The sequence below is a fragment of the Candidatus Paceibacterota bacterium genome (genome assembly GCA_030583745.1).
Lineage (GTDB): Bacteria > Patescibacteriota > Minisyncoccia > Phycocordibacterales > BOKC01 > BOKC01.
Window position 1 is genome coordinate 57,672 of the sequence record CP129473.1, and the last position, 115,343, is coordinate 173,014.

Here is a 115,343-nt window from a genome sequence, read left to right on the forward strand (position 1 = left end):
AATAAAAGTTATTAGTTGCGCTTCGGTTTTGGCCAAAGTCCGGCGGGACAAGTTGATGGAAAGAATGGCAAGAATTTATCCGAAATACGGTTTTGAAAGCCACAAGGGCTACGGTACTAAACTTCATTTTTCAAAAATAAAAAAGCACGGATTAACCCCCATTCATCGCAGAAGTTTCTTGGGTCTGAAATCGGCGTTTGATTCATAATGTTTTTTTGTTATTCTTAATTCAGATGTTCTAATTGATTCCGTGTGGATTGAACCGGAACATTAAGCCAAAGGAGGAAATAATACAGATGCAAACGCAGATGCAGAGGATAATTGCCGCTACCTGTTTCCAGATCAGAGACGGACGTTCTGGAAAACCGGAAGTTCAACTTCTTGTCAGAAGAGGGGGGACCTCGGCGGGTGGCCCATCAACTTACTCTTTTCTGTGTGCCGAATTTGTCCAAGAGAAAACTATCAGAGTGACTGATTTCTCGCCGTTGGCCAAGGAGATTTTGTCCAATGCGGGCATTATAATCCCCAAGAGGTCGAAGCATCCGCCGGTTTTTATCTCAGGCTGGCATTCCTGTCCTTTCCTCGGGGTTCATCGCTATTTGATCTTCCTGTTTTTGCGTTGGTCTGTGCCACAGAAAGGTCTGTTGAATGGCAATCTCTGGGTGCCGGCTTCTGAATTGGCCAATTGCCAACCTTTCCAAGAAGTTTTGCAATACATTGCCAAGATCGATCCGCAATCGTGCGAAATACTTCGCCCGCTTCTCTGCGAAAGGGAAGAGAGATAGTGACCTCCAAGACCCCGAAGCCGGCAGGCAGGGGTCTTTTCATACTTGTTTTTTCCTTTTCATTGCTTTATACTCTCGGTTATATGGTAGTAAGAATGAGACATACAAGGGGGCATACCCGAAACCGTCGGTCGCACCATGCCCTGAAAATAGTCAAGAGGGGTCTTTGCCCGGATTGCAATTCACCAAAAGAAAGCCACAAAGCATGCCTTAATTGCGGTAAATATAAAGGACGACAAGTCTTGAATGTTTTGGCTAAGGTTGAGAAAAAAGAGAAAAAAGAGAAGAAGAAACGGATAGAGCAGGGCAAGAAAGAAAAAGACAATACTGAAAAAGATTCTTAATCCTTAGCTTCGATAATTCAAAGCGCCTTCTTATTATTGGATGGTATTGAGGATAAAAGATTTAAGATCGTTAATTTATGTCTAATCGGCACCTTTTCAGATCAATTGTTCTTCAAACGCTATTTGAAATAGATTTCAGAAAAGCTGATTCTTCAGAGGGGTTGAAGATATTTAAAAGAAATATTGAAGAATTCGCGGCTGAATCAAATGACAATGAATTCCTGAACAATCTTTATAATGGAGTTCTAGAAAAGAGGGAGAAATTGGACGAGATAATTTCCAAAGCGGCTCCTGATTGGCCTCTTGATAAAATATCAGTCGTTGACAGAAACATCTTACGTCTTGGGCTTTACGAGCTTTTATTTTCCGACCGCGACCAAGTGCCTCCTAAGGTTGCGATTAACGAAGCGATTGAGTTGGCTAAATCATTCGGTGGGGAAAACAGCGGGAAGTTTGTTAACGGAGTTCTTGGTACTGTCTATAAAGAGCTTGGCGAGCCGGGGAAAGATGAAGATTCAAATTATGCAAAGAGTAAGGATAGTAAGAATTTGCCAAAAGAAATACTGGTAGGCGCGGTTGTTTACGCTAAAGACAATGAACAAGTCTATCTTGCCTTGGTGCACGACGTCTTTGGTCATTGGACTCTGTCAAAAGGCAAAGTAAAAGATGGTGAAGATCCTGTCGAGGGTGTGAAAAGAAAAGCGAAGGAAGAAGTCGGTTTGGATGTTGTAGTAGAAAAAGAGCTCGGTTCAAACGAATACGTGGCTCATGATCCGGAAAGAGGCAGAGTTAAGAAGCAGGTGAAATATTTTTTGGCTAGGTCTGATTTTGGCGATATAAAACTGGGAGAAAGTGGCGGACTTGATGATGCTAAATGGTTTAAGCTTAAAGATATTTTGGAACTCAATTTTTATGATGACGTAATGCCGATTGTGATAAAAGCAGTTAAAATTTTAGCTGAGAATCAATCCTAATTGAATGATTTTGGAATATGGATTTTTTAGAGTTTGAAAAAAAAGCCGGAATAAATTTCAAAAATAAGGAACTTTTGAAGCAGGCCTTTACCCATCGTTCTTATCTTAATGAAGTCCGGAATTTCAAAATCCAACACAATGAAAGGTTGGAGTTTTTGGGTGATGCGGTTTTGGAGCTTGCCGTAACCGAGTATCTGTTTAACCGATTTCCGGAAAAAACCGAAGGTGAATTGACAAGTTATCGTGCAGCACTCGTTAACGCTCTGACTTGCGCCAGAGTTGCAATTGAACTTGGTGTGAATAATTTTCTCCTACTTTCAAAAGGTGAAGCAAAGGATGTTGGTCGGGCCAGGCAATATATTTTGGCAAATACTCTGGAAGCGATAATCGGCGCTATTTACCTTGACCAAGGTTATGAATTCGCCAAAAAATTTATTTTAGAACATGTAACTCCTTTGACCGATGAAATTTTGCAGACAAAGTCATGGATTGATGCCAAGAGTCGATTTCAAGAGAGAGCGCAGGAGATAACCGGCACCACTCCGTCTTATAAGGTAATAAAAGAAGTCGGTCCGGATCACGACAAACATTTTACATCGGCGGTTTTCCTTGGCGAAGAAAAGATTGCGGAGGGCCAAGGTGTTTCAAAGCAGGAGGCCGAACAAGAGGCGGCGGCCTCGGCTTTAGAAGAGAAGGGTTGGTAATTTTTTGTTTTTAGCATGCGCTTAAAATCCATAGAACTTTCAGGTTTTAAATCTTTTGCCAAAAAAAGCCAGCTGGAATTCGGCAGCCCGGTAACGGCTATTGTCGGACCAAACGGTAGTGGTAAATCAAACATTACCGAATCATTTCGGTTTGTTTTGGGCGAGCAATCAATGAAATCTTTGCGATCTAAGAAGGGTGAGGATTTGATTTGGAACGGTTCCCAAGAGTTGCCGAGGGGAAATAAGGCCTCTGCCAAAATTATTCTGGATAACCGCAAGCGCTTAATGAACATAGATTTCGACGAAGTTGTGGTAGAGAGAGTTGTTTTCAGGGATGGCGTCAATCAGTATTTTTTGAATGACAGCCAGGTCAGGTTGAAAGACATTTTGGAGGTTCTGGCCCCGACAAATATCGGTCCTTCTGGACACCACATAATTTCGCAGGGCGAAGCCGATAAAATTTTGAATACCAATAGCCGCGAGCGTCGGGAGATGATTGAAGATGCTTTGGGTCTCCGGCTTTATCAGTACCGGAAACAAGAAAGTCGAAGAAAATTGGAAAAGACTGAAGAGAATTTAAAACAGGTTGAGCTTTTGAGAAAGGAAATTTCGCCTCACATTAAGTTTTTAAGAAGGCAATACGAAAAGTTGCAAAAGACCAAAGAATTAAGAAATGACCTTTTGCAGAAATATCTAGAATTTTTTTCTTTGGAAAGTGTTTATTTGGCCCAAAAGAAAAAAGAAGTTGAAAATCTGAAAGAAAAACCGGAGGAGCGCCTGATCTCTTTGAGGTTGGAATTGCAAAAGGTTGCTTCGTCTTTAAAGAATTTCTCGCAAGACGAGAAAAGCGAGAAACTCCTTCAATTAGAGTCGGAATTGAGACGGTTTCGTCAAGAAAAGGAGGAATTATCTAGAAAACTCGGCATGATTGAGGGTCAAGAAATTTCTCTTAGACGGATTTTGGATAGTCAAAAAACATCCGGAGATAATTTGCCTATTGCTATTGATAGGGCGAAAATTGAAGTATTGAGAGAAGAGCTAAAAGAACACTGGGAGGTGGTTGAAAATAGTAGTGACCTTGGTTTGATAAAATCTCTTTTCAAAAAAATTTTTGAGTCAATCTCAAATATTTTGACAAAAGAAAATTATGTCGGCGACACTGCTTCTGAACACTTGGAATTGATAAAAAAACTTGAAAATGAAAGGGGGGAATTGGAAGAGAAGCAACAAAAAACCGGAATTGAAGAAAAAGAACTTACAGAATCATTCAAGTCTTTGCAAAGTGAAATTGAAAAAGAGAAGGATGTTAATCGAGATTTGGAAAAAAATATTTTTCGCTTGAGAGCCGAAGAGAGTGAAATTTTGGCCGGCATTGCCCATTTTAACGATGTTTTAAGAAATATAAACTCGGCGGAAGAAGATTTTGAAAGAGAGTTAAAAGAGGCAAGAGTGCTTTCCGGGGAATCGGTTATGGCTTATGAGAAGTTTTCTGTAAACCTAACGCCGGACTATGAATCAGTTCTCCGTCCGTCTTTAAAAAAAGAGATCGAGAAGATGAAGATTCGACTGGAAGACGCAGGTGGGATTGGCGAAGAGGTGGAACGTGAGTATCGGGAAATTGCTGAACGAGACGCTTTCTTAGAAAAAGAATTGTTTGATTTGCAAAAATCTAGCGAATCTTTAAAACAGCTCATTAAAGATTTGGAATCCCAGCTTGATCAGAATTTTAAAGTTGGTATTGAAAATATAAACAAGCATTTTCAAGAACTTTTTTCTTCTATGTTTTCCGGTGGCACTGCTCGTCTGTCGGTTGTCAAAGATGAGAAAAAGAGGAAAAGGTTGGACGAAGATTTACAATTAGACCAGATAGAATCAGAAATTCCGTCTTTGGGGGACGAGGAAGAAGAGATTGAAGAGGGACTTGATATCAAAGTTAATTTGCCGAGGAAGAAAATCCGTGGATTGGAGATGTTGTCTGGTGGGGAGCGAGCTCTGACTTCAATCGCTCTGATTTTTGCCCTATCCCAGGTCAACCCGCCGCCATTTTTGGTTTTGGACGAGACTGATGCGGCACTTGATGAAGCGAATTCAAAACGCTACGGCGACATGATAGAATCGCTCTCCAAACATTCCCAATTAATTTTAGTTACTCACAACCGAGAGACAATGTCGCGGGCCGGGGTGATCTATGGCGTGACAATGGGCAAAGATGGATATTCAAAAGTTTTGTCCGTAGTTTTTGACGAAGCCGTGGCGGTTGCTAAATAGTCTTGTTTTTATATTGCGGGATTAAATTGGTTCGTAATCAATTTGTTTTGAGTCAAGGTCAACTCGTTTGATCTTGAATTTTATTTTGTCAGCCAACTGGAATTTTCTTTTGGTTTTTTGTCCGATCAGAGCGTATTGTTTTTCGTCAAGTTGGTAAAAATCGTCTCCAATGTCACGTAGCTTTATCATTCCTTCAGAGCGAGTGTTTTTTTCCTCAACGTAGATACCCCATTCGGTAATGCCGGAAATTATTCCTTCGAAGTTTTCTCCGATTCTTTGCGCCATATATTCAACTTGCTTAAACTTTATTGATTCTCTTTCCGCTTCAGTCACTTGTATTTCTTTTTCTGACAATTCTTCCGACAGCCGGCGGTATTTTTCAAAATCAACACTATCAATTTTTCCAGCGAGACACTTATCAAGAAAACGGTGGACCAATAAATCCGGATATCTTCTGATTGGTGAAGTAAAGTGGGTGTAATATTGAAATGCTAGTCCGAAATGACCAATATTTTTGACCGAATAGACTGCCTTGGCCATAGCCCTAACAGCTGCAGTTTTTATTAAAGATTCTTCCGCCCGACCCTCAATTTTTGCAAAAAGAGCATTCAGGTCTTTTGAAGAAACTCCCGTTCGATCGTTAAAAGGAAGCGAGTAGCCGAGGGCTCTTAGGAAAATAGACAAGCTTTTTATTTTTTCTCTGTTTGGCAAGTCATGAATTCTAAAGATAAAGCCGTTGTCTCCGCTTTTTGATTTGGCTTTGCGATGGACAAATTCCGCCACTTCTCGGTTGGCAAGTAGCATCATTTCTTCAACAAGTTTATTGGTGTCCATTCGTGGTTTTTTGAATACTCTTATCGGCCGTCCGTTTTTGTCGAGTTCAAACTTTATTTCATCAGTATCAAAATCTATGGCCCCCATTTTGAACCTTTCTTTTTTCAGGGTTTTTGCGAGGTTGTTTAAAATATTAAGTTCTTTAAAAAAAATTCCATTTCTATCATCCAATATCTTCTGTGCTTCTTCATAAGTGAATCTTTTTTGGGAAGAAATTATCGTGCGTCCGAAGAATCTATCTAAAACTTTTCCGCTTTCTGAAATCTTAAAAATCGCTGAAAAAGCCAGCTTATTTTCGTTCGGATTTAAGCTACAAAGGTTGTTTGAAAGGACTTCCGGCAACATCGGGATTGTCCGGTCGACAAGATAGATTGAGAACCCCCTTTTCTTAGATTCCGTGTCCAACGATGATCCTTCTGTAACGTAATAAGATACATCTGCGATATGGATTCCGATCTCATAGATTACCCCTTTGAACTTTGGATCTTTGATTTCGCGGAGTGATATTGCGTCGTCAAAGTCCTTGGCATCAACCGGGTCAATTGTGAAAGTCGGTATTCCCCGAATATCTTTTCTTTTGCGCACCTCGTCTTCAAAATTGATCTTTGCCACTTCAGCAACTTTTCTTGCCTCTTCCTCAACTGCTTCGGAAAAGGATGACTCAAAACCTTTGTTGAATATTATTGATTGGATTTCAGCTTCATGCTCGCCCTTTGGACCAAAAACTTTGACGATTTTGCCTTCCGGGTTCTTTTTTTGGTTTCCCCAGTTCGTAATTTTCACCAAAACCTTTTGCCCGGTCAGTTTTTTGAGTTGGGGATTTGGGGGAATAATTATATCTCGGTACATTCTTCTGTCATCAGCTTTTAGAAAAAAGATTTCTCCGTCTTTTTCAACGACTCCAGTGAATTGTTCTTTGGCCCTTTCTAATATCTTTATAACTTCGCCTTTCTGCCTGTCATTTTTTTTGGGCGGGTGGATGGATATTAATACTTTGTCGTTGTCTAACGCCCCCTTTAAGAAATAAGATTCGATTTCAATATCGTCTCTAATACCTTCTTTTGCCACATATCCAACTCCGCGGGAATTGACCTTGATTATTCCGGAGAGAACACTCTCTCTTTCTTTCCCCCTATTCTTTCCTTGTTTTTTTTGCATGAATTGAGTTTATCTCAAATTTGACCAAAAAACCAATCTTTGCTAGGATATTTTTCACTATGTTGAAGATTAGATTACAGAGGGTTGGCAGAAAACACGAGCCGGTTTTTCGGTTGGTTCTGACTGATTCAAAAAATGGTCCAAAGAGCGGAAAATTTTTAGAAATTTTGGGAAACTACGATTCACGTCGAGGTGAAGATTTCAAATTTGACGGCGATAGAATAAAATATTGGATTTCCAAGGGTGCCCAAACCTCCGGCACTGTCCACAATCTTTTGATTTCAAAGAGCTTGTTTGAAGGTAAAAAAATAAATGTCTTGCCAAAGAAAAAGCCAATAAAGAAAGATCAGCCAGAAGCCCAAAGCACTTCTTCAGTAAGCGAATCTCCAGATAAAAAGGAATCCGAGTCTCCGGTCCAAAACAGCGAACCCTCACCGACCCCTGATGAGAATTCAGAACAAGAAACAAGTTCTCCGGAAAAAACCGAAGAAACTGCAAGCGCCCCGTCTGCCTGATTTTCCTAATCAAATTCTTAGAAATCAGCTGTTGACAAGGATTGTCGTCAGTGTATTATCTTTTTAGTGCAGAAAGAGCCATAGTCGGGATTCTCTTGCACATTAATAGGGGTTAATTTATAGAAACCTAGTTATGGAAAGTGACGCAGTTTTTTTAGAACATGTCGTAAAGTCTTTGGTCGATAATCCTCAAGATGTAAAAATTAACAGAACTGTTGACGAAATGGGTGTTTTGATAACTTTGGATGTTAATCCCGCCGATATGGGAAAGATCATCGGTCGGGACGGTAACACCGCTAAAGCTATCAGAACTCTTTTGCGTGTTGTCGGTATGAAAAATAACGCCAGAGTCAATCTGAAAATTAACGAACCAGAAGGGGGTCAGAGAAGAGAAAGACCCGCAGAGAATAGAGAGAAGAGCGTAGATGAATCACTAAATGACCTTAAAATTTAGCCACTAGCCAATAGGGTCTAGGGTTTAGGTAAAAGTAAATACCGCGCATTGCGCGGTATTTACTTTTTTAGATTTTGATTCTACCCTATACTCCATACCCTAAACCCTAATTTATGACTTTCCACGTAATTACAATTTTTCCAAACAGCATTAACTCCTACGTAGAAACTTCGGTTCTTCGCAAGGCGCAAGAACAGAAAAAAGTTAAGTTGCTTTTTTACACCCCAAGGGATTTTACAAAGGACAAACACCGACAAGTTGATGATAAACCATATGGTGGCGGAGCCGGTATGGTAATGAAAGCTGAACCGATTCTCAAAACAATTGATTCTATTCTTAAGAAAGTTAAGAAAAATGAAAGTTATAAAATTGTTATTTTGTCGGCAAAAGGTAAGCAGTTTGACCAAAAGTTAGCTCTAAATTATTCAAAAAAATATGACCATCTTATTCTGATCGCCGGTCGGTATGAAGGTATTGACGAAAGAGTGCGCTTGGCTTTAAAAGCCCAAGAAATCTCTATTGGCCCATATGTCTTAACCGACGGCGAACTGCCGGCTGCGGTTTTGATTTCAACCATAACCCGTCTTATTCCCGGAGTCATTAAATTTGAATCTCTAATAGAAGAATCTTTTTTTAATAAAACAAAAAAAGGTGAAGAAAAGACTCTAGAATACCCGCACTATACCCGACCAGAGGTTTTGGTTTATAAAGGCAAAAAATATCAAACTCCAAAAGTTCTTCTCTCCGGCGATCATAAAAAAATCAATAAATGGAGGGAGGAGAAGAAAAGGTGAAACCTTGACTTTTTAGACTGTTGTGATACTTTGAAAACAGAAAGGGGGTGAAGCGTGGCCTACAACAAAGCCCGTTTTCGCCGAGATGTCAGAAGAGGTTGGGGCGTGTTCTGGCTTAGTGCCAAGAAATTTATCAAAGATGAGTGGCAAAACAGCTTCAACCCGTTTAAGTGTTTGCGGTCATGTTTTACGATGGTGGCTAAACTTGGCTTCCTGTTAGTCTTCAAGCTACCTTTCTTCTGCCTTCGACTCGCTCTAAGAGTTTAGCTTGCCCCGGTCTTGCCCGGGGCGGTTTTTTTTACTGGCTTTTTATCTGTTTCAACCAAAGTCGTAGGATGTAAAAGCCGCCGACTAAGAAAACAATAAGAAAGAAGATAACCCAATTTTCAAAAAAGCTTGCGAAGCGTGCGCCGATTAAAATACCAAGCGAAATCATCGCCGTTTCGTAAATCCCCGCTTGCCACCATTTCAATTCCAAATTGTGTAGAAACTTAAACATTTTATTTTTTGATGTTATACAATTAAGTTTGTGACCTCTTACTTTAAGTTTATCAAAAAAATCAGTCAAGAAGCAAGGCGGGTGGAAATTCCAAGGCATGCCGCGGCTTTGGCCTTTTACGCCATCTATGCACTAGCGCCGATAATAATTATATTCGTTTCTCTTAGTGGCTTTATCGTGGGCCAAGGATTGGTTGAAGATCAGATTGTTGGTTATTTTGAATTGAGGACCGGTGGTAAAGCTGTTCCTTTTGTAGAGGATTTTTTGAACGGTCTAAAAGAGTCTAGGGCCCACTTTCTTTTTTCAGCTGTCGGATTGCTCATTCTTTTTTACGGCTTGTCTCATTTTTTCAACACTTTGAAAAAGGCGTTTTTTGATATTTTCGGAATCCACTTTGGGCCAGTTAGGGGTGTCAACCAGACTCTGTTCAATATTTTAAAATCGGTGTATTACTCGGTTTTTTTGGCCGGTTTCATAATTCTGTTGACCTTTCTAAATATTGTTATACCTCTTTTTACACGCTCCGCTTTTAGCTCCCTAAATTCGTCGATTGCCAGTTCGCCGTTTTTGATTTTTTTTGTGGTTTTTGTCCTTATGGTTTTTTCTTTAGCTTTCATGTACAAGGTTGTATCAGTCGGACGTGTGAATTGGCGCGATTCATTTTTTGGCGGATTTCTCGGCGCACTTCTTTTTTCTGTATTAAACATTCTTTTGTCTTTATACTTCAGTTTGTTTTATTCGGCCCATGCTATATATGGCGCCTCGTCTTCACTTATTGCCTTTTTGCTCTGGATTTACAGTGTCAGCCAGATTTTACTTTTCGGTGCTCTAGGATCCCTGCTTTCCAAAGAATTTAGAAATGACCAATAATCAAGAAAATCAAAATCCAAAAAATATCAGAAGTTTTCCGACAGACAGCGTCGGTAGGATTTTGACCGACAAAGTGCCGACAGCGTTAAGGGATTCAACTGTTGGGCAGATAGAAGACCTCTTGTTGAAGGGCGTGAGAGGTTTTGACAATATCAACTATATTTACATTTTAGATAACAAAAATTCTCTTGTCGGGGTTATCTCAATCAAAGAGGTTTTTCGTTTACCCAAGAGCGCCAAGATTTCATCGGTAATGATCTCAAATCTGGTCTCGGTTCGGCCTAGTACAGACCAAGAAAGAGCGGCGATGCTTGCTGTAAAACATAATATTAAAAATATCCCAGTTGTTGATAAAAACGGCGCATTTTTAGGCGTGGTTACTTCCGATGTCATTTTTGATGTTCTACATCAAGAAGGGATTGAAGATGTTTTGCGTTCTGAAGGTATATTAAAAAATTATTCGGTTAGCGGTTTTCTTGCGACCAAAACTTCTGATCACTTCAAGAAGCGTCTACCATGGCTTTTGGTCGGACTTTTAGGCGGTATGTTCGCAGCTTTTGTTGTCGGTTTCTTCGAGCAGACCCTTTCACAGATTATTTTGCTCGCAGCTTTTATTCCGGCAGTAGTTTATATGGCGGACGCTGTCGGTTCCCAAACTCAAACTCTTTTTGTCAGAACACTTTCTTTGCCTGACAAAGTTAAAATAAAAAGCTATTTAAAAAAGGAATCGACCATAAGTTTTTTACTTGCCGTATTTCTTGGCCTCATTGCTTTTATTTTAGTTTTTTGGTGGTGGCGTGATTTTCGAATATCTTTAATTATTGGATTTTCTTTTGTTTTGACGATTTTTATCGCCGCTTTATCCGGAATATTTTTTCCATGGCTGTTTTTCAGATTAAAGCTTGACCCGGCAATTGCTTCTGGACCACTCTCAACTGTTGTTAGGGATATTTTTAGCATCCTCGTTTATTTCTTGGTTGCCTACACCGTTACTGGTATTTTTTAAGCTGAATAATACTAAGTTGGAAGGGTTGATGTCAGCCAGTAGAAGAAGAAAAATATTTTATTTAGTAAAGTAAGTTATCCACAGTTTCGCTTGACAAACAAAATTTGATCCCTATACTTGTCTAGTTGACAAGATTGAGTTGATGATGACTATCTGGATACTTTAAAGGGCTTATAAATTAAGTGCTTAAAAAGCTTAATTAAATTCTTTTTATAAGTATTTTTAAAAACCTTTATATAGCAAGGTTAAGTCTTGCTTTTGTTGATTTTTATGACTTCAAATCAAATAGTTATCAAGAAAGAACAGCTGAAGAAAAAATATTTTAGTCGCTATAAGGACCCAATCGCCCCCCTCTCTTATTTAGTCGAACCACAAATCAAATCTTTTGAGTGGTTTTTGAAAGATGGCTTAAAAGAAGTTTTTTCGGAATTCTCCAAAATCAAAGATTTTACTGAAAAGAAATTCCAATTTGATTTCTTGGGTTTTGAAATCGGTGAACCAAAATTTGATGAATACTTTGCTAAGGAAAACAAACTAACTTACGAAGCGCCACTTAAGGTTAAGGTCAGATTAAATAATCTTGGCTTGAAAACTGAAAAAGAGCAGGAGATTTTTATGGCTGATATGCCACTTATGACGAATCACGGCACTTTCATTGTAAACGGTATAGAGAGAGTCGTTGTTCCACAACTTGCCAGAGCTTTTGGGGTACTCTTCAATTCACAATATATTCGTGGACATAGGTATTTTGGGGCCAAAATCATTCCTTCACGAGGGGCTTGGATTGAAATTGAAACTGATCAAGACGGGGTTATATATGCCAGAATTGATAGGAAAAGAAAATTCGCCATCACCTCTCTTTTTAGAGTTCTTGGCGCCTCTACCGATAAAGAGATTCTTGCTCTTTTTAAAGATAAAAAAGAAGCAAAAGAGCATATCGAAAAAACTTTGGCCAAAGATCCGGCTAAAAGTTTAGAGCAGTCTGTTATTGAGATTCACAGACGTCTTAGGGATGGCGATATGGCGACAGTTGATAACGCCAAAGATTTTTTGAATTCTATTTTCGGCGAAGAAAGATACGACCTCTCAAAGGTCGGGCGATACATGTTTAATAAAAGATTTGGGTTAGGGTCTTCTGTCAGTGATTTGAAAAAGAAAGTTATAAGTTTGTCTGATTTGACAGTCATCATTAATCACATTGCCGAATTAAACAATAACCCAGACGCTAAAGAAGACGATGTTGACCATCTAGGTTCAAGGCGCGTTAGATATGTCGGAGAATTGTTCCAACAGAAAATCCGAATCGGACTGGCACAGATAAAAAGGAATATTCAAAACCGAATGTCCACCATTGATAGCGAAACCGTCTTGCCGGTAAATTTCATTTCTCCTAAGCCCTTGCAGGCTAGGATTAAGGAATTTTTTGCTACAAATCAGCTCTCGCAGTTTATGCAACAAGAGAACGTTCTGTCTGAAATAGAACATCTTAGAACTCTCTCGGCTCTTGGCCCAGGAGGTCTCAATCGCGCTCGCGCCGGTTTTGAAGTCCGCGATGTCCATCCTACCCATTACGGCCGACTCTGCCCGATCCATACTCCTGAAGGTCAAAACATCGGATTAATCTTGCGTTTGGCGCTTTATGCCAGAGTTAATGAATTTGGAATAATTGAGACGCCGTATGTCAAAGTCAAAGATGGAAAAATTTTAGGCCAGATTGACTATATGGATGCCCACGAAGAAGAAAAATACAAAATTGCCCACGCTGCAACCCCCTATGATGAAAGTGGTCGTTTAATACCTGACCATGTCGATGTTAGGGTAAAAGGTGTGCCGGGACTTGTCGAAAGAAATGACGTTGATTATATCGATGTTTCAGCCACTCAAGCTTTTTCTGTTGCCACCTCGATGATTCCTTTTTTAAATCATGATGATGCTAACCGCGCGCTCATGGGTTCAAACATGCAGAAACAAGCGACCCCTTGCGTTATTCCTGAAGCGCCACTTGTCGCAACCGGCATTGAAGAGGCCGCGGCTTTAGACACTGGACGACTTGTAGTTTCGAGCGAAGAAGGAGAGGTTTCCTATGTCGATGGCCGACTAATAAAAATAAAAAACAAGAAAGGTAAGACAGATGAATATCGTTTGGTCAATTTTTCAAGAACTAACGGCTTTACCGCTTTTCATCAGCGACCGATAGTTGAAGTTGGGCAAAAAGTCAAAAGAGGTGAAATTTTGGCTGACACCTCATCGTCTGAAAATGGCCAAATTGCTTTGGGCCAAAATGTTCTAGTCGCTTTCATGTCTTGGTCCGGGGCCAATTATGAAGACGCGAATATTGTTAACGAAAGGTTGGTAAAGAACAGCAAATTTACAAGTATTCATATTGAAGAATTTGTCGTCAATGTCCGAGACACAAAGCTCGGGCCGGAAGTTACGACCTGCGATATTCCTAATGTCGGAGAAACCAAACTTAGAAATTTGGCAGAAGATGGAATTATTCGGGTGGGGGCCGAAGTTCGCTCGGGCGATATATTGGTCGGCAAGATTACTCCAAAAGGTGAGACCCAACTGACTCCTGAAGAGCGTCTGCTTCGCTCTCTTTTCGGTGAAAAGGCCAGAGATGTAAAAGATACCTCAAAGAGAATGGAAGTCGGAAAAAGAGGCAGGGTAGTAAAGGTCCAGGTTTTTTCTAGGGAAAATGGTGACAAACTCGAATCAGGAATTATAAAAAGAATTCATATCGAGGTTGCTCAATTGAGAAATGTTTCTGTGGGTGACAAGCTTGCCGGAAGGCACGGCAATAAGGGTGTAATTTCTAGAATTCTACCAGAGGAAGATATGCCTTACACCAAAGACGGTCAGCCGGTCGATATTATTTTGACCCCTCTTGGCGTACCTTCTAGAATGAATTTGGGGCAAATTTTGGAAATGCATTTGGGTCTAGCCGCTAACACTTTGAATTATCAAGCCATTGTGCCACCATTTTTCGGCGCGACTGGGGAAGAAATAAAAGACGAGCTTGAAAGAGCTGGATTTCCAAGGTCGGGCAAAATGATTCTTCACGACGGCCGAACAGGAGAAGCTTTTAATCAGCCGATTGCTGTTGGCTATATGTATATTCTAAAACTTCACCATATGGTTGAAGATAAAATCCACATGCGTTCGATTGGCCCTTACTCGCTTATTACCCAACAACCGCTTGGTGGTAAAGCCCAAGGTGGCGGACAAAGATTTGGCGAGATGGAAGTCTGGGCGCTTCTTGGTTACGGTTCCGCACATACCTTGCGGGAAATGTTGACGATTAAATCTGACGATATCATTGGAAGAAGTGCGGCTTTTGACGCGATTGTTAGGGGTGAGAAAATAAGGGAACTTAACACTCCTGCGTCTTTTAATGTCTTGCTAAGTAATTTACGCGGTCTAGCTTTAGACGTTGAACTTAGAAAAAAAGATGAAAAAAGAAGGGGTGCGGAGAAATAGATTTTTCGTTTTAACAATATTTTCTTTTTAAAATTTATGAGAACAAAATTATCGGCAAATATAAACGACTTTGACTCTATCGCTCTACGTCTGGCTTCGCCCGACAGCATTAGGCAGTGGTCTTTTGGTGAAATTACCAAACCCGAGACGATAAATTACAGAACTCAAAGAAGCGAGAGAAACGGTCTCTTTGACGAAAAAATATTCGGACCTGACAAGGACTATGAGTGCTATTGTGGCAAATATCGCGGAATTCGCTATAAAGGAATTGTTTGTGAGAAGTGCGGTGTTGAAATCACAAGAAGCATTGTTAGGCGAGAAAGAATGGGACACATTGAGTTGGCAAGTCCGGTTTCTCATATTTGGTTTTTAAAAAGCGTACCTTCAAGAATCGGGATGGTTTTAGGAATTCCAGCCGGTGACTTGGAGAAAGTTATTTATTTTGCTGGTTATATAATCACTTCTGTAAATGAAGAAGAACGAAAGAGGGTTCTGAAGGATTTGGACAGTGAATTCAACAGCAAGCTTAAATCGGCCCAAAACCAGAAAGAAAAAGACGCTCTGAAAGAAATGTGGGTCAAGACCAGAAACGATATTGAAGGTCTTTCCGAAGGGCAAGTCCTTGACGAGGTGGCTTTTCATAACTATTCGGTTCGTTACGGGACAATATTTGAGGCCGGTATTGGCGCCGAAGCTATTTATAAAATCTTAAGCAATGTTGATTTAAAAATTCTTGAAAGCAATTTGGAACAAGAACTTGAGGAAGCTGGATCGGTTGAGAGAGAAAAAATCAAAAAAAGAATTTCTCTGGTTAAATCAATGATTAAAAACAGTTTGCGTCCGGAGTGGATGTTTTTGACTAGAATCCCGGTCATTCCTCCGGCTTTGCGACCAATGGTCCCGCTCGATGGTGGGCGATATGCGACTTCTGACGTCAATGATCTTTATCGCCGGGTGATAAATAGAAACAATCGTCTTAAGAAACTTAAAGAAATCAACGCGCCTGAAGTTATTTTAAGGAACGAAAAAAGAATTTTGCAAGAAGCAATAGATGCTTTGCTTGACAACACTTTGCGCCAAGGTACCGCTCAGTCATCAATGATCGGTCAAGGTCAAAAGCGAGAATTAAAATCGATCGCTGACAATCTGAAAGGTAAAAGAGGGTTCTTCAGGCAGAATCTTTTGGGTAAGCGTGTTGATTATTCCGGCCGATCTGTGATTGTTATTGGTCCGGATCTTAAGCTCAATCAGTGTGGTCTGCCAAAACATATGGCTCTTGAGCTTTTCAAGCCGTTTGTTATTTCTCAAATTCTAAAGAAAGAACTAGCTTTCAACATAAAAGGTGCTGGTAAGTTGATAGAAGAAGGAGTGCCGGAAGTCTGGGCAATTTTAGAAGAGGTTATCAGGGGACGATATGTTCTTCTGAATCGAGCTCCGACTTTGCACCGTCTTGGAATCCAAGCTTTTCAGCCGATTTTGATTGAGGGTAATGCCATTCAAGTTCATCCCTTAGTCTGTACTGCTTTCAATGCGGACTTTGACGGTGATCAGATGGCGGTTCATGTTCCTTTGTCCGCAGAAGCTCAAATGGAAGCTAGAAATATTATGGCGGCCGACAAAAATATTTTAAAGCCGGGAAGCGGTGATCCGATTGTCTCGGCCAAAATGCTTGATATTGTTTTGGGCTGTTTCTGGATGACAAGAATTATTCCTGATGAAAAAGGTGAGGATAAACATTTCTCAAGTCCGAACGAAGCGATTGGTGCTTTTGACTATGATATAGTCGGATTTCGAGCCAAAATAAAAGTCTTGGCGACAGACACTCCGAAATACAAAGAATTCAATGGACAAATTTTTGAGACTTCCGTCGGACGTTTGTTGTTCAACAGTATTTTGCCAAAAGATTATCCTTTCTTAAACTCCGAAATAGACAGGAAAAAGATGTCGGCTTTGGTTGAAGACCTTATTGAAAAATATGGCATTGGAGAGATCCCGCCGATAATGGACAAGATAAAGTCTTTTGGTTTTAAGTATGCAACCTACGCTGGTATTACTTGGGGTATTGATGAGATTTCGGTGCCGGCGCAGAAAAAAGATATAATAGATGCCGCTCATAAAAAAGCTGAAGAGGTTTTGGGTCAGTACAACGACGGTCTTATTTCCAGTGAAGAACGTTTGAGGAAAAATATAGAAATTTGGCATTGGGCTAAGGGTGAGTTGGAAAAAATTATTCCGGACAGTCTTGATAAAAAGGGTTCGGTTTACGACATGGTTAAGTCCGGCGCTAGAGGTTCTCTTTCTCAAATTACCCAGATGGCCGGTATGAAAGGTCTCATCCAAAATGCTCTCGGAGAAATTATTGAATTTCCGGTAATCTCTTCTTCGAAAGAAGGGTTGACTCCGATTGAGTACTTTATTACCACCCACGGCGCCAGAAAAGGCTTGACCGATACGGCTTTGAATACCGCAAAGGCAGGTTACTTAACTCGACGTCTGTTTGATGTGGCGCAAGATTCAATAATTACTGAAGAAGATTGCGGAACAAAAGACGGTATAAAAATCAGCCGTGATTCAGATTCAGAAATTGAGGTCCCACTGTCCAAAAATTTAAAAGGCAGATTTTTAGCTGAAGATGTGGTTGACTCTGACGGAGAAATTATTTTCAAGAAAGGCCATTTTTTGACCAAAAAAGATGCCTTATTAGTTGAGTCGTCCAAAGTCAGCGAGGCGATCGTTCGCTCACCAATGTCGTGTAAGTCTATAAGCGGGGTTTGCGCCAAGTGTTATGGGGCGGATCTTGGTTCCGGCAAATCAATTGAGATTGGTGAAGCGGTCGGAACCGTCGCGGCCCAAGCTATTGGTGAGCCGGGAACCCAATTGACGATGAGAACCTTTCATTCCGGAGGCACCGCTTCGGTAGGTGGGGACATTACCACTGGTTTGCCTAGAGTGGAAGAGGTTTTTGAGAAGAGAAAGCCGAAAAATCCAGCTGTTATTTCAACTGTCGATGGAGTTATTTCCAGCATAAAGAACGAAAAGGGTGAGAAATCAATTGTTGTTCTGTCTTCAGAAGCTAAAGTTCCAAAATCAAAAAGTGCCGAAATTGAATATCCAGTCAGCTTCCAGCGATCGGTTTTGGTGAAGGTTGGCGATGGGGTTAAAAAAGGCCAGATTTTAACCGACGGTTCTGCAGATTTGGACGAACTTTTCAAATATGCCGGCAAAGAAGCGACTGAAAATTATATTATTAAGGAGATAAACAAGCTCTACGAATTACAGGGTGAGCCGATTTCAAGAAAACATATAGAAGTAATTGTTCGCCAAATGTTTTCTAGACGCAGAGTTAAAGATAGCGGTGATACAAATTTATCAAACGGTGATGTTGTTGAGGAGCGGGAATTGACTTTGGCTAACGAGTCAGCCGCGAATTTAGGCAACAAAGAGGCCAAAGCTGAAAAAGTTCTGATGGGTATCTCCGAAGTTTCTCTAACCAGAAAGAGCTTCCTTTCCGCCGCTTCCTTTCAGCACACCACAAGGATTCTCATAAACGCGGCTATTCGAGGTTATGAGGATAATTTGAGAGGGTTAAAAGAGAATGTCATAATCGGCCGATTAATTCCGGCCGGCACCGGATTTATTGGAAGTCCAAAGCAGAAGATGATAGAAGATTCCCAACAAGATCAGGAGGTTCTTAGCTCTTAAATTTCTATCATTGGAGGTCTTTCGCGCTTAGTTTTTGTGTCAAAACCACTTTAGGAAGCTTATGTCTAATGTAGACAAAATCAAAGAGCGACTTTCAATTGTTGATGTAGTGGGGAGTCATTTAAAGCTTCAAAAGGCCGGCTCAAATTTTAAAGCTAATTGTCCTTTTCACAACGAAAAGACTCCATCCTTTTTTGTCTCGCCGGACAGAGATTCTTATTACTGCTTTGGTTGCGGAGCTAAAGGTGATATTTTTACTTTTGTTCAGGAGATGGAGGGGTTGGATTTTCTCGGCGCTTTGAAAATTTTGGCTCATCGTTCTGGTGTTGATTTGGACTTTGAAAAGAAGCAGGACAGAGGAGAGAAAGAACGGATGCTTGAGCTTATTGATCACGCCGCTTCCTTTTTTGAAGAAAACTTAAGGAATGATAAACTTGCCAGAGATTATCTAAAAAGAAGGTCGGTTGAGGAAAAAACACTTTCAAGTTGGCGAATTGGTTATGCCAAAGACAGGTGGCAGGACTTAATAGATTTTTTAAAGAACAAAGGTTTTAAAGAGTCTGAATTGCAGAAAACAGGTCTTGCTAAGAAAACTGAAGATGGCAAGTTATATGATGTCTTCAGAAATCGAATCATCTTTCCGATTTTTGATAGCGCCGGACGAATAATCGCTTTTTCAGGCAGATTGTTTCCGGAAAAAGAAAATGCGCCAAAATATTTGAATAGTCCGGAGACCGAGTTTTTCAACAAGTCGGAAATTCTCTACGGCTTTGATCGGGCAAAAAACGAAATTAGGACAAAGAATTATTCAATTTTGGTTGAGGGCCAAATGGATTTGATTTTGTCGCATCAGGCGGGATTTTGTAACACTGTCGCTACCTCCGGAACTGCTTTGACAGAAAAACAACTTCAAAGATTGAAAAGACTTTCGGAAAGAATAATTTTCGCTTATGATGGAGACGCGGCCGGATTCAAGGCAATAGAGCGGGCGGCTAAACTGGCGATTCCTTTTCATATGAATGTCAGAGTTGCCGCTTTGCCGAACGGTGAGGACCCGGCTTCATTTATTGCCAAAGATAAAAACGAATATCTAAAAATCTTGAAAGACTCGCGTCACATAATTGATTTCTATCTTGATAAAATTTTGGAAGCTAAAATGGACAGACGTCGACAAGACCAAGAGATTATGAAAAAAGTTCTGCCATTTTTAAAGCTTTTGCCCTCAAGCATTGAGCAGGCGCGTTTTGTTGCCTCGGTTTCCGAGAGAGTAAACATCCCGGAGGCAGCTGTTTGGAGCGATTTACAAAAGGTTGATCTTGAGCTTGATTCGGTTGAGTCTGAAATCTCGGTTCCGGATAAGTCGTTGACAGATAGAAAATCAAGTATAATGTTGAGACTGGCTGGCATCGCTTTCTGGCTTGATGGCAAAGGACAGAAACCAACCATTTCTGATATTAAAGGCAAGATAGAAGAATTTTCAGATCTGGATTTCGAGCTTTTTTTAAAGCAGAACGATTCTAAAAAAGACGAGCTTACTTTTGAAGCTGAAGCGTATTTTTCTGATAGAGACGACATTGGAGACATTGTTGAGGATTTAATTTTTAATTTGCATGAAGAGGTTTTAAAAAACGCCTTGACCGAGGTCTTTAAAGAAATTCAGCAAGCTGAGAATGGTCGAGATAGAGATAAGGTTGAGACACTGCTTCTCAAGAGTCAGGATTTGAGCAAAAAAATAAATCAGTTGAAACTGGAAAGACAAAAATAAAATTTTTATGAAAAGAAAAAAACCCAAAGCTATTAAAAAGAAAAACCTTCGGAACAAATCTCTGAAAAAGGGCCGAAAGTCGACGAAGGTTAAAAATAAAAAAAAGGTTGCTGTAAAAGCCAAGAAATCTTCTATCAGAAAGACACGGGGTGCCCGGGCTCTTTCTCCTAAGACGCAGAAAACCAAGGAGAGTATTGAATCGGCAGTAGAGAAGATTTTGAACAAAGGCAAAGAAAGAGGTTTTGTTACTTATGATGAAATCTTAAAAGAATTTCCAAATATCGAAAGCGATATAATGCTACTTGACGACCTTTATTCCAAAATTGAGGTCGCTGGCATTGACCTTTTGGAAGGTGGAAATCTCTTAGAATCCAGCGATGAATTGATGAAGGAGAAGGACATATACAAATCTTCTTTGTCCGCAGATTCAATTCAGATGTATTTGAAAGAAATCGGACAATACCCTCTGATCTCCGGTGCTCAAGAAAAAGAATTGGCCCAAAGAATCGTAAAGGGGGACATGGAGGCAAAAAATATTTTGGCTAGGTCAAACTTGCGTCTTGTAGTCTCAATTGCCAAGAAATATGTTGGCCGAAGTCCTGATTTGACACTTTTGGACTTGATTCAGGAAGGCAATCTTGGCCTCTTTAAGGCAGTTGATAAATTTGATTGGGAAAAAGGATTTAAGTTTTCAACTTATGCTACTTGGTGGATTAGGCAAGCTATTACAAGAGCGCTTGCCGACCAATCACGCACCATTCGTGTTCCGGTTCACATGGTTGAGACAATCGCGAAATATAAGCAAATCGTCCGACGACTGTCGCAGGATTTGGGGCGCGACCCGATGCCAGAAGAAGTGGCGATTGAAATGGGAATGGACGTTGACAAAATTCACAACATTACCAAAATTGACCAAGCAACAGTGTCTTTGGAAAGTCCGGCTGGCCCTGACGATGACGATGGCAAATCCACTCTCGGGGACTTTATCGCTGATGATAAAATTCTTTCTCCGGCTGAAGAAACATCAAGAAGAATTGTAGCGGATCAAGTCAAAGAAATTCTTTCTGACTTACCACCGAAAGAAAGGCGGATTCTGGAAATGCGCCACGGTTTACTTGACGGTATTACCCACACTCTTGAAGAGGTTGGTAGGGAATTTGGTGTGACTCGCGAGAGAATAAGACAAATTGAAGCTAAGGCGCTTGAAAAATTAAGGAATCACCAAAAGATAGAACGTCTCAAAAATTACCTTTAAAAAGGAAAAGCCGACTCAAATGCCGGCTTGTTGATGTTTCGGATCACCCAACCTCTTCTTTAAAGATTTCCCGTAGTTGTGACTGGATTTTTTTCCGGTCAAGCGACTTAGGGAAAATGATATAGAATTCCTGCCTGCCGCTACTTATGGCCGCGACAATTTTAAACCCGGTTTCCGTATCAGTTACTTTCATGGAGGGTTGACCTGACCTGTTCCCCTTTCCTGTTAACTCTCCAGTTCTGACACTTACCCCGCCAATCTTTGAGATAGCTCTCAAAAAGGATTCTAGCCCCCTTAGGATTGTTGAATGTCCGCCGGAATTTACTCCCTTCAGTAATCTTGGTCTAGTTGACACTTTAACCTCTCTTTTCTTTTTACAAGATGGATTATCCTGCAGTCTTTTTTCATAATATCATTTTTCTAAAAAAAGCCAAGAATTGTTTTGTGTTAAAATCTATCAGAATATGTTTTCTAAATTCAAGACTTATTATGACAAATTAAATCCTGAACAGAGAAGGGCGGTTGATGCGATTGAGGGGCCGGTTATGGTTATTGCCGGTCCGGGTACTGGCAAGACCCAGGTTCTAGGATTAAGGATTGCCAATATCTTGCGCAAAACCGATACTCCACCTGATGGTATTTTGGCGCTAACTTTTACCGAATCCGGGGTCTATTCAATGCGTGGACGTTTGGTAGAGATAATCGGTGCCGACGCCTATCGAGTCAATATTTTTACTTTTCACAGTTTTTGTAATGAGGTGATAAGAAGTTATCCGGATTTTTTTCCAAGGGTTGTCGGTGGCAACACCGCTTCGGAGGTTGAGCAGATTCAGATTTTGGAAGAGATAATTGATAATTCAAATTTTGATAAAATCAAACCCTTCGGAAATCCTATTTTTTACATAAAACCAATTCTTTCGGTAATCAGGGAATTGAAAAGAGAAAACATCGGGGTTTCTGATTTTAAAAAATCTATTCTTGATTATGAAAAAAGAAACAGGCCAGAGACCCCATCCTCATTAAAAAGAAAGTCAATCGAAGACGAAGATTCAGAACACCTTAGAAAAAACCGAGAGCTTTGCGAGGTTTATGAGCGTTATGAAAAAGCTCTTCACGAACGCTCGCTTTACGATTATGAAGATATGATACTTGAGGTGGTTCGGGCCTTGGGAAAAAACAAAAAGCTTTTAGCAGAGCTTCAAGAGCAATATTTGTATATTTTGGCCGATGAACATCAAGATGCTAACCGCGCCCAAAATCGAATTCTGGAACTGCTTTTAGGTTTTCATAAATCACCGAATATTTTTATTGTTGGCGATGAGAAGCAGGCGATTTTTCGGTTCCAAGGCGCCTCTTTGGAGAATTTTCTCTACTTTAAAGAAATTTATCCTGATGCTTTAATTTTAACTTTGGAAAAAAATTATCGCTCGCCGCAAGGGATTTTGGACGCCTCACATTCTTTGATAGAAAAAAATTCAGTAAATGATCCAATGTTGCGTCGACGCCTTGTTTCTGTTTCCGACCCGCTTTCAAATAATCCAAAAATTTTTCTGCGAGAGTTTAGCAAGCCAATTTTTGAAGAATCGTTTATTGCTGAAGATATATCAAAAAAAATTAAAAGTGGGATTAAACCTTCCTCAATTGGAGTTTTTTACCGAGACAATAATGATGTTTTTTCGATTGCAAACTCTTTGCAAAAAAAAGGTGTTCCGTTTGAAATATATTCCGGTCAACGTTTGTTTCTAGATGAAAACATTAGAAAAATACTTTCTTTGCTTCGTGCGATTGACCGTTTTGGTGACGACGAACTTTTGGCCGAAACTCTTTTTATAGATTTTCTAAATATTGATATTTTGGATGTTTTTAAGGTTTTGGAATATTGCCGGCGAAAAAAAATTAGCTTGCACGACTGTCTCCGTTCTCCAAAAATTTTAGAAAAAATAAATCTGGAAGATCAAAAAAATATTCTGTCTTTTTATGAATTACTGAAAGACTTGTCCAGAAAGGCTGATAACCAAAATCTAATGGATTTTCTGGAGAACTTGATTGAGCGTTCTGGATATATTAAATTTGCTTTATCCAACAAAAATTCGTGGGAGGAATTAAATAAGCTCGAAGCTTTCTTTGGGCAGGCCAGAAAATTAGCGCAAAATCATAAAGATGCGAAGTTGTCCGATCTTGTAAGTTTTTTAAATTTACTAAAACGTTATGATGTCTTTTTAAAGGTCCCAGACTCTTATGGACCGAAAAAGGAAGCTGTAAATTTAATGACGGCCCACAGCGCTAAGGGGTTGGAATTTGATTACGTTTATATTACCGGACTTTTTGACGGTCATTGGGGGCATCGTAAAAGGAGGAAGAATTTTAATCTTCCAATCGATGTCTTTTTAGAAGTCGGACTTGAGGATGAACGCCGGCTTTTCTATGTGGCTTTGACTCGGGCCAAGAGAGAGATCTTTTTGAGCTTTTCCCGTGAAGACCAAAATCAAAAACTTCGTTTGCCTTCCCAGTTTATTTCGGAAATTAATCCAAAACTAGTCAAGGAAATTAAGACCGCCTCACTTGAATCCGAATTCTTGAAAAAAGTTGTTTTGAAAAAGCCGGTGAAAAAGCCCGCAGAGAACGATATTTTTAAAGACGAAGTCTTTTTGGCAAATATGTTTTTTGATCAAGGGCTTTCGGTCAGTGCTTTGAATAATTATCTAGAATGTCCGTGGAAATATTTTTTTGAAAATCTCCTGCGACTTCCTAAGGCGCCGAACAAAAATCAGATGTATGGCACCGCGGTCCATTTGGCTTTTGAAGAATTTTTTAAACGATATCGCAACAATGAAAAACCAAACTCCAAAGACTTAATAGTTTTTTTTGAAAATGCCTTAAGAAGACAACCTTTAGATAAAAATGATTACGAAGATGCTTTGAAAAAAGGTAGAAAATCACTTTCAGCTTATTATGATTTTTATAAAAACAGTTGGCCAAAAAATATCAAGACCGAGTTTACTATAAATGGTGTGATTTTGGGTGAGGTAAAAATTGGTAGTAAAAAAAGGGAATTAGTCCTGCGCGGCAAGCTTGATAAGCTAGAATTTATTGGGGTGTCTGATAGGGAAGTTAATGTCGTTGATTACAAGACTTCTAAACCAAAGAGTCGTAATGATATACTCGGAAAAACCAAACATTCTTCGGGCAATCTTTACCGTCAGCTCGTATTCTACAAACTACTTTTAAATCAATTTGCCGATGGGCGATACAAAATGGTGTCTGGCGAGATTGACTTTATTGAGCCGAATCAAACCGGTCGTTTCAAGAAAGAGAAGTTTTTTATTGGAGATAATGAAGTCGAAGATTTAGTATCGCTTGCAAAAGAAAAAGCGACGGAAATCGCCACTCTTTCTTTTTGGGATAAGACTTGCTCTGACTCACACTGTAAATATTGTCTCTTGAAGAAGTCTGTTGTATCAAGACGCTAGTTAGATATTTTTTAGCGCTTCCTCCACGACTTGTTTGGCGCTTTCATAAGGTAGGGCACCCGGAATAACTGCCATCGGTTCATTTTTAGCGTTTACAATCAAAGTGTAAGGTGTGCCTTGCGCACCGGCATTTGCGGCATTTTGTCTTTCAGCCAAAATCTTTTCTTCAAATTTTCTGCTTTCTTGGCATGTTCTAAATTTTTCCATATCTAGCCCTACTCCTTTTGCAACAGTTTCTATAGAAGCACTGACAGGAAATCTGGCGTTGTCGTTTTTAGCGGTAAACATAGCATCAATAAATTTCCAGAACATTTCATTTCCTCCTTGGTCGGCGGCGCATTCCGTAGCATGGGCTTCAGTGACTGATTCGGGTCCCAATATTGCAAAGTGACGATAGACCCAAGCTACTTTGCCTTCCGGCGCGAAATCAGCCATCAACATTTTCATTGTTTGGTGGAAGGCTCGGCAATAAGGGCATTGGGTATCAGAATACTCGACAAGTTTTATTGGAGCACTCGGGTTACCAAATATGTGATCACCCTCACTAACGGGGCTCATCTTTTCGAAAGAGGGCTCTTCAGCGTCATTACTTACTCTGTCACCATTTCCTCCAAAATATAAAGCTCCGGCTATCAATCCTCCGGCAATGATTATTGCCAAAGGCAGAAAAATTTTATTTTGCATAGTTTTATCTATTTAAATTTTAAAAGGTAAACGAATCTTATCATACAAAAAAATAAAGTCCATTTTGGCGTTTTAGCCGTTTAAAATGGCAGTGCCCCGGTTGTTCCGTTTTGTTCAGATTCTTGCCAGCTTTTAACATCTAGCTTAATTTCCATAATTTTGCCACCCTCGGCAAATTTGAGCTCGCTGTTTTTTAATGCATATTCGTAGATTTCTTTGGTAATTTTTACATCATCAAGGCAATATTTTTTGACTTTTTCAACCTCACCTTTTTTCCACCACTCGGTAGCTTGCAGTCCAAAACCTGATTTTCTAATTCCCAACGTACCTTCGGCAATTTGATCAAGCTTCATACGTCTTCCGAAACTTTCTTTTATCTCTTTCAGAATATCCAAACTTTTGATTTTAGTCAGGTCTCCCGGATAATATTTGTTTAAGAGCGGGATATCAAAGTGGTCGCTGTTAAAGCCGATTAACAGATTGGCACGGCTTAAAATTGGCCACAGTTTGTTAAATTCTTCTTCTAAAAAAGTTTTATATTCTCCGCTTCGGTAATCGTATATTCCGACGACCGAAATATCCAGCGCCGCCGGGTTTCTTTCGCCGACATCAGAAAATATATTTTTGGTTTCAATATCAAAAACAATCTTGGACATAAGAATTCGGATTTTTTAGCTCAAATTTTTCTTTACAAAATCTGCTATTTCTCCCACGCTTAAATCTGTTTCCTCTCCGCTTTCAAGATTTTTAACCTTAAATCTGTTTGATTTTATCTCATTTTCTCCGAGGCAGACAATGAAAGGTATTTTCTTTTTAGCTGCAGTTTTTATCTGGTCACCGGTTTTTTTGGTGGTTAAATCTACTGCTGAATTTATTCCTTGTTTTCTTAAATCTTGGGCAAGTCTATTTGCTTCATCAGTAAATTTCTGATCAAGTCGGCAAATATAGATTTGAGTCTGACTTCTGTAATCAGGAAGCAGGTTGTGGGTTTCTAGAAAATCAAGCAGGGTTACATCTCCGGCGCCAAAGCCCACTGCCGGTATGCTTGCCTCACCAAAAATTTGCAGAAGTTCGTCAAATCGTCCGCCACCAAATAGCGATCGGCTGTTTTTAGGATTGGTATCAAATATTTCAAAAATCGTGCCGGTGTAATAATCAAAACCTCGCATCAGATTTTGATTGAACTCAATGTTTTTGATTCCGAACTTGTATAGTCCGTCGATTAGTGCGGTCAATTCTTTGATTTCCGGACTTTGTTCCCCGAGTAGATCAATCATTTTTTTATTTGAATCCATGATCTCTATAAATCTTTCAGCTTTTTCTTGTAGTAGAGTTTCTGCTGCGGTTTTAAATTCGTTTTCCGAAATTTTGTCTCTTTTGTCTATAACTTTTGAGATTTTATATTTTTGTTCAGAATTAAGGCCGAGTTTTTCAAAAGTCATTTCGGCGACTTTTCTGTTATTGATGATTATTTTGAAATCCTCATCTTTGGCGCCAAGGTTTTTTAGAAGTGAGTAGGCCAGTATTAAAATTTCCAAATCGGCCTCTCTCGGCTCTCCACCAAAAATATCGACATTTAGTTGGAAGTGTTCTCTCAGGCGACCTCTTTGAGTATTTTCGTATCGGAAGAGGTTGGGGATTGAGTACCAGCGTAAGGGGAAAGCCAAATCCCTTTTTCTTTTTGCGACCATTCTGGCCAAAGTCGGCGTCATCTCTGGGCGCAGTGTTACCTCTCTTTCTCCACGGTCTAAAAAAGTATAGGTTTGCTCATTAACTATTTCTTCACCACTTTTGGCGCGATAGAGTTCGGCCGGCTCAAGAATCGAAGCCCCGTATTCTTCGTAGCCAAAACTTTCTACCGTTTCTCTCATTTTTTGGAAGAGGTATTTCTGAATAAATAAGTCCTCGGGATAAAAATCCCGGACCCCTTTGTATGGTTCGGTGTTAACCATTTTTTTGCTCATTTGTCGTCTATAATATCACTTTGCCTATTTCCGGCAAATCGTTGATTATTGATTTATGGTATATAATTGTAGAATGTTTTAGTCATAGTTTTCGTTTTTTATTAGTTTTAATTTTTAATATGAGTATTATGAACATTGTTTTAAATTGGTTGATTTCTGCCGTAATTATTCTGGCAATTGCTTATATTTTGCCGGGTGTTACAGTCGCCACTTTTTGGGTAGCTTTAGTCGTAGCTTTAGTTCTGGGCTTGATAAATGCTTTTATTAGGCCGATTGTTATTTTATTGACTCTGCCGATTAACATTCTGACTCTTGGGCTCTTTACTTTAGTCATAGACACCATTCTTGTTATCTTGGCAGCTTGGATTGTTGAGGGCTTTAGTATTGATAGTTTTTGGTGGGCGCTTGTCTTTGCGCTCGTGCTTTGGTTGGTTAATTCTTTTGTTAAAAAGACCGCTAAAAATAAAGCCATAAGTTTTAACGACAATTCAGCTAAATAAATCTTCCCGCCTTAAGGTTTCGGTGGTAAGTATCTCTGTCATTAAATTTGAGTTTTGAAAGAGCCCCGCTGACGTGTTTACACGCCAGCGGGGCTCGAAGAAAGAGCTTGACAGCTACAGGCCGGCCGAAATTGTCCGGTCGTGCGGATCAATCCGCACTGTTCTAGACCTGTCTGGTCTTTTCGTTTTCTCTCCACCCCTGTTCTTAAGTCCCCCTTTCTTTTCCTCTCTCTTGCGGTCATTGGGCGGTTTGGACTTTGTGCCGTCTTTTGCCTGGTCCACGAGTCGCTCCTTTCTTTTGTCGTCTTGTTTCCATCCTTGAATTTATAATTTAATTTTGGTTGTGTCCAGGAAAATTTCCACAGTTTTTTTCAACCTCCTATAAATTTTTTGTGATATTATTCATAATATGGAAGAGGGGACTTTAGAAAATTCTCTGAATTTTAACTTGGGTTTCCCGAGCTCGAGCTTTGTTGTAAACAGTGATTTCTTGTGGCTCATTTTGTCTGTAGTCTTTTTAGTTTTTCTAGTTTTAAGCTTAATTCTTATTTTCCACTGGAATAAATTTGGTTTGCACGCTACTGCCGTTGGTACAGCTGAGATAGTTTATTTTTCTGTTTCTGCTTTTCTTATTCTCGGCGCTGTCGCTTCTATCTTGTTGTTTTAGAAAAATGATTAAATATGTTTAAACTTGATTCAGACGAGAAGGTGGTTTTGGAGCTTCGCAAGCACTGGTTTGTAATTTTTGTCCAGGGTTTTATCTTGTCTATAATTGCTTTATTGCCCGGCATTTTGGCGTTTGTGGTTTTGAAATTTTTCCCAACTATCAAACAAATTGATTTTGGCGGAAGTCTGGTCTATCTTTTTTCTTTCGGATATTTTATTTGGCTTCTTATTTTGTGGCTAATATTTTTTCTTGAATGGACCGACTATTATCTAGATGTTTGGTATGTAACTCCAACCAGAATTATTGCTATTGAACAAAAAGGCCTTTTTCGGCGAGAAACTATAAACTTGCGCTTTGAAAAAGTTCAAGATGCGACAGTGGAAATCAGCGGTATCATCCCGACCTTTTTGGGATTTGGTGAAATTCATGTTCAAACTGCCGGCGCTGGACGAGAAATTATACTGAAAGACGCAAAAAATCCTCACGAGGCGAAGAAGATTATTCTTGACCTCCATTCAAAAATTCTTGAGAAAGAAAGCGGTCATGACCACTTGGTCCGTCATGAATAGTTCCGTTTAGGACTTGATTTTTGTCCGACTTTTGCCATTCTTTAGTAATGGAATTTGAATTTAAAGGTAAAACTCTGTCGTTTGATCCCAATAAGCCGAGAAACCGACCGGATTATTTGAAATGGATGTCTGACGAAGAGGTAAAAAAGTATCTGGATGGTCGTAAGTTGAATTTTGGCGTCTTAATAGCCAACCTTCTTTATGATAATAATGCTGGCAATATAATTCGTACCGCCAACGCTTTTGGGGCGAAAGAAATTATTCTCTACGGCCGGAAAAAATTTGATCGGCGGGCAAGTGTTGGCACCGAGTTTTATATGAAGTTTAAGCACGTCAAATTTATTGAAGACTTGGATGAAATTTTTTCCGGCTACGACTTGGCGGTGGCGGCCGAAAACACGGAAGATTCAACGACGCTTAATGAATTTGAATGGGACGTTTCAAAAAAGACCTTACTTGTCTTTGGCCAAGAGAGCGATGGTATTCCTAAAGAAGTTTTGGAGAGGTGTGATTATAAAGTCCAAATTATCCAATTTGGTAGTGTCCGCTCACTTAACGTTTCAGTCGCCGCCGGAATAGTAATGCATGACTATTGCTTGAAAACCGGCGCACTCGATAAATTTAAAAAACAAACGTTCTAGAGAAAATTTGCGATTAAAAGCAAGATTCCGAAAAAGATAGCAAAATAACCAAAATTTATTTTTCTCGCTAGTCTAAGGAGTATGTCAATTGTCAGTATGCCGGCGAGAAAGGAGACGATGAGTGCAACAATGAGTTCTAAAGATACACTGAATGATCTAAAGTTTAAGAAAAGGTTGCCTAAAAAAACTATAGGTAAACTCAAAAGGAAACTCAAACGCAAAGCGGTTGTGTCATTAAATTTTTTCAAAAGCAGGGCGGAGACTGTCAATCCGGAGCGCGAAAGTCCCGGAACTACTGATAATCCTTGCATTATTCCCAAGGCAAGACCGTCCCAGATATTAAGATTTTTTTCTTCTTTCAGTCCGGTTTTTTTCGAGCTTAATTGTAAAGTTGCGGTTATAAAAAGCATCAGAGCGATTAGGGTATTTGCAAAGACACTGCCGAGCTTTAATTTTTCTTCAAACCTACCAATAAATTGAAGTAGTAAAAATCCAAAAAGCCCGCTAACCAAGGTGGCTATAAAAATAAATCTAAAAATTTTACGGTCTTCTTCTGAAGATTCTTTCGGACGAAAGGCGGTTTTGGTCAGATTGAAAACATCTTTTCTGAAATAAACCAAGGCCGAAAGAAAAGTCCCGAAGTGTAAAAAGAGCGCCAACCTGATTAAGTCAACAATAGTTTTATCTCCAGAAAAAAAATTGCTTTTTATAGCAACAATCAATCCTTCTGAGCTGATTGGGATCCATTCAGCTAGTCCTTGAGCTAGACCTAAAATAACCGCTTCAAGCATACTTAAATTTTATCATAACTTTTTGCTGACTTTGCTTTAAATTACTCGTTTTGTTATAAATATGACAGACAAAGCACAAGGAGAAGAAGATGCCGAATAGCGAAAATCTGATGGAAATCTTCGAAAGGCAGATAGGGGCTGGTTTCAGGTTTGTGGATAAGGTGGTTAAGATTGATAAGGATGAAGGAACTATAATCACAACATTCGACTACTCGCTTGAAGACGAATCCAAACACTTCCTGCGCGACCATTTTTTGGGTAGACCGGCCATGCCGCTTTCTCTCATCATTGAGATGATGGCACAGACCTGCGGTTTGTTTGTTGCAGGTGTTCTCGGAAACGGCAAGTGTTTCGTTGTCCGTTATGACAAGTGTCAGTCCGGTAGCGAGCTCGTTACTCCGCCGGTTCAGCTAGTTATCACAGCGAATTTGTTGAAAAGGAGGGGGCGGGGCACTAGAAGCTTATGGATATTTGCCGTCAAGGTGGAAACTGATCAGGCGAAGAGTGTCGGCCAGGGCGAGATCACACTTTTCGCCGGAGTTGGTTCCTCGAGATCTTCGGAAGAGCTTCAAGACGAGATTCGAGACTGAAATCCCTCCCCGCGCCCACAAGGCGCGGGGATTTTGATTTTATATAGTCCCTCGGGGCAGAGCCACGAGGTAATGTCGGAATCCTCCGCCAGCTGGCGAACTACGTCACTTATAAAAAGAAAAAGGCCCCACGCGCGACAGGATGACACGCGGGGGCCGGAGGGCTGGGCGGAAAGAAGGTAGAGGTTGGTTTGCGATTCAGGAATCGCTCTAGAACGACTCAACCGTTTCGCTTTACCGCTACACCCGATCAATTTTTTTCATCGGGTGCCGGATTAACCGGAGGCGGCTCCTATGGGGGACCGACCGCGACCTTTTTCCGCCCAAGCCCTAGGGAGGGTCTCTAATCTAATATTATACATATCCTGTAAAAAAAGCAACTCCAGACTCTTTTTAAACCTCAATTAGTATCGATAGTAGGATTTCAGAAGAGCTGGAAAATCAACCATGCCAAGGAGTAAACAGTGGCACCTATGGCAAATCCGGTGATCTTCCGCCTGATGATTTCTGATGCACTGTGTGGGGCGTTCATTTCTCTCTCCTCTTTTATTTAAGGATGTCTTTTGAAGAACACTTGCGATATTGTATTTGAAATATTAAAAATTTCAAGAGAAAAACCCGCCATCGTGTGCGCCTACAAGTCGCGAGCGATGGCGGGTTAAAGGGACGGGCCGAAGAATTACACTGGCGGAAAGGGGGATAGACTGGGGTGTTTTTGTCTTCCCCCGCCGTATCGTAGTGGGGGTGGAACGATATTCCGCCAGATTCTTTCGGCCCCTGGTTCCTCTTTAGTCTTCGACGACCCTCCTGACGACTCCATCACAGACCAGCCACTGTTTCGGCAGGTTTCGGTCGTCGTATAGTTCATCAATCCGAACCACCAAGAGGCGGCTTTCATCTGCTTTGAATTTGAAAACCGCTACACTGTTTGGTTCAGACGGGAAGTCTCGGCCGTGTTTTTTCTCGTATTCCGAGACGGCCGAAAATGCTGCAGTAGCACTGTTTTTGACTGTCGGACTCTTTTCGATGAGGTTGATACTTTGCCAGATGACGTGGCCCATTGCCAGTATCAAAATAACGACAATGACGATGTTTATCACGATCGTCGGGTTAGATTTTCTTCGCATTTTTGCCTCCCGTTCGTGTGTGTTTGTGTACAGAAATCTACACTCTTTATATCATTTTCTAGAAAAAAGAAAAACCCGTCCTGGCGGGTGGGCTGGGGGAGATGGGCAAGTGCCCGACCAGGACGGGTTGAAATGGGGGGCTACGAACCGGGGAGTTGGAATGGGCGACACAGTCGAATTAGTGTGTCGTTTTCCCACGGCGCCCCCTTTCTAAAGTGATAATAACAAATTATGTTTTAAAGACAAGTGGGGTGTGTCAGAAACTGATCAAGACAATTTTGTTTGGTTGGCGCTGACCTTTTGTAATTTTTAGCTTTCTTATAGGTAGGTTTAGATGTTCAGCAAGGAGAGCTAGCATTTTTTTGTTGGCCAAATTATTTTCCGGTTTTTCTCTGACAAAACACTGAAATCTGCCTTCTGAAATTTTTTCCAACTTGTCTTTTTTTGCGTTGGTGAAAACCTTTACTTTAAGATGCATATGTTCACATTTTAACTCAATTTTGATATTATCTTTTGGTTCTTTGATATAAAACATTCCGGCGTAGCTCAGTGGTAGAGCAAGCGACTGTTAATCGCTGGGTCGTAGGTTCGAATCCTACCGCCGGAGCCAATAATAAAATCCTTCCCTTTTTGGGAGGGATTTTATTATTGGCTCCCGAATTAAAACCTTCGCAAACTTTTGAAATTATTTTGCCAAATTTGATACACAAATCCAAAAAGCGAAATCTGAAATGATGCGCCCCGCCACTATTTTTCTGGGGTAAAGGAGGCGGGGCGATGGACTCGCCCGCGCGGAGGAGGGGTCTGGGGAGGAATCCGCGCGGGCTTCGGCTTTCTTTTTCGAAAGAATTGGCGGCTACAAATTGAAGAAAGAAGAAATTCATGTTAGTATAGTTGTGAGGGTTAAGTTCAACGCTCATACTTATACTATCATACTATGGAAAGTAAGAACAACAGACAAATTGGGGATAAAATAAAAGCCATGCGCACAAAGCAAGGATTGACGCAAGACGCTCTTGCGAGAAAATGCGATATTCCCTATACAACACTGACAAAGATTGAATCAAATGTGATAAAAAAACCCTCAATTCAAACAGTTACCAAGATTGCCGAGGGGTTAGGAATAAGTATTGACGATTTAATTAAATAACATGAATTCAATTTGTATTTTTGGAGACAGTACCGCTTGGGGTGCTTGGGATATGAAGAAAGGTGGTTGGGCAAATCGTCTATGGCTTTACGCTGGTAAGAAAACTGATGGTGAATGCGAAATTTACAATTTAAGTATTTCTGGTGGCACAACAGAAACGATACTTGAAAGGTTTGAGTCCGAAGCGAAAATCCGCGAAGCGGACGCCCTCATTTTCCAGTCCGGCGGCAATGATTCCTATCTAAAAGGCAAGAATGGCCCCAATCAAATTCCAGTTGATCAATTTAGGAAAAATCTGCAGGAAATAATCAGGAAAGCCAAAAATATCACACCAAACATAATTTTCATCGGCTTCAAAAATGTTGACGAGACAAAAACAATGCCGGTCTCATGGAAAGATATTTACTACGTCAACGCCGAAATCAAAAAGTACGACGAGATTATGAAAGATGTTTGCAAAGAAAACAACATTCCGTACTTGGATATTTTTGGCCTTCTCAAAAATGAGGATTTTGAGGATGGTCTTCACCCCAATACTTTAGGGCATAAGAAAATTTTTGAGAAAGTGAAAAACTTTCTTGAAGAAAATAAATGGATATGAATACGAAGAATGTAAAATTTGTAGTTTTTGTTCCGCTTTCGCACGCTGATATCGTACGACAAGCGCTCGGCAAAGCCGGAGCAGGCAAAATCGGCAACTATGACTTCTGCTCATTTTCTTCTCGCGGAATCGGCCGCTTTCGCGGAAACAAAAAGACAAACCCCGCTATCGGCGAGGCAGGAAAATATGAGGTGGTAGAGGAAGAACGAATTGAGGCAGTCGTGCCACGAGAGATTTTGGGGGGAGTCATTGAGAAAGTGAAAAGCGTCCACCCATACGAAGAAGTCGCTTTTGATATTTACCCGCTAGAAAACTACTAGATTATGGCAACAATTCACAAAAAAGTTTGGCGAGAATACTTTGAGAAAATTATTTCCGGCAAGAAAAAGCTGGAGTTGCGCCTTGCCGATTTTGAGATAAACGAGGGTGATACTTTGATTTTGGAGGAATGGGACAAAGATAAAAAAGAATATACTGGCAGAAAATTTGAAGCTGTTGCTACCTATATTCTCAAAACCAAAGACCAAACTTTTTGGTCGCAGGAGGAAGTAGAAAAGCATGGTTTTCAGATTATCCAATTTGAGCCGAAAGACAGCCTTGCTCAACGTCCGAAAGTTGGTGTTGGCGTGATGATTTTGAAGGAAAATAAAATTTTGCTAGGAAAGCGAAAAGGTTCGCATGGCGAGGGCGAGTATGCCTTCCCCGGCGGCCATTTGGAATACATGGAATCTTTTGCGGATTGTGCTCGGCGCGAAGTGAATGAGGAATGTGGAATTGAGATTGAAAATATCCATTTCCAATATTTGGCGAATATCATAAAGTACGCGCCGAAGCACTATACGCATATCGGTCTTGTGGCAGATTGGAAAAGCGGTGAGCCAAAAGTTTTAGAACCGGAAAAATCAGAATCGTGGGGTTGGTATGAAATAGACAACTTGCCTCTACCGATTTTTGAGATGTGCAAGTTGGCTGTTCAATGCCACAAGACCGGAAAGAATTATTTGGATGTTTCCGATTTGAAATAGCCGCCAATTCTTTCGAAAAAGAAAGCCGAAGCCCGCGCGGATTCCTCCCCAGACCCCTCCTCCGCGCGGACAAGTCCGTCGCCCCGCCTCCTTTGCCCCAGAAAAATAGTGGCGGGGCGCATCATTTCAGATTTCGCTTTTTAGATTTGTGTATCAGATTTGGCAAAATGATTTCAAAAGTTTGCGAAGGTTTTAATTCGGGAGCCAAGAAACTAGATACGAACTCATTTTTTGAATATGAGAGTGTTCGCTCCGCCTTCGCTAAAGCTATGACGGACACGCCGTCTAGCCCCGAGAGTGGCGGGGCTGTTGAGGCACAGCAAGGAAATTCCTTGATATTATGTCATACGACAGGTTGTTTGAGTTTCGAGATTCACGGTAACCCATACTTGACATAATCCATGTAATGGTGTATACTGGTATCAGATTCTTAGTCGTATGACTAAGTCGTCTCTTGCACCGAAAGGTGGGAGGTAAGGGAGTATGTGGGTTCTCCATTTAACCCATAGTTCAATGAAAGGAGTGTCGTATGACACGCAATAGAATCATCAACGCCCCGTCCAAGTTCGACCTCAGCATCGCCTTCTTCGATCGGCCAAATCCCGAGCAGCTCGGTGGCCGTCGGTCGGTGACCTTCACCATCGAGGGTCCCAGCTGTCCGAACGGCCAGCGCCAGATCGAAGTCGTCATCAACCACATCTCGTGGGAAGACGGCTCCGGTGAGAGCTGGTGCTTCGAGGGATACTGTAAGACCGATGTCGGCCAGCCTCAAAACTCGACTGCCGAGGTCAAGGGTTGGTTCCGGACTTCGGACCGCAAGGGTTGGATCAACATCGACGCGTCTGCTCAAAGCAATACGAGCGGGACTGCTGGTCAGGGTGACTCTGGCCTTCGCAACGTGATCGATCAGATCGCCACGCAGCGGAATCAGTAAGCGTTGAGAAATTCAGGGCGACCAAGGCAATAGCCAAGGTCGCCCTTTCTCTTTATTTATACTCGAGGCACAGCAAGGAAATTCCTTGATACGCTGTTATTGGGATATTACGCATTACTTGACAGTATTCGTATAGTATGCTAGCATCTATATTAGACACAAACACTGCAACCAAGGAAAGGAGTGATAAATGCGTAAGTTCACACTTCACTGTCTCGGCGGAAAGACCGAGGGAGTCGAAGGGACAGACATCGCCGACGCTTGCCGTAGGGCTGGCATCGGTGCGGGAGACCTTCCTGCTCTCGACTACTTCGAGGAGAAGGGTGAGAAGACCCAGGTCGCTGGTGCATCCAGTTCCTGTGGGTGCTGGTATCACGCAGAAGAAGGAACTGCGTGCCAGCACGACCTCGAGGTGGTTGGGCTCAAGTAGCTCTCTCCGCCCCGACAAAGAGATTCGTCTCTGCGTCAGGGGCGGATTTCTTTTTATGGAATTAGTTCTGAAGAATAGCACTTAGAACCATCTCTAAAATCCCACTAAACTGCAATTCACTCTTTATCTTCCTCCAATTTGCAGTTCTGAACTTGTCCAGCAAGGGGAGCCATTACAAATCGAAGTAAAATGTCTTTTTATTTTCATTTTTGCTAATATAGATCAGTATGAAAAAAACTATAATTATATTAATTTTAATTTTTATTATCGGCGGGATTTGGTGGCTCTTATCGAAAGAACAAAATCCATTACCAAGTTCATCTCAGACTTACTCATCGGAAGAATTTGTATTATCTTTTGAATATCCAAACGAGTATTTTATTAACGAGGTAAACATGGATACCGGCGAAAGAGAGAGGTATGCAATTGTGATATTTGAGGATAATCAATTTAATCGTGATTTGGTTGCTGGAAAAATCAAAGAAACTGATTCCCCGCCAACTATTACAATCAGTATTTTCCAGAATAATCTGGACAACTACACCGCCAGGAGCTTTGTTGAAGGAACTAATTTCTCAAACTTTAAACTCTCTGACGGAAATATAGAAGAGATTAAAATCGCTGACGAAACGGCATTAAAATATAAAGCTGACGGACTTTGGCAAAGTTATAATGCCGTAGTTGCCAGACCAGATTATGTCTATATGTTTACCGTCTTCTTTAACTCGCCTGAAGATAAACTGGTTTCAGTCTTTGAAGATCTCTTAAAGACAGTGGAATTTAGAACTGAAACTCCGACTTCGGCTGATAACGCCCCTCCGGGAAGCATTCACAACTTACCACTACCAGAAGCTGTCTCTAAGGTAAAGAAGCTTGTTGCCGAAACTTATAATGTGGAGGAAGGGAAAGTCATTGTTATGACTGCATTTGAAAAAGAATGGACAGATTCCTGTCTCGGCCTTGGTGAAGCTCATGAAAGCTGTGCTCTAGTAATAACTCCGGGATATGAAGTGGCAGTCCAAGCTGGAGGAAAAAGTTACACCTATCGAACTGATATAAACGGAAGTCAGATAAGATTAGAGAAATAAAGTTTTGTCTCGTCCTATCCCAGCGCTAATCCGCCAGCTGGCGGAACGGGCATAGGACGAGACATCAGGGAAAACTTTGTTGCAGAAGTGTCGGCTCCGCCGACTCTTTGCACGACTCGCCTCCTCATCCCCGTGCTTTTAGCACGGGGATGAGGAGGCGAACTACAATAAAAAACTTGCTTAATTTTTCAAATAATTTTAAAAATCTTAAACTTCTCAATCTCTCTTTTGATCTTCCTCTAGGTTGCAGTTTTCCTTCAATAAATTCAGGATAAAATAACTCATCTAAGCACAGGATCAAGCCAAAACAAAAGCGCCTTTCCAGCGCTTTTGTTTTGGCAGAATTGTAATTTATTTTAAGTTTTTTCTACCTTCGTATTGCTTTAACAATCCAAATAAGGACGACTGCGCCGAGAAGCGCTACGAGAAAACTGTAGATATTGAAGCCACCTACGCCAGTTTCTCCAAAAAGACTCATAAGCCAACCGCCGATAACTGCACCAACAATACCAACAACCACGTTGAGGATGATGCCTTGTTGAGCATCGGTTTTCATAATAAGAGATGCGATCCAGCCGACAAGCCCGCCAAATACAATCCAGAGAATAATTCCCATATATTTATTTCATTAAATTACTATTAATAGTTGTGCTGTGAACACAAAATATATGCCGAACAATCTATATGAATATTACAAATGAATATTACAGAAAGTTGAGATGATTGTAATTGTTTGTGTAATACAACCTTAGTCGAGTCGGCTCCATTTGTAGGTCACATTTATTAAAAGTTAATGTTTGTAAAATATTATGACAACAGTAATTAATACTCCTCCAAACAGAGAACGTGCTGATGGTGGTGGTTGGGCTTTATCCGTTATTATGCTAATTGTGGTTATCGGAATTGGTGTGTTTTTCTGGCTAAATTTTCGCGACACTTCAACAGCGCAAACCCCAGAAACAATGGACACCTCGACCAACATAAGCGTCACACTCCCGAGTGCAAATACTCTAGCGCCGGAGACCGCCCAGTTAGAATAGTTACTAAATTAAGTGGAAACATTAGTAAAAGCAGATATTTTTTTCTTCATTGCCTCTATTGCGACTATAGTATTAACAATACTGATTTCTTTCCTTCTATTTTATCTAATAAAAGCTGGAAAAAATTTGTATAGGTTATCTGAAGTCTTGAAAAGTGGGTTTAAAGAATCGGAAGAATTTGTCGAGGATTTGAAAGATCGACTCGAGAACAATGTTGTCTTTCGATTCTTTTTTCCCCCAATTCGCAAAAATAAAAAATTAATGAAAAAAGATTCTGCAAGAGATACGGATTAAAAAGATACTTAACGGTTCTTTACTAAATTAAAACAAAAAGATATGGCAAATAAAAAGACAGAAGAGACGTCTAATACATTAAAATACACCGCAATTGGAATAAGTTTGGCCAGTCTTGCTGCTGGAGCTTATTTTTTCTTTGGACCAAAAGGAAAAAAACATCAAAAGCACGCCAAAGCTTGGGTAATTAAAATGAAAGGTGACATTATAGAAAAATTAGAATCAGCAAAAGAAGTTACAGAACCAATTTATCACGCCATCATCGACACGGTTGCTTTAGACTACAAGAAAAAAATAAAAGATAGCCAAGGAGACATAGCCGAAATTGTAGATGATTTAAAGAAACAATGGAAAAATCTTCAAAAATCAGTTAAATCAAAAACAAAAAATTCTACTAAAAAGAAAGCTGTGGTAAAAGAAGCTTAACCTCAAATGTTATCAACTTAATCAACGATGAAAGCCGGCTCTCAATTAACAACAAGTGAGAGACGGTTTATCTAAACAGAAAATTATTAAATAATATGAAAAATCTATGAGAAAATTTTTTTCGTTTCTAAGAGATTTACCGGCGCCATTTATTGGCACCAGAACTCTTTTTGGAAAATTAGTTCTATTGGTCGCAATTTTTTCTTTACTGGCTGTTGCTTCTATTTTCGGAATTTTTAGTTTACAGAACGTGACTGCGCAAGGGTCTATAAATTCAGAAAATCAAATAGAGAGGGATGGAAGTAGTAACTTAGACGTAGAATGCAAGGACCATGGCTTTGATTTTGGTATAGCAAAATGGGAGTGGGAGGATGAATCTTGGCAGGTTGAAAACAACCCCCCCTTTCCTCTAGCCGATTACAATACATTTGTGTCCGGAGACGATCAAGTGTCTGATTGGACATCTGATCCTATCGCTGCCGGTGTTGTTGCCAAAACTGCAACAGATTCTTATGTTTTTGACGGTGGAATATCAGGCCAGATAAATAATACAGACACAGGAAACCATGATATTAGTCATATAACTTTCTGCGGTAATGAATCTGAATCAGAAACTCAAACTGCAACCATCATTGCCCATAAGGTCGTCTGCGATTCAGAAGAGCTTCTACCAAATTTAGAAGAGCGTTCGCCAAATATAACAATTAATAATATAACCTCTACTACTGCAAGTACTTTCGCTTCTGGTACCGATGGCTGTGAACTTGTAGAAGACTGGGACTTTGAATATAAAATTACTGATGATCAAAGCAATCCGGGTGGCAACACTGTTGGCCCTAAAGGTGGCGACTGGACTACTTTCACTAACACGACTGAAATTCCCATTGACGACTTATCTCTTATTCAACTAAGAGAAGTTTTGCCGTCTGGTTATATTCCTTTCTCTGATAGTGATGATGGTGTTTCTGCTGAATTTTACTGTCGCGTAGATGTCTCTGTCTATGACAGTTGGAACTATGACAATTGGGAGTTTATAAAAAATCCGCAAGACAAGGAGACATATTATTGTGTCGGTTTCAATGTGCCTAAACCAAGCACAGATAACGACCTCACGATAGTTGGTACTAAAATAATGTGTGATTCTGAAACTTATTTACCAAACTGGGGCGATGGAAGCTCCGGTCCGATTACTGCAACTACCGCGACAGACTGGCTTTCTGAAGGAGATAATAGCGAGCACTGTCAGATAGTGCCTTGGGACTTTGAATGGTCTCCAGCTGACATTACTAACCCAGGTGATAATCAAGGATTGGTTGGGGGCGACTGGACTCAATTTAGCGGTTCAACTACAATTTCTTCTCTGGAAGACATTGGCGATAAGATCTGGGTTAGAGAAGACTGGAATAACACTCTAGTGCCGTTCACCGGCTTGAACACTGATCAAGACGAAAGCGCTGAAATCTACTGCCACACCGATGTCTTGCACTACGATAATTATGACTTTATTGTTAATCCTGAATTAGGGGAGACCTATTACTGTGTTGCTTGGAACGCACCAGCTGAAGTAAAAGAACCTTTGATTTGCGAACCGGGCGTTAATCTTCTGATTAATTCTGGTTTTGAAGAACCGGTGGTCAATAACAGCGCTGGTTGGGATATCTTTGATTCAGGCACTCTTGGACTTGGTTGGATAGTAAAGTGGGTTTCTGATTTTGCTGGTGCTCCAGAAATAGCCAAACTAGAGCTTCACCGCGGATTAAACGGATGGCTCCCTTCGGCCGGCAATCAATACGCCGAGCTTGATACTGACTGGGACGGTCCCGACGGTAGTATAAACGGTGAAGAAGCTTCTGTATCTATCTATCAGAATATTCCTACTGTTAGTGGCAAAACCTACAATCTCTCTTATGATTTCTCTCCTAGACCAGACACCCCGACCACCACCCAGAATGTGCTGGAAGTTTTGATTGATGACTCACTCTTAGACACTCATACAGCTGTAGGTCTGTCGCAAACTTCATGGACTTCACATTCCCTAAATTTTACCGGAACCGGAGAGCCAACTAAGATTGAATTCAGAGATGGGGGCACGCCAGATTCGCTAGGTACATTTCTTGATAATACAAGTTTAATCTGCGAAGAAGATTGTAAAGAAACTATCGGGACTATCTCAAGTAATAGTCAGACAGAAGTTACTAATATAGTCTTTGCTTTAGATGACCCCGATGCTACTCCTGATTATTCAGCACTCCCTGTCTCTGTTGTTACGGAAATTCAAACTCTTGGAGACGGTGTCTGGGCGGCTGATGTTGGTGATCTTGAAGCAGAATGGATATGGTCTAACGACCCTTACGACCCTGACTGGGAAGTAGATAAATGGGTAACTTTTAAAAGAGTATTTGAAGTTTCTGGCATTCCTCAAGTTGGCACTTTAGAGATTGCTGCTGATAATTCTTATGAAGTCTGGATTAACGGAAATCCGGCCGGCTCCGATTCTTCTGAAAATAACCATTCAGTAGCTGACTCTTGGGACATTACGGGTCTTCTAGTTGACGGCTCAAACACTCTTGAAGTTCGCGTCAAAAACTGGGCTCTACCCGGATCTGCCCAAGAAAGTAATCCGGGAGGTCTCCTCTACTCATTGTCTTGGGGGGCCGAAAATTGCGATAATAGTGACGACGAAGAAATTGATCCTCCTAATAGTGGCGGAGGAAGTGGTGATGGTAATTCTGGTGGTGGTTCTTCTTCCAGCAGTCGCTCCGGTGATTTTAATCGGGGTGGCGGAGGTGGCAGCTTCTTACCGTCCGTAGCCGGAGCATTTACGGAAGGAGCATTTACACAGTTCCCAGAATCACAAATCTTGGGGGCAACAATTGGTCTTCCTAACACCGGCCGGGCAGAAGAAAATTTCAAAAACTTAGTATTCGTTTTTACTCTCATCTTAGGAACACTGATCTTGCTTACTCTGAATTATCAAGTTCTTAGAAAAATTAAAACTAAGAAAAGTATTTAAAAGGTAACATAAAACAAAAACTCCGCTCCATGGAGTTTTTGTTTTATACTTAATTATCTTTAATGAAAAGAAAAATTATCTTTAAAAATATTGTTCTTTTGGTAATGGTCTTTGTTATTGTTCTAATTTTTATCTTTCAAAGTAATAAAGACAAGCGATCGCCTGTTGTTGTTCTGCCAGCGCCACCTACAACAGAATCTCTTTCAGAATCAGAGTTTGGCACCGGATATCCCAAAACTATAATTATTCCTTCTGTAGAAGTTAGGGCTAGGGTTGAAAATGTGGGTGTTACAGAAAGTGGTAATATGGATGTACCAGAAGATTATGACGATGTCGGTTGGTTTCGCCATGGTGCAAGACCAGGATCACCGGGTTCGGCTGTAATTGCCGGACATTTGGATACCGGACGAGGACAGCCGGCGGTATTCTACAATCTGTCGGGAATAAAAATAGGAGACGAGGTTTTTATTGAAGATGACACAGGAGAAGTTTTGAGATTTGTTGTAAGTGGATATAGGTTGGTAGATTATGAAAATCCGCCCGATGATCTTCTTAGAGAAATTTTTTCAGCAGAAGGAGAGAGGTCTCGGTTGGTTTTGATAACTTGCGATGGGGACTGGGTGCCGGAAGAAAAAACTTACACTTCCAGATTTATTGTTTTTGCGGATCTTGTTGTTTAATTTCTGCCAACTCAAAAACCTAGGCGCATTCAAAAACACGCTCCGCCACTGCGGGTCGTGTTTTTGGTTGGAAAAACCCGTAAAAATATAAAGTGGCAATAATGCTATGTGACGTAGACCAAACTTACCTAAAGAATTAGAGAAAAAACTTTAACTTGAGGTTTGGAAATGTTAAAATCTACTCGTAGATATGAAGGTTAAGAAAAACCAAAAGTTGATTTTGGCGGAAATTGCTCTGATCGTCGCATCTGTTTTTATATTCCGAGGCCTCTGACTTTTTTAGGACAGCATTGAATTTATGAACAGTTCTCAAGCCCTCTTGGTTTCGATCGTCGCGGGTATTGTTGTCTCTATTCCGGCCCTGCGATATATCATAAGAAATTCATAATACCTACACAGATTTTTTGCGAAGAGAAGTCTTAGAAACAGTAATTGATTTTTTAGATCCAAAACATTGATCATTTAAAGTCGGTGCATTAAATTTAAAAATTAAAATCATATGGACAAAAAACATCAATCTCACTATTTCCTTTTTATCGCGCTTTCGGTGTCAATTGTCGTCGTGTATTTTATAATCAAGCCGTTCTTGGGCCCGCTTATTTTAGCGGCCGTATTTGCGTTTCTCTTTCAGCCGATTTATAAAAAGTTTTTGAATTATCTAAAGAAACGAGAAAGTGTGGCGGCGTTTTCTACAACCATCGTCGCTATTTTTTTAATCTTATTACCAATTTCGATTCTGGGAACTCAAATTTTTAAGGAATCCAGTCAACTGTATCAAACGTTAACAAGCGAAAACAATAACTTTGTCAGCTCGATGGAAGAAATACTAAACCGAACCCGCACTGTCCTTCCGATCCCAGCAGATTTTAAACTTGACTTTGGTCAATACGCCAAGCAGGGGCTTGAGGTTTTGATTCAAAACTTTGGCGCCGTGTTCTCGAGTTTTGCCAAAATAATAATCAATGCATTTGTGTTCCTTACGGCCTTTTATTTTTTCATCAAAGATGGCAATAGGTTAAAAAATTATTTTGTTGATTTAAGTCCACTAGATGATACAGATGATGAGTTTATCGTGTCACGGTTAAAATCAGCGGTGTCGGCGGCTATGAAGGGCAATCTTGCTATTGGGATTATTCAGGGCGCTTTGACAGGTATCGGTTTTGCGATTTTTGGCGTGCCGAATCCTGTTCTTTGGGGAGGTGTTGCTGCTATTGCCGCTTTTCTTCCAGGTATTGGCACGTCGCTTGTCATTATTCCGGCGATTATCTTTCTGTTTCTTACCGGCAATACATTTGGCGGAGTCGGGCTTTTGGTGTGGGGAGTGACCGCTGTAGGTCTTGTTGATAATTTCCTAGGTCCAAAGCTTGTTGGTCGCGGCATGCAGTTGCACCCCCTTGCTGTGTTTATTGCTGTTTTGGGCGGTTTAGTCTTTTTTGGTCCGTTAGGATTTCTCTTGGGACCGCTTGCCATGAGTGTTTGTCTTGCTCTATTTGATATCTATTCTTCACTTAAATTAAAGGAAAGTCAGATATCACATTGACATTGTGAGTAAATTTTTATAACTTTATTTTTGGAACATTTTAAATAATAACTGGCTGTGATAGAAAGGGGAATGTATGCTGGAAGCCATCCTGCTTCTTGAGGTCATTGCGATTCTTGTCATTGTCATCTCTTACTCTCTGAAGATCGTTGAGGACACGGCAAAGAAAAAAAGAAATTACAGAGAACACAGATTCAGGGCGTGGCTTCTTTTCTTCTTGCTGACAGGGGTTGTTGCGTCTCTTGAGACGCTGATTCGTTTTGGTCTTGTGGAATTCTTCTCCCCCAGCCCTCTCTACTGGACCCACCTGATTTCGGCCATGCTTTTCTACATTACCTTTGTCGCCAAGGGATTGACGGCTTCCACAGGGCTTCAGAAGCTTCACATCGCTCTCTCCAAGCCCCTGTGGTTCTTGTGGTCTATGACGGGGGTGACTGCGCTCTGTATTGGTCTCTGGAATCTCTTAATACAAAGGTGACCGACCTTCTCCACCCGGGGCTTCAACCCCGGTTTTCTTTTTATTTAGAAAACTAAATTTTATTAGTATGCTTCTCTAATTTGACTGCCGTCGGAGTTAGTTCGGTAGGTATAGTTTTGTCCGCCAATTTCAAAAACCACTTCATAGCCAGAAGTTATGACTTGGGCACACATTTCTTCTGCTTCGGGCAAACCAAGACAGCTGTCCGGCCAACTTTTTTCTTGAGCACTTGTGACGATAATATTTTCCTCTCCAATCTCACGAGCTTCGGCAATTGATTTTCTAGCCACCAAGACTGCTTCCGGTAAGGATTCATCGTCTGTGCCGTTCATGTCACCCGTTGAGGAACCGTTGGGAGAAACCGGCTCTATTTCCTGTCCTTGTGGAGCAAACCACCAGATAGCGCCAAGAACAATCACAATCGCCAAAACAATCAGAAAATTTTTCATATTTTTCAAAACTTTATTTTCTTAACTTTTAAATAATAGATTAGCAGTGATTATATATCAAAGATATTTTTTGCAAAGTCTTTTTAGTGTATAATTATTTTATGAAGGGACTTTTCTTACTCATATTTGTTTTTTTGGTGGTTGCCGCAGGTGGTTTATTTTTAGATATGCTTAAACAAGGCGGGGGCGGGGGACCAAGAGTCGCTTGCACCCTTGAGGCGCTTTTGTGTCCGGACGGTTCATCTGTCGGACGAGTCGGCCCGCTTTGCGAATTCAGCCCTTGTCAAAATCAAGAATATTTTTCCGGCAGACTCTCCAGTCAAGGTGGAGAATTTAGCTTGATTACCCCTATACCTTTCGGAGACAGTCTTTATGGGACATCCTATTTTTTGCCACTTAAGTTTTCGCATATTAGCAGTACCTTGTCAGATTTTATTGGAAAAGAAGTTTTAGTTAGAGGAGATTTTTCATTTGGAAATACTTTACAAGTTTCCGAGATTGAATTATTGCAGACTATTGAAAGTGAAGAAGTCGAGTCGGTTCAACCATAATCTTTGTGTCTAGAAGCTATGGGAAAAATAAATTTCAAAAAACTTCTTATTTCTTTTCTTTTGCCTTTTGTCGCTGGTTTTATCGGTTCATTTTTTACTGTATCAGCAATTTCCGTTTGGTATGAAAATTTATTAAAACCCTCGCTTAATCCGCCAAGCTGGGTCTTTGCTCCGGTTTGGACAATTCTCTATTTCTTGATGGGTCTTTCTTTGTATCTCGCTTGGAGTAAGGTTGGTACTAAAATGAGATTGACTCGTCGGCCGATTTTTGTTTTTTTTATTCAGATTTTTCTGAATACCAGTTGGTCTCTATTTTTCTTCGGTTTACAAAATCCGCTTTTAGCCCTCATAAATATTGCCTTGCTCTGGCTTTCTATCATCTGGATGATTTCGGTGTTTAGTAAATTTTCAAAAACAGCTTCTTGGCTTATTATCCCTTATTTCTTTTGGGTCAGTTTTGCTTTCTATCTGAACTTCGCGATTTGGTTTTTGAATTAGTAAAATTATTTTTTTTGTCTATTTTTTGTTGGCAAACACGGATAGTCCGTGATAGTCTTTGCTTTAGATAGAACACCAAAAAGAAAGGAGCGAAACATGGAGATGAAGACTGACGGGACTCTTGATGCTTTCGCTCAAATCCCGGAGTTTCTCAAAGCAAACCGGAGAATCGTTGACGGCTGGATTTCTCAAATAACCTCCAGAATCACAAGAGTACTTTTTGTGGCCCATGGAGACTGGACTACGATTCGTCTCTTCCTTGAGGCTCGAAAGGAGAAATTTTTGCCGCCCCCGACCCTGTATTGTCTTGACAGCTCTAGCTTGACCCTTCAACTGGCGCAAAAGAACTTGGCTGATGTTTTGCCGGAAGAGAAGCTCAAGATGGTTCATGCCGACGTCCGGCAACTTGACTGCAGTCAGATTGGCGGGTGCGTTGACCTCGTCATTTGGGGCAACGGTATCCATTGCCTCTCTTCGAAAGATCAAGATGAGGCGTTTCGTCGGATTGCCGAAGCACTTCGACAGAGTGGTCTCTTTGGATTTTCTACTGCTTTTCACGAAGAAGCTCGGCCGGAAAATACCTTGCCTTTCTACAGAAGGCACGTTGCTCTTTCGATGAGAACTCTCAAAGAAAAGGGCATCACTCCAGATTCTAGAGTGGGGGTAACGAAAACAGCAAGCTTCCTGCCTCCAAGCCACTACCTTGCGCTTCTGGAATCGCATCGTTTCCGTCCCGTTCTAACCGAGACTCTTCCGGTCGATACAACTCTGGGTTTCTGGGAGGCCGTTAGCAGTTACTATCAGTACGTATCTAGCACCCTCCCTGGCTATCCGACGGATGAAGCCGTCCGAGCACTCGTCAAGAATGCTGATCCGGCTCTTGAAAAGTGTGGAAAGCGGTACGAAAACAAAAACCCCTTCATTCGCTTGGACTGGTTCTCTGTCCTTGCAGTGAAGATCTGAATCATGATCCCGCGATGGCGCCAAACGCCGACGCGGGATTTTTCTTTTCTGAATTCTCTATTTTTTGGTATAATTAAAAAATGTTTTTAAATCTCTTGCCGCAAATTTTTGAAAAAGCAGAAAAAATTATTCTCAACGCTCTAATTTTTCTCCTGATTTTTGTCTTGGCTTATTTTATCGCGCAAATTGCAAGGACAATAACCAGAAACCGGGTTTTTAACTACTTACCGCAAAAAGAAGTTGCGACGTTTTCTTCAGACCTGCTTTTTTATTTGATAATGGTCGTCGGTGTGGGTATCGGGTTGACGGCGGTTGGCGCCAACATTAATGCGGTTATTGCTGGCTTGGGGCTTGGCGGTTTTGCTTTAGGTTTTGCTCTACGGGATATAATTGGCAATTTTGTCAGCGGGCTTTTGATAATTTTAACTAAGACTGTTAAAGCCGGCGATTCTTTGAAAATTATGAATTTTGAAGGCACTGTTCGCTCGGTTAATTTGAGGCACACTATTCTTTCAAGAGATTCCGAAGATGGTGCCCCTGAAAGTGTCTTGGTGCCGAACAATAGCATTTTTTCTTCGGTAGTGATTGTTAAAAAGAAAAAAAATTCAAAGAAAGCCGAAAAGAAAAATTAATTTTTATCAATCTTTTTTAAAATTAAAAATATGTCTTGGTCATCAAAAAGAATTCAAGAGTACAAAGAGGGTGGGGAAGCCAGTTGGCTGGAGAAACGCGCTTTAGAGCATGCCGAACCAATTCACTTGATTTTAATAATTTTAAGTTTACCACTTTTGGTCTATGGTCTTTGGGAGCACAGCTGGTTTTTTATTGGAATTGGGATTGCCTTGAATTTTGTCGGCCACATAAACACTTGGATTAGGAAATAGTATGGGAAAACTGATTGGTGAAATAGACAGATGGATTATCGGCAAATTTAAGAAATTGGAATCATTTATCGCCAGACTGGCGATTTTTGTAGTTTATTTCTGGTTTGGGCTTTTGAAATTTCTTGGTTTAAGTCCGGCTGAACCACTAGTCTACGGCTTGTTTGATAAAACTTTGGGTTTTTTGAATTTCCCTGTGTTTTTTAGTTTCTTCGCACTTTTTGAAATGGCAATAGGAATCTTGTTTTTGGCTAAGGGGTTTGAACGGTTGGCAATTTTATTTATCGGCGTGCATGTTTTTACAACTATTTTGCCACTCGTTCTTCTTCCGGAAATAGCGTGGCAGGCGGCTTTTGTGCCGACTTTGGCTGGTCAGTACATTATTAAGAACATCCTGATTGCTGCACTTGCGATTGTAATTGGCTCAAGACTTGCGCCGATAAAAAGCCGAAACTGATTATTTTAGGATAAAAATTTGTGTGATAAAATACAGGAATGCTCGGCCGGTTTAAAAACAAAAGTTTGCCTCTTGTCTGGGCGCTTTCTGCCTCGATAATTCTTTCTCTTATTTTAAGTTATAGCTATTTTGTCTTGGATAATAAATTTTCTGCTTCCAAGAAAGAGCTGTCGCTTGAGATTTTGGATTTACAAAAAAAGGTTGTTGGTTTGGAAGAGGTATTAAGAAATAAGGAAGAAGAAAATCGTTATCTTTCTGAAGCACTTTATTCAGAAAGAAGTAAAAATCAGATGTTCGAACAACAGATAGGTGATATTGCTAGCACGGTTGGGATTTTGGACAAATTACGAAAGATCGACCCAGAACTTCTCCAGAAATATTCAAAAGTTTATTTTTTGAATGAACACTATGTGCCAAGCGAGCTTGATAGTATAAAATCGGAATTTATTTACGAGACAAATCGGCCAATGCTTATCCATTCGGGTGTTAATCCTTTTCTAGAGAGAATGATGAGGGAGGCGTTTGGTCGCGGTATTAATTTGCGAATTCTTTCGGCCTTCCGTTCTTTTGATGACCAAGAATTTTTGAAATCAAATTACAAAACTATATATGGCAGTGGTGCTAATCAGTTTAGCGCTGACCAAGGATATTCTGAACATCAGCTCGGCGCGGCGGTTGATTTTACAACTCTTGAGCGGGGCGCGACTTTTTCTGATTTTGAAAAAACCGAAGCTTTTAAATGGCTTTCTCAAAATGCCCACCGCTTTGGCTTCACATTGTCTTACCCAGAAAACAACAGCTATTATCAATTTGAGCCTTGGCACTGGCGGTTTGTTGGGGTGGGCTTGGCGACAAAACTTTATTCGGAAGGTAAATACTTTTATGATTTAGACCAGCGGGAAATTGATAAATATCTTGTTCATATTTTTGACTAGTTGTAGCAAGTATAGGCAAAAAACCATGACAAGAGAAGAAGAGGTGTCTAGTAAGAGAAAGCCGTTTTGTGACAAAGATAGGTGCCAAGAGGGTGGTGACTTAAGATTACCCTCGAATAAAAAAAATCGTCTTTCAAAAAAAATTATCGGTTTATTTCTTATTCTTATCGGCTTTTTTGCTCTTATTACCCCCTTTACTCCCGGCTCTTGGTTGATTTTTATTGGGCTTGGAATGCTTGGTCTTAATATTGTTTTTTGGAATAAAATAAAAATCTTTTTGAATAAGTCGAAAGACAAGTTATAATAGTAAAAGTTTAAAATCTTTTAAAAAAATAAAAATGCAAGTAAATATAAAAACTTCAGGCATTGGTTTAACTCCAGAGATTTCGACTTATGTTGATAAGAAGCTTGATGCGGTCAGAAAGCTTATAAACAAAGAAGATTCCGGTGCACTCTGTGAATTTGAAGTCGGGCGAACCACTCGTCATCACAAAAGCGGAGACATCTTCAGGGCGGAAATTAATTTGACTACAGAAGGTAAGAGCTTTTACGCCGCTTCGGAAAAAGAAGATTTATACGCGGCGATTGACGAGGTCAAAGATGAAATAAGAAGTCGTTTATTGAGTCATAAGACCAAAAAAGAAACCCTCTTTAAAAGGGGTGGTCGGCAAATGAAATCGTTGATTAAAAATCTCCGTTGGCCGAAACGTTAATTAGATTTTAAAAATTGTTCATATTCCACCTCCTTTTTGCCCTCCGGCACAACCTTGTTTATTGTGAATTTTCCATCTCGCAAAGAGGCGTCCGTTATTTTTATTCTTTTATCTTTTTCAAAAAAATAAATTCCCGGGGAAGGGTGGTAGGCCAAAAACTTTCGATAGTTTAATTCCGGATCATCGTCAAAATTGATCAAGCCGTCCTCCTTTTTAATTTTTTCGGTGTAGGTGGCGTTTTGATGGTTTTGTTCTTGCGGTTTAATTTTGTCTGCCAGCCAATCTTTCATTGCTTCTGCTAAAAGCTGGCCGCCGATTTCATTTAGTTTTTTGAAAACTTTTTCCTTGGACAAAGGCCAGTTTTCAAAATAAATTTCTTTTTGTGCCAGAATCGGCCCGTGATCCATTTTTTCATCCATTAGCATTACTGATACTCCGGTCGGGTTGATGTTTTCCAAAATGGCGGTTTCAACCGGCGAAGCCCCGCGCAAGTGAGGTAGTAGGGAATAGTGGAGATTTAAAACGCCTTTCTTGGGAATTTGAAGAATCTCTTTCGGTAAAATTTTTCCATAAGCGACAACGGCAAATAGGGTATAGCCACTAGGGTCTAGGGTTTTAATAAATTCGGAATCAAGTTTTTCGGGTTGTAAAACCGAAATGTTGTTGTTTTTTGCCCAGATTTTTACCGGCGGGGGAGCAAGCTTCAGACCTCGACCCTGCGGTCTGTCTGGGGAAGTTATGATAAGAGACGGTAATAAACCTTCTGATTTTAGAATTTCCAGAATTTCAACTGACACCTGCGGAGTGCCGAAAAATATAAAGTTCATATTTAAATTAACTTAATTTTAAGTATTTTGTTCAGGTAAGATTTCTTCAATACTCTGGGCTTTATCTATAAAAAGAATTCCATCAAGATGGTCAATTTCGTGCTGGAAAATCTGGGCTAAAAGTCCGGAAGCGCCGCGTTTGATTTTTTCACCTTTTTCGTTGTAGGCCTCTATACTGACTTTTTCAGCTCTTTTAACTTCGCCGTAAAGCCAGCGAACAGAAAGACACCCCTCTTCCATCATTTCTGTTTTTCTGGATTTTTTAATTATGACCGGATTTATATAAATTTCATCCGGTTTTTCTTTTTTTATTTTTGTAAAATCGGTTTCCAAATCCGGATTGTTTTTTGAGAGTTCCAAAATTTGCTTAACTTTTCCGGAGACGATAAAAATCCGCCAAAGTTCACCGATCTGCGGGGCGGCGATAGCAACGCCGTCATCTTGAGAATCAAGAGCGTCTTGCATTTTTTTTAAAACCTTCTTTATTTTTTCGGATGAGATTTCGGAAGTCGGAACCTCTTTTGATTTTTGCCTCAAGACGGGGCTTTCTTTCTGTAAAATTTTGATCATAAGATAAATATATCACAAACAAATATCATCTAAATTTAATAAGGGATGTCAGACGTCCCTTATAATATTAAGGACTTGCGATGTCCTTAATATTAAAAAAGAAAAAACCCGCGCTGGCCGGCTCTTGCGAGCGGCTAGCGCGGGGGTATGGCTTAAGCCGAGATCCCTCGGTTCTGTCCTCGGATCAGACCCAGAAGGAATCGGGTTGAGAATAACCCGATTCCCCAGACCGTGCCGACGACCGGCAATGCCGTAAGCCACATAACCCAGAACGGCTCCTTAGCTCCTTCGTCCTTGGCGGTGCTGGAGGCGACAGCAGTCATGAGGGCAACGAGGACGAGGAGGGAGACGGTGGAGACCACACTGGAGGTTGCGGTGCGGAGGGCGAGAACGGCGATTGCGGTGGCACAGGCGGCGAAGGCGGCGGGGATGATGAGGGCGAAGACGCGAGAAGTGAAGGCGCAGGAGACGAAGGCGGCGGCGAAGAGGGCGAAGGCGGCGGCGAGGGCGGCGAGGGCGGCGGAGGTAGAGGCAGTTCTGAAATCGCCGGTAATGGCGTATACGCCGCCTCCTACGATACACTGAAGGCCGAGTACGAACGTCGTATAGATCCACAGCTTCTTCATTTCGTTCTCCCTTTCTTTTTTTATCATTGCCGAAATCACATGATTTCGGAAAATTTTCCACTTAAGATTCTAATAGATGTTATCCATGTTGTCAAATTTAATTTTGTAAAAATTTATGACCCGAAGTTTGAAATTTGAAATCAAAAATCTCAAACAAAATCACAGAATGTTCTCCGGATCTACCTTGACCAAAAAATTAGGTGGTAACTCGCGCAGTTTTTCCACAAGTTCGCCAACAGGCCACTTTTTCGGATCTATCTTTAGGAGCACATTAATTAAGTGTTTGCCTTTAATTTTTGAAGTAAAGGCCGGATAGGAAACTGATTGATATTCAGCCATTTTTTCTTTTATTTTTTCCGCTTCTTTTTCTGCCACCGATTTTTGCGCGCTTTGAATGGTTATTTTTATAAAAAGTGAGAAGGGTGGGTAATTGAATTCTCGACGTGCCTCAAGTTCACTTCTGTAAAAATCAATTAAATTTCCGGAAAGCAAATATTGCCAGAGTGGTAAATCCGGAAGTCTGGTCTGGATCAAAAATTTCTTTGCTGATAAATTTTTCAAGCGCAAGAGTAGTGAAAAAATTCTTTCATTAATGCGAAAATCAGGTATGGAAAATAGGGAATCAGTTGAAGCACAAATTACATTATCAATTTTTTTATTGAGATAAAATACCGCCATTTCATTACTAACAAGAATACTACCTGGAGTTTTCAAGAAATCAGATATTATTTTTACCGCTTGTTTGCCAGTTCTAGCTTTTTCTTTGTCTAGTCGGAAAACCGAAGCTTTGGGGTAGGTTTTTTTTATTTCTTTCTCCAAAGCTTCCAGCCCGACACCAAAGCCCTGGATTCTCCACCCTCCGCAATTTTTGCATTTGTCCACCGCTTTCTTTTTTAGCCCGCATTTGTGGCAAGAAATCTTTCTTTCATTATTTTCTTCGTGAAGAACAATTGGAGCCGAGCAGTTGGAGCACTCCATTATTTGACCGCAGTCAAGACAGGACAAAAGCGGAGACAGACCCTTGCGCGCGCCGAAGACGAAAGTTGTTTCTTTGTTTTTTTGTGATTCTTCAAGGATATCTTTAGCCGTATTAGACAAAAGAGAAAACTCTTTCTCTTTTGTCTCTTTTTCTCTATCTCTTAAATCCACAAGGTTTTGATTGGCATTGGTTAAAATTCTAAATTTAAGCGGTATCAATTCTGAAAAATCCAAATTTTCTTGTCGCCAGAGAGTTTCAGTTCTTAAGAAAAAATCGCCGAACAAAAGCCGTATTCCAAGCTTTTTTGAAAAAATCTCGGCAAAAGTTCTGATATCAAGATACGGCCGACGCAGGTCTTTGTATGCCGAAGAGTTCTCCCTCTCAACAATCATGGTTCCAAAATCACTTCTCGGTAGATACATAAATTGCGCAGTGGTTATGATTAGAACCGGGTGTTTCAAAGACACTGCTGTGTTCCAATTCTTTTCAATTTCTTTGCCTGTCATTGAGCCGTTGAAACAAAAAACAAAGTTCTCTATGCCTTTTTCAAGAATTTTTTTAGAGCGATTCAACTCTTCTATGGTGGGGACGATAAAAATTACAGAAAGATTTTTGGCAAACTCTTCTCGTATCAAATTTCTGTAAGTTGAAAATCTTTCATCTTCGCCGGCTTGCAGTAGCAGTTTTTCATGACGGTCTCTCGGGCTGTCTTTGTTGGTGTTTAAAATTCTTAACTTATCGGCTCTCTCTAATGTTTGTTTTGAGACAAGGTTGTTTAAAATCGCGCCGGTTGAAGATGCGAAATAATTACCGGCTTCTTCCACGCTTTCTACAAAAGCCGTCGGTAAAAATTTCTTTACTTTTACCGATTTTATTTTTTTTACCGCAAAATCAGCTTTTTTAAGTTGGCTTTTTATTTCAATTACCTTCGTTTTGCCGGAAACCAAAGCTTTCACTGTTTTCCTTCTTAAGGGAACTTCAACGATTGCTCCAAGTGGAATATCTTTGTTGCTAAAGTAGGTTAATTTCTCTTTTAAGATGCCTTTGGCGATGGGAATGACTTCGATCGTATACATTAGTTAATATTATCATCAAGCTCGTCTTTAAGACCAATTCTTACTTCTGCTGATTTTCAATTTGTAAAAAAACGGCTGTACCCTTAATATGAGTATAAATGAAGAAAGAAAGTTTTTTCATAAAAGGCCTGGCTGGGAAAAGAAAATTGAGTGGCGAAATTGTGGTCAATGGCGCAAAAAATGCTTGCTTGCCCGTCATGGCGTCATCCTTGCTTTTTGAGGGTGGAATTTCTATTTCTAATGTTCCAAAAATTGAAGATGTGTCCAGGATGTCTGAACTTTTAGAAAATCTCGGCGCTAAGATTAATTCTAGCGAAAACCAGATGAATATTAGCTTTAGTAAGGAAATATCCGGAGACTTGGACGAGGAAATATCAAAAAGAATGCGCGCCTCTATTTTTTTAATCGGGCCTTTGCTCTCCAGAGTAGGAGCGGTATCTTTTCCACATCCGGGAGGATGTGTTATCGGTGAGAGGCCAATCGATCTTTTTCTCTTTGGTTTTGAGAAAATGGGCGCAAGTGTTGAAGAAAAAAACGGCAAATATTTTTTGAAAGCCGGCAGAGGAGGTCTTAAGGGGGCAGAAATCTTTTTCCCTTTTCAGAGCGTTGGGGCAACTGAAACTCTTATGATGGCAGCTGTTTTAGCCAAAGGAAAGACTATTTTGAAAAATGTGGCTTTGGAGCCGGAAGTTGTATCACTTGGCAAATTTCTTTCTTCTTGTGGTGCAAAAATAAAGGGTCTTGGGACAACAACTCTTGAAATAGAAGGCGGGGGACTTTTAAAAAGTAACAAGCGCGAGCATAAAATTATTCCGGACCGGATTGAGGCCGGCTGTTTCTTGATTCTTGGTGCTCTTTCTGCCACTGATCTTTTAATCAAAAATTGTGAACCGAATCATCTTGAAGCCCTGATCGCGCTTCTGGGTTCTTCTGGAGTAAATATTGAAATTGGAGAAAATTGGATTCGTGTTAAAAATGACATTTTGTCAAAAAGTTTTTCAGGTTTTAATATTAAGACTCATGAATATCCGGGTTTTCCAACCGACTTGCAGGCGCCGATTACCGTATTTTTGACACAAGCAAACGGCTCATCTGTTGTTTTTGAAACACTTTTTGATAGCCGTTTAAACTACACCGCCGATTTAATTAAAATGGGCGCGGACATTACTCTCTGGGATGCTCATCGGGCAATGGTAAAAGGGCCGACTCCGCTAAAGGGGCGCGAGCTTGATGGGCCCGACATCAGGGCTGGTCTGGCATTTGTCATTGCGGCAATTATTGGAAGAGGTAATTCGACTATAAACAACATATACTATATTGACCGTGGATATGAGAAAATAGAGGAAAGATTAAGAAAAATAAAAGTAAATATTGAAAGAGTTGGTTCGTAAGATTACAAAAAAATGAGTATTTTTACAAAAAAACTTGGAATTGACCTTGGGACGACAAGCGTTCTCGTTTATGTTCCGGGGAAAGGAGTGGTTTTGAATGAGCCTTCTGTGGTCGCGGTGTCAGAAGATGACAATAAAATTTTGGCGATCGGTGTTGAGGCCAAGAAGATGATAGGTAAGACGCCGGAAAATATTATTGCTTACCGGCCGATGAAAGATGGAGTAATTGCCGACTATCGAGTTACAGAAGCTATGTTGCGCTACTACATCAGGAAAGCTCTTGGTCGTTTTAATATCGCAAAGCCGGATGTTTTGGTTTCAGTTCCGGCTGGCGTTACTTCTACCGAAAGGCGAGCGGTGGTGGAGGCAGCACTTAAGGCCGGCGCCAAAAACGCCTACATTGTCAAAGAGCCGATTTTGGCGGCGATTGGTGCTGGTATTCCGATTTATGAATCAATGGGGCATATGATTGTGGACATTGGTGGAGGCACAACTGACGTAGCGGTTATTTCTTTAGGTGGAATCGTTGCCGCAACTTCCGTAAAATGCGCCGGTAACAAAATTGATACCGCGATTGCGGACTATGTCAAAAAGACTTTTAATTTGGCGATTGGCGATAAGACCGCCGAGGATATAAAAATTACAATCGGATCGGCTATTCCGCTAGACGAAGAACTTTCAATGAATATAAAAGGCCGAGATTTTATAACCGGTCTCCCGCGTTCTATTGAAATCAAAACTAATGAAATAGTTAAAGCTATTCATCGTGAATTAAAAGAAATAGTTAAAGCCATTAAAGATGTTTTTCAAGAAACTCCGCCCGAACTTGCTTCGGACATTATTGACCAAGGAATAATTATGACTGGCGGAACCTCTCAACTACGAAATTTGCCAGAATTGATATATCGTCGAACGGGAGTCAAAGCGATTCTGGCTGACAATCCGGTCTATTGCGTGGCGCGTGGCACTGGCATTGCTCTGGATCATTTGAATGTCTATAAAAAATCAATAATTTCTAAAAAGTAGAAATAATGTCTTCGGTTTTAAACTTGAAAAAACACCATGCTTATTTGGTTTTGTCGGCAAACGGCAATGGTTTGGAATTGTTGAAAAAAATTGTTCAGTCTGGTTTGGATATTGAGACTACTGGTAATCCTGACTATTGGGAAAAACAAATTGAAACTTTTGGTATAGATGATAGCCGAGATTTGAAAAGGATATATTTAAGTCGGGCTTTAAAAGAAAACAACCCTAAGGTTATTTTGGTAAAGACTTCTTTTATAACTACCGAAGCTCAAAATGCGCTTTTGAAAATTCTTGAGGATCCCAGTCCGCAGACCTTTTTCTTTTTTTTGATGCCCTCAAAAGAAGGTCTTATCCCGACTTTGTTGTCGCGTTTTATGGTTTTGGAAAAAGCGATAGTGGGAGAAGAAGAAAAACCCCCACTCGAGCCAGAGATTTTTTTGAGTTTAAGTGTTCCGGCTAGATTAAAATCAGTAGCTAAAATTATTGCAGTTAAAGACAGGGCGGTGGCCGAAAAAGCAATTGATGCCTTGGAAACCTGTCTTTATAGAAAAGTTGATTGGCTGTCTTTAGATTTAAAACAAGCCGAAATATTTAAAATATTTGCTGAAAGTCGGAATTATTTGCGAAGCCGTGGTGGTTCAATAAAGCTCGTTCTAGAAAATCTATGCTTGGTTTTGCCGAAAGTCTGAATTAAAGCTTGGAATTTTAGGGTTCGTAGTTTATGATGTTTAACAAATGTATAATTTTTCAAATTTAAAAATCAAAACTCAAGAAGTCGTAGATTGGTTAAAAAAAGAATTTCAACTAATTCGTACCAGTCGGGCAACTCCAGCGATCTTAGATGGTGTGCGAGTGGAGGCCTATGGCTCGCGGATGCCGATAAGCCAGATGTCAACGATAACCGGCGAAGATCCGAAGACGCTTAGAGTTTCGCCTTGGGATATGAGCCAGAGTAAGGCGATAGAGAAGGCCATTCAAGATTCTGGTTTGGGATTGTCGGTGACTTCTGACGATCGTGGGGTGCGAGTTCATTTTCCGGAATTATCAGACGAACGACGAGCTACTCTCATAAAACTTTGCAAACAAAAGCTTGAGGAGGCCAGAATTAGTGTAAAAGCGGAGAGGGAAAAAATTTGGGAAGAAATACAAAAAAAGGAAAAAGATGGGGTGATTAGTGAAGACGATAAGTTTCGATTGAAAAATGACATGCAAAAGATTATTGACGAGACAAATAAAAGGCTTGAAGAAATGGCAGAATCCAAAGAAAAAGAAATTTCTAATTAGACTACTATGACTATTCTTATTTTTGTAATAGTTTTGGCCGTTTTAATTCTCGTTCATGAATTTGGGCATTTTATCTCTGCCAAGAAATCAGGAATTCGGGTTGATGAATTTGGCATCGGTTTTCCACCACGCTTATTGACTCTTTTTAATTGGCAAGGGACAAAATTTTCGCTTAATGCTTTGCCGTTTGGCGGATTTGTAAAAATTTTTGGAGAAAATCCACTGGAAACTCCGACTTCAGAAGAAGAAAAACAGAAACATTTTTCTCACAAGCCGAAAATTGTGCAGGCCTGGGTTTTAAGCGCCGGCGTAGTCTTCAATATTTTATTTGCTTGGATTTTAATTTCTCTTGGTTTTATGCACGGTCTGCCAACGCCAATAGACCACAGTGATAATGTCTCTGATGCGCGTCTTGTTATAACTTCTATCTTGCCTAACTCTCCAGCCCAAGAAGCTGATTTGAAAGTCGGAGATACAGTCTCCGGAGTTTCTTTTTCCGGAGAAGAGTTGTTAGAAATCAGCCCAGAGAGTTTTTCAGATTTTTTAAGTGATAAGGATGGGGTGGTGGTATTAAAAATTTCAAGAGGGCAAGAAATTTTGGAAAAAGAAATTGAGCCAGCCGTCGGTATTTTAGAAGACCGGCGGGCGATTGGGATTTCTATGGGTATGATAGGCACTTTACGTCTGCCCGTCCACTTGGCTTTTTGGGAAGGAGGGAAGACAACACTAAATCTTCTTGGCGCTATTGTTGTCGGCTTGTTTTCTTTTTTAAGTCAGGCGATTGTCGGACAAGCTGATTTGTCGCAGGTTGCCGGTCCGGTTGGCATTGTTGGTCTTGTTGGTGATGCCACGAGTCTTGGCTTTATATATCTTTTGCAATTTACGGCCTTTATTTCTTTGAATTTGGCGGTGATAAATCTTTTACCGTTTCCAGCGCTTGATGGTGGACGTCTACTGTTTTTGGCAATTGAAGCAATTACAAGAAGAAGTATCAATCCGAAAGTTGCCGGCGCGCTGAATGCTATCGGCTTTCTTCTCTTGATTCTGCTCATGGTTGTAATAACTATTAGCGACATTTCTCGATTTTTCTAAGGGTTGCCGGAGTTTGAGATTTATGTATAATCATATTAGAGTTTTGTACTGTCTCCATATCTTGGGAAAGGGACGATTCCTGACAAAGATCTCCTGACAAAGATCTAGAGAAGGACAGAATGTTCCAACCCTCGAAACAGGACAAAGATGTTCAGACTTGATGTTCGGCAGGGTCTTTCCCCGGGACTCTGTCGACCCATCGCCCCGTCGTGTGTTGCATTTGTAGCGCCGGCGGGGTTTTTCATTTGTTTTAGAATTCTTGTTGATATAATATTGTTCTATGCGCCAATCAGCTATATTTTCTAAAACCAGAAAGGAAGCACCCAAGGACGAGGTTTCTCAAAACGCCGCTCTTTTAATCAGAGCTGGTTTTGTCCACAAAGAGATGGCCGGAGTTTATTCTCTTCTACCTTTTGGCTTGAGAGTCTTAAACAAAATTGCCGGAATTATAAGAGAGGAAATGAACACGCTCGGAGGACAGGAAATATCTTTGACCTCTCTTCAAGAGCCATCAATTTGGAACAGCACCGGACGTTGGGAAGAGATTGATGTTTGGTTTAAGACTAAATTTAAAAATGGTGCGGATGTTGGTCTTGCGACGACTCATGAAGAGCCTTTGACCAATCTTCTCAAAGAACACTTATCTTCTTACAAAGATCTACCATTTTCAGTCTTTCAAATTCAGACAAAATTTAGAAACGAAATTCGTGCGAAAAGCGGTCTTATGAGGGGAAGAGAGTTTTTAATGAAAGATCTATATTCTTTTTCTAGAGATGAAGCCGAGCATCAGAAATTTTACGAAAAGGTTAAGAAGGGTTATTTGAAAATTTTTAAAAAAGTCGGGCTGAAAGAATTCTATCTAACTTTTGCTTCTGGTGGTAGTTTTTCAAAATTCAGTCATGAATTTCAGGCGCTCTCGGAAGCTGGCGAAGATACGATTTATCTTCACTCAAAAAAGAAAATCGCCGTAAATAAGGAGGTTATGGAGGATTCAGTTTTGGCCGAACTTGGTTTGGAAAGAGAATCTCTTGAAGAACGTCGGTCCATAGAAATCGGTAACATTTTTTCTCTCGGTACTAAATTTTCTGAGCCACTTGGCCTTTTGTATCTTGATGAAAAAGGCGAAAAGAAACCGGTAATTATGGGAAGCTATGGGATTGGTTTGGGACGGCTTATGGCAACTGTTGCAGAAACTCTTTCTAACAGTCGGGGTCTAGTTTGGCCCGAGACAATCGCACCTTTTAAAATCCACCTTTTGGTTTTAGGTACAAATAAAAAAACACGCAAAAAAGCTGAAGTGATTTACAATCAATTTGTTAAAAAGAACATTGAAGTTCTTTTTGACGATCGAGAGGCAACGGCTGGAGAGAAGTTTGCAGATGCAGATTTAATAGGTATTCCTTGGCGAATTATTATTAGCGAAAAAACTGAAGCGACAGGAAAGTTGGAGGTCAAAGAAAGAAAAAGTGGCAAAATAAGTTTTCTAACCGAGAGTCAATTATTTAAAAAATTCGATGAATAATCTTTTTAAAAAGATTAGTGGGACTTTTTCAAACGATATTGGTATTGATCTTGGGACAGCCAATACTTTGGTCTATTTGCGTGGTAAGGGAATTGTCATAAACGAGCCATCCGTTGTTGCTCTCAATCAAAAGACTGGAAGGGTGGTCGCGGTTGGTGAACAAGCCAAGCAAATGCTCGGCCGGACACCGGCTCATATTACTGCCGTCCGACCACTTGTAGATGGAGTTATCTCTGATTTTGAAGTGACCGAAGAAATGATTTCTTATCTTGTTAATAAAGCGCAGAAGGGTGCACAGAAATTTTTTGGTCCACGAGTGGTTGTTGGTGTACCGTCTGGAATCACCTCGGTTGAAATTCGGGCGGTAAGAGATGCCACTAAAAACGCTGGCGCTAGAGAAGTTCACATTGTTGAGGAACCGGTGGCAGCCGCCATTGGAATTCATCTACCGGTAATGGATCCGGTTGGCTCAATGGTTATTGATATCGGAGGAGGAACAACCGACATCGCTGTGATTTCTCTTGGCGGTGTTGTTCGTTCAAAAAATCTAAGGATTGCCGGAGACAAATTAAATTCAGACATAATTTCTTATATCAGGAGCGAATTTAAAATTTTAATTGGTGAGAAAACGGCTGAAGCTGTGAAAATTGCAGTCGGGTCAGTTGCCGATGGCGAGACGATTGAATCTGTCATAAAGGGCCGAGATTTGGTGACGGGTCTGCCGAAAGAAGTGATAATTACCAGTTCAGACATAAGAGAGGCAATCTCATCTTCAATCGCCGCTCTTCTTGACGCAATTAAGGAAGTCTTGGAGACAACTCCGCCAGAAATCTTGTCGGATGTTATGCAACGCGGTGTTTACCTGGTCGGTGGTGGCTCTCTTATACGAGGATGGTCAGAGCTTCTGAAAAGCCAGCTAAAAATTCCGGTCTTTATTGCTGATGAGCCGATGACGGCGGTAGCTCGGGGCGCCGGAATAATTTTGGAGAACTTGGATTATTATAAAGAGGTCTTGATTGTAAATGACAATGAATTACCTCCGGCCCGCTGACAAAAGACCGAAGAGAGCCACGAAGTTTGTGATTGTGGTGGTTTTTCTTGTACTTATCGCTTTCTTTTTTTCCGGCGCAATCGGGAGCTTAGGCAAAAACTTTTTAAACTCACTTGGTTTTCCTGTTTGGAAAGCCGGACTTGCATCGTCGGAAAAATTTTATTTTCTCGGTTCGTTCTTCAATTCTAGGATTAAGCAAGCCGAAGAGATTAGAATTTTAAAAGACGAACTTCTGCTTGCAAATTTAAACTTGAAAGAGTTTGAATCAATGGTAGAGGAAAACAGGAATCTGAAAGCCCTCTTGAATCGTGAGGATAATCAAGAGGCGATTTCAGCTTCTGTTCTGGTCAGACCCCCACAGTCGCTTTATGATGTATTTATAATTGATATTGGCAGAAGGCACGGGCTTGTCGGTGGGGAAAAAGTTTTTTTTGAAAATGTTTTACTCGGGTTTGTTGACGAGGTTTTTAACAAAACTTCAAAAGTTAAAATTGTTTCTTCTCCCGGTTTTGAAATCTCTGCTTTCATTGAGAGAGTTAATCTGCCGGTTGTAGTTGTTGGTCGAGGTGGCGGAAATTTTCAGGCAAGTCTACCACAAGAGGTAGAAGTGGAAGTTGGTGATTTTTTGGTTGTGCCCGGATTGCCACAAAAACTTTTGGGTCAGATTGAGGAAGTTGAACAGACCGAAACTGGTTCTTTTAAGAAAATACTTTTCAGGTTGCCGGTCAATCTTTCAGAAATAAGGTGGGTAGCGGTTGAAATAGGGGCGGACTAAATCATTGTTATTTTGTATTTAAAGATATGAGTTTTTTACTCAACAAACATTTTTTAAGAATTCTAGCCAATTTGCTAGTTTTGGCATCCGTCTTTATTCTGCCTTGGTGGACACTTTTTTTGCTTTCCATTTTTTTTCTATTTTATTTTCATCTTTATCTAGAAGCAGTTTTAGTCGCTTGGTTTTTTGATATTTTGTATTCAACTGAAAGTTGGTTTTTAGGTATGTATTGGGTAACTTTTGTTATGTTCCTAATTTTTTTATTATCAGAATTCTTGAAACGTAAAATAATATTTATCAATGATTAGCTGGTGGAGTAAAAAAATAAAATACTGGTTTAAGAGAAGGCACAATATTGAAATTACTCCGGATGAGATACTTTTGGATGCGAGTAATCTGCCGAATTTTGACACTGATCAATTCGAAGGTCGGCTTGAAAAACCAATTTCTAAAAAATCTTTGAAGCTGGTGTTTGTGTTTTTTGTTACCATAAGTGTTTTACTTTTTGCTCGAACTTGGTTTTTACAGGTCCAACAGGGCGAAGCTTTTCTTGAAAGGAGCGAGAATAATCGTCTTCGTTACACTTTTATATTTTCTAATCGCGGAATAATTTATGACCGTAACGGTCAGGAGTTGGTCTTTAATGTCAGGGATGACACTGAAGATTTTTCAAAAAGAAAGTATCTTGAAATCCCGGGTTTCTCTCACCTTTTAGGTTATGTTAAATACCCAAGTAAAGACAAGCACGGTTTTTACTGGGAAACCAATTATGTTGGTAAGAGCGGTGTTGAACTTGCTTTTAACGAAATCTTACTTGGAGAAAATGGTTTGAAGATTGTTGAAACCGATGCTTTTAATGAAATTCATTCTCAAGCTGTTACCAAACCGCCGAAAGATGGCAATAATGTTTATTTATCTATTGATGCTGGAATCCAAGCTAAATTATTTGAAATAATTTCTAAAACCGCTGGGACCTTCAACTATCAAGGTGGGTCCGGTGCAATTATGAATGTCAAAACCGGCGAGCTTATCGCCGCGACAAGTTTTCCAGAATATAGTTCAGAGATTCTAAGTAACGGTAAACAGGAGGAGATTGAGAGTTATTTGAACGACAAGAATAACCCTTTTCTTTATCGACTAATTGGCGGTCTTTATGCTCCGGGTTCAGTGGTCAAGCCCTTCCTCTCGGTCGCTGCTTTGAATGAAGGAGTCATAGATCCAAAAAAACAGATTTTAAGCACTGACCGAATGGCAGTACCGAACCCATATGTCCCCGGACAATTCTCATATTTTACTGATTGGAAAGCACATGGCTGGGTGGATATGATTGATGCCCTAGCTTTTTCTTCAAATATTTATTTCTACCACATTGGCGGTGGGTTTGGTGAACAGAGAGGTCTTGGAATCAGTAAAATTAATAAATATCTTTCGGACTTTGGGATTGGCGAAATAACCAAAATTAAATTGTCAGGCGAAGTTTCCGGCACTATTCCGAATCCAGAGTGGAAGAAATCTCGTTTTGACGATGACTGGAGACTTGGTGATACCTATAATACCTCAATCGGACAATACGGTTTTCAGGTTACTCCAATTCAAATTTTAAGAGCCGTTTCGGCTTTGGCTAATGGTGGCAATCTTTTAACACCATCTTTACTGAAGGGAGGGGAAGGGAATAAAGACTCTTATAGTCTGTCACTGACAAGGGAATCTTTTGAAATTACAAGATTGGGAATGAGGCGGGCTGTTGAAAAAGGAACAGCGTCTGGGTTAAATGTTCCTTACGTTTCAGTGGCAGCAAAAACAGGAACAGCTGAAATAGGCAGGTCCTTTATCCACTCTTGGATTGTTGGATTTTTTCCGTTTGAAAATCCGAAATATGCTTTTGTTGTAGTTATGGAAAGGGGTCCGTATAGTAATACCACCGGTGGGGTTTATGTGATGAGGCAGTTGTTGGATTGGATGAATCAGAATACACCGGAGTATTTTAAATAAAAAAACACTCCGACTACGTGTCGGAGTGTTGCGGGCTGTCGTGAACCAGAACTCTCGTTCTTGTGCTGTTCTCTTTTCCCTCCGTGTTATTTGGATCTGGAAGGGCAGCGGCTATTTGCTCGGCACTGTTGCCTCACGATGTACCTCCGACAGTTGCGGAGAAGTGCTTTGATTGGAAAGCCAACCATGGTGCCTATACCCCAAACCCCAATTTTAGTTGACTTTTTTGACCCTGTTGATACAATTCATCTCACTAAAATTAAGCAAAAATAAGATGGAAGTTACAGAATATTTAACTCAAGAAAAGTTTGATGAGCTTCAAAAAGAGTTGGAGTATCTCAAAAAAGATAAAAGGAAAGAGATAGCCGAACAGCTTGAGTATGCTCGATCTCTTGGCGATTTGTCCGAAAACGCGGAATACCACGAAGCTCGAGAAGAACAGGCAAATTTGGAAGACAGGATCGTGAAGATAGAAAATCTCTTGAAGAACGCGAGCATAGTATCTTCGTCTGGTGGAAAGGAAGTTTCGATAGGTTCTACAGTCGTTGTTCAAAGAGATAAAGAAAATGAATCTAAGACTTTTACTATAGTTGGTTCTGAAGAAGCCGACATGTCGGTTGGCAAGATTTCTGTTAGGTCTCCATTCGGAGAATCTGTTTTAGGAAGAAAGAAAGGGGACGAATTTTCTTTTAAAACTCCGACCGGGGCCGCTAAATACAAGATTATCTCGGTGAAGTAGTTATTCCATAAAAGCCCCCGCCCTTTGGGCGGGGGCTTTAGGTATGCTAAAATAATCAGCGTAATTAAAATTTTTAAAGGCAATGTCTACTCTAGAAAACATTAGATCAGAGCGTCTTAAAAAAATAGAAATTTTAAAAGAAAACGGTCTTAATCCTTATCCGGCCAAAACAGAGCGAGATCTTGAAATCTCTCAATTTATAGAAAATTTTGATCAATATCTTTCTTCGGCAGAGGAGCATGTTTTAGCAGGCAGAATTATGTCAATCCGTAGCCACGGGGGCTCAACCTTTTTAGATATTTTTGATGGTACGGAAAAGGTTCAAATATTTCTTTCAGAAGCCGAAGTTGGAGAAAAATCTTACGAGCTTTTCAAACACACAACAGACCTTGGAGATTTCGTCGAAGTAAAAGGCAAAGCTTTTCAAACTCAGCGCGGCGCCAAGAGTTTAGCCGCCAATTTCTGGACAATGCTTTCCAAGAGCTTGCTACCAATTCCGGATGAATGGTATGGCCTCAAAGACGAAGATGAAAGGTATCGAAAGCGATTTCTTGATTTGCTTTTGAATAAAGATCTTCGAAGTTTATTTGAGAAAAAAGCTAAGTTTTGGAATGAGACTCGAAATTTTCTTATTGAAAGAGGTTTTCTTGAAGTTGAAACCCCAACACTTGAATTAACAACGGGTGGCGCTGAAGCCAGACCATTTCAAACCCATCATAATGACTTTGACTTGGATGTTTATCTCCGAATTTCTGTTGGTGAATTGTGGCAGAAGCGCTTGATGGCCGCCGGTTTTCCAAAAACTTTTGAAATCGGCCGAGTTTACAGAAATGAAGGTACGAGTCCAGAACATCTGCAAGAGTTTACCAACGTGGAATTTTATGCCGCTTACATGGATTATGAAGAAGGTATGAATTTAACTGAAGAAATGATAAAAACAGTTGTCTATAAAGTTTTTGGAACTTACAAGTTTTCCGCCAAAGGTCATGAATTTGATTTGGAAAGTAAGTGGCCGAGAATAGATTATGTTGAGACGGTAAAGAAAATGGCGGGGATTGATATTTTGAATGCTTCTGAAAAAGAAATGAAAGATAAACTCGATGAATTAGAAGTTAAATATGATGGTGATAATAGAGAAAGGTTAACAGATACTTTATGGAAATATTGTCGCAAACAAATTAGCGGTCCGGCCTGGCTTATCAATCATCCTAAAATAGTCTCGCCACTGTCAAAAGCTAAAAAAGATAATCCAAAGTTAACTGAAAGAGTCCAGCTTCTTTTAGCCGGAGCGGAAATGACAAATGGATTTTCGGAGTTAAATGATCCGCTTGACCAAAGAGAGAGATTTGAAATTCAACAAAAACTTCTTGAAGAAGGGGATGAAGAGGCGATGATGGCTGATTGGGAATTCGTAGAAATGCTTGAATACGGTATGCCACCAACTTTTGGTTTTGCATATGGAGAAAGACTTTTTGCAACATTAGCTGGACTTCCAGTTAGAGAAACCCAACTATTTCCTCTGATGAGGCCGAGAGAATAAGAAACCTATAAATCTACACCAAAAAACCGCCTTCTGGCGGTTTTTTGGTGTTAGGCACAGTTGTGGATAACTTTCTTTTCAGTATTTTGGAATTTTGTGGTATATTTTCCCTTGAAGTGGGATAAAGTGGGAAATATGAAAATAGTTAAGAGAACTTACACTGTCCATTTTAAAAACAACAAGCTCCCGCTTGAATTCCTGGTTCTTTGTAATAAGAAAATTGGTCGGAGGGTCAAAGTTAAACGAGCTTAAATATGTTACTTATCGGCGAATACATCCACACCCTGGACGATAAAAAGCGGGTCTCTTTACCTTCCAAATTCAGGAAGGCGGTTGGTCGGAAAATAATCGCGACAAGAGGTCTTGATAATTGTCTATTTATCTACGAATTGTCTGAATGGCAAAAAATCGCACAGAAACTTTCTGATTCAGGGATGGGACGAGCTGACAAAAGAAGCTTTGACCGATTTTTCCTGTCTTCGGCTGTTGAAATGGAAGTTGATAACGCTGGGCGATTTCTTATCCCAGAGCATTTGAGAGATTTCGCTGATCTGAAAGGAAAAATTGTTTTTGCCGGTGTAGGAAACAGAATAGAAGTCTGGAACGAAAACCGTTGGACTGAATACAAAAACAGGATAGACAAAGAAGCCGATATTTTAGCTGAAAAATTGGGAGAAATCGGAGCGTTTTAATTAGGCGTTAGGGAATTAGGCTTTAGGCGTTAGACAATTTCTAATTTCTAGAGCCTAGGACCTAGAGCCTAGAGACTAATATATGCACGTTCCCGTTCTTTTAAAAGAAACAATAGACTGCTTAGGATTTACTGATAAAGACAAGATTTTTCTAGATGCGACTGTTGGAGCAGGCGGGCATAGTTTGGAAATTTGCAAACGGTTCCCTTGGCTTCAGATAATTGCTATTGATGCGGATGAAGAAGCTCTAAGTTTGGCGGAAGAAAATCTGAAAATCGGCGGTTGTCAGTTTGAAGTTAAGATTGAAAATTTCCGAAATCTTGCCAAGACCATGGATGAATTGGGTATTCAGAAAGTTGACAAGATTTTGTTTGATATCGGAATGTCCTCCATGCACATTGATATTTCGGGCAGGGGATTTAGTTTCCAAAAAGACGAGCCGCTTCTCATGACGATGAAAAAAGAGTTGGAAGGATCATTGACTGCCTATGAAATAGTAAACAGCTGGCCGAAAGATGAAATTGAAAAAATTCTTAGAGATTACGGCGAAGAGTCTTTTGCCAGAAAAATTGCCGAGCAGATTGTGAAAGAAAGAAAGAAGGGGCCTATAAAAACCACCCTTGATTTGGTCAAAGTGATTGAAGATGCGACCCCGAAATTTTACCGACACAAAAGAATTCATCCGGCGACTAAAACTTTCCAAGCGATTCGGATAGCTGTAAACGACGAACTTGAATCGCTGAAAGAGGGGATAGGTCAGGCGTTTGAGAGGTTGAGAGTTGGTGGTCGGCTGGCAGTCATATCATTTCATAGTTTGGAAGACAGGATAGTAAAGAAAAATTTTAAAGAACTTGAAAAAAACGGTAAGGGCAAATTGATAACAAAAAAACCTCTAACTGCAAGTTTTGAAGAAATAAAAATCAATTCAAGAAGTAGGAGCGCAAAATTAAGAGTAATAGAAAAAATTTAAAAAAATGAACACTTTGTCAAAAACCATAACAGTTTTCAAAAGAAGGCAGAAACCCGTGTCTTGGTTTTTATTTTTTTTGGCTTCTGTTCTTGTTTTATCTTATTTATTGAGCGTAAATTTGACTGTATTCAGTACTGCCAAACGAGTGAAGATTAATAAAGAAATAAATCTCTTGAATTTTCAGGTTGGGCAATTAGAATTTGAGCTTCTCTCAAAGAAAAATGAAATAAATATGAATTTGGCTCGTTCGTTGGGTTTTGACGAAGCTCGTGACGTCAGGTTTATTTCTAGAAAATCAGTTGCTACAATACTTGGGACGGCTAATATTCAATGAGAATTGAGTTAAATCAGGTCTATGAAAAATAAAAAATCGCCAGCCTTCAGAATCTGGCTTTTGTTTTTTGGTATTTCGGCTTTTGCCCTGATTTTGGTTTTTCGACTTTATCATTTGCAAATTCTACAAGGTGAAGTCTACAAAGAAAGAGCCGAGAAACAGTATTATTTTCCTCAAACTAATATTTTTAATCGCGGTTCAATTTTCTTTACCAATAAGGATGGAACATCATTTCCAGCCGCCTTGCAAAAGAACAGTTTTTCGGTCGTGGTCAATCCTTCTGTAATAAGAAGCCATGATTTCTTGTTTTACCAAATTTCTTCAATTATCGATTTGGACGAGGAAGATTTTATTGGAAAGCTTAGCAAGGGTGGGGATTATCAAAAAATTGCTTCTAATCTTGATGTTGCAACCGCTGAAAAAATAAAAAAATTGAATTTGATTGGTGTTAGTGTTGAACATCAAAAAGAGCGGGTTTATCCAGCTGGCAACTTAGCTTCCCATGCTTTGGGTTTTGTTGGTTTTGTGGAGCATAGTCGAGTTGGCCAATATGGCATCGAAAGATATTATGAAAATACTTTAAAGAGAGAAAACCAATCAGTTTTTGTAAATTTCTTTGCAGAGGTTTTTGCTGGTATAAAAGACAGCGTTTCCATTGCGGAAGTTCAGGAGAAGGAGGGAGATGTTTTAGTCTCAATAGAACCACAAGTTCAGGCTTTTGTTGAAGAAGAGTTAAGAGATTTAAACAAAAATTTTAATTCACGTTATTCTGGGGCGATTGTGATAAATCCCAAAGACGGAGCGATTGTTGCAATGGCTTCCCATCCGGATTTTGACCCAAACAATTATGGAAAAGAGTCTTCAAATTCAATCTTTATTAATCCGTTGGTCGAGAATGTCTATGAGATGGGTTCAATTATCAAAGCTCTGACTTTAGCCGCGGGTTTGGATTTTGGCACAATTAAACCGGAATCTACTTATTTTGATCCAGGGGTTATAACTTTGAACAATCGCCAGATTTCAAATCACGATGGTCGTGGGCGCGGACTTGTTGATATGCAGACAGTCTTAAACGAATCTTTAAACACCGGCGCATCTTTTATTGTCCAGCAAATGGGTAATCAAAATTTTGCCAGATACATGTTTGATTTTGGTCTGGGAGAAGCATCTGGAATTGATTTGCCAAACGAAGCCGTTAATATTGTTTCCAACTTGAGCAGTAGTCGAGATTTGGAATATGCCACCGCTTCTTTCGGACAAGGCATTGCTTTAACTCCGGTTTCAACAGCCCGCGCTTTGTCGGTTTTGGCTAACGGCGGTTATCTAATCAATCCTCATTTAACAAAAAAGGTTCAGTACAAAAATGGTTTTTCGCGCCAGATTTCTTATCAATCTGGTAAAAGAGTCTTAAAACCGGAAACTTCAGAAGAGATAAGCAGAATGCTGGTTAAAACTTTTGATGAAGCGCTTTTAGGGGGCAGTTTGAAGATGGAAAATTATAGTATCGCGGCAAAAACCGGTACCGCCCAAGTAGCGAAGGAAGGCGGGCGAGGTTATTATGACGACAGGTTTTTGCATACTTTTTTTGGTTATTTCCCCGCTTTCGACGCTAAATTTTTGGTCTTTCTGTTTACTTACGATCCGAAAGGCGTAAGATATGCTTCCGAATCTTTATCTGTGCCGTTTATGGATATTGCCAAATATCTCATCAATTATTATGAAATAACGCCGGACAGATAATGACGGCCTGCAAGATATGAAAGATTTTCTTAAAAAAACCATTGTTCATCTTATTACTTTTGAATCTAAGCTGATAATCAAAAAATATCAGCCGAAGATTGTTGCTATCACCGGCAGTGTCGGCAAAACCGGCACCAAAGATGCAGTTCACGCTCTTTTTTCTAAATTGTTCTATGCCGAAAAAAGTCCAAAAAGTTTTAACAGCGAAGTTGGGATTCCACTTTCAATTATCGGTGGCCAAAAAAGTGGGTGGAGAAATCCGCTATCTTGGCTTAAGGTTGTTTTGGACGGCTTATTTTTAATTATTTTACCAAATCATTATCCGAGGTGGCTAATTCTCGAGGTTGGGGCTGACAGGCCGGGAGACATAGAGGAAATTTCAAATTGGCTGAAAACTGACGTTGCGATCTTCACCAGAATGAGCGAAGTGCCGGTTCACGTTGAGTTTTTTGATTCACCGCAATCAGTCTTAAAAGAAAAAATGTTTTTGTTAAAATCTCTTAGGTCGGAGCAGGGCGTTGCAGTTTACAATTACGATGATGAAATTATAAGAAGGGAGATTGAGGACAGAAAAGAATTGACCAAGTTGTCTTATGGTTTTGACAAAAAAGCCAGAGTCTCTGCTTCAAACTATGCAATTATTTATGATAGAAAAACTGGTTTTCCTTCGGGTATAAATTTCAAAATTAATTTTGATGGTTCAAGTGTACCAGCCACGATTTACGACACAGTTGGCCGTCAGCAAGTTTATGCTGTCTTGGCCGGGGTTACGGCCATTTTGTCTCAAGGTGGTAATCCAGTAAAAGCAATTGAAGGTCTTCTTGATTATAGAAGTCAGCCGGGCCGAATGAAGATTTTAGAAGGTGTAAAAAATTCTCTTATTATTGACGATAGCTACAATTCTTCTCCGGTTGCCCTGTTTGAATCGCTTGATACTTTGAAATCTATCAAGTGCGCTGGAAGAAAAATTGTAATTTTGGGCGATATGATGGAGATAGGACGCTATTCAATTGACGAACATAAAAAAGCCGGAGCTTTAGTGGCCGAGTTTGCCGATTTTATTTTTACTGTTGGTGTTCGAGCAAAATGCATCAATGATGGCGCTTTAGAAAGGGGGTTTTCGCCTGAAAAAATTTTTAATTTTGGCGATTCCAGAGAAGCCGGAAAACAAGTGGAAATTATGGTTCAGCCAGGCGACATCGTCTTAGTAAAAGGTTCACAATCAGCTAGAATGGAGCGGGCAGTTGAAGAAATCATGAATGATCCGATGAAAAAAGAAGAACTTTTGGTAAGGCAAGAACAAAGCTGGCGTTTCTGATAAAAATTTTTGTTTAAGATGTGGTTTGCTAGTTGGCAAAGAGAGAAAAAGAGAAGGTTACTTTTTCATTCCCTCGCCATACAGCGCGCCTTCGGCGCGCCCAGATTTTGCGCTTACTTCCGACCAAGTTTCTGAATGTGACGATATTATAGCCTTTGCTCGAACCTATTTCGAGTCAAAGACCGACTGACTTCGCACGCGCGGAGCGCGTGGTGGCTTGGAACTACATCGTACGCTCCGATCGCGTGGTGATGCCAACTCATGCTGCCAGCGCCTCGACAAGCTCGGCGCTCCGCCCTCGCCCCGTTTCCGCTCTCCATGCTTTTTCTTTTTTCGCGGGGGGATTTTTTTAAAAATTGAATGGGCGGAAAACGGGGCTCGGTCGGGCTTCACCTAAAAGGGTGAAGCGTGGCGTCATTCGTTCAGTGGTGCCTCGGATCTATTCTATCAATTTTGCGTTCATGGCTAAAGGGACGGCACCCTCGGCATCCACCTCGGGCTATTTCCGCTAGGGCTACGAGCGCCTAGATGCCTAGGAGTGTCGCTTTTCCTCGCAAGTGCGCCTTGCTAGGCGCTTGCTCGGGCGACACGCAGTTTGGGGGAAGGAAGGAATCCTTCCCCCAGCTTCGGGCTCCTCCTCGCAGTGGTCGTTCGGAGTGTACGGTGCCGTACAGATAACAAGGTACGTCGTGAGTTTCTCTCTCGCTTTGACGTGCCTTCGGAGTCCGCCTTCGCACAACCCCCATCCTCGTTTTCAATATTTCTTTCGTGGTGTCGCTTCCGCTACGATACTTTGTTTTGCAATATAACGTCGGCGCTCGTCCTTTAGCCCTGGACGCTCCTAGCGGAAATAGCCCGAGGGCTCTGCCTTATGTGCTTGCCCCAGGCCGTGTTAGTACACGGCTCCCACCCGTGCGCGCACAAACCCCGCCCGCAAGCGGGCGGGACTCCCTGCAAAATGCAAGTGCCCTCGGGAGGATTCGAACCTCCAAGATCGGGGTAGAGGCCCGACAGTTTATCCATTAGCTTACGAGGGCAAAGAGAAAGAAGCGCATAAATGCGCTGGGGGAATTCTTTATCTTCTGTGCCTCGTATTAAACATTACTGTTTACATTAACATTTTTTTGAAAAAATAAAAACAAGAGTTATAATTCAACAATTGAAGTCCTTTGAAATGCTGGCGGGATAGTCGGAGCGCCCTTTTCTGCATCTTAGGGGATCATCTCACCTCCTCCCCCCTGGTCAGTGCTTTTTCGAGCATTGACTCGGGGGCGCGTAGCAGGTCGAGCCCCTGGATTACCAGAATTAAGCGAAACGATTGTTATGACTAAAGTCAAAACAGGCGGTACTGCTAAAAAATCTGGACAGTATAGAGTCGAGGGTACAAAAACCCTCGAGATTACATTGTCTAGAGGCGATCGCGTTCCACCTCATGGAGGAAAGGCGAGAACCTTTGTGCTCGTTGATAAGACGAAACACAAATAGTAAGTAACCGCTAAACTTTTCCTGCCAGCATTTCAGAGGATTTTCTATTTTATTCTCAAAAATGGTTTGCTAAGGGTTAAGCGATAATCTCCAAAAAACTCTTTTATCGTCTTTCTGGTCCTGTGTTTTTCAATGTATTGATCTAAATAAGTGAGTAGTTCTTTTTCAACCTCGACGAAGCTGTCTGGGCAAATAGATTTGTAATGATTGACCCAACCGCCAGCAAAAGATTTGTATGCCTTAATTACTTCTCCAAAATCAAATTTTTTGACGATACCAACATTTACAATTTCGCGCTCAAAAGTGTTTTTAAATTCCTGGATTGCCTCCTTGGGAATGAAAAGACTATTTTTCGAAATACCAACCCCAAGGAATTCGAAACTATTTCCATCAATATTTAATAACTGTGTTTTACTACCAACCTCAAGTGGGTGTAATTTCAATTTAAGTTTCTCGCTTCCTGATTTAATTAACTCATATACATTATTTGCTTGACCTTCACTTTTTGAAAGAACGATCATGTCATCAAGGTATCTGAAACCCTTGCACCCTTTTACTTTGTTAGGAATTTTATCAAGTGGTAAGGCGTAATAACTTGAGAGAAATGGTGAGTATGAAAGACCCTGCGGAATGCCAGTGGTCTTTAGTTTAAGGTGTCCAAATGTTCCATGAAAATCTGAATCTGCCTCAATTTTATTTTCTATGGATACCTTTATTAATCGAAATAATCTGCGTTGATCTTTGCCTCTGAATTTTTTACTCAGTTGCTTTAATAAAATACTTCTATCAATGGATGAGAAAAAATCTTTAAAATCTAATTTTAAAATATAGCGAGCCTCGCCATTTTTTAAAGCTCTCTGTATTTCATTGAGTATTCGCTTACATTCACTGGTGTCTTTTTCTTTCTTAATACCAAGTCCAAGTGCACCGTATTCCTCTAAGGCTGGTTTTAGAATATTACAAACTTTTGGAAATACGGCTGATAAAACGATCCGGTCTTTTGAAGAAGGGATAAGAAGGGGTCTATATTTTCCGTTAGATTTTCTTATTTTCAAACCAGAATATGGTAAGAAAGAAAATCGCCGTAATTCTTTCGAGTAGAATTCGGCTACACTTATCTTCTTTATGTATTTCCCTAGATCATTTAGCTCCCGCTCCTCTATTCCTGAAAATCTTTTTAAATCTGAAAAGTTTTTGCGAAATACTTTACGTCTCAAACTCTTAAATGCACTTGCGATTTGTTCTTGAGTTAAAAGCAGTTGCAGGTTCACATAATTTTCTATGATAGACGACCTCACTGGACTCGAACCAGTGCATGTTCCGAAAGATCGTGCTCCCTTAAGGGTAGAGGCTACTGCCGAAGCGATAGCCTCACCATTAAGGGTACTACTTTTCAGTCCGTTCGTCAACCGAAGTTGATAGACTTTCCTAATCGGTAGGTGGCGACCTGCAAGAGTAAAGTTTATGGCGTGCATAATTCTTTTCCCTCGCAGGAAGTCGTGAGCCGAAGCCCACTGTAAAATATTATACATTAACCGGCTTATTCAGCAATAGAAAATCTGTGGATAACTCGCTGTAGTTTTCGGTATTCTTTCGGTTATAATATGCTTATATTATAACATATAACTTTTTATAAATTATGAGATCTCTTACCATAAGACAAAAGCAAATATTCGATTTCATTGACTCCTATATAGCGAAGAAAGGCATTTCTCCCACAATAGACGAGATAAGGAAAAAGTTTAAATTAAAATCAGTTTCTACTATTCATCAGCATATAAACGCTTTAGTTGAAAAAGGTTATTTAGAAAAAGATGAAAAATCCGTCCGAGGTCTTAAAATAAAAGGAGAAACTGACTCTATAAGAATTCCCGTTGTTGGAATGATTGCCGCCGGACAGCCGATTGAAGCAATAGAGAATATTGAGAGACATATCGGTGTAAGCCGAAGCGTAGTGAAAAATAGCGATGATCATTATGCCTTGCGAGTAACTGGAGAGAGTATGATTGATGAAGGTATTTTTGATGGAGATATTGTTATCATAAAAAAGCAGTCAGTGGCTGAAAACGGACAAACTGTAGTAGCAATAATCGATGACAATGAGGCTACGTTGAAAAAAATATATAGGGAGAAAAACAGATTTAAACTTGAACCGGCAAATCAGAGCATGCTCCCTTTTTATCGCAAAGAGGTGGAAGTGCGAGGTGTCGTTGTGCAGGTTATCAGAAATATTGATAATCGTCCCGAGGATAAAAAAATTCAGAAAAATGGCTATAAGACCGTTGACTTGTTTGCTGGTGTAGGAGGAATACGTCTCGGATTTGAAAAAGTCGGTTTTGAAACTGTGTTTGCAAATGATTTTGAACCGCAATGCAAGGACACTTATGATCTTAATTTTGACACCTCAAAGCTCGTCGTAGAAGACATAAGAAAAATTGGCATCGAAGATTTGCCTGAATTTGATTTTCTCCTCGGGGGTTTCCCGTGCCAGGCGTTCTCTATTGCCGGATATAGGCAGGGATTTGGAGATGAGAAAGGTCGCGGAAATTTATTTTTTGACATAGCAAGAATGTTAGAAGCAAGAAAGCCGACAGGATTTCTTTTAGAGAATGTAAAAAATCTAATGGGCCATGACAAAGGCAGGACTTTCAAAATTATTAAAGAAACTCTTGAGGGTCTAGGTTATCATGTCCATGCAAAGGTTCTCAACACTATGGAGTACGGAAACATTCCGCAAAATCGCGAGAGAATTTATATTGTTGGATTTAGGGACAAAAAGCATTTTGAAAGGTTTGAATATCCTAAGCCCGTTAAACTAGCTGTAAGCGTTACCGACATGCTAGAGGACGAGGTGGATAAAAAATATTATTACAATGGAAAACCCCTATTCCCAAGGTTAAAAGACGATGTTAAAAAAGAAGGAACGGTTTATCAGTGGAGGAGGAAATATGTCCGGGAAAACAAAAGCGGAGTATGCCCAACGCTTACCGCAAATATGGGAACCGGCGGGCATAATGTTCCGATTATCAAAGATAAAAAAGGAATAAGAAAACTAACCCCTTTAGAGTGTTTTAGAATTCAGGGATTTCCAAAACACTACAAGCTTCCAGAATTGGCTGACTCTGCACTGTACAAGCAGGCAGGAAATTCGGTTTCTGTGCCAGTAATAGAAGCCGTGGCAAAAGAGATGCTGAACGCCGTTAGTTAGTTGATATCTTATCAAACAGATCCACAAGATCTTGCGTGGAGTCATTGCCAAATTTCTCAAGCGTGTATTTTAGCGCAATGTTCTCATTCCATTTAGAGCTCCGGTCAAATTTATTGAGGTTGATGACAATGTTACCTTTTTGAACAGGAATTCCACTAATTCTAATATCATCTGTAGAATGTATATACAAAGAGCCTTTGTTTTTCTTTAGAATTGTTATCTCTGTTTTGTTTTCACTTTCAATAGCGAACGGAAGACAAACATATCCTTTATCGTATGTATAGGTAAACCTATTGTTTCCGTCCAAAACCATTTTCTCTTTAAGATTTGCCCCGCGAGGATCTTTATTTTCAGCGCCGGCAAAATAGTACGGGCTCACATCCTTTTTGCAAAGCGTGAAATTATTTTGAACCTCGCCTTTTGTGTAAATGCCAATTAAGCGCATTGTGCCAACTTTTGCGGTTTTAGAAACAGTAGAATGAGGAATAATTTGTTTGTCTTTGTCGCTTTCAATAAATTCGTCGCTCATTTTAAGCTCCTCAAAATATTTGTCAGCAAATGTTTCTTCTTCAAACAGCGATGTCAAATAATCTCCCTCCAGATCGGACTCAATAAATGCATAATAATCATCAATCATTTGCGGTTCCCGTACCCCAAGTAACGCCTGATCTTTCCGCACAACTTTAACCTCGATCCTCGGCATGCCATCAATATTTGTCCAGGTTCCGTTATTGTATTTTACAAAAGGAATAGTCTTTCCGTCGGAAGTTTGAAGTCCGAGAATATCAGGCGCGTTCTTATCAGAGTCGTTAGCATATATAAAATAATCTGAAATAACTTTATATTTGTTATCCTCCAGCAATTTTTCAAAGATAACTGTTTCTGCGATTTTATTGAACCACCTTTCAATATAACCGCCGATTAAATCTCTTTTAGCAGAAGTGCCCTGGCGATGAAGCGGGTCGCCTTTAAACTTCATTAGAATGAAGTAAACAATTTTTCTAAGATCATCTTTTGTTATTTCTATTTCCGGGTATTTCATAATTATTTGAATCGCAAAAGCTCATCAGGATCCACATCCAGAGCGTCTGATATCTTTTTTATATTCTCAACAGAAACATTGCGCTCGCCTCGTTCAATATCGCTCATGTATGTTCTGTGCAGTTTCGCTTTTGTAGCGAGTTTTTCCTGCGAAATACCCGCCTCCAAGCGAAGTTCTTTAATTTTCTGTCCTAATTGTTTCTTAATATTTGACATGCAAAGTCTGGTAACTTATTGACTACATCATATCTTTTTGAGTAAAATAGGGCTACAGACTATAAGTGACGTATAGTCTAAGCCCGAGCCCCGTTTTCCGCCCATTCAATTTTTAAAAAAATCCCCCCGCGAAAAAAGAAAAAGCATGGAGAGCGGAAACGGGGCGAGGGCGGAGCGCCGAGCTTGTCGAGGCGCTGGCAGCATGAGTTGGCATCACCACGCGATCGGAGCGTACGATGTAGTTCCAAGCCACCACGCGCTCCGCGCGTGCGAAGTCAGTCGGTCTTTGACTCGAAATAGGTTCGAGCAAAGGCTATAATATCGTCACAATTTAGAACTTTTCCCAATGCGCGTCGCTCCGCGACGAATTCGGACGGAACTGGCGCGCCGAAGCGCGCGGATTTGTCTCTTGTTTCGTATCTAAAAAAAATCTATGTCCAAACCAAAATATTTTCTTTACGCTCGCAAATCGACGGAAGATGATGACAAGCAGGTCATGTCTATCGAGGCTCAACTTTTTGAATTGCGAGAGTTTGCACGTAAAGAAAATCTTGAAATTGTTGAGACATTTCAAGAGTCGAAAAGCGCAAAGACTCCGGGCAGGCCTCTGTTCAACAAGATGATGGCGAAGATAGAGGAAATGGAGAATGTCGGCATTCTTGCGTGGCATCCGGATCGTCTCGCGAGAAATAGCGTGGACGGCGGTCGCATCATCTATCTTGTTGACCAGAAGAAAATCACGTCTTTGCGCTTTCCGACATTTTGGTTTGAACCCACCCCGCAGGGGCTCTTTATGTTGCAAGTGGCGTTCGGTCAATCGAAGTATTACTCCGACAACTTGGTGGAGAACACCAAGCGCGGGATGCGCCAAAAAGTGCGGCGAGGCGAGTGGCTCACAAAAGCGCCGTTCGGGTACGTGAACAATCCGAAGACGAGGAATATCGAACCGCACCCGACTCATTCCAAAATCATCGTCCGCGCTTTTGAGGAGTATGCGAAAAAATCGCACACGCTGAAATCACTCGCCGATTTTTTGGCGCTTCACGGAGTAAGTACTTCCAAAGGTACGCCACTTGGCAAAGCTTCCATCAAACGAATGCTGACCAACAGGGCATATTTGGGATTTGTGAAGCATAAGGAGGAATGGTTTGACGGAAGCTTTGCGCCAATTCTTTCCCCGAAATTGTTTGAAGCCGTGCAAAAGGTATTAGCGACAAGAGAACGCCCGCGCAAAACAAAGACCGGCCACAATTTTCCTTTCGTTGGACTTTTTCGTTGCGGAGAGTGCGGGAGCATGATCACTGCGCAGTGGGCGACGGGGAAATCAGGAGGACGGTATCGGTACTATCGGTGCACGAAAAAGAAAGGAAATTGTGACCAAGGGTATATGCGCGAGGAATCTCTTGTCGCAGACGTAAAGGAACGGCTCCAAACAATTTCGCTTTGCGATGAGGATACTGATTATATGCTCAAGTGCGTTCTGCAATTCGAGCAAGAGGAAAACCGCTCATCGCAAAGCCGCGTTCAAAATCTTTCTTTCAAACTCAAAGCAAGCGAGGAGAAGCTTGACCGTCTTGTCTCGGCCTTTATTGATGGTGACATTCCAAAGGAAATTTATCTCGCCAAGAAGGACAAGCTGATGCGGGAATCACTTGCTTTGCGGGAACAGCGGAAAGATTTTGAACGCGAGGGAAAGAATTGGGTCGAACCCCTACGGGAGTGGATTTTAGATACGAAACAAGCCAATTTTTTGAGCTCATCCGCTGATTTTCACAAAATCAGCTCCTTCGTCAAAAAAGTTGGAACGAACCCTACGGTTCGTGACAAATCCGCGCGCTTCGGCGCGCCAGTTCCGTCCGAATTCGTCGCGGAGCGACGCGCATTGGGAAAAGTTCTAAATTGTGACCCTATCGGGATTTGAACCCGAGTTTTCGCCTTGAGAAGGCGACGTCCTAGACCAGACTAGACGATAGGGCCGCGCCTATAATTTTCCACAAAAATCAGGTTGTCGCAAGATTTTAAGAAAAATATCCTTCAACAATTTTTTTAACCTCTCCACCGTCGGCTTGACCTTTCAATTCTTTCATCACCACGCCGATCAGGATTCCAATTTTGCTTTTGTCAGTGATTCCTAACTCTTCTTTTTTAGCTAGAGCAACTTTTCTTATTTCATCCAAACCAATTTCTGCCGGCAAGTATTGCTTCAAAATTTCCAATTCTTTTTCTTCCTGCAGAGCCAAATCAGCACGCCCACCTTTTTGGAATTGTTCTATGGAATCTTTTCTTTGCTTAACAGCCCTTTTAATGACTGCGAAACAATCATTTTCGTCCAATACTTCCTGTGGTTTACGTCCTTTGGCAACAAGCTCGTTGGTAAAAGCGGCGAGCAACCCCTTCAGAGTATCGGATTTAAGCTGATCTCTTTCTATCATAGACTTTTTTAAATCCCCCCTTATTTTGTCGTTTATCTTCATTTGTTTGTTATAATTAAATTATGGAAACTTTTCTTATAATTTTGACGATAGTTTTGGTTTTATCAAATGGTTTTTTGGTTTGGTTTTTTTTGAAATCAAAAAATAGCTCAAAAGCAGGCGATTCCGGACTTAATCTGATTTTACAGCAAATGAATGAGCTTGCCAAAGTGGTAGACTCAAAAATGGGCGAGACTTCGCGTCAAGTCAATGAAGCTATCCGCTTTCATTATGGTGATTCGCAAAAGCTTATAAAGGAAATTACCAGAGAATTGACCGAAGTCAAAGAGACCGGAAAACAAGTAATTTTTTTTGCCGACCAGCTTCAAAGCTTGCAGGATATTTTAAAAAATCCAAAACAGAGAGGAGTTCTTGGCGAATATTATCTGGAAACGCTTTTAAAAAATGTTTTACCTCCGGGATCTTTTCAAATGCAATATTCTTTTCCCGATGGAACAATTGTTGATGCCGTGGTTTTTGTCAAAGACAGGATAATTCCGATTGACTCTAAATTCTCCTTGGAAAATTACAATAGATTGGCCGAAGAAAGAGACCAGCCGGAGCGCAAAAGATTGGAAAAGGTTTTTGAAAACGATTTGAAAAACCGTATTGTTGAAACCTCAAAATATATTCAGCCGGATAAGGGGACCATGGAATTTGCGTTTATGTTCATTCCTCATGAAGCTATTTATTACGATCTGCTTATTGGGAAGGTCGGTTTGATTTCAGAAGAAAATCTTATTCAACGAGCGGCTTCTAAATATAAAGTCATTATTGTTTCCCCGACCTCGTTTTTAGCTTACCTTCAGACAGTCTTGCAAGGTTTAAATGCTCTCCAAATTGAGGAAAAAGCCCAAGATATTGTTAAAAGAGTTGGAGAACTAGGGAAGCATATAAAGGCCTTTGAAGACTACAATTTAAAGCTTGGAAATTCTCTAAAAACCACGGTTAATCAATATAATTTGGGCTCAAAAGAGCTTAATAAAATTGACAAAGACGTTCTGCGAATTACTGGTTCAGCCCCGGGAATTGTGACTGAATTTATAGATAAGCCGGCTGACGAAGATAGCTAAAAGTTGCAATCGGCGGCTAATTGTGTAGAATTAACAACAATATGCCCGCCGAAAACAAAAAAACAAAAACAGCTAAAAAAACCGTAAAGGCAAGTAAGGACGAATTTGCCGTGATTTTGACTGGTGGCAAGCAATATCAGGTTTCGGTTGGCGACACTCTTAAAATTGAGAAAATAAAGGGCGATTTCAAAAAAGGCGACAAAGTTGTCTTTGATAGAGTTCTTTTAGTTGATGATGGAAAAGATACTACTATTGGCGCGCCTTACATAGATGGCGCTAAAGTTGAAGCGGTTTTTGAAGAAGCTGGAAAAAACAAAAAAATTGAAGTTGTAAAATACAAAGCTAAGAGCCGATATTATAAAAGGCGTGGCCACCGACAACCTTTCTTTAAAGTTAAAATTCAAGCGATTAAGTAGGCGCTAGGAGATTAGGCGCTAGGCGCTAGGAGAAATAGGAGAAAAAATTCTTGTAGTTTGCAAGTTTTTTTTGTTTCTGTTGATTTATTAAATAAAGAATGTCAGCTGTTTCTTGAAAGTTTATTTAATAAAAATCCACCTCGCGGTCGAGGTGGATGGTGCGGCGGCGGGGGCTATGAGGTCAGTATCAATGTTCGCCCATGATACGAACAATCTCTGCAAGATCCAGAAGTCGTCTGGCATCTCTCTTGAGTTTAGCCACGATCTGCTCCGTACTCTCGTCTTCGGGGTCAGAACTGTCGTTTCCCCTCAAAAGCGCGTGGACTTCATCGATATCCAGATTGAGGTCCGTGAGGAACTGTGCGTCACAACCATAGGTCTCGCGGAGCAGGCCGAAGAGCAGATGATCGGTGCCGACACGTTTGTGGTTGAGTATGCGCGCCATTTCTCTGGCGTACTCAACGACTCTTTCGGCACTCTGTGTTCGGGGAAGAAAGTTACCCAAGATAGTGGGCATCTCTAGGGTGGCGCTCTCGATGACGAGTGCGTCTTTCAACTTAAGAAGCGCCTCGCTCGGTCTCACACCAAGGTGTTGGAGTATATCCGTGCTGGCGCTTGGGTTCTCTTCCATTAATCCCAACAGGAGGTATTCGGGTCGAATGCTGTCACGGCCTTGATGCAATGACCACCAATTGGCTCGAATCATCGCTTTGGTGGCCGTAGTGGAAAGCCCCTGAAACATATACCATCTCCTTTCTTGTTTTCTACAAAAAGCAACGAGCTTTTTGTTTGCGCTCTGTCCTCTTTCTTTATAACAAACCAAACCCCGCCTGACAACCACTTGAAAGCAAAGCTCCCAAGCTTTTTTAATAGAACCTATTGGCTATACCCTATACCCCAATCCCTAATTCAACCGTATTTCTCCCATCAATTTTTAGTAATCTTGAATTTAGCTTGAATTAAAATAAGAGTATCGCAGAAAAAAATGGGAAACAAAAAACCGCTCCGTCTCGCGGGTGCGAGTGGAGCGGGTGGGGACGGGTAGCTTGTCGAGAGAAGTTGAGTTGCCGGCGCCATTCAGAGTTCAGGAAGCTCTTTTGCGATTACTCTCAACATCTTGGCGACAAGACGAGCGGACTCGGGCTTCAGTTTTTCAGCCCGCCTTGCGATTTCCAGTAGATCGGCTTGAATCTTCTCGACACTTTCACAGGCATCTCCCGGCGGAGTAAGGATCTTGAGAATCTCACTCCTTACTTTTTCGAGATCATTGACGCCGACGCCGAGTTGCTCGAGAGCTTTGGCTGCAATACCGTCGCACTCGCGGATCAGGCCGAGGAGCAGGTGCTCGGTCCCGACGTAGTTGTGGTCGAATCTCCGCGCCTCCTCGATGGCGTACTCGATGACCTTCTTGGCGAGCGGAGTCTGGGGTATGTGACCCCACATGGTGACCACCGGGCCGGCCTCGACGAGTTTCATGACCTCGACACGGACCTTGTGCAGGTCGACGTCGAGGTTCTTGAGGACGTTCGCGCCGACGCCCGAGCCCTCCTTCACCAGGCCGAGCAGGATGTGCTCGGTCCCGATGTACTCGTGGTTGAAGCGCTGGGCCTCATGGTTGGCCAATTTCATGACCTTGCGAGCACGATCATGGAATCGCTCAAACATCTCAAATCTCCTTGTTTTGTGCTGTTCTCCAGAAAACAACGCGCTTTCTGATGTTTTGTCTGTCAACAAAATAACACAATAAATTTATTTTTGTCAAAACAAAAAATACCTGCTGTAGCCCTGGTCTTCCCCCCCCTAAACCCTATACCCTATACCCTAATTCAACCGTATCTCCCCCATCTCCTCTTTAATCATCCCTTTTATTTCCATAGCGGAAAGAAGAATTTGCGCTTGGCTCGGCGACAGTCCGCTTTGTCTAATCAACTCGTCTTTTTCCAAAGGTGTTTGTAAAAGCTCTATGATTATTTTTTCTTCTTTGGTGCAATCGGAAAATTTATCTTCAAAATCTGTCTCTTCTTTTAGTCCCAAATATTCTCTCAAGTCTGCCGAATTTCTAACCACATAAGCGCCGAGTTTAATAAGCATATTTGTCCCTTCCGAACTTCTGCTGAAAATTGAGCCGGGGATGGCCAAGACATCACGGTTGTATTCCGAAGCCAAGCGGGAGGTGATTAAGGTGCCGGATTTTATTTCGGCTTCCACCACCAAAACCGCCGAAGAGAGTCCCGCCATAACTCGGTTTCTTTGGGGAAAGGAGTATTGTGTGGCTTGAAAATCCGGCTCAAATTCGGAAATTAAACAGCCGCCTTTTTCCACTATTTTCTCCGCCAGATTTCTGTGCGAGCTCGGATAGAGAACTTTGTTAGACAGACCGGAGCCGGGCACTGCTATTGTTTTGAGGCCAATTTCTAGTGCCTTGCGATGAGCGATTGAATCCATTCCAAGCGCCAGCCCTGAAACAATCACTACTTTTTCCCCGCGCAAGCCGTCAAGTATTTCTTCGCAGGCCGATTTGCCGTAAGGGGTAAATTTTCTGGAGCCAACGACGCAAAGCCAAGTAAAATCCTCTGGTGGCAATTCTCCTCGAATAAAAAGGCGTTTTGGCGGGTCGGCAATTTCTTTTAAACACGCTGGCCATTTTTTTTCCGGCAGAACTTTTATTTCATCAGGTATTGGCATTATTTATTAATTCTAACATCTCTGTTATCATAGTGTTTATATTTATCCCTAAACTCTAAACAATGTTAGACATTAAATTTATTAGAGAGAACAAAGAAATCATTTCCGAAAGCGCCAAAAAAAAGCGTGTTGAAATTGATTTGGACAAATTAATTGCTCTTGATGAAAAGAGAAGAGAGTTACTTGCCAAGACTGAAAATTTAAAGAGCCGGCAAAACCAAGCTAATGAAGGAGTCGTAAAATTGGCCTCGGACCCCGAACAAAAACAGAAACTGATTGAAGAAATGCAGGCCTTAAAAAAAGAATTTCAAGACGGCGAATCAGAACTAAAGGAAGTAATGAAGGAGTGGCAGGGCTTGATGCTTGCGGTACCAAACATTCCTGACGTTTCGGTGCCCGAGGGTAAGAGTGAGGAAGACAACGTGGAATTAAAAAAATGGGGAGAGATTCCGAAATTTGATTTTCCGGTCAAAGATCACGTTGAATTGATGACGTCTAACGAAATGGTTGATTTTGAACGTGGGACAAAGGCGCACGGTTTTCGCGGCTATTTTCTTAAGAATGACGGCGCGCGACTTTCTTGGGCTGTTTGGAATTACGCTAGAGATTTTTTCTCCGGAGAGGGGGTTGAAGAAATTATTGCGCCATCAATCGTCAAAAAAGAATATTTTTATGGGACTGGTCACTTACCGAGCGAAGCTGAAGATTTGTTCGAAACACAAGACGGTGATTATCTATCCGGTACTGCCGAAGTGCCGATGATGGCGTATCATTCCGGAGAGATTTTGAAAAAAAGCGATTTACCTAAGAGGTTTTTAGCTTTTTCTCCTTGCTATCGCAGGGAAGCTGGAAGTCATGGTAAAGACACAAAAGGAATATTGAGAGTCCATGAGTTTTACAAATTTGAACAACTTATTTTATGTGAAGCCAGCCACGAAGAATCAGAAAAACTTCACGAAGAAATTACCAGAAAAAGTGAAGAGTTTATCGAGTCTCTTGGTCTGCCGTATCGACGGCTGATTGTTTGCACTGGCGATTTGTCATCTTCAAAAGTTAAGCAATATGAGCTTGAGCTCTGGATTCCGTCTCAAGAAAAATATAGAGAAATTGGAAGCGCCTCTTATTACCACGATTTTCAAACTCGGCGATTCAATATTCGCTACGACGACAACGGAGCGAAGCGTTATGCTCACTCCCTAAACAATACAGCAATCCCGACCCCGAGAGTCCTGATCTCTATTGTAGAAAATTTCCAGCAAGCTGATGGAAAAATTTTAGTGCCGAAAGTTCTTCGTCCATACCTTTCTGGTAGGGAATTTATTGGTTTGTAAAAATATGGCGCGAGACGGAATAAAACCCAAAACTTCAAAGCTGGCGCGAAAAAGAAAAAAAAGAGCTTTGGGGCGACTTGTTTTATTTTTTGTTTTTTTTGTATCAATAGTTGTTGGCTTATCTTTTTTGTCGTCGGTTGAATTTTTGTCAATCAAGAATGTGGAGGTTGTTGGAGTCTCCGTTTTAAATTCTGAAGAAATTGGCAAGCTGGTTTTTAAAGAAATTGATAGTAAAAAATGGGGTCTGTTTGCCAACTCAAACGCCTTTCTTTATCCAAAGAGAAGAATTACCGGTCGGATTTTGGATTCCAACAATCGTATTGCTGATGCAAAAGTTTCGCTTGATGGTTTGTCTGACCTAAAAATTGAAATTCAAGAAAGAATGCCGTTTGGAATTTGGTGCTCTACGCCTGATTTGCCGGAAACACTGATCGAGAGTGAAGAAAATCTTGCGAGCGAAACACCCATGTCAAAACCTGAAGATTGTTTTTATTTTGACGATACAGGTTTTATATTTGAAAAAATTGCCGGCAACGAAAGTAACGAAAATAATGATTACTTGTTTTATTACGGCGGAAATATAGAAAAGACGGTCGGTTCGTTTTTGACAACTGGTGAGATTTTTCAAAACTTGCAAACTTTTTTGAAATTACTTACTAGTCTTTCAGTTCGTCCGGTAAAAATTTTCTTAGAGGGCACGGTAGAAGCTAAGATTGTGCTAGATTCGGGGACTGAAATTATTTTGGGTCTCGGTGAGAATTCAGAAAAATCTTTTGAAAATTTGGTTACTTTAATCAGTGAGCCGGAATTTCAGAATTCCAAAGACGGATTGTCTATGTTTGAAAACATTGATTTAAGTTTTGGCCATAAGGTGCTGTATAGGTTAAGATAATTTTTCATTATGCGGAAAAATTTTTGGCTAAATCTAGTGAAGCCGTTTTTTGTTTTGGCGCCAATGGCTGACGTGACCGACGTTGCTTTCAGGCGCATAATTGCTAAATATTCAAGACCTTTCGGCCCCGATGTTTTTTGGACGGAGTTTGTTTCGGCTGACGGTCTTATTTTGGCTGATACAAAAGGCAGGAATAAACTTTTGAAAGATTTAACTTATTCGGAAAGTGAGCGGCCGATAGTCGCCCAGCTTTTTACTGCTCGACCGGAGATGATGGAAAAAGCAGCGAGATTGGTCTTGGAGCTTGGATTTGATGGTCTTGATATAAATATGGGCTGTCCTGATAGGGGAATAGAAAAACAAGGAGCTGGCGCCGCTTTATGCAAGAAACCGGATTTGGCAAGGGAAATTATTAGAGCCGCAAAAAATGGGGTTTCAGATAAAATTCCAATTTCGGTAAAAATTCGGCTTGGTTACAACAAGGACGAACTTGATCCGCCAGTTGGTGGATGGTTGTCGGCAATTCTTGCCGAATCGCCAGCCGCTGTAACTATCCACGCTCGCACTAGAAAAGAGATGTCAAAAGTGCCGGCTAGGTGGGAGAGAGTTAAAAGAGCGGTGGAAATCAGAAATGAATTGAAAAGTAATTCGTTGATTATAGGTAACGGCGATGTCTTTGATTTGAACGATGCTAGAAAAAAAGCTGAAGAAACCGGAGCTGACGGCGTGATGCTTGGTCGGGCGATTTTTGGCAATCCGTGGTTATTTTCGGAAAAAGAACCAACCCCAGAAGAGCGCCTTAAAGTGCTTATTGAGCATATTAAACTTTTTGATGAATTACTTGGCAATACTAAAAACTTTTCGGTTATGAAAAAGCATTTCAAAGCGTATGTTAGCGATTGGGATGGAGCTAAAGAACTTCGAGAAAAACTTATGGAAACAGAGAGCGCAAAAGAGGCAGTTAGTGTTTTAAATAATTATCCAGCATTCAAACATTGACAGAATTCTTGGTTTTGTTATAATCTAAAAAGATTAGAGCAAGGCAAAAGGGCAAAAAGTGCCAAACAAGAAACAGGGAGGTCCCATGCTGGTTTTGTCACGGAAGAAGGATCAAAAGATCGTCATCGAAGTCTTGAGGCCAGACGACACGACCGAACTCATCGAGGTCACGATCGTGGATATTCGCGGAGATTCAGTTCGAGTCGGCATTGACGCTGATAAAGAACATAAAATCTTCTGCAAGGAAGATCTGGTTGAAGGCGCTCTTCCGAAAACTGGAAGCTGTCCGTCTAGGGCCGTTCAAAACTCGCGCAGTGCCACTGGGCCGAATCCTCCGAACCTCAAAGGTCGTACCATGCGGTTTGGTCGCTGAAACAACCCAAAGAAGGAGGTGTTTATGTTTCCGCCTCATTTTCCGCGTTTGGTTTTGGTGAGAGGGTATGAAGACTTCTTACCACCACCAGAAGTGGTGGCCGAACCCAAGCCCTTGCGAAGCAGAAGTGGTCGTTACCACCGATCGCCTCGGATACGAATCAGACATATGATGAATCCGAGGAAGAGGCGAAGTGGGCGACGTCGCTGTCGCAATCAGAAGTGGTAAGGGTTGGCGGATGCCGGCCCAAATCCTGTTCCGTCAAGACGAGACGGACAGCGGAGCTGTCGTTTCCGAAAGTTTCCGAAAGGAGACCACGTATGAAGCTCTGGCTTGTCGTTCTTTGCTACCTCGCTCTTTGCTGACCCCGCCATCCGGGTCAGCGTGAGGCCCCGCCGTTCGCACGGTGGGGTCTTTTTTTGGCTAAAAATAAGGGTGTATTTCATTATTGGCTATATCCCATACCCTAAACCCTAATTTATATTTGACAAATAAAACGCTTTGTGCTAAGCTGTTAAGCAGAGGAGATAGAAAGAGGGAAGCGTAGTGCGACCCTCCAAATCAGCACATTGTTTAAGGGGGTGGTATGCCTTATTCCGGTTTTCCTCCGTAGCGGTCTGAATAAGACCGTCCGGAGGTGGAAGATGTTCGTTGCCCACGACTTCGAAAAGTCGCGGGCTGGATGTTAACCTCAGAAAGAGGAGAACCCAAAATGCGGGTGATCATCGCTCTCCAGAACATCATTAACTGACCCGCGCGCCGCCGGCTTGGGCTGATCACATTGGGTGATCGGCTCTGCCAGCCAAGAATTTGTGCTTTTCGCACAAATTCGCATTCTGGAAGGAGGTCTATGTGATCAAGAGTATTTGAGGGGCCGACCCCCACCCCTGCCGCAGGGTTAAGCGGTCCTTGCCAAGGGTCAAGGTGACGGCCTCTTCGCAGGCCAACCCTCAAACCAAACGTTGTTTGTACCGGGCCTCATCGCGCACTATACGCGATGAGGCCTTTTTCATTTTCATAATATCCCAAAAGGTTTATAATTCTTTGTATGAATCCAGTACGAAATCATAGTGTTATCAAATTAGGAATTACTGGAAGAAGTGGAAATAGTGGTCGAATTAATTTAAATTTAATTTTTCAATACGGAAATTAAAAATTTCCTATTTCGTACGGGATGAATGAAGAAATCGCTTTGTATAGAAAATACCGCCCGCAAAAATTTAGCGATGTTTTGGGGCAGGACCATATCGTCAAAGTTCTTGAGGGTTCGGTTCGCCTCAAAAGAATTTCGCACGCCTATCTTTTTACCGGCGCGCGAGGCACCGGCAAAACCAGTATTGCCAGAATTCTGGCCCGCGAGATCGGTTGCCAAGAAGAAGACCTTTACGAAATTGATGCCGCTTCAAACCGCGGTATAGACGACATTCGCGAGATTAAGCAATCAGTCTCGGCTTCGCCCTTTCGCTCACCCTATAAAGTTTATATCGTGGACGAAGTTCATATGTTGACTAAAGAAGCCGGGAACGCCCTTTTGAAAACTTTAGAAGAACCGCCTTCTTATGTTGTTTTTATTTTAGCCACCACCGAGCCGGACAAATTGCCAGAGACGGTTATTTCCCGTTGCCAAGTTTTTAATTTTAAAAGACCAAGCCAAGTTATTCTGCGTGATATGGTTTCGGCGGTTGCCAAAAAAGAGGGTTTTTCTCTTGAGCCATCGTCGGCTGATTTAATCTCTCTGCTTTCCGAGGGCTCTTTTCGCGACGCTCTGGGGATTCTGCAGAAAATTTTGAGTTTTTCCAAAGACAAGAAAATTTCTATTAAAGAAGTTGAAATGGTTACTGGCGCGCCGAAGGGTGAATTGGTCAACAAATTTATATCCTCAATCGCTAATGGCGAATTAGAAAAAGGATTACAGGCGATTTCTGAAGTTGTGGGTCAGGATGTTGATATAAAGACATTTCTGAAAATTGTTTTGCAAAGAATCAGATTTACTCTGCTTTTGCGTCTGAAAGCCGGCTTGGATGAGGAAATTGAAAAAGAGTTGAAAAGTGAGGATTTCGAATTTCTTAAAAAATTGGCGGAGCAAAAAGATTCCAAAGTTAATTCTCATGCTTTACTAGAACTACTAGATGCTTACGAAAAAACAAACTCGTCACATATTGCGCAGTTGCCATTGGAGTTGGCGCTTGTAAAAATTCTCAAAAAAGATTCTGCTCTGGCCGAATAAGTTTTCCACACTTTCAGATAAAATCTGGCCGATTTCGTGTATAATTTAAAGGTAAATTTAGATGGATACTTTAAATATCGGCATTAAGCCGAAAGAGCCAAAAAATGGCAAGGGAATAATTTGGGGCGCGATTGCCATCTTGGTGGTCGTTGCTTTGTTAATTTTCTTTTTCTTTTTTATGCCCGCCGAAAAGCCGGCCTCGTCTTTGTTGACGGAGGAAGAAAAGCAGCAAGTCAGGGATGAGCTAGCGTTGCCGCCTTTGATAGAAATTACTGAAGATATGGCTGAGGAAATTAAGATAGATCTCTCTTCGCCGCCGACGGAAGAGTTGACAGACGAGGAAAAGGAAAGAATCCGAGAACAATTAAGAAACTAATTTTATAAATTTTATTAATCGTAAATAGAGAATATGCAAAAAATCAATTTTAAAATAATCGCTCTGGGACTGATTGTCGGTTTAGCCGGCATTGTCGGAGTAAATTATGTTTTAGCTCAATGGTCAGCGCCAGACGAAGCGCCTCCTGAAGGTAATGTTTTTGTGCCCGTGAATGTAGGGGATAAACCTCAAGATAAAAATGGTGTATTTAGAGCAAACGGTTTGCGTTCTTTTGTTGATTTGTATGTAGACGAAAAAGTTGGTATTGGAACCACTAATCCGAATACCAAATTACATATAGTTGGCAACGATGGTGTTCAAATTCAGAGAGCCAACAATTCAGGTTTTGCTAATGTTTATTTCAGAACCGGTACAGATGATAACACTAGATCATCCATTGGTTTTATACCGGCAGGAGGGGCTAATGATTTAGTTTTTAGAGTAGGTAATTTAGTTGAAAGAATGAGAATCACTTCTGCCGGCAATGTTGGAATCGGGACAACAAATCCCGGGGCGAGGTTAGAGGTTAACGGTCAAGTTAAAATTACCGGCGGCTCACCCGGAGCCGGTAGGGTTCTGACTTCCGATGCAGCCGGTTTGGCAAGTTGGGCCACTCCTTCCGGTGGATTGCCTGGTGGAAGCTCTAATCAGACACTTCGTCATGACGGTAGTGGCTGGATAGCAAGCAATAATATAAAAAATAACGGAACAAACGTAAATATAGGTCCTGATGGCCTGACTAGCGATCGTCTTAGGGTTCAGGGACATTTAAATATTTCAGGCAACGGAATTTTGAAAACAAACGGAAACAGCGGAACAACAGGTCAAGTCCTTACTCGGACAGATTCAGGGATGGCTTGGGAAACACCGGTTGGTGGTGGCGGTTCAAATTTCTGGACTCAATCTGGAAATTTACTTTTTCCAAATAATACAGCATGGAATGTTGGTTTAGGAATTAATACTCCAAGTTCAAAATTGCATATAAAAGATAGCGAAAATATCTTAACTAGAATTGATAGCGCTAATGCAAATCAACAAGCCGCCATATCTTTTGACGATAGGGGATCTTCTAAATTTATAATTGGTAAGCAGACAAACAACGGCTTCTTTATGTGGAACAATAAAGGTGGAAATCAAGGATCTTTTGATTTTCTGACCTCATCTCCGACTGGTCCCCTGTCTCTGCGTAGCCAAGGATTACTTTCTTTAAATGCTAATCTAAGTGACGCTGGCCTCCCAGGTATTATATCTTTCAGAACTCAAGACGTAGCTCGTATGGCAATTGGAGTGGGGGGAGGTTTAGCAATTGGACCTAATCCAGACAGTGTGGATACTACTGGTAGACGTTTATTTGTTTATGGCTCTGGAAACACTGTATTTAGGCATGTCGCGGGCGATAGCACGGGAGAAACATCAATTGACCTTGTCACTACGGGGCAAGGTGGTGGTTCCGGACACAATCTAAGTAAAAACTGGTCTATTATATCGAGGGGTAATAGCTATATTCCTGCCGGAGAAAGAAATGATCTGTTATTCTCATTTTATGACGGACCTGCTGGCGGTCAATGGACTGAAGGAATGCGTCTCAAAAGAAACGGAGATCTGCACGATTTAAGGGTGACAGGTGATGTTTATGCTAAAAATTTTAATCAATCCTCTGACGCCAATCTCAAAACTAACATCCAAAATCTTTCCGACTCGTTGGCAAAAATTATTGAACTTCGGGGCGTAACTTTCAACTGGAAAAATCGGGTTGATGAAAAAGAAAACATCGGCTTCATCGCTCAAGAAATTGAAAAGATTTTCCCTGAACTAGTTCATGGCGAAGACGGCCAAAAAAGCGTAAATTACGTCTCTTTGGTCCCTGTCCTAGTTGAAGCGGTCAAAGAGCTTGATGAAAAGAATAAAGAGCTTGAAGCTCGTCTTGAAAAACTGGAAAAAAGATTGGGAATCAGTTTTTAACTTTTTCTCATAAAGCTAGATGAAAAATCTAAAAAAAATCAATCAGAAATCTCTGTTTTTTATCGCCGGCGTTTTGGTAGTTGTTGCGGTTATTGTTTCTCTAAATTTGTCGGATAAAGTTTTCGGCGCGACTGGTGGCGGAGGCGGAGGTGGAGCTGGCGGTGGCGAGATAGATGGCGGAGCAGGGGCGACTTGCACTTTAACTGGCTTCGCTTGGAGCGGATATAAAGATAAAAGCGGTATCGGTTGGATAGGGTTTGGCCCACAAAATAATTTTCGTGTTGTTGTTGACTCAGATGGTTTACTAAACGGCCATGCTTGGATTGGTGATAATACTGCTGTCAATGATAACGGTGAAGAAGTTGGCGCCATCGGTTGGGTGAAATTCGGCGGGCTCTCTGGTTTTCCAAATGGTGGAGGGACCAAGGCGGTGAACGCAACACTTGATTGGGAGAGCGGAAAAATGTCCGGTTGGGCAAGAGCTTGTAGCGCCGCTCCAAATCCAGAAACTTGCTCCGGACAAGGGGCTCATCCTAACGCGGGTGGCTGGGACGGCTGGATAAGTTTGAGTGGAACTACCGCTGACGGTGATTCTTACGACGTCTCTTGGAATTCAGGCACTCAACAATTTGAGGGCTATGCCTGGGGCAGTAAAGAAGTCGCTGGTTGGATAAGTTTTGCAGGTAACAATCCTAACTATGGCGTTACTTTTACGACCAACACCTGCAAGGGTTCGATTGGAGATGGTGGCGGTGGCGGGTTTGATTATTCTGTTGATATCCCAAATCTTGTTCTTACGTTCCAGCGCAAGGATCATTAAACCATCCCGTTTTTATATCTCTTCAAGGCGGTTCTTCTCAAGAAGTCAAAATAGAAAATGTTTCAGATAACCCATCTCCGTTTGTTACTGTATCTGCAGCAGGTGATAAAAACTCTTGTGATCCAGATTGTACCGTAGAGCTTTTAGTCAGTTATGATTTAAGCAGTTATAACGGTGTCGGTGAAAACTTGTCTTACACAATTACTACCAAAAGTGATGGGCTTAGTGACAAAACTAGTCCATTTATTATAACAATCCGAGTTTTATCCGACGAATTAAGTTGCGCTCCGCATCCAACTTTTGCTTTAGTCGGTCAAGAAGTCACTTGGACAGCCGACCCGGGAAATCTTAAAAATGTGGTTTCCTATGATTGGTCGGGAGATGAATTAGAGGAAACGACTATTGAACCAGAAAGAAGTGTGAAAGTGAAATATAATTCTGTTGGCCATAAGAACGCTAAAGTAGATGTTTATTACAACTGCACGGGTGATGTCTGCGAAACAAAATCTGCTCAATGCTCTCCGTCTGTTCAAGTATTCTCCGACATTCTATTCGAGCATCTTTAAAACTTTTCCCCATTGACTTTTTCTGCTACTCGTGTATACTTGTCTTTGAGTAAGCGCATTTCGTTTAAGCAAATTTAAGTTGTTTCTCCTTGTTTGGGGTTCTTAGTTTGGCTTAAAGAAGGGTTCGACGTCTTACGCTTTATAAGAAAAACACTTAAGCCAAACGAAGTAAATGACTAAGCTTTATGTCGGTGGTCTGCCTTACAGCACCACTGAAAACGATTTGTCCGATCACTTTTCAAAAGCCGGACAAGTTGCTTCGGCTGCGGTAATTTCCGACAAAATGTCGGGACGCTCAAAAGGTTTCGGTTTCGTCGAAATGGCGACTCCAGAAGAAGCCAAGAATGCTATTGAAATGTTCAATGGCACTGAAATGGGTGGCAGAAAAATTACTGTTGACGAAGCTCGGCCAAAGGAAGAAAGGCCAAGAAGAGACAACTTCAGAAGAGATTACTAATCTTTTTTGAGATTTTCTCGGAAAAGCCCCCGCTTTGGCGGGGGCTTTTCCTTTCGTGCTAAAATAGTAGTTATGTTCATTTCTCGCACAATTTTCAAAAAAGAAATAATATGCGAATTTTTGCCTCCAGCGCGTAAAACAAAAAGACAAAAAGTTATAATTCTTTGCCCGGGCGCGCCTGGTGCTCCACGTAGGGACGAAGTTCTAAAACTTATCTCCAAGAAGGGCTTTTGGGTTTTTAATCCCAGATATAGGGGCACGTGGGAGAGTCACGGTAAATTTTTGAAAAAGTCTCCACATCAAGATATTCTGGATATTATTTCGGAATTACCTAAAGGTTTTAGTGATTCTAAAACAGAGAAGAAAATTCGACTAAAACCCGAGAAAATTTTTCTTATCGGTTCAAGCTTTGGTGGCCCGGCTGCTATTTTGGCTTCAAAAGACAAGAGAGTGGAAAAAGTGTTTTGTTTTTCTCCAGTTATTGATTGGTCTTATCCGAGTAAAGAAGAGCCCTTAGATTTGTTTGGGAAATTTATAAGAAAATACTTTGGTCGAGCGTATGATTTTGATTTAAAGGATTGGAAAAAACTTAAAAAAGGCAACTTTTATAATCCTATTTCCGAAACAGAAAATTTAGACGGTAGAAAAATTTTTATTATTCACGCCAAGGACGATCGGGTAGTTTCTTACAAACCAACTGTCAAATTTGCTAAACTAACCGGCGCCAGATTAAAACTGCTTCGGAGAGGAGGACACCTCGGCACTCGTTATCTTTTAGTAAAAAATCAAGCGATGAAAGATATTTTAAAATTTTTTAACTCCGAACAAAAAACATTCTAATATTCTATAGAATGTTGGAATGTTTATCCGTAAAATTTAAAAATGATTAATAAGAAAAAAATTATTATTATCGGCGGGGGATTTGGTGGTATATATGTGGCCGGTGGTTTGAAGAAAATGGCCAATCGGGAAATGGCCGAAATTACTTTGATCAGCCCACAAAACTATTTTCTTTTTACTCCGCTTTTGCATGAAGTGGCGACCGGTGGTCTGTCCCCGACAAGTGTTGCCGAGCCAATAAGAGAAATTTTTCGAAAAGATAAAATAAAATTTATTCAGGCCGAAGCTGGATTGATAGACACGGACAGGCAAATTGTCTCAATCGAGGGCGATAGTTTGTCGTATGATTTTTTGGTTTTGGCGACCGGCGCTGAAACAAATTTTTACAAAATTCCCGGCGCCGAGCGTTATGGATTGCCGCTCAAAACTCTAACTGATTCAGTAAAGATTCGCTCTAGAATTATCGATGCTTTTGAAAGGGCTGCATTGATCGCCGATTACGATCTACGAAAGGAATACTTAACTTTTGTAGTCGTTGGTGGTGGGGCAACCGGGGTGGAAATGGCAGGTGAAATAGCCGAATTCGCGCTCAAAACCCTGTCTTTGTATTACCGCCGGACTTTTTGCCAAAAACAAGAAATTAGAATCGTTCTCGTTTCTTCAAGTGAACAGATTTTAAATATCTTTCCGGAAAATATGAGAATTTGGTCGGAAAAAGTTTTGGCTAAAAAAGGAGTTGAAGTTTTGAACAAAACTTCCGTCAAGTGGGTTTCGGAGAGTGGAGTTTCTTTAAGCGATGGCAGGGAAATAAAAAGTCGGACAGTGATCTGGACAGCCGGAGTGTCTGCCAAGATTCCAAAATTTACAAAGTCTGTGGCACTTGATGAGTCGGGCCGCATTATAGTTGATGAATGTTTGAGAATGAGGGGCTTGGAAAATGTTTTTGTTTTGGGCGATACTGCCAATTTTAAAAATAGGGGAGAGGAAAAAGCGTTACCGATGTTTGCGCAGGTAGCGGTTGAACAATCTAGTTCGGTAGTTAAAAATATTAAAGCCGGTCTTGAGGGGCAGGAAATTAGTCCTTTCTTTTACAGACATAAGGGTTTTTTGGTTTCTATTGGTCAATGGCGGGCGGTTGGCGTGGTCTTCGGGCTTGGAATTCAAGGTCGCTTTGCTTGGTGGCTTTGGCGGACAGTCTATCTTTTTAAGTTTATTTCTTGGCGGAAAAAGCTCCGAATCGCTTTTGAATGGACTATAAATCTGTTTTATCCGAGAGATACGACTAAAATCGGCTAATTTTTTGTTTTGGGTCTTTTTATCTCTTTGTGTATAATGTGATTAAGAATTAAATTATAAGTCTAAAAATAAAAAATGAATAAATCAGTAATGTTCCTCGTCGTTTTAATTGTTCTGGGTGTGGGTGCGCTTTTTGTATTTTCTTCAAATAATGACTCTATACCTTCCGGCGCAGAGTCAGATACTGAAGAAATGGTTGCTGGAGAAGCGTTTGAATTTACAGGTACACCTTTCGTAATTTCTTCTGGAACAAGCACGGTTGTTTGGGAAGGCAGTAAAAAACTCGTTCCAAATTATAAAGATTTAGGAACTTTGGAAATAAAAGAAGGCCGATTTTTTGTTGATGGTGATATTTTACTCGGCGGGGTCGCGGTCTTTGATATGAATTCTATAAAAGTTTCAAGTACTGGAATTCTAGCCAACGAGAATCTTCTGGAAAGACATCTGAAATCAGACGACTTTTTCTCTGTTGAAAATTATCCGACGGCTGAAATTTTAATCTCAAAAGCTGAAGTTACAAGTGAGGGCCAATACCAGTTGAGCGGGACAATGACAATTAAGGAAATTGCGCAGGAAGTTTCTTTTCCAGCCAGTGTTTCTATCGGTGAGGATGAAATTTTGATTGAGGGTCGTGCAAGTTTTGACAGAACTCTTTGGGATATCCGATATGGTTCGGACAAGTTTTTTGACAACTTGGCTAACAATGTCATTGACGATCTCTTTACTGTTGAATTTAAAATTGTAGCGAATAAATAAATTCCGGCCTCTATTTTAGTTTTTCACCCCCTTCCTGTTTTTTTCCGCTTTTCCCTTTGATTACAACATTCCAACATTCTATAGAATGTTGGAATGTTGTGTGTTAAAATAAAGAAAATAAATTTTAAGATAAAATAAAATTAGAAAATTGAAATAAGAGAAAATAAAATGAAAACAGCCAAACAGTTGGAAAGATATTTCAAGGGGTCAGCCAATCACTGGCGGATTGCTATTTTGCTTTTAGTTGAAAAAAATGACGGGATTACTGTGGAGGGAATTACCAAAAGTTTTGACAAATCTGATTTTAAAAATATTTCCCAACACACTCATCGCTTGGTTCAGGCTGGTCTTTTAAATAAAAAATACCAAGGGCGGCAAGTTATTCACCGACTTTCGCCTTATGGATTGGCCTTTGTTAAATTTATAAAAACATTCTAATATTCTATAGAATGTTGGAATGTTTTCTTGGTAAGAAATGAAAAAAATAAAGAGAGTTGGTATAAGAATATTGGAATTTTTAAGGAAAATTTACTGGTTTATTTTTCGTCCCAAAACGAGAGGAGCAAAATGTGTCGTTGAAAATGATGGTAAAATTCTTTTGGTAAGATTGGCTTACGCTCACAAGGGCTGGACAATTCCAGGTGGAGGCGTCGACAAGGGCGAAACTTTTGAGGAAGCGGCGAGAAGAGAGCTTTTTGAAGAGACCGGTATCTTTGTAAAAGATTTAAGTAAAATTTACGAGTATTTTTCCAATGTGAATTATAAGCGTGATACAGTCCATGTTTTTTATACGAAAATTAAAAAGAATCAAAAAGTCGATGTAAAAATAGACAATTTTGAAATACAGGATTATCTATGGTTTAACTCTGAACAAAATTTGCCTGAACCTCATGCCAAAAGGTTGCCTGAACTGATTAAAATTTTAAGAACCAAAAGGGCTCTGGATAATTCAAATTGACTTAGAAATTTTGTGTTAAACTAAAATTAACATGGAGAAAATGAACAAACCAAGCAAAATATTTTTAGCTCTCATAACTCTTTCTGTTTTATTAGTCATCATTGCGACGGCCTATAAGTTTTTATGGCTGAAGGATTATGATTTTTATGTTGAAGCCGTCTGTGATCCAGAAATTGAAATCTGCTTTTACCGAGACTGTTCTATTCCAGATGACTGCCCACCAAACGGTTTGGAACATTACCGGGCTTTTGAAGTGCCGGCGGGAGATTTTTCAAACTGTTCTGATAATTCTTGTTTAGCTGAATGTGTAAGCGGTAAAATACAATGTAACGAATTAATTTGCGACGAATCTGAAGGGTATGAATGCTCTTTCCCAACAAATCTTTATGAAGAGCTTGAATTGGAGGTAGAAGCGCAAGACGCCATCTTAGAAGACCCTCAAGCTGAATAAGTCTAGCGTTGGTGCTGATAAAAATCTATTCACCGACAAACCCGTGACTTTGTTGTTTCCAGAGGCGGTAATAAAGCCCATTTTTTGAAAGTAATTCTTTGTGTTTGCCCTGCTCAACAATTTCGCCGTTTTCCATAACGACTATTCTATCCATTTTTTGTATTGTGCTTAATCTGTGAGCTATAACAATTGTTGTTCTGTTTTTCATAAGTTTATCAAAAGCGTCTTGGATGTATTTTTCGCTGATAGAATCAAGCGAGCTTGTTGCTTCATCCAAAATTAGTATTGGCGCGTCTTTCAGCATGGCTCTTGCGATTGCAACTCTTTGTCTTTCTCCTCCGGAGAGTTTTACCCCTCTTTCGCCAACATAAGTATTGTAGCCCTTCGGAAATTTATTGATAAATTCATCAGCATGAGATTTTTTCGCCGATTCCTGAATTTCTTCTTCAGTGGCGTCTGTTTTGCTATAAGAAATATTTTCTTTCAGGGTTCTATGAAAAAGAATTGGTTCTTGCGGAACATAAGCGATTTTTGTTCGCAGGTCATCTTGGGTTATAGAGCTAATGTTTTGTCCATCTATGAGCACTTCTCCACTTTCTATGTCGGCGAATCTTAAGATTATTTTAGTGATTGTGCTTTTACCAGCACCTGATGGTCCAACCAAACCGACTTTTTCCCCCGGCTCAACATTCAAAGAAAAATTTTTGAAGACAGGATTTCGTGTGCTTTTTTCATCAACTTTTTTGTTGTAGTAAAAACTGATATTTTTTATCTCTATTTTGCCGTTGGAAATAAGGCACTTTTCTGGCTGTATTGGATCTCTGACCTCAAGCGGTTCTTCGAAAATCTCAATCATCTCTTTAGCTTCAGCTAGGGATCTCATGATTCTTGTGAAATTTCTACCAAGAGTCCACGTGATGTTAAAAGCCGCGATGATGTAAATCTGCATAAGTATTATTGTTCCAGCTGAGACCATCCCGTTTATCCAGAGATAAATTACAGAGAACATTCCTACAAATTCAAAAATTCCTATAAATAGACCCTGAAACAGAAATTGAAGATTTTGAAAATACCACGCGTCTCGCCTCTTTTTTTCTTCATCCGCCGTTGTTTCAGCAAAACTCAAAATTTCTTTTTCACTCGCTGAAAATATTTTTACATTTAGTATGTTGGTTATAACGTCTGAAAGTCTGGCTGTGACTCTTGAATCTGCTTCAGCCGTTAATATGTCTTTTTTTATTTTAATTCTAATAAAAGGAATTGAAATCGCCACAAATAAAGTAAACCAAATCAAGAAAATTATTCCGAGCATGGGCGAGAAGTATGTCAGGACAGCAAAAGCAAATACTAGTCCAAGCCCTTTCATCCAAATTGTAAAAATTATCTGATCATATATTTCTTCAAATGCCCTCAAATATCTTCTTATTTTTGCCACTAATGACCCTGAAAAATTGCTGGAAAAGAAATGGTATGAGTGCCGACTGACTCTGGCGAAAGCGTCGTCCGCTAGGTCTTTTGCTGCTTTGCTTTGAGAGTAGGCGATTGAATAATCTGCAAGTCGAAAAAGCGTGCTGTATAAGAAAATTACTCCTCCTAGCATAAGTATGGTCATTATGAGCGATCTGGATAGTTCTTCCGAAACTTCACCCAAAGACACGAGATCCATGATTTTTTTGTATAAAAGGGGAGAAAAAATATCTGTCAAAACTACAGCCGAGCCAAAAAGCGCGAAGGTCAAAATGACCGTCTTTTTGTATCTTTTAATGTGGGGCCAATAGTATTTGAATATCAGCTTTACTGAGATATTTTTATTATTCATTTGGCGGACAATATTTTACCACAAAACGGGTGTTGGAGGTTGTTTTTTTAAAATTAATCTTCATATCCACCAATTTGGGGTGGAGTGAGCGTCGAGTGTCATTAGACAGCTCAAAGAGACTGCGCGTATTTCGCGCGGTCTTTTTTTATAGATTTTCTTTTTTCTGTTTTTTTAAACACTAAATATAGCCACTGATTTTTTTTAGAATTTTTATGTTTTTTGATATTAGCAATAAAATCTTCTCGTCCTTTTGCAGATTTAAAATTTCTACTCATGACTGGAATTTTACTAAAAGTAATTATCTCATCGGCTGTTTTGCTATATTCCTTAACTGATTTAGCAATGAGAGTTAATTTGTTGTCTTTGGCCCAGGAAGTTAAGTTTTTAAGATTGTAAGGTAGAGGATTTCTTGGCTTATTTTTAAAATACCTATAACTAAAAAATTGATCAGGCAAATTAAAAGCGAATAGTCCATCATCTTTTAAAATATCAGAAATATTTCTAAAAGTTGTTTTTATCCTCATTTGCCAGAAAGCAGAATTACAAATGACTACGTCTACCGGCTCTTTAACAACTTTACAAAGATTTTCAGCTTCGGCCACGATAAACTTCATATTTTTTCTATTCTTAAATTTTTCCTGGGCTTTCTTTACCATTGCTTCCGCTTGGTCAATAGCGATAATACGAACATTGTCTCCAACAGCGTTTATAATTTCTTGTGTTGTTGCTCCAGTTCCAGCTGCTAGGTCAATTATTGTCATTCCTGGTTTAACATCTGAAATTTTTACTAGATCTCGACTAGTATTCTTATACATAGAAAAACCAGTAGCATATTTATCATATGCATTTGCATTTTCTTTTGTATTCCAACTTATTCTGTATTTACTCACGATGTTAGATAGAATATAACCTATTTATAATAAATAAAAGAGGAGCGAATAGAAATCCGCTCCTTTACTGACTTCAGCCGTCGTTGCAGGCGGCGTTGAGGCGATCGCAGCCATTGCGAAACTCTCCTTTCGTAAAGAACCTACCCAACCTCTCCGTGAACACTCACAGAGATAAAGGTTAGATCTATACTTATGTTGGCGGGGTGGTGACAGAAATTTAGATCTTAAAAAATTAGTATCTTTAAAAACTGACCATTCTGGCCGCGTGTTTTTACTAAAATTTCTTTTGTTTTTATGATACCTTGCTCTAATCTCTATGATTAAACTAATGTTATAATACGCCGAAATGATTAGAAAAAGAATTTGGTCAATAAAAAACTTTTCTTCGGAGGCGTTAAAAAAATACGATCTGTTTTGGATTGGTGAAATTCATGGAATTAGGGAGAACTATAAAGCCTACAAAACGATCCTACCTTATCTTGCGAAGAACGGCTTTAGAAATATCTTGTGGGAAATGCCTTCTGATTTTTCAGAAAAAAGTGAATATACTGAAGACGCGAGAATTAACCCGTTTTCCATCAAATTTTTAAAGTGGCTTAATGAGCAGATTAATATAGGAAATATAGACAACCTTACTTTTTTTGGTGAGACAACCCCAGAAGATTACGGTGGCATAATACCTGAAGATATACACAGCAGAACAATTGTCCGCGAAAACAGGATGGCGGAAGAAGTAATAGATAAATCACGCAACACTAAAAGTGTGGTTATAACAGGTAATTATCACATAATGAACTTGGCAAGTAAGGGAAGAGGAGAAAAATCTGCAGCTGATTTTATAAAAGAGAAAAGCAATCTTAAAATTTTAAAAATATATTTAGATTATTCTGGCGGGACATTTTACAATTACGGCTACAAAACACTAATAAAAAAGAATTCTTATAAAGAAAGTAATTTAGAATTTGGTACGATAAGTCGACACGGTGATAAGTTCTTTTTCCATGTGGGTAGAGTCAATGCTGTATTTAAAAGTCCCAAAATTAAAACTACCAAATAAAAAACCCCAACTGCCAAGTAGCAAGCCGGGGAATAATGATCGGAGCATCAGTCAGGTATCTTTCCTGACCTCAGCATTTCAATGAACATGTCAGACATGACAACCCCAGTTAGGAACTCAAGCCAGAGCCACTGCCCGTTGGGATTCAAGTCGACAAAAAACTCTTTCCCGTCCTGATCCACCAAAAAGTCCATTGAGCTGAAGGGAAGGTTGAAGTGATTAAGCACACCGAGGATTTTATCCCGCATATCTTTGGAGATACTGTAGGGGGTATACTCTACCTTCCCCAGCTCTCCTGACCTGATATCAAGAGGGCGGCCGCCTTTCATTGTTGCTTTGAAAGCGAAGAGATGCCTCCCGATAGCCACAATACGTAGCTCGTGCAGTACCGATATCTTTTCTTGGAAGATGGTTGGGCAAACGTAGAGTGAAGGATTTTCAAGGTCGTCCCTTGTAACTTCTTGAGTACGCAAGACATGGTAAGTGTCTTCTGATTCTACAAAGGGCACCTTGAGTGATTTTACGACCACCCCATTTGCACACTCATGGTAGAATGTTTCAATCAACCGGCGGTCCCTAGTTATGAGTGTCTTCGGTACGTTCAAGCCGACTTCGTGGGCGACAGAGAGTTGGTTTGGTTTTACTCTGGCTTTGTACAGGAGCCATGGCGCAGTTACCCAAAAGGCGGACCCGAAAGCAAAGGTGATGCTCTTGATCCACTCCTTGGTTTCTCCCTTGAAGAATTTCAAACCGACTTCGTCAAGCATCTCCGCCGCCTTCTTATCTGAAGAAGGCCTTCGGTACCAGACAGATCTAACATCTGTTTCCGTGACAGATTCTTGCTCTCTGCAGTCCAACAAAGTCAGCTGATTGGAGTCCGGTTTGAGACCAATTTCGTATCTGTCCAGTTCGTTTGTGTTAAACCTGAAGACTTGTACGCCAGTTTCCTGCATTCTTGAGCAGATAAAATCAGCATGGGTGTCGAAGTCGCTTGTGATAACTAAGGTAACGTCTTTCATTTTTGCACAATCCTTTTTCTTCTGTTTGACGTTCCGTGATGAAATTACCCGAAGATACTTTGAAAGTATCTTCGGGTATGTAGAACGAAGTAGCCGTTGAAGCTCAGTCATCAATCCGACTGAGCATCGTCTGCCACCGGCGGGGTGCGGCAGTAGGTATCACCACTGCAAACCGCAGAAGCAGAATCAGGTTCCGGTTGATTTTCGCTTTTCGGGATTTCCAGAGACTTCTCGAGGAGAAATGGTTTGTTTTCCATTTTCAGTCCTTTTCAAAGAACCACTTCTAACCTCTCTGTGAACACTCACAGAGATAAAGATTAGATCTATACTTATGTTGGCAGGGGGGCGTTTGTTGTCAACTTCATGCCAAAAAATTATCCACAGGGTGATTTAGCTTGGTTTTATGATTTGTTTTTGAGACTTTGTTTTTACCTATTGCTTATTATCAACAACCCCATCAAAAACCATTTACATTTGGGGTTCTTGTTTTTAATAAAAAGTTATTAGATATTCCCTTCAGCTTTTCTCTTATATTCTTCAATAGATTCAAGGCCTACTTCTGCCCTTAAATTATTGACTTTGGCTTCATCTTCAATCGGTAAAAATTCTATCTCTCCTTCAACTATCTTATATTGAGTTCCATATTTTTGTTTTTTCCCTTCCTGAATTCTTATCTTATCAACAATAAATGCTTCATCTTTATTTTCAACACATCCTTTTTTATTTTTTATTTCCTCATAAATAATTTTAATATTTTCAAGTGGCTGATGAAGAGTTAAAATAATTCCTGCTCCGTACCCTTCTTCGTTAGATGTATTTTTACAGGGGAAACCTTTATTTTTGAAAATATCAAAAAAACTTTTGGAAATATGTTTATTTATTTTTTTAAACTCTTCTTCAGAAATTTTCCCTTGCCTCAATAACTCAATGTTTTTCTGGTCTTCTTCAAGTAGATTTTTTATCTCGCCCATGATTTATGATTTTATCATAGAAAAAGAGCCGCCACCTTATCAACAAACAACTTGGTTTGGAGTTTACACCACCTGAAAGGAGTGATAGAATACAAAAATGCTGAGTTTCGGTCATGGTATTTGGATGGAACTGAAGGAAGATAGAATTTTGAATCTTCCAGTGTTTTTAGTAGTTCCAAAAGAATTAAAAATTTTATAAAAGATAACAAAATCCCGTTTTTACGGGATTTTGTTTTTTTAGATGACTAACAGAAAGACAGGTACCGATATAAACAGAGAAATCTTATATATAAATAAGAAAAAAGCTTCTTTCTGGCAAAGTCTAGGAAGAAGAGAAGTTCTTGCTTTATTCAAGTCAGTTTCTAAGAATGTTCCAGCTTATAGAAAATTTTTAAAAAAATCTAGAATTAGTCCGCAAAAAATTAAGTCATACAATGATTTTTTGAATATACCGCAAATAAATAAAAAAAATTACATAAGCCAACATCCCATAGAAGATCTTACAAAGAAAGGTTCCTTATCTAAGCCTTTAATTTTCACTTCAACTTCTGGTTCAACTGGTAAATCTTATTATTTCCACCGTTCTTTCAAGATAGACAAGAATACTTCTATTGCTCACGAGTTGTTTTTTTTAAATGGAAATTACAAGAAAAACGAGCCAGTGCTAGTTATTGTATGTTTTGGTATGGGCGTTTGGATTGGTGGACTTATTACTTATCAAGCTTTCAGAATAATGCAAGAAAACGGTTATAATCTTTCTATAATTACTCCTGGCATAAACAAAGAAGAAATTTTTAGAGCACTGAAATCAATAGGGCCATCTTTTAAAAATATAATTTTAGTCGGTTATCCTCCTTTTATTAAAGATATCGTAGATGAAGCACCTTCTAAGGGTATAAATTGGCAGAATTTTAAAACTAGAATTATTTTTGCGGCTGAACCTTTTACAGAAAAATTTAGGGACTATATTGCAAAAAAAGCAGCTGTCCGTAATGTATTTCTTGATACTATGAATATATATGGAACTGCGGAGCTAGGAGCAATGTCTTTTGAAACTCCTTTGAGTATAATGATTCGCCGCATTTGTGTGAAAGATGTTAGGTTATTTCACCATATCTTTAGTCCTATCAATAAAACTCCAACTTTAACTCAATACATACCGTCCTTTATTAATTTTACATCCGATGACGGAAACATTTTGGTTACAGGTGATAACACGATACCCTTAGTTCAATACGCCTTAGGAGACAGGGGGGGTGTATACTCTTTTAAAGAAGTAATAAAACATTTAAAAGAACTTGGTGTTGATATAAAAAGAGAAGCTAGAAAAGCGAAAATAGAAAAGGAATTATATGAATTACCTTTCGTATATGTATATGAAAGAGATGATATGTCGACTCATTTTTACGGCCTACAAGTTTATCCTGAGCCGATAAGAGACACATTGCTTAAACAGCCAGCCTGTGATTATTTAACCGGTAAATTTTCGTTAGAAACTAAATTTGATGCTAGGCAAAATCAATATTTTACGGTGCATTTAGAGCTTAGAAATAATCACGGCCTTCCTAATGTAATTAAAAAAGCTGTGTTGAAACTGATCGTTGATAGCTTAGAGAATAAAAATTCTGAATACCGGGAATTACATAAATTTTTAGGAAAACGAGCTTTACCCCGTTTAGCTTTCTGGCCAAATGGAGATCCAAATTACTTTAAATCAGGAACCAAACAAAAATGGGTAAAAAAATAAATAGAAAGGAATTTATTTGGCTTGATCGAAATGAAAGCTATTTTTTCCTCAACAGACGAATCCTGAATAAAATAAAGAAATTTGATAGTTCTATAATAAGTAGATACCCAAGATATGGAGAACTAAAAAAGGTTTTAGCTAAAAGATATAACTCAAATCCAGAAAATATACTTTTAACTAACGGCGCCGAGCAATCAATCCGGCTTTTCATTCAAACTTTTTTTAAAAAGGGTGATAAGGTTCTACTTCCAGCTCCGACATTTGTAGTTTTTACTCTAGCTCTTAAATCAATCGGTATAAAACCAAATGTAATATTTTACAAAGAACTTAATAATAAGTTTATATTTCCTACTGCAGAAGTCATATCTGCGATAGACAAAAAAACAAAAGGAATACTGTTATGTAATCCAAATAATCCTTTAGGTTCTAGTATCACACGGAAAGAAATTTTATCAATATTAAATAAAACTAGGAAATTTAAAATTCCAGTAGTTATAGATGAAGTTTATTCAGAGTTTTCTGGTTATTCTTCAATTAAGCTTACAGAAAATTATAAAAACTTAATTATTATAAAATCTTTCTCCAAAGAATTTGCTATGGCGGGTCTGAGGTTAGGATTTTTAGTCGCAGAAAAAGAAATGATAAATAAACTAGAAGAAAAAAGAGACTTACCTTGGGCGGTAAATCACTTTGCCATCCATACAGCAATGATATTGCTTAGAGAGAGAAAGTATCTCAGGAAAAAAATTAAAGAAGTTTTGAAGATAAAAAAAGAGTTAGTAAATTTTTTAAGACTTAAAGGTTTGAAATGTTATGAAACTGATACAAATTTTGTGATAATAAAACACAAAAATTATAAAAAGTTACTTAAAAATTTAGCATTTAAGGGGATATTTCTAAGTGAGACATCTAAGTACGCTTACGGACAAAAATTGTTAAAAGGGACTATTAGAATGGGTGTGCCCTCAAAAGAAGATTTTAAAAAGATAAAACAGCGTTTTAGTAAAATTCACTAATTTTTAAAATATTTTTCCCTAATCCTTCTACCCAATCTTTTTGACATGATAAAAACTATTTTATACTTCCTGAAATTAAATAAATTATGTTTTAATTAAAGTATGAATAATAAGCCAGTATTTATAAAATCTCCAAAAGAGCTTGCCGAAATAAACCAGCAGAAATACAAACCCGTTTTTGTGGATGCTTTTTCAAGGCAAATAAAAGAACTTTTTTTTATTGAAAATCCGAGATTTTCTGTAGAAGACAAAAAAGAAGTATATCGGAGTGGGGAATTCAAAGATTTTTTAAAGAAAAAAGAAAAAGATTTTGTTCTTATTTATTTCCCTTGGAGTAATCGTTTGATTAAGTGTGTCAAAGAAAATGATTATTTCAAACTCAAAACCAACCGCAATAGAGATTTAATAACAGAAAAAGAGCAGAAGAAATTGGCAGATTTTACTGTTGGCGTTGTAGGACTTTCGGTAGGTGCCAATATGGCAACTGCCTTGATTCACAGTGGTTTCTCTAAAAATATTAAACTCTCTGATTTTGACGAGCTTGATACCACAAACTTAAACCGAATTAGGGCAAAGGTTTCAGAAATTGGAGACTCTAAAATTAGCATCGCCAGCCGGCAAATTTTTGAAATTAATCCATACGTTAAGATAAACTCTTTTCCTAAAGGATTAAATAAAAAAAATCTAAAGAATTTTCTGGCAGGTAATCCGAAACCCAAGCTTGTGTTTGAACTGATTGATGATTTTGAAATGAAGATTTTATTAAGAAAAGAAGCTAGGAGATATAAAGTCCCTGTAATTATGCTTACAAGTTTAGGAGACAGCGTTTTAATTGATATAGAGAGGTATGACACAGAGCCGAAAACAAAATTATTTAATGGAAAAGTAAGTGAAAAAGTTTTAGACAAAATCCTTGCTGGAAGTTTGAGCGAAAAAGAGAAACATCAATGCGCTATAGATATCGTTGATGGGAAAAATCTTCCATCAAAAGTCAAAAATTCAATAAACCAAATTGGTAAGACCCTCGCCGGTCGACCTCAACTTATGTCGACTGTAACCGTCGCTTCCGGTATTGCCGTTTTCCTTGCCCGAAAAATCGCTCTTAACGAGAAACTTAAAAGTGGCAGGAAGCTAGTGAAATTTAATAATTTTATTAAATGAAGGACGTAATCAAAGAAATCCTAACCCTCGCAGTTAATGCCCCCTCCGGCCACAATTCCCAGCCGTGGACGTTTGAGGTGAAAAATAACTCTATTTTCGTTTATAACGTTCCAGATAAAGATAAAATTCTATTCAACTGGAAGCAGAGGGGATCTATGATTGCTCACGGTGCTTTGATTGAAAATATAGCAATAATCTCTTCAGAAAAAGGATATCGGGCGGACATAAAAATTCTTCCAAATGAAAAAGAAACCAATTTAACCGCAGAAATAAAACTAGAAAAAAGCTCGGAAGATTGTTCTTACAGGCATCTTTCTCCCTTCATCTTAAAACGAACCACTAATAGAAGACCTTACGAAATAAAATCTCTTGGAGACACAGATAGGGAGGCGTTAAAGAATTTTATGGAAAAACATAATAATTCTGGATATGAAATTCTTTTGACAGAAGACAGGGAGAAAATCAATCAAGTGGTAGGACCTTTTAGTGCCGGAGATAGGTTACTTTTTGAAAATTTTTACGTTCACAAATCTCTTTTTGATAATGTAAATTGGACACTAAAAGAAGAGCGAGAAAAAAGAGAGGGTTTATATTTAGGAACCAAAGAACTTAATTTAGCGGAAAGATTTTTATTTAAATACATAATGAGTAAATGGAGTTTTGTTGAGAATCTAAATAAAATCGGCTTTGCAGAAAAAGCCGGAGAAAAAAGAGCAGAACTTTACAAAAAATGCTCGGCTATGGGTTTGGTTACAGCTCCCAGTGATTCTCCAAGAGACTTTATAAATTCAGGAAGGGTTTTAGAAAGATTCTGGCTGACTGTAACATCTCTTGGTTTAAGCTTCCAGCCTGTATCTGTTGGGCTTCTTTATTTAGGACAAAGGTGTAAAATAGAAAAACCGGAGGAATTGACACCCGGACAATTTGAATACGTTAGAAAAGCATATGGAATAGTGGAAAATGTGTTTAATGTTACTGATAAGATTCCGACTTTCAGCTTTCGAATCGGATACGCACCACCACCTTCTGCTAGTTCGCTAAAAAAATTGCCGGAGATTGTATAATTAATTTATGGAAATTTTAGAAAATTTAGATCTGTTGAGTGTAAGTATTACTACAGCAGCTACACTGGTATTGGGTTTTACTATTTATTTTAGTAATACAAAAAGTGTTACTAATTTTACTTTTCTTATTTTCGCTGTGATTACTGCGATGTGGAGTATGGCTAACTACTTTCATCATACAATTAATTCGGTACCAATTGCTTTTGCGTTAATCAAATTCGTTATATTTCTGGGTGTTTGGCATGCCTTCACTTTCTTCCAATTATTTTTTGTATTCCCAAAAGAGAATGTAACTTTCCCAAAAAATTATAAGTACTTAATTATTCCTATAGTTTCGGTTGCTTCAATTATAAATTTGACCCCGTTAGTATTTAAGGGAGTAGCAGAAGTAATAGACGGGAGAATTTCAAAAATAGAAAATGGTCCAGCTATAGCCCTTTTCGGCTTATTAATAGTTTCTTTTATAGTAAGCGGTGTATTTTTGTTGATAAAAAGAATTATAACTTCTCAGGGTCGTCTAAAAAAGCAATTTCAGACTATTTTATATGGAGTTATTTTAACTTTTATTTTGATCCTTACATTTAATTTTATATTACCGGCATTTTTCAACAACCCTAGTTTTATACCCTTGAGCTCAATATTTATATTTCCTTTCATTGTTTTTACATCCTATTCAATTCTCAAACATAAATTTTTTAATATCAAAGTAGCGGGAATCAGTTTATTGGTTTTCGCACTATCTATTGTTGCTTTTGGAGAAGTTATATTTGCCAGAGAGTTATTTTTGATTGTCTACCGAAGTAGTGTTTTTGTTTTGATTTTGATTTTTGGAATTCTTTTGATCAAGGGTGTTATGCGGGAGGTTTCCTTGAGAGAACAATTACAGGAAGCTAATAAGGCGCAGGAGAATTTGATTAACTTCATCACCCATCAAATTAAGGGCTTTTTGACAAAATCAAGGAATATTTTTGCTGAAATGATGGAGGGGACTTTTGGGCCGATTTCCGGAGATATAAAAAATATTGCCGAGCAAGGGCTGAAAATAAATACCGATGGCGTTAATACTGTGCAGACAATTTTAAACGCGGCAAATATTCGTACAGGCAAGCTCTCTTACAATATGGCGCCGATAGATTTGAGAGATATCATCCAAAAATCATTTGAGAAAAATCGCAAGAGCGCCGAGTCAAAAGGTCTTGATTTTGTCTTGAACATTGGCGAGTCGTCAGAATATAAAATAAAAGGTGACGAGAATCAGCTGTCTGAAGCGTTTTCAAACTTAATAGACAATTCAATAAAATACACACCAAGAGGTCAGGTTAAAGTATCTCTTGTGAAAAGTGATAGTGCTATAAAATTTTCTATTAAAGACACCGGTATCGGTATTGCACCAGAAGATAAATCAAAACTTTTCACCGAGGGCGGACGCGCGAAAAACGCGCTCGAGGTCAACGTTGACTCCACCGGCTTTGGTCTATACATCGTTAAAAATATTATAGAAGCGCATAACGGCCGTGTTTGGGTAGAGTCAGAAGGGGAGGGTAAAGGCTCGGAATTTATAGCTGAACTGCCTTATAAAGATAGTTGAAATTATGAATAAATACAGATTTGCGGCAACCGGTTACATAATTCATGACAATAAAGTTTTACTAATAAAACACCCGAAGCTTGGAGTTTGGCTACCAGTTGGTGGTAAGGTTGACGTAGGAGAGCATCCTGAAGATTCTTTTATTCGAGAAGTGAAAGAGGAGGTTGGTCTTAGTGTAGAAATTATAAAGACTTTCGAACATCCGCGTGTAGTTGGTGGCCATCGCTATCTTCAGTTGGAAAAAGTAGGGGATGGATATCACCTAGATTTTATTTATTACGCAAAGGCGAACTCTAAAAAATTGGTTCTAAATGAAAAAATTAGGGAAGCAAGATGGCTTTCTTTCTCTGAATTTTTGCAAGATAAAAAAATGTTTTTTGAAGATGTCGTGATTGAACTTGAGAAAATATATGCTCGTTATTGTGATTATGATCCCTTTCAGATTGTTCGTGCCGAACACAACAATGTTGGACAAATTTTTGATAAAGCTTTTGTAGTCAATCATTCGGATGAAAAAACGGATTATTTTTTAAGAGAAGTTAATCGTTATGCAAAGAAGACTTTCTATGTTGAGAAGGAATATTCAGGAAATAAAATTTCAAAAGAAAAAATCACTAACTTTGTAGGGAAACAAAATGTAGTCAATGTAAAGAATGCTTTAAAAATTCTCGAGACAAGCGATGCAAATGATGTTGTGTTTGATATGTCTGGATTAATATCTGAAAAAATCTACCAAAATTTAAATTGGAGGGGTTTCTCGATAGAAGATACGGCAAATGGCTTGAACTGGCTCAAGGGTGGCAAGAAAATTTCAAAACCAATATTTTCAATTGCTTACAGTAGGTTGAAAAAGAGCGTTGAGAATCCTAAAGTTGCGGAATCAATTTTTTCTTCTTTGTTAAATTATTGTTACAAAAATGATAGAAATATCTACGGAATCAATATCCTGATGATAGGATACGGATCAATAGGTTCTATATTAGTTGAAATGCTTTCGTCGATAACCGAAAACGTTGTAGTCTATGACATTGATTATTCTCAAATATTAAGAGCAAAGGCCAACAGGTTCAAGGTAATTGATTCTCTAGAAAATATATCTTGTTTTGATATGGTTATATCATCTACTGGAACGCCCGTGGCGCTTGGGGAAAAAGAGTTAAGAGTTTTGAAAAATGGCGCAATGTTGATCAATTGTTCAACTAAACAATGGGAATTTGATCGTGATTTTATAAACAGACAAGAAAGAAGAATTGTCGGTGATACAGAGTTTATAACCATTGAAGACAGGCAAATTGAATTGTTCAATTCAGGTTTCCCAATAAATTTTTGGAATTCAGGCGGGACTCATTCATCAGCAATATTATCAACCTTTGCTTGTATCCTTGAATCCGCGGTACATATTGAAAAAAGACGCGATATTTTTTTAAAAGCTCACCCCCGGGTTTATGAGGTGTCGGAAATCCTACCAAAAATAGAAGACAAATATCTAAAATATTCTTTTTTAAAGAACTCGTAGCAACTTTAGTGAAAATTAATAAAGTAGGAAAAGTCTGGGTGGCGAGCGAAGGCGTCGGCAAGGGGGTTGAGTTTGTGGTGGAATTACCAACAACTAGGGTCTAGGGGTTAGGGTATAGGGTTTGGCCACTAGCCAATAGGGCGGAGATAACGACTGGATTGTTGTTCAGATCAGATCAGAGAATAAAAAAGGGTTGCCTCTAAATTTTGATAGGCGCAAGGACTTCTCTCACACTTAGAAGTATTTCCTTACGGGAACTAATTAAGAAATTTCGCAAGCTTGGTTTTGACGGTCCTTATTCTGGAGGCCACCATCTTTATATGCACGTCAGGCAATGAAAAAGAGCGAAGAACTCCAGACTCTTTTAAGTTTAATGGAGTATAAGCAAGGAAAGAAAAACAGATACACATCTACCGAGCGTATCTTTAGGAAACTAAAAATTTCATAACTTTAAAAGTTAATTCGAAATTTTCTATTTGACATATTAGTGACGAGTGTGATAAAATTAAAAGAGAAAAGCTGGCAATAGGGCTGGCTTAATAAAAAAAGGGGTAGTGATTGAATGCCAAGAAAACCCTGAAAAAAGGGGCAACTCTTGGTGCTGGAATTCTCTTGAAAAGAGCTTTCAGTTGGCCGTTTGACTATGTCCTCTACCCGGTGGTGTTGGTCTGGTTGGGTCACATTTGGGGTGGTCTTGTTATGACCGTTCTCTCTGTGCCTTTCAACCTTCTCATCATTAGGGCCTACGACTGGTCTAAGATTGACTGGCTTCTCATCGAGACAGCAAAAGCTGTCCGCTACGAAGAGGTCGAAAACGGCTGGAGGGGCTTTATCGGGAGGATCCTGCGCAAGAGTGATGTGCTTGCCTTTTTTGTTCTTTGCTTTGACGACCCAACGGTTGTTACTCTATATCTTCGCCACGGTGCCAGTCAGTACGACGGCATGTCAAGACGCGACTGGAAAATCTTTTTGTCCGCTACGATTGTTGCCAATCTGTACTGGATTGTTGGCTGGGTGGCGATAATAGAGCTCTGGCGTTGGGTTGTTGGAGCGTCCACTTTTTGAACCGCGCTTTGGAGGAGCGCGGTTTTCCTTATCAAGAGGTGATTTTTAGAGTTCTGTGTTGAAAACAAAATGGTATAATACTATTTATGGATTTTAAGTTTGTTTCTGATAAATCAAAACTGTTGAAAGGTGTTGTTCAGGCAAAGTTTACAGACGGCAAAGAAATTAAATTTCTGAAAGACGAAAACAAGATAGACAAATTGCTCATAGGAATTTGTAAAAATAGAAGCGAGGTTAACTTGCGGGATTTTTTCATTTTGTGTCGGAAGCTGGTTAGGGTGGCTAAAATCCATAGAATTAAAAAATTAGCAATCGGTTTTGAAGAATTTGATTTTCCGAAATTAAAAAATTTGAGCGACGAAGAAAAGTCGAGAACAATTAGCGAGCAATTTTTAATCGCCGGTTTTGACTTTTTGAAATACAAAAGCGAGAAAGAAAGCTTTTTAGAGGAAGTTTTTATTTTAAATTTTCCGAAAGAATGTAAAAGCGCCTTTGAAAAAGGAGTCATAGTTGGAAAGGAAGTAAATCGTTGTCGCGAGCTTGCTAATACGCCGGGCGGAGACATGACCCCTGCTCTTTTGGCGCAAAAAGCCAAAGATGCCTGCCGAGGCACGGCAGTAAAGGTTTCAGTTTTTGATGAAAAGAAAATTAAAGAATTAAAAATGGGCGCAATTTTGGGAGTGTCGCGTGGCTCTCCCGAAAAACCCAAGTTTATAGTTATGGAATATTGGGGGAGTTCTTTAAAGGATTCAAGACAATCTAAACACCCAATCGTTTTGGTTGGCAAAGGAGTAACTTTTGACACAGGTGGTCTTTCGCTTAAGTCTTCAGACTCAATGCTTGGTATGCATCTTGATATGTCTGGCGGAGCGGCTGTGATTCATGCGATTGCGGCGGCTGCCAAACTCGGACTCAAGAAAGATATAATAGGGCTTGTGCCGGCGGTGGAGAACATGCCTTCCGGCGAGAGCTATCGTCCGGGTGATATATTAAAAACAATGTCTGGAAAGACTGTTGAGGTTTTAAATACAGATGCCGAAGGACGCCTAATCTTGGCTGACGCTCTGACTTTTGCCAAAAGATATAAGCCAAAACTGGTAATTGATATCGCAACTTTGACAGGCGCTGCAGTTGTGGCCTTAGGCGAGAGATGTTCAGCAATATTTTCAAAGGATAAAAAGATTATAAATCTTTTGGAAGAATCTGGAGAAAAGGTCGGCGAGTATGTTTGGCCACTGCCACTTTGGGAAGAATACGAGGAAGATATTAAGGGACATTTTGCTGATTTTTCAAATATTCATAAAGATAATTCTCGTTGGGGTGGGGCAATTGAAGCAGCAGTCTTTCTTTATCAGTTTGCTAAAGATTATCCTTGGGCCCATATAGACATGGCGCCTAGAATGGTATCAATCAAAAGTGATCACTTAGCCA

The 115,343-nt window shown here is 40.1% G+C and carries 116 protein-coding genes, 3 tRNA genes and 3 pseudogenes (2 of these 122 cut by a window edge); 92 read left to right on the forward strand and 30 right to left on the reverse strand.

Annotated elements, in window-relative coordinates:
- The 6 genes from QY304_00270 to QY304_00295 form a co-directional block, all read left to right on the forward strand.
- Positions 1–208: the 3' end of a ribonuclease HII gene (locus QY304_00270; protein WKZ26527.1), read on the forward strand. It extends 389 nt beyond the left edge of the window; the window shows 208 of its 597 coding nt (coding positions 390–597); its start codon lies off the left edge, out of view; its stop codon occupies positions 206–208.
- An 88-nt stretch (positions 209–296) separates the two neighbouring features.
- Positions 297–785: a hypothetical protein gene (locus QY304_00275; protein ID WKZ26528.1), complete on the forward strand. Its 489-nt coding sequence runs from the start codon at positions 297–299 to the stop codon at positions 783–785.
- 95 nt (positions 786–880) lie between these two features.
- Positions 881–1,129, forward strand: coding sequence for a 50S ribosomal protein L32 (gene rpmF, locus QY304_00280; protein ID WKZ26529.1), 249 nt, complete (start codon positions 881–883; stop codon positions 1,127–1,129).
- A 77-nt stretch (positions 1,130–1,206) separates the two neighbouring features.
- On the forward strand, positions 1,207–2,103 hold the full coding sequence (nusB, locus tag QY304_00285; protein ID WKZ26530.1) for a transcription antitermination factor NusB: 897 nt from the start codon (positions 1,207–1,209) through the stop codon (positions 2,101–2,103).
- Positions 2,104–2,120: 17 nt separating this feature from the next.
- Complete coding sequence (rnc, locus tag QY304_00290) at positions 2,121–2,807, forward strand: ribonuclease III (GenBank protein ID WKZ26531.1); 687 nt, start codon at positions 2,121–2,123, stop codon at positions 2,805–2,807.
- A gap of 15 nt (positions 2,808–2,822) precedes the next feature.
- Positions 2,823–5,075 (forward strand): AAA family ATPase, encoded by a 2,253-nt coding sequence (locus QY304_00295; protein WKZ26532.1) that lies wholly within the window; start codon positions 2,823–2,825, stop codon positions 5,073–5,075.
- 21 nt (positions 5,076–5,096) lie between these two features.
- On the opposite strand, the gene rnr is transcribed toward QY304_00295, so the two are convergent.
- Complete coding sequence (gene rnr, locus QY304_00300; protein WKZ26533.1) at positions 5,097–7,067, reverse strand: ribonuclease R; 1,971 nt, start codon at positions 7,065–7,067, stop codon at positions 5,097–5,099.
- 59 nt (positions 7,068–7,126) lie between these two features.
- Here rnr and rpsP point away from each other — a divergent pair, with 59 nt between their 5' ends.
- The 3 genes from rpsP (at position 7,127) to trmD (ending at position 8,830) form a co-directional block, all read left to right on the forward strand.
- Positions 7,127–7,582 carry a 30S ribosomal protein S16 gene (gene rpsP, locus QY304_00305; protein ID WKZ26534.1) on the forward strand — a complete coding sequence of 152 codons (456 nt, stop codon included), beginning with the start codon at positions 7,127–7,129 and terminating at the stop codon, positions 7,580–7,582.
- 133 nt (positions 7,583–7,715) lie between these two features.
- On the forward strand, positions 7,716–8,036 hold the full coding sequence (locus QY304_00310; GenBank protein ID WKZ26535.1) for a KH domain-containing protein: 321 nt from the start codon (positions 7,716–7,718) through the stop codon (positions 8,034–8,036).
- Between the two features lie 113 nt (positions 8,037–8,149).
- A complete protein-coding gene (trmD, locus tag QY304_00315; GenBank protein WKZ26536.1) occupies positions 8,150–8,830 on the forward strand; it encodes a tRNA (guanosine(37)-N1)-methyltransferase TrmD in 681 nt (226 codons plus the stop codon).
- Positions 8,831–9,128: 298 nt separating this feature from the next.
- On the opposite strand, the gene QY304_00320 is transcribed toward trmD, so the two are convergent.
- Positions 9,129–9,329 carry a hypothetical protein gene (locus QY304_00320; protein ID WKZ26537.1) on the reverse strand — a complete coding sequence of 67 codons (201 nt, stop codon included), beginning with the start codon at positions 9,327–9,329 and terminating at the stop codon, positions 9,129–9,131.
- 30 nt (positions 9,330–9,359) lie between these two features.
- Here QY304_00320 and QY304_00325 point away from each other — a divergent pair, with 30 nt between their 5' ends.
- From QY304_00325 to QY304_00350, 6 genes are all read left to right on the forward strand, one after another.
- Complete coding sequence (locus QY304_00325; protein WKZ26538.1) at positions 9,360–10,199, forward strand: YhjD/YihY/BrkB family envelope integrity protein; 840 nt, start codon at positions 9,360–9,362, stop codon at positions 10,197–10,199.
- Positions 10,189–11,205 (forward strand): magnesium transporter, encoded by a 1,017-nt coding sequence (locus QY304_00330; GenBank protein ID WKZ26539.1) that lies wholly within the window; start codon positions 10,189–10,191, stop codon positions 11,203–11,205. The genes QY304_00325 and QY304_00330 overlap by 11 nt, the downstream gene beginning before the upstream one ends.
- 270 nt (positions 11,206–11,475) lie before the next feature.
- Positions 11,476–14,685: a DNA-directed RNA polymerase subunit beta gene (locus QY304_00335; protein ID WKZ26540.1), complete on the forward strand. Its 3,210-nt coding sequence runs from the start codon at positions 11,476–11,478 to the stop codon at positions 14,683–14,685.
- A 36-nt stretch (positions 14,686–14,721) separates the two neighbouring features.
- Positions 14,722–18,387: a DNA-directed RNA polymerase subunit beta' gene (gene rpoC / locus QY304_00340; GenBank protein ID WKZ26541.1), complete on the forward strand. Its 3,666-nt coding sequence runs from the start codon at positions 14,722–14,724 to the stop codon at positions 18,385–18,387.
- A gap of 61 nt (positions 18,388–18,448) precedes the next feature.
- The gene (gene dnaG, locus QY304_00345) at positions 18,449–20,152 is read left to right on the forward strand and encodes a DNA primase (GenBank protein ID WKZ26542.1); all 1,704 of its coding nucleotides are present in this window, start codon (positions 18,449–18,451) and stop codon (positions 20,150–20,152) included.
- A gap of 7 nt (positions 20,153–20,159) precedes the next feature.
- Positions 20,160–21,407 (forward strand): sigma-70 family RNA polymerase sigma factor, encoded by a 1,248-nt coding sequence (locus QY304_00350; GenBank protein WKZ26543.1) that lies wholly within the window; start codon positions 20,160–20,162, stop codon positions 21,405–21,407.
- Between the two features lie 43 nt (positions 21,408–21,450).
- Here the strand turns inward: QY304_00350 and QY304_00355 are convergent, their stop codons facing one another.
- Positions 21,451–21,762, reverse strand: coding sequence for a hypothetical protein (locus QY304_00355; protein ID WKZ26544.1), 312 nt, complete (start codon positions 21,760–21,762; stop codon positions 21,451–21,453).
- A gap of 109 nt (positions 21,763–21,871) precedes the next feature.
- On the opposite strand from QY304_00355, the gene QY304_00360 reads away from it, so the two are divergent.
- Positions 21,872–24,877 carry an ATP-dependent DNA helicase gene (locus QY304_00360; protein WKZ26545.1) on the forward strand — a complete coding sequence of 1,002 codons (3,006 nt, stop codon included), beginning with the start codon at positions 21,872–21,874 and terminating at the stop codon, positions 24,875–24,877.
- On the opposite strand, the gene QY304_00365 is transcribed toward QY304_00360, so the two are convergent.
- The 3 genes from QY304_00365 to hisS form a co-directional block, all read right to left on the reverse strand.
- Positions 24,878–25,561 (reverse strand): thioredoxin domain-containing protein, encoded by a 684-nt coding sequence (locus QY304_00365; GenBank protein ID WKZ26546.1) that lies wholly within the window; start codon positions 25,559–25,561, stop codon positions 24,878–24,880. It abuts the gene before it with no gap.
- Between the two features lie 80 nt (positions 25,562–25,641).
- On the reverse strand, positions 25,642–26,217 hold the full coding sequence (locus QY304_00370) for a ribonuclease H-like domain-containing protein (protein WKZ26547.1): 576 nt from the start codon (positions 26,215–26,217) through the stop codon (positions 25,642–25,644).
- A gap of 15 nt (positions 26,218–26,232) precedes the next feature.
- On the reverse strand, positions 26,233–27,525 hold the full coding sequence (hisS, locus tag QY304_00375) for a histidine--tRNA ligase (GenBank protein ID WKZ26548.1): 1,293 nt from the start codon (positions 27,523–27,525) through the stop codon (positions 26,233–26,235).
- A 128-nt stretch (positions 27,526–27,653) separates the two neighbouring features.
- Between hisS and QY304_00380 the strand changes: the two genes are divergently transcribed.
- Positions 27,654–28,025, forward strand: a complete 372-nt coding sequence (locus QY304_00380; GenBank protein ID WKZ26823.1) for a phage holin family protein — start codon at positions 27,654–27,656, stop codon at positions 28,023–28,025.
- Positions 28,026–28,139: 114 nt separating this feature from the next.
- Here QY304_00380 and QY304_00385 read toward each other — a convergent pair whose 3' ends face one another.
- Positions 28,140–28,307, reverse strand: coding sequence for a hypothetical protein (locus tag QY304_00385; protein WKZ26549.1), 168 nt, complete (start codon positions 28,305–28,307; stop codon positions 28,140–28,142).
- 127 nt (positions 28,308–28,434) lie between these two features.
- On the opposite strand from QY304_00385, the gene QY304_00390 reads away from it, so the two are divergent.
- The 3 genes from QY304_00390 to QY304_00400 are packed head-to-tail and all read left to right on the forward strand — an operon-like array spanning position 28,435 to position 29,902.
- On the forward strand, positions 28,435–28,692 hold the full coding sequence (locus QY304_00390; GenBank protein WKZ26550.1) for a hypothetical protein: 258 nt from the start codon (positions 28,435–28,437) through the stop codon (positions 28,690–28,692).
- Between the two features lie 14 nt (positions 28,693–28,706).
- Positions 28,707–29,261 (forward strand): PH domain-containing protein, encoded by a 555-nt coding sequence (locus QY304_00395; GenBank protein ID WKZ26551.1) that lies wholly within the window; start codon positions 28,707–28,709, stop codon positions 29,259–29,261.
- Between the two features lie 47 nt (positions 29,262–29,308).
- Complete coding sequence (locus QY304_00400; GenBank protein ID WKZ26552.1) at positions 29,309–29,902, forward strand: TrmH family RNA methyltransferase; 594 nt, start codon at positions 29,309–29,311, stop codon at positions 29,900–29,902.
- On the opposite strand, the gene QY304_00405 is transcribed toward QY304_00400, so the two are convergent.
- On the reverse strand, positions 29,899–30,693 hold the full coding sequence (locus tag QY304_00405; GenBank protein WKZ26553.1) for an undecaprenyl-diphosphate phosphatase: 795 nt from the start codon (positions 30,691–30,693) through the stop codon (positions 29,899–29,901). The two genes, QY304_00400 and QY304_00405, sit on opposite strands and share 4 nt — an antisense overlap.
- An 89-nt stretch (positions 30,694–30,782) precedes the next feature.
- Here QY304_00405 and QY304_00410 point away from each other — a divergent pair, with 89 nt between their 5' ends.
- Positions 30,783–31,283, forward strand: a complete 501-nt coding sequence (locus QY304_00410) for a hypothetical protein (GenBank protein WKZ26554.1) — start codon at positions 30,783–30,785, stop codon at positions 31,281–31,283.
- Positions 31,284–32,071: 788 nt separating this feature from the next.
- Here QY304_00410 and QY304_00415 read toward each other — a convergent pair.
- Together QY304_00415 and QY304_00420 are read right to left on the reverse strand one after the other, a co-directional pair.
- Positions 32,072–32,410 carry a hypothetical protein gene (locus tag QY304_00415; protein ID WKZ26555.1) on the reverse strand — a complete coding sequence of 113 codons (339 nt, stop codon included), beginning with the start codon at positions 32,408–32,410 and terminating at the stop codon, positions 32,072–32,074.
- 256 nt (positions 32,411–32,666) lie between these two features.
- On the reverse strand, positions 32,667–32,888 hold the full coding sequence (locus tag QY304_00420; GenBank protein WKZ26556.1) for a DUF167 domain-containing protein: 222 nt from the start codon (positions 32,886–32,888) through the stop codon (positions 32,667–32,669).
- 57 nt (positions 32,889–32,945) lie between these two features.
- On the opposite strand from QY304_00420, the gene QY304_00425 reads away from it, so the two are divergent.
- From QY304_00425 to QY304_00455, 7 genes are all read left to right on the forward strand, one after another.
- Positions 32,946–33,020 (forward strand) — tRNA-Asn (locus QY304_00425).
- A gap of 327 nt (positions 33,021–33,347) precedes the next feature.
- Positions 33,348–33,560, forward strand: coding sequence for a helix-turn-helix transcriptional regulator (locus QY304_00430; GenBank protein WKZ26557.1), 213 nt, complete (start codon positions 33,348–33,350; stop codon positions 33,558–33,560).
- A 1-nt stretch (position 33,561) separates the two neighbouring features.
- Complete coding sequence (locus tag QY304_00435; GenBank protein ID WKZ26558.1) at positions 33,562–34,161, forward strand: GDSL-type esterase/lipase family protein; 600 nt, start codon at positions 33,562–33,564, stop codon at positions 34,159–34,161.
- A complete protein-coding gene (locus QY304_00440) occupies positions 34,158–34,481 on the forward strand; it encodes a hypothetical protein (GenBank protein ID WKZ26559.1) in 324 nt (107 codons plus the stop codon). Before QY304_00435 ends, QY304_00440 begins: the two co-directional genes overlap by 4 nt.
- A gap of 3 nt (positions 34,482–34,484) precedes the next feature.
- The gene (locus QY304_00445) at positions 34,485–35,186 is read left to right on the forward strand and encodes an NUDIX domain-containing protein (GenBank protein ID WKZ26560.1); all 702 of its coding nucleotides are present in this window, start codon (positions 34,485–34,487) and stop codon (positions 35,184–35,186) included.
- Between the two features lie 529 nt (positions 35,187–35,715).
- Positions 35,716–36,120, forward strand: coding sequence for a hypothetical protein (locus QY304_00450; protein ID WKZ26561.1), 405 nt, complete (start codon positions 35,716–35,718; stop codon positions 36,118–36,120).
- A 657-nt stretch (positions 36,121–36,777) separates the two neighbouring features.
- Positions 36,778–37,638 carry a hypothetical protein gene (locus QY304_00455; GenBank protein ID WKZ26562.1) on the forward strand — a complete coding sequence of 287 codons (861 nt, stop codon included), beginning with the start codon at positions 36,778–36,780 and terminating at the stop codon, positions 37,636–37,638.
- Between the two features lie 367 nt (positions 37,639–38,005).
- Here QY304_00455 and QY304_00460 read toward each other — a convergent pair whose 3' ends face one another.
- A complete protein-coding gene (locus tag QY304_00460; protein WKZ26563.1) occupies positions 38,006–38,254 on the reverse strand; it encodes a GlsB/YeaQ/YmgE family stress response membrane protein in 249 nt (82 codons plus the stop codon).
- 193 nt (positions 38,255–38,447) lie between these two features.
- On the opposite strand from QY304_00460, the gene QY304_00465 reads away from it, so the two are divergent.
- From QY304_00465 to QY304_00495, 7 genes are all read left to right on the forward strand, one after another.
- Positions 38,448–38,678 (forward strand): hypothetical protein, encoded by a 231-nt coding sequence (locus tag QY304_00465; protein ID WKZ26564.1) that lies wholly within the window; start codon positions 38,448–38,450, stop codon positions 38,676–38,678.
- 12 nt (positions 38,679–38,690) lie between these two features.
- Complete coding sequence (locus QY304_00470) at positions 38,691–38,972, forward strand: hypothetical protein (GenBank protein WKZ26565.1); 282 nt, start codon at positions 38,691–38,693, stop codon at positions 38,970–38,972.
- A 42-nt stretch (positions 38,973–39,014) separates the two neighbouring features.
- Complete coding sequence (locus tag QY304_00475) at positions 39,015–39,398, forward strand: hypothetical protein (protein WKZ26566.1); 384 nt, start codon at positions 39,015–39,017, stop codon at positions 39,396–39,398.
- A 106-nt stretch (positions 39,399–39,504) separates the two neighbouring features.
- A complete protein-coding gene (locus tag QY304_00480; GenBank protein WKZ26567.1) occupies positions 39,505–42,411 on the forward strand; it encodes a hypothetical protein in 2,907 nt (968 codons plus the stop codon).
- Between the two features lie 62 nt (positions 42,412–42,473).
- Positions 42,474–43,091 (forward strand): class F sortase, encoded by a 618-nt coding sequence (locus QY304_00485; GenBank protein ID WKZ26568.1) that lies wholly within the window; start codon positions 42,474–42,476, stop codon positions 43,089–43,091.
- 499 nt (positions 43,092–43,590) lie between these two features.
- On the forward strand, positions 43,591–44,631 hold the full coding sequence (locus QY304_00490; GenBank protein ID WKZ26569.1) for an AI-2E family transporter: 1,041 nt from the start codon (positions 43,591–43,593) through the stop codon (positions 44,629–44,631).
- A gap of 76 nt (positions 44,632–44,707) precedes the next feature.
- The gene (locus tag QY304_00495) at positions 44,708–45,109 is read left to right on the forward strand and encodes a hypothetical protein (protein WKZ26570.1); all 402 of its coding nucleotides are present in this window, start codon (positions 44,708–44,710) and stop codon (positions 45,107–45,109) included.
- 62 nt (positions 45,110–45,171) lie between these two features.
- On the opposite strand, the gene QY304_00500 is transcribed toward QY304_00495, so the two are convergent.
- Positions 45,172–45,558, reverse strand: a complete 387-nt coding sequence (locus tag QY304_00500; GenBank protein ID WKZ26571.1) for a hypothetical protein — start codon at positions 45,556–45,558, stop codon at positions 45,172–45,174.
- 101 nt (positions 45,559–45,659) lie between these two features.
- Here QY304_00500 and QY304_00505 point away from each other — a divergent pair, with 101 nt between their 5' ends.
- The 9 genes from QY304_00505 to raiA all read left to right on the forward strand — a co-directional run bounded on the left by QY304_00505 (position 45,660) and on the right by raiA (position 50,556).
- Positions 45,660–46,109, forward strand: coding sequence for a hypothetical protein (locus tag QY304_00505; GenBank protein ID WKZ26572.1), 450 nt, complete (start codon positions 45,660–45,662; stop codon positions 46,107–46,109).
- Positions 46,110–46,127: 18 nt separating this feature from the next.
- Complete coding sequence (locus QY304_00510; protein ID WKZ26573.1) at positions 46,128–46,607, forward strand: TspO/MBR family protein; 480 nt, start codon at positions 46,128–46,130, stop codon at positions 46,605–46,607.
- 96 nt (positions 46,608–46,703) lie between these two features.
- On the forward strand, positions 46,704–47,570 hold the full coding sequence (locus QY304_00515) for a class I SAM-dependent methyltransferase (GenBank protein WKZ26574.1): 867 nt from the start codon (positions 46,704–46,706) through the stop codon (positions 47,568–47,570).
- Between the two features lie 80 nt (positions 47,571–47,650).
- Positions 47,651–48,202 (forward strand): mechanosensitive ion channel, encoded by a 552-nt coding sequence (locus tag QY304_00520; protein ID WKZ26575.1) that lies wholly within the window; start codon positions 47,651–47,653, stop codon positions 48,200–48,202.
- Between the two features lie 30 nt (positions 48,203–48,232).
- The gene (locus QY304_00525) at positions 48,233–48,454 is read left to right on the forward strand and encodes a hypothetical protein (GenBank protein ID WKZ26576.1); all 222 of its coding nucleotides are present in this window, start codon (positions 48,233–48,235) and stop codon (positions 48,452–48,454) included.
- A 1-nt stretch (position 48,455) separates the two neighbouring features.
- On the forward strand, positions 48,456–48,908 hold the full coding sequence (locus QY304_00530; protein ID WKZ26577.1) for a hypothetical protein: 453 nt from the start codon (positions 48,456–48,458) through the stop codon (positions 48,906–48,908).
- A gap of 38 nt (positions 48,909–48,946) precedes the next feature.
- On the forward strand, positions 48,947–49,843 hold the full coding sequence (locus tag QY304_00535; protein ID WKZ26578.1) for a M15 family metallopeptidase: 897 nt from the start codon (positions 48,947–48,949) through the stop codon (positions 49,841–49,843).
- A gap of 25 nt (positions 49,844–49,868) precedes the next feature.
- Positions 49,869–50,147, forward strand: coding sequence for a PGPGW domain-containing protein (locus QY304_00540; protein ID WKZ26579.1), 279 nt, complete (start codon positions 49,869–49,871; stop codon positions 50,145–50,147).
- A gap of 34 nt (positions 50,148–50,181) precedes the next feature.
- Positions 50,182–50,556 carry a ribosome-associated translation inhibitor RaiA gene (raiA, locus tag QY304_00545; GenBank protein WKZ26580.1) on the forward strand — a complete coding sequence of 125 codons (375 nt, stop codon included), beginning with the start codon at positions 50,182–50,184 and terminating at the stop codon, positions 50,554–50,556.
- Here raiA and QY304_00550 read toward each other — a convergent pair.
- The 4 genes from QY304_00550 to QY304_00565 all read right to left on the reverse strand — a co-directional run bounded on the left by QY304_00550 (position 50,553) and on the right by QY304_00565 (position 54,634).
- A complete protein-coding gene (locus tag QY304_00550) occupies positions 50,553–51,383 on the reverse strand; it encodes a methionyl-tRNA formyltransferase (protein ID WKZ26581.1) in 831 nt (276 codons plus the stop codon). The two genes, raiA and QY304_00550, sit on opposite strands and share 4 nt — an antisense overlap.
- A gap of 18 nt (positions 51,384–51,401) precedes the next feature.
- The gene (gene def / locus QY304_00555) at positions 51,402–51,953 is read right to left on the reverse strand and encodes a peptide deformylase (GenBank protein ID WKZ26582.1); all 552 of its coding nucleotides are present in this window, start codon (positions 51,951–51,953) and stop codon (positions 51,402–51,404) included.
- A gap of 152 nt (positions 51,954–52,105) precedes the next feature.
- Positions 52,106–52,606 carry a hypothetical protein gene (locus QY304_00560; protein ID WKZ26583.1) on the reverse strand — a complete coding sequence of 167 codons (501 nt, stop codon included), beginning with the start codon at positions 52,604–52,606 and terminating at the stop codon, positions 52,106–52,108.
- 132 nt (positions 52,607–52,738) lie between these two features.
- A complete protein-coding gene (locus QY304_00565; GenBank protein WKZ26584.1) occupies positions 52,739–54,634 on the reverse strand; it encodes a hypothetical protein in 1,896 nt (631 codons plus the stop codon).
- 98 nt (positions 54,635–54,732) lie between these two features.
- Between QY304_00565 and murA the strand changes: the two genes are divergently transcribed.
- From murA to murF, 17 genes are all read left to right on the forward strand, one after another.
- On the forward strand, positions 54,733–56,025 hold the full coding sequence (gene murA / locus QY304_00570; GenBank protein ID WKZ26585.1) for a UDP-N-acetylglucosamine 1-carboxyvinyltransferase: 1,293 nt from the start codon (positions 54,733–54,735) through the stop codon (positions 56,023–56,025).
- Positions 56,026–56,037: 12 nt separating this feature from the next.
- Positions 56,038–57,051, forward strand: coding sequence for a rod shape-determining protein (locus QY304_00575; GenBank protein WKZ26586.1), 1,014 nt, complete (start codon positions 56,038–56,040; stop codon positions 57,049–57,051).
- Between the two features lie 5 nt (positions 57,052–57,056).
- On the forward strand, positions 57,057–57,740 hold the full coding sequence (locus tag QY304_00580; protein ID WKZ26587.1) for a hypothetical protein: 684 nt from the start codon (positions 57,057–57,059) through the stop codon (positions 57,738–57,740).
- Between the two features lie 46 nt (positions 57,741–57,786).
- A complete protein-coding gene (frr, locus tag QY304_00585; protein ID WKZ26588.1) occupies positions 57,787–58,335 on the forward strand; it encodes a ribosome recycling factor in 549 nt (182 codons plus the stop codon).
- A gap of 6 nt (positions 58,336–58,341) precedes the next feature.
- On the forward strand, positions 58,342–59,427 hold the full coding sequence (gene rseP / locus QY304_00590; protein WKZ26589.1) for an RIP metalloprotease RseP: 1,086 nt from the start codon (positions 58,342–58,344) through the stop codon (positions 59,425–59,427).
- A 280-nt stretch (positions 59,428–59,707) separates the two neighbouring features.
- Positions 59,708–60,949, forward strand: coding sequence for a His/Gly/Thr/Pro-type tRNA ligase C-terminal domain-containing protein (locus QY304_00595; GenBank protein WKZ26590.1), 1,242 nt, complete (start codon positions 59,708–59,710; stop codon positions 60,947–60,949).
- On the forward strand, positions 60,942–62,000 hold the full coding sequence (locus QY304_00600) for a rod shape-determining protein (GenBank protein ID WKZ26591.1): 1,059 nt from the start codon (positions 60,942–60,944) through the stop codon (positions 61,998–62,000). The genes QY304_00595 and QY304_00600 overlap by 8 nt, the downstream gene beginning before the upstream one ends.
- Entirely contained in the window at positions 61,972–62,775 is an 804-nt protein-coding gene (gene mreC / locus QY304_00605) for a rod shape-determining protein MreC (protein ID WKZ26592.1), read from the forward strand. The genes QY304_00600 and mreC overlap by 29 nt, the downstream gene beginning before the upstream one ends.
- Before the next feature lie 26 nt (positions 62,776–62,801).
- Entirely contained in the window at positions 62,802–63,083 is a 282-nt protein-coding gene (locus QY304_00610; GenBank protein ID WKZ26593.1) for a hypothetical protein, read from the forward strand.
- The gene (locus QY304_00615) at positions 63,076–64,767 is read left to right on the forward strand and encodes a penicillin-binding transpeptidase domain-containing protein (GenBank protein ID WKZ26594.1); all 1,692 of its coding nucleotides are present in this window, start codon (positions 63,076–63,078) and stop codon (positions 64,765–64,767) included. Before QY304_00610 ends, QY304_00615 begins: the two co-directional genes overlap by 8 nt.
- Before the next feature lie 274 nt (positions 64,768–65,041).
- A complete protein-coding gene (greA, locus tag QY304_00620; protein ID WKZ26595.1) occupies positions 65,042–65,506 on the forward strand; it encodes a transcription elongation factor GreA in 465 nt (154 codons plus the stop codon).
- Between the two features lie 82 nt (positions 65,507–65,588).
- A complete protein-coding gene (gene lysS, locus QY304_00625) occupies positions 65,589–67,046 on the forward strand; it encodes a lysine--tRNA ligase (GenBank protein ID WKZ26596.1) in 1,458 nt (485 codons plus the stop codon).
- Positions 67,047–67,300: 254 nt separating this feature from the next.
- A complete protein-coding gene (mraZ, locus tag QY304_00630; GenBank protein WKZ26597.1) occupies positions 67,301–67,738 on the forward strand; it encodes a division/cell wall cluster transcriptional repressor MraZ in 438 nt (145 codons plus the stop codon).
- An 82-nt stretch (positions 67,739–67,820) separates the two neighbouring features.
- A complete protein-coding gene (gene rsmH, locus QY304_00635) occupies positions 67,821–68,708 on the forward strand; it encodes a 16S rRNA (cytosine(1402)-N(4))-methyltransferase RsmH (protein ID WKZ26598.1) in 888 nt (295 codons plus the stop codon).
- A gap of 4 nt (positions 68,709–68,712) precedes the next feature.
- Positions 68,713–69,042, forward strand: a complete 330-nt coding sequence (locus QY304_00640; GenBank protein ID WKZ26599.1) for a hypothetical protein — start codon at positions 68,713–68,715, stop codon at positions 69,040–69,042.
- 21 nt (positions 69,043–69,063) lie between these two features.
- Positions 69,064–70,782, forward strand: coding sequence for a penicillin-binding protein 2 (locus QY304_00645; protein ID WKZ26600.1), 1,719 nt, complete (start codon positions 69,064–69,066; stop codon positions 70,780–70,782).
- A gap of 16 nt (positions 70,783–70,798) precedes the next feature.
- Positions 70,799–72,100 (forward strand): UDP-N-acetylmuramoyl-tripeptide--D-alanyl-D-alanine ligase, encoded by a 1,302-nt coding sequence (gene murF / locus QY304_00650; GenBank protein ID WKZ26601.1) that lies wholly within the window; start codon positions 70,799–70,801, stop codon positions 72,098–72,100.
- Between the two features lie 965 nt (positions 72,101–73,065).
- On the opposite strand, the gene QY304_00655 is transcribed toward murF, so the two are convergent.
- Positions 73,066–73,137: transfer RNA gene (locus QY304_00655), tRNA-Arg, on the reverse strand.
- Between the two features lie 286 nt (positions 73,138–73,423).
- Here QY304_00655 and QY304_00660 point away from each other — a divergent pair.
- Complete coding sequence (locus QY304_00660) at positions 73,424–73,585, forward strand: hypothetical protein (protein WKZ26602.1); 162 nt, start codon at positions 73,424–73,426, stop codon at positions 73,583–73,585.
- Between the two features lie 44 nt (positions 73,586–73,629).
- On the opposite strand, the gene QY304_00665 is transcribed toward QY304_00660, so the two are convergent.
- A complete protein-coding gene (locus QY304_00665; protein WKZ26603.1) occupies positions 73,630–75,117 on the reverse strand; it encodes a reverse transcriptase domain-containing protein in 1,488 nt (495 codons plus the stop codon).
- A 107-nt stretch (positions 75,118–75,224) separates the two neighbouring features.
- On the opposite strand from QY304_00665, the pseudogene lexA reads away from it, so the two are divergent.
- Both lexA and QY304_00675 read left to right on the forward strand, forming a co-directional pair.
- Positions 75,225–75,806 (forward strand): annotated as a pseudogene (gene lexA, locus QY304_00670) (transcriptional repressor LexA).
- Positions 75,807–75,842: 36 nt separating this feature from the next.
- Positions 75,843–76,793 (forward strand): DNA cytosine methyltransferase, encoded by a 951-nt coding sequence (locus QY304_00675; protein WKZ26824.1) that lies wholly within the window; start codon positions 75,843–75,845, stop codon positions 76,791–76,793.
- Here QY304_00675 and QY304_00680 read toward each other — a convergent pair.
- Both QY304_00680 and QY304_00685 read right to left on the reverse strand, forming a co-directional pair.
- Positions 76,786–77,835 carry a hypothetical protein gene (locus tag QY304_00680; protein WKZ26604.1) on the reverse strand — a complete coding sequence of 350 codons (1,050 nt, stop codon included), beginning with the start codon at positions 77,833–77,835 and terminating at the stop codon, positions 76,786–76,788. The two genes, QY304_00675 and QY304_00680, sit on opposite strands and share 8 nt — an antisense overlap.
- A 2-nt stretch (positions 77,836–77,837) precedes the next feature.
- Positions 77,838–78,050, reverse strand: a complete 213-nt coding sequence (locus QY304_00685; GenBank protein WKZ26605.1) for a helix-turn-helix transcriptional regulator — start codon at positions 78,048–78,050, stop codon at positions 77,838–77,840.
- A gap of 433 nt (positions 78,051–78,483) precedes the next feature.
- Between QY304_00685 and QY304_00690 the strand changes: the two genes are divergently transcribed.
- Positions 78,484–79,971: a recombinase family protein gene (locus QY304_00690; protein ID WKZ26606.1), complete on the forward strand. Its 1,488-nt coding sequence runs from the start codon at positions 78,484–78,486 to the stop codon at positions 79,969–79,971.
- Here the strand turns inward: QY304_00690 and QY304_00695 are convergent.
- Both QY304_00695 and QY304_00700 read right to left on the reverse strand, forming a co-directional pair.
- A tRNA-Glu gene (locus tag QY304_00695) sits at positions 79,953–80,027 on the reverse strand. The two genes, QY304_00690 and QY304_00695, sit on opposite strands and share 19 nt — an antisense overlap.
- 41 nt (positions 80,028–80,068) lie before the next feature.
- Positions 80,069–80,524 (reverse strand): GatB/YqeY domain-containing protein, encoded by a 456-nt coding sequence (locus QY304_00700; protein WKZ26607.1) that lies wholly within the window; start codon positions 80,522–80,524, stop codon positions 80,069–80,071.
- 20 nt (positions 80,525–80,544) lie between these two features.
- On the opposite strand from QY304_00700, the gene QY304_00705 reads away from it, so the two are divergent.
- Both QY304_00705 and rplU read left to right on the forward strand, forming a co-directional pair.
- Entirely contained in the window at positions 80,545–81,594 is a 1,050-nt protein-coding gene (locus QY304_00705; protein ID WKZ26608.1) for a DNA recombination protein RmuC, read from the forward strand.
- 41 nt (positions 81,595–81,635) lie between these two features.
- Positions 81,636–82,010 carry a 50S ribosomal protein L21 gene (gene rplU, locus QY304_00710; protein ID WKZ26609.1) on the forward strand — a complete coding sequence of 125 codons (375 nt, stop codon included), beginning with the start codon at positions 81,636–81,638 and terminating at the stop codon, positions 82,008–82,010.
- Positions 82,011–82,197: 187 nt separating this feature from the next.
- Here the strand turns inward: rplU and QY304_00715 are convergent, their stop codons facing one another.
- The 3 genes and pseudogenes from QY304_00715 to dprA all read right to left on the reverse strand — a co-directional run bounded on the left by QY304_00715 (position 82,198) and on the right by dprA (position 84,695).
- Complete coding sequence (locus QY304_00715; protein ID WKZ26825.1) at positions 82,198–82,716, reverse strand: Clp protease N-terminal domain-containing protein; 519 nt, start codon at positions 82,714–82,716, stop codon at positions 82,198–82,200.
- Between the two features lie 434 nt (positions 82,717–83,150).
- Positions 83,151–83,675 (reverse strand): annotated as a pseudogene (locus tag QY304_00720) (Clp protease N-terminal domain-containing protein).
- A 156-nt stretch (positions 83,676–83,831) separates the two neighbouring features.
- Complete coding sequence (gene dprA / locus QY304_00725; protein WKZ26610.1) at positions 83,832–84,695, reverse strand: DNA-processing protein DprA; 864 nt, start codon at positions 84,693–84,695, stop codon at positions 83,832–83,834.
- 62 nt (positions 84,696–84,757) lie between these two features.
- On the opposite strand from dprA, the gene serS reads away from it, so the two are divergent.
- From serS to QY304_00805, 16 genes and pseudogenes are all read left to right on the forward strand, one after another.
- On the forward strand, positions 84,758–86,026 hold the full coding sequence (gene serS / locus QY304_00730; GenBank protein WKZ26611.1) for a serine--tRNA ligase: 1,269 nt from the start codon (positions 84,758–84,760) through the stop codon (positions 86,024–86,026).
- Positions 86,027–86,030: 4 nt separating this feature from the next.
- Positions 86,031–86,918, forward strand: a complete 888-nt coding sequence (locus tag QY304_00735) for a hypothetical protein (GenBank protein WKZ26612.1) — start codon at positions 86,031–86,033, stop codon at positions 86,916–86,918.
- Between the two features lie 9 nt (positions 86,919–86,927).
- Entirely contained in the window at positions 86,928–87,917 is a 990-nt protein-coding gene (locus QY304_00740) for a tRNA-dihydrouridine synthase (GenBank protein WKZ26613.1), read from the forward strand.
- Between the two features lie 85 nt (positions 87,918–88,002).
- Positions 88,003–88,164, forward strand: a pseudogene (locus QY304_00745) (carbon storage regulator).
- A gap of 1,300 nt (positions 88,165–89,464) precedes the next feature.
- Positions 89,465–90,517: a DNA polymerase III subunit gamma/tau gene (dnaX, locus tag QY304_00750; GenBank protein WKZ26614.1), complete on the forward strand. Its 1,053-nt coding sequence runs from the start codon at positions 89,465–89,467 to the stop codon at positions 90,515–90,517.
- Positions 90,518–90,578: 61 nt separating this feature from the next.
- Complete coding sequence (locus tag QY304_00755; GenBank protein WKZ26615.1) at positions 90,579–90,893, forward strand: hypothetical protein; 315 nt, start codon at positions 90,579–90,581, stop codon at positions 90,891–90,893.
- Between the two features lie 33 nt (positions 90,894–90,926).
- Complete coding sequence (locus QY304_00760; GenBank protein ID WKZ26616.1) at positions 90,927–92,855, forward strand: tail fiber domain-containing protein; 1,929 nt, start codon at positions 90,927–90,929, stop codon at positions 92,853–92,855.
- Positions 92,856–92,874: 19 nt separating this feature from the next.
- Positions 92,875–93,675 (forward strand): hypothetical protein, encoded by an 801-nt coding sequence (locus QY304_00765; protein ID WKZ26617.1) that lies wholly within the window; start codon positions 92,875–92,877, stop codon positions 93,673–93,675.
- Between the two features lie 188 nt (positions 93,676–93,863).
- On the forward strand, positions 93,864–94,241 hold the full coding sequence (locus QY304_00770) for a hypothetical protein (protein ID WKZ26618.1): 378 nt from the start codon (positions 93,864–93,866) through the stop codon (positions 94,239–94,241).
- Between the two features lie 172 nt (positions 94,242–94,413).
- Entirely contained in the window at positions 94,414–94,698 is a 285-nt protein-coding gene (locus QY304_00775) for an RNA-binding protein (protein WKZ26619.1), read from the forward strand.
- A 72-nt stretch (positions 94,699–94,770) separates the two neighbouring features.
- The gene (locus tag QY304_00780; protein ID WKZ26620.1) at positions 94,771–95,538 is read left to right on the forward strand and encodes an alpha/beta hydrolase; all 768 of its coding nucleotides are present in this window, start codon (positions 94,771–94,773) and stop codon (positions 95,536–95,538) included.
- A gap of 42 nt (positions 95,539–95,580) precedes the next feature.
- A complete protein-coding gene (locus tag QY304_00785) occupies positions 95,581–96,834 on the forward strand; it encodes an NAD(P)/FAD-dependent oxidoreductase (GenBank protein ID WKZ26621.1) in 1,254 nt (417 codons plus the stop codon).
- 75 nt (positions 96,835–96,909) lie between these two features.
- Positions 96,910–97,590, forward strand: coding sequence for a YceI family protein (locus QY304_00790; GenBank protein ID WKZ26622.1), 681 nt, complete (start codon positions 96,910–96,912; stop codon positions 97,588–97,590).
- Positions 97,591–97,758: 168 nt separating this feature from the next.
- On the forward strand, positions 97,759–98,028 hold the full coding sequence (locus tag QY304_00795; protein WKZ26623.1) for a helix-turn-helix transcriptional regulator: 270 nt from the start codon (positions 97,759–97,761) through the stop codon (positions 98,026–98,028).
- A gap of 37 nt (positions 98,029–98,065) precedes the next feature.
- A complete protein-coding gene (locus QY304_00800; GenBank protein WKZ26624.1) occupies positions 98,066–98,548 on the forward strand; it encodes an NUDIX domain-containing protein in 483 nt (160 codons plus the stop codon).
- A 31-nt stretch (positions 98,549–98,579) separates the two neighbouring features.
- A complete protein-coding gene (locus QY304_00805; protein ID WKZ26625.1) occupies positions 98,580–98,999 on the forward strand; it encodes a hypothetical protein in 420 nt (139 codons plus the stop codon).
- Positions 99,000–99,024: 25 nt separating this feature from the next.
- On the opposite strand, the gene QY304_00810 is transcribed toward QY304_00805, so the two are convergent.
- Positions 99,025–100,818, reverse strand: coding sequence for an ABC transporter ATP-binding protein (locus QY304_00810; GenBank protein WKZ26626.1), 1,794 nt, complete (start codon positions 100,816–100,818; stop codon positions 99,025–99,027).
- A gap of 110 nt (positions 100,819–100,928) precedes the next feature.
- The gene (locus QY304_00815) at positions 100,929–101,708 is read right to left on the reverse strand and encodes a class I SAM-dependent methyltransferase (protein WKZ26627.1); all 780 of its coding nucleotides are present in this window, start codon (positions 101,706–101,708) and stop codon (positions 100,929–100,931) included.
- A gap of 346 nt (positions 101,709–102,054) precedes the next feature.
- Between QY304_00815 and QY304_00820 the strand changes: the two genes are divergently transcribed.
- Positions 102,055–102,765 carry a hypothetical protein gene (locus QY304_00820; protein WKZ26628.1) on the forward strand — a complete coding sequence of 237 codons (711 nt, stop codon included), beginning with the start codon at positions 102,055–102,057 and terminating at the stop codon, positions 102,763–102,765.
- Positions 102,766–102,812: 47 nt separating this feature from the next.
- Here QY304_00820 and QY304_00825 read toward each other — a convergent pair whose 3' ends face one another.
- The 3 genes from QY304_00825 to QY304_00835 form a co-directional block, all read right to left on the reverse strand.
- The gene (locus QY304_00825; GenBank protein ID WKZ26629.1) at positions 102,813–103,784 is read right to left on the reverse strand and encodes a hypothetical protein; all 972 of its coding nucleotides are present in this window, start codon (positions 103,782–103,784) and stop codon (positions 102,813–102,815) included.
- A 110-nt stretch (positions 103,785–103,894) separates the two neighbouring features.
- A complete protein-coding gene (locus QY304_00830) occupies positions 103,895–104,041 on the reverse strand; it encodes a hypothetical protein (GenBank protein WKZ26630.1) in 147 nt (48 codons plus the stop codon).
- A 246-nt stretch (positions 104,042–104,287) separates the two neighbouring features.
- A complete protein-coding gene (locus tag QY304_00835) occupies positions 104,288–104,755 on the reverse strand; it encodes a hypothetical protein (GenBank protein ID WKZ26631.1) in 468 nt (155 codons plus the stop codon).
- A 241-nt stretch (positions 104,756–104,996) separates the two neighbouring features.
- Here QY304_00835 and QY304_00840 point away from each other — a divergent pair, with 241 nt between their 5' ends.
- The 8 genes from QY304_00840 to QY304_00875 all read left to right on the forward strand — a co-directional run.
- Positions 104,997–106,502: a hypothetical protein gene (locus QY304_00840; GenBank protein ID WKZ26632.1), complete on the forward strand. Its 1,506-nt coding sequence runs from the start codon at positions 104,997–104,999 to the stop codon at positions 106,500–106,502.
- Positions 106,487–107,518 carry a histidinol-phosphate transaminase gene (locus QY304_00845; GenBank protein ID WKZ26633.1) on the forward strand — a complete coding sequence of 344 codons (1,032 nt, stop codon included), beginning with the start codon at positions 106,487–106,489 and terminating at the stop codon, positions 107,516–107,518. The genes QY304_00840 and QY304_00845 overlap by 16 nt, the downstream gene beginning before the upstream one ends.
- A 102-nt stretch (positions 107,519–107,620) precedes the next feature.
- Positions 107,621–108,679, forward strand: coding sequence for a ThiF family adenylyltransferase (locus tag QY304_00850; GenBank protein WKZ26634.1), 1,059 nt, complete (start codon positions 107,621–107,623; stop codon positions 108,677–108,679).
- Positions 108,676–109,743, forward strand: a complete 1,068-nt coding sequence (locus QY304_00855) for a hypothetical protein (protein WKZ26635.1) — start codon at positions 108,676–108,678, stop codon at positions 109,741–109,743. The genes QY304_00850 and QY304_00855 overlap by 4 nt, the downstream gene beginning before the upstream one ends.
- A gap of 7 nt (positions 109,744–109,750) precedes the next feature.
- Positions 109,751–111,331: an ATP-binding protein gene (locus QY304_00860; GenBank protein WKZ26636.1), complete on the forward strand. Its 1,581-nt coding sequence runs from the start codon at positions 109,751–109,753 to the stop codon at positions 111,329–111,331.
- Positions 111,332–111,335: 4 nt separating this feature from the next.
- Positions 111,336–112,847, forward strand: coding sequence for an NUDIX domain-containing protein (locus tag QY304_00865; GenBank protein ID WKZ26637.1), 1,512 nt, complete (start codon positions 111,336–111,338; stop codon positions 112,845–112,847).
- Between the two features lie 558 nt (positions 112,848–113,405).
- Positions 113,406–113,912 carry a hypothetical protein gene (locus tag QY304_00870; GenBank protein WKZ26638.1) on the forward strand — a complete coding sequence of 169 codons (507 nt, stop codon included), beginning with the start codon at positions 113,406–113,408 and terminating at the stop codon, positions 113,910–113,912.
- Positions 113,913–113,998: 86 nt separating this feature from the next.
- Positions 113,999–115,343, forward strand: the 5' portion of a protein-coding gene (locus tag QY304_00875; protein WKZ26639.1) for a leucyl aminopeptidase. It continues 56 nt past the right edge of the window; only the first 1,345 of its 1,401 coding nucleotides appear in the window; its start codon is at positions 113,999–114,001; its stop codon lies beyond the right edge, outside the window.

Coding starts and splice junctions, on each gene's coding strand:
- QY304_00530 (WKZ26577.1), top strand. CDS start 48,456: ATGGGAAAACTGATTGGTGAAATAGACAGATGGATTATCGGCAAATTT.
- QY304_00550 (WKZ26581.1), bottom strand. CDS start 51,383: ATGAACTTTATATTTTTCGGCACTCCGCAGGTGTCAGTTGAAATTCTG.
- QY304_00525 (WKZ26576.1), top strand. CDS start 48,233: ATGTCTTGGTCATCAAAAAGAATTCAAGAGTACAAAGAGGGTGGGGAA.
- QY304_00460 (WKZ26563.1), bottom strand. CDS start 38,254: ATGGGAATTATTCTCTGGATTGTATTTGGCGGGCTTGTCGGCTGGATC.
- trmD (WKZ26536.1), top strand. CDS start 8,150: ATGACTTTCCACGTAATTACAATTTTTCCAAACAGCATTAACTCCTAC.
- QY304_00830 (WKZ26630.1), bottom strand. CDS start 104,041: ATGGAAAACAAACCATTTCTCCTCGAGAAGTCTCTGGAAATCCCGAAA.
- QY304_00805 (WKZ26625.1), top strand. CDS start 98,580: ATGGAGAAAATGAACAAACCAAGCAAAATATTTTTAGCTCTCATAACT.
- QY304_00825 (WKZ26629.1), bottom strand. CDS start 103,784: ATGAAAGACGTTACCTTAGTTATCACAAGCGACTTCGACACCCATGCT.
- QY304_00445 (WKZ26560.1), top strand. CDS start 34,485: ATGGCAACAATTCACAAAAAAGTTTGGCGAGAATACTTTGAGAAAATT.
- greA (WKZ26595.1), top strand. CDS start 65,042: ATGGAAGTTACAGAATATTTAACTCAAGAAAAGTTTGATGAGCTTCAA.
- QY304_00330 (WKZ26539.1), top strand. CDS start 10,189: ATGACCAATAATCAAGAAAATCAAAATCCAAAAAATATCAGAAGTTTT.
- dprA (WKZ26610.1), bottom strand. CDS start 84,695: ATGCCAATACCTGATGAAATAAAAGTTCTGCCGGAAAAAAAATGGCCA.
- raiA (WKZ26580.1), top strand. CDS start 50,182: ATGCAAGTAAATATAAAAACTTCAGGCATTGGTTTAACTCCAGAGATT.
- QY304_00855 (WKZ26635.1), top strand. CDS start 108,676: ATGAAGGACGTAATCAAAGAAATCCTAACCCTCGCAGTTAATGCCCCC.
- QY304_00515 (WKZ26574.1), top strand. CDS start 46,704: ATGGAGATGAAGACTGACGGGACTCTTGATGCTTTCGCTCAAATCCCG.
- QY304_00800 (WKZ26624.1), top strand. CDS start 98,066: ATGAAAAAAATAAAGAGAGTTGGTATAAGAATATTGGAATTTTTAAGG.
- QY304_00410 (WKZ26554.1), top strand. CDS start 30,783: ATGCCGAATAGCGAAAATCTGATGGAAATCTTCGAAAGGCAGATAGGG.
- QY304_00295 (WKZ26532.1), top strand. CDS start 2,823: ATGCGCTTAAAATCCATAGAACTTTCAGGTTTTAAATCTTTTGCCAAA.
- QY304_00510 (WKZ26573.1), top strand. CDS start 46,128: ATGGGAAAAATAAATTTCAAAAAACTTCTTATTTCTTTTCTTTTGCCT.
- QY304_00500 (WKZ26571.1), bottom strand. CDS start 45,558: ATGAAAAATTTTCTGATTGTTTTGGCGATTGTGATTGTTCTTGGCGCT.
- QY304_00430 (WKZ26557.1), top strand. CDS start 33,348: ATGGAAAGTAAGAACAACAGACAAATTGGGGATAAAATAAAAGCCATG.
- QY304_00580 (WKZ26587.1), top strand. CDS start 57,057: ATGTCTTCGGTTTTAAACTTGAAAAAACACCATGCTTATTTGGTTTTG.
- QY304_00450 (WKZ26561.1), top strand. CDS start 35,716: ATGACACGCAATAGAATCATCAACGCCCCGTCCAAGTTCGACCTCAGC.
- QY304_00715 (WKZ26825.1), bottom strand. CDS start 82,716: ATGATTCGAGCCAATTGGTGGTCATTGCATCAAGGCCGTGACAGCATT.
- QY304_00785 (WKZ26621.1), top strand. CDS start 95,581: ATGATTAATAAGAAAAAAATTATTATTATCGGCGGGGGATTTGGTGGT.
- rsmH (WKZ26598.1), top strand. CDS start 67,821: ATGCACGTTCCCGTTCTTTTAAAAGAAACAATAGACTGCTTAGGATTT.
- rpmF (WKZ26529.1), top strand. CDS start 881: ATGAGACATACAAGGGGGCATACCCGAAACCGTCGGTCGCACCATGCC.
- QY304_00440 (WKZ26559.1), top strand. CDS start 34,158: ATGAATACGAAGAATGTAAAATTTGTAGTTTTTGTTCCGCTTTCGCAC.
- QY304_00350 (WKZ26543.1), top strand. CDS start 20,160: ATGAAAAGAAAAAAACCCAAAGCTATTAAAAAGAAAAACCTTCGGAAC.
- QY304_00480 (WKZ26567.1), top strand. CDS start 39,505: ATGAGAAAATTTTTTTCGTTTCTAAGAGATTTACCGGCGCCATTTATT.
- lysS (WKZ26596.1), top strand. CDS start 65,589: ATGTCTACTCTAGAAAACATTAGATCAGAGCGTCTTAAAAAAATAGAA.
- QY304_00600 (WKZ26591.1), top strand. CDS start 60,942: ATGAATAATCTTTTTAAAAAGATTAGTGGGACTTTTTCAAACGATATT.
- QY304_00395 (WKZ26551.1), top strand. CDS start 28,707: ATGTTTAAACTTGATTCAGACGAGAAGGTGGTTTTGGAGCTTCGCAAG.
- rplU (WKZ26609.1), top strand. CDS start 81,636: ATGCCCGCCGAAAACAAAAAAACAAAAACAGCTAAAAAAACCGTAAAG.
- QY304_00415 (WKZ26555.1), bottom strand. CDS start 32,410: ATGCGAAGAAAATCTAACCCGACGATCGTGATAAACATCGTCATTGTC.
- QY304_00455 (WKZ26562.1), top strand. CDS start 36,778: ATGAAAAAAACTATAATTATATTAATTTTAATTTTTATTATCGGCGGG.
- mreC (WKZ26592.1), top strand. CDS start 61,972: ATGACAATGAATTACCTCCGGCCCGCTGACAAAAGACCGAAGAGAGCC.
- QY304_00485 (WKZ26568.1), top strand. CDS start 42,474: ATGAAAAGAAAAATTATCTTTAAAAATATTGTTCTTTTGGTAATGGTC.
- QY304_00490 (WKZ26569.1), top strand. CDS start 43,591: ATGGACAAAAAACATCAATCTCACTATTTCCTTTTTATCGCGCTTTCG.
- QY304_00850 (WKZ26634.1), top strand. CDS start 107,621: ATGAATAATAAGCCAGTATTTATAAAATCTCCAAAAGAGCTTGCCGAA.
- QY304_00845 (WKZ26633.1), top strand. CDS start 106,487: ATGGGTAAAAAAATAAATAGAAAGGAATTTATTTGGCTTGATCGAAAT.
- QY304_00565 (WKZ26584.1), bottom strand. CDS start 54,634: ATGTATACGATCGAAGTCATTCCCATCGCCAAAGGCATCTTAAAAGAG.
- QY304_00775 (WKZ26619.1), top strand. CDS start 94,414: ATGACTAAGCTTTATGTCGGTGGTCTGCCTTACAGCACCACTGAAAAC.
- QY304_00505 (WKZ26572.1), top strand. CDS start 45,660: ATGAAGGGACTTTTCTTACTCATATTTGTTTTTTTGGTGGTTGCCGCA.
- QY304_00735 (WKZ26612.1), top strand. CDS start 86,031: ATGGCGCGAGACGGAATAAAACCCAAAACTTCAAAGCTGGCGCGAAAA.
- QY304_00755 (WKZ26615.1), top strand. CDS start 90,579: ATGGATACTTTAAATATCGGCATTAAGCCGAAAGAGCCAAAAAATGGC.
- QY304_00310 (WKZ26535.1), top strand. CDS start 7,716: ATGGAAAGTGACGCAGTTTTTTTAGAACATGTCGTAAAGTCTTTGGTC.
- QY304_00475 (WKZ26566.1), top strand. CDS start 39,015: ATGGCAAATAAAAAGACAGAAGAGACGTCTAATACATTAAAATACACC.
- dnaG (WKZ26542.1), top strand. CDS start 18,449: ATGTCTAATGTAGACAAAATCAAAGAGCGACTTTCAATTGTTGATGTA.
- rpoC (WKZ26541.1), top strand. CDS start 14,722: ATGAGAACAAAATTATCGGCAAATATAAACGACTTTGACTCTATCGCT.
- QY304_00465 (WKZ26564.1), top strand. CDS start 38,448: ATGACAACAGTAATTAATACTCCTCCAAACAGAGAACGTGCTGATGGT.
- rseP (WKZ26589.1), top strand. CDS start 58,342: ATGACTATTCTTATTTTTGTAATAGTTTTGGCCGTTTTAATTCTCGTT.
- QY304_00365 (WKZ26546.1), bottom strand. CDS start 25,561: ATGCAAAATAAAATTTTTCTGCCTTTGGCAATAATCATTGCCGGAGGA.
- QY304_00540 (WKZ26579.1), top strand. CDS start 49,869: ATGACAAGAGAAGAAGAGGTGTCTAGTAAGAGAAAGCCGTTTTGTGAC.
- QY304_00640 (WKZ26599.1), top strand. CDS start 68,713: ATGAACACTTTGTCAAAAACCATAACAGTTTTCAAAAGAAGGCAGAAA.
- QY304_00700 (WKZ26607.1), bottom strand. CDS start 80,524: ATGAAGATAAACGACAAAATAAGGGGGGATTTAAAAAAGTCTATGATA.
- QY304_00405 (WKZ26553.1), bottom strand. CDS start 30,693: ATGCTTGAAGCGGTTATTTTAGGTCTAGCTCAAGGACTAGCTGAATGG.
- QY304_00820 (WKZ26628.1), top strand. CDS start 102,055: ATGATTAGAAAAAGAATTTGGTCAATAAAAAACTTTTCTTCGGAGGCG.
- QY304_00390 (WKZ26550.1), top strand. CDS start 28,435: ATGGAAGAGGGGACTTTAGAAAATTCTCTGAATTTTAACTTGGGTTTC.
- QY304_00865 (WKZ26637.1), top strand. CDS start 111,336: ATGAATAAATACAGATTTGCGGCAACCGGTTACATAATTCATGACAAT.
- QY304_00320 (WKZ26537.1), bottom strand. CDS start 9,329: ATGTTTAAGTTTCTACACAATTTGGAATTGAAATGGTGGCAAGCGGGG.
- QY304_00685 (WKZ26605.1), bottom strand. CDS start 78,050: ATGTCAAATATTAAGAAACAATTAGGACAGAAAATTAAAGAACTTCGC.
- QY304_00860 (WKZ26636.1), top strand. CDS start 109,751: ATGGAAATTTTAGAAAATTTAGATCTGTTGAGTGTAAGTATTACTACA.
- QY304_00780 (WKZ26620.1), top strand. CDS start 94,771: ATGTTCATTTCTCGCACAATTTTCAAAAAAGAAATAATATGCGAATTT.
- QY304_00835 (WKZ26631.1), bottom strand. CDS start 104,755: ATGGGCGAGATAAAAAATCTACTTGAAGAAGACCAGAAAAACATTGAG.
- QY304_00840 (WKZ26632.1), top strand. CDS start 104,997: ATGACTAACAGAAAGACAGGTACCGATATAAACAGAGAAATCTTATAT.
- rpsP (WKZ26534.1), top strand. CDS start 7,127: ATGTTGAAGATTAGATTACAGAGGGTTGGCAGAAAACACGAGCCGGTT.
- QY304_00575 (WKZ26586.1), top strand. CDS start 56,038: ATGAGTATTTTTACAAAAAAACTTGGAATTGACCTTGGGACGACAAGC.
- QY304_00615 (WKZ26594.1), top strand. CDS start 63,076: ATGATTAGCTGGTGGAGTAAAAAAATAAAATACTGGTTTAAGAGAAGG.
- QY304_00790 (WKZ26622.1), top strand. CDS start 96,910: ATGAATAAATCAGTAATGTTCCTCGTCGTTTTAATTGTTCTGGGTGTG.
- QY304_00665 (WKZ26603.1), bottom strand. CDS start 75,117: ATGTATAATATTTTACAGTGGGCTTCGGCTCACGACTTCCTGCGAGGG.
- dnaX (WKZ26614.1), top strand. CDS start 89,465: ATGAATGAAGAAATCGCTTTGTATAGAAAATACCGCCCGCAAAAATTT.
- QY304_00610 (WKZ26593.1), top strand. CDS start 62,802: ATGAGTTTTTTACTCAACAAACATTTTTTAAGAATTCTAGCCAATTTG.
- QY304_00680 (WKZ26604.1), bottom strand. CDS start 77,835: ATGAAATACCCGGAAATAGAAATAACAAAAGATGATCTTAGAAAAATT.
- QY304_00520 (WKZ26575.1), top strand. CDS start 47,651: ATGTTTTTAAATCTCTTGCCGCAAATTTTTGAAAAAGCAGAAAAAATT.
- QY304_00765 (WKZ26617.1), top strand. CDS start 92,875: ATGAAAAATCTAAAAAAAATCAATCAGAAATCTCTGTTTTTTATCGCC.
- QY304_00560 (WKZ26583.1), bottom strand. CDS start 52,606: ATGATAAAAAAAGAAAGGGAGAACGAAATGAAGAAGCTGTGGATCTAT.
- QY304_00645 (WKZ26600.1), top strand. CDS start 69,064: ATGAAAAATAAAAAATCGCCAGCCTTCAGAATCTGGCTTTTGTTTTTT.
- QY304_00595 (WKZ26590.1), top strand. CDS start 59,708: ATGCGCCAATCAGCTATATTTTCTAAAACCAGAAAGGAAGCACCCAAG.
- QY304_00535 (WKZ26578.1), top strand. CDS start 48,947: ATGCTCGGCCGGTTTAAAAACAAAAGTTTGCCTCTTGTCTGGGCGCTT.
- murF (WKZ26601.1), top strand. CDS start 70,799: ATGAAAGATTTTCTTAAAAAAACCATTGTTCATCTTATTACTTTTGAA.
- QY304_00360 (WKZ26545.1), top strand. CDS start 21,872: ATGTTTTCTAAATTCAAGACTTATTATGACAAATTAAATCCTGAACAG.
- QY304_00275 (WKZ26528.1), top strand. CDS start 297: ATGCAAACGCAGATGCAGAGGATAATTGCCGCTACCTGTTTCCAGATC.
- QY304_00370 (WKZ26547.1), bottom strand. CDS start 26,217: ATGTCCAAGATTGTTTTTGATATTGAAACCAAAAATATATTTTCTGAT.
- QY304_00660 (WKZ26602.1), top strand. CDS start 73,424: ATGACTAAAGTCAAAACAGGCGGTACTGCTAAAAAATCTGGACAGTAT.
- QY304_00795 (WKZ26623.1), top strand. CDS start 97,759: ATGAAAACAGCCAAACAGTTGGAAAGATATTTCAAGGGGTCAGCCAAT.
- nusB (WKZ26530.1), top strand. CDS start 1,207: ATGTCTAATCGGCACCTTTTCAGATCAATTGTTCTTCAAACGCTATTT.
- frr (WKZ26588.1), top strand. CDS start 57,787: ATGTATAATTTTTCAAATTTAAAAATCAAAACTCAAGAAGTCGTAGAT.
- QY304_00435 (WKZ26558.1), top strand. CDS start 33,562: ATGAATTCAATTTGTATTTTTGGAGACAGTACCGCTTGGGGTGCTTGG.
- murA (WKZ26585.1), top strand. CDS start 54,733: ATGAAGAAAGAAAGTTTTTTCATAAAAGGCCTGGCTGGGAAAAGAAAA.
- QY304_00400 (WKZ26552.1), top strand. CDS start 29,309: ATGGAATTTGAATTTAAAGGTAAAACTCTGTCGTTTGATCCCAATAAG.
- QY304_00760 (WKZ26616.1), top strand. CDS start 90,927: ATGCAAAAAATCAATTTTAAAATAATCGCTCTGGGACTGATTGTCGGT.
- QY304_00690 (WKZ26606.1), top strand. CDS start 78,484: ATGTCCAAACCAAAATATTTTCTTTACGCTCGCAAATCGACGGAAGAT.
- serS (WKZ26611.1), top strand. CDS start 84,758: ATGTTAGACATTAAATTTATTAGAGAGAACAAAGAAATCATTTCCGAA.
- QY304_00335 (WKZ26540.1), top strand. CDS start 11,476: ATGACTTCAAATCAAATAGTTATCAAGAAAGAACAGCTGAAGAAAAAA.
- QY304_00810 (WKZ26626.1), bottom strand. CDS start 100,818: ATGAATAATAAAAATATCTCAGTAAAGCTGATATTCAAATACTATTGG.
- hisS (WKZ26548.1), bottom strand. CDS start 27,525: ATGAGCAAAAAAATGGTTAACACCGAACCATACAAAGGGGTCCGGGAT.
- QY304_00740 (WKZ26613.1), top strand. CDS start 86,928: ATGCGGAAAAATTTTTGGCTAAATCTAGTGAAGCCGTTTTTTGTTTTG.
- QY304_00380 (WKZ26823.1), top strand. CDS start 27,654: ATGAACATTGTTTTAAATTGGTTGATTTCTGCCGTAATTATTCTGGCA.
- mraZ (WKZ26597.1), top strand. CDS start 67,301: ATGTTACTTATCGGCGAATACATCCACACCCTGGACGATAAAAAGCGG.
- QY304_00705 (WKZ26608.1), top strand. CDS start 80,545: ATGGAAACTTTTCTTATAATTTTGACGATAGTTTTGGTTTTATCAAAT.
- rnr (WKZ26533.1), bottom strand. CDS start 7,067: ATGCAAAAAAAACAAGGAAAGAATAGGGGGAAAGAAAGAGAGAGTGTT.
- def (WKZ26582.1), bottom strand. CDS start 51,953: ATGATCAAAATTTTACAGAAAGAAAGCCCCGTCTTGAGGCAAAAATCA.
- QY304_00495 (WKZ26570.1), top strand. CDS start 44,708: ATGCTGGAAGCCATCCTGCTTCTTGAGGTCATTGCGATTCTTGTCATT.
- rnc (WKZ26531.1), top strand. CDS start 2,121: ATGGATTTTTTAGAGTTTGAAAAAAAAGCCGGAATAAATTTCAAAAAT.
- QY304_00420 (WKZ26556.1), bottom strand. CDS start 32,888: ATGCATCTTAAAGTAAAGGTTTTCACCAACGCAAAAAAAGACAAGTTG.